At 67.2% G+C, this 110,903-nt stretch carries 116 protein-coding genes and 4 tRNA genes; 52 read left to right on the top strand and 68 right to left on the bottom strand.

The features are described from left to right. Positions 1-118: 118 nt before the first annotated feature. From AC3A6P_RS31440 to AC3A6P_RS31420, 5 genes are read right to left on the bottom strand one after another with little or no spacing between them, the layout of a single operon-like run. The gene (locus tag AC3A6P_RS31440) at positions 119-1,063 is read right to left on the bottom strand and encodes an NAD(P)-dependent oxidoreductase (RefSeq protein ID WP_487696298.1); all 945 of its coding nucleotides are present in this window, start codon (positions 1,061-1,063) and stop codon (positions 119-121) included. Positions 1,064-1,082: 19 nt separating this feature from the next. Next, complete coding sequence (locus AC3A6P_RS31435) at positions 1,083-1,832, bottom strand: ABC transporter ATP-binding protein (protein ID WP_487696297.1); 750 nt, start codon at positions 1,830-1,832, stop codon at positions 1,083-1,085. Then, complete coding sequence (locus tag AC3A6P_RS31430) at positions 1,829-3,682, bottom strand: branched-chain amino acid ABC transporter ATP-binding protein/permease (RefSeq protein ID WP_487696296.1); 1,854 nt, start codon at positions 3,680-3,682, stop codon at positions 1,829-1,831. Before AC3A6P_RS31430 ends, AC3A6P_RS31435 begins: the two co-directional genes overlap by 4 nt. Beyond that, complete coding sequence (locus AC3A6P_RS31425) at positions 3,679-4,560, bottom strand: branched-chain amino acid ABC transporter permease (protein WP_487696295.1); 882 nt, start codon at positions 4,558-4,560, stop codon at positions 3,679-3,681. The genes AC3A6P_RS31430 and AC3A6P_RS31425 overlap by 4 nt, the downstream gene beginning before the upstream one ends. 4 nt (positions 4,561-4,564) lie before the next feature. Next, positions 4,565-5,776 (bottom strand): amino acid ABC transporter substrate-binding protein, encoded by a 1,212-nt coding sequence (locus AC3A6P_RS31420; protein WP_487696294.1) that lies wholly within the window; start codon positions 5,774-5,776, stop codon positions 4,565-4,567. A gap of 269 nt (positions 5,777-6,045) precedes the next feature. On the opposite strand from AC3A6P_RS31420, the gene AC3A6P_RS31415 reads away from it, so the two are divergent. After that, the gene (locus tag AC3A6P_RS31415; protein ID WP_487696293.1) at positions 6,046-7,566 is read left to right on the top strand and encodes an aldehyde dehydrogenase family protein; all 1,521 of its coding nucleotides are present in this window, start codon (positions 6,046-6,048) and stop codon (positions 7,564-7,566) included. Positions 7,567-7,622: 56 nt separating this feature from the next. After that, a complete protein-coding gene (locus AC3A6P_RS31410; RefSeq protein ID WP_487696292.1) occupies positions 7,623-8,750 on the top strand; it encodes an MFS transporter in 1,128 nt (375 codons plus the stop codon). Here AC3A6P_RS31410 and AC3A6P_RS31405 read toward each other — a convergent pair. Together AC3A6P_RS31405 and AC3A6P_RS31400 are read right to left on the bottom strand one after the other, a co-directional pair. Next, complete coding sequence (locus AC3A6P_RS31405) at positions 8,732-9,628, bottom strand: ABC transporter substrate-binding protein (protein ID WP_487696291.1); 897 nt, start codon at positions 9,626-9,628, stop codon at positions 8,732-8,734. The two genes, AC3A6P_RS31410 and AC3A6P_RS31405, sit on opposite strands and share 19 nt — an antisense overlap. Before the next feature lie 70 nt (positions 9,629-9,698). Then, positions 9,699-11,294: a phytoene desaturase family protein gene (locus tag AC3A6P_RS31400; protein WP_487696290.1), complete on the bottom strand. Its 1,596-nt coding sequence runs from the start codon at positions 11,292-11,294 to the stop codon at positions 9,699-9,701. An 87-nt stretch (positions 11,295-11,381) separates the two neighbouring features. Here AC3A6P_RS31400 and AC3A6P_RS31395 point away from each other — a divergent pair, with 87 nt between their 5' ends. Next, positions 11,382-12,263, top strand: a complete 882-nt coding sequence (locus AC3A6P_RS31395; RefSeq protein WP_487696289.1) for a LysR family transcriptional regulator — start codon at positions 11,382-11,384, stop codon at positions 12,261-12,263. Here AC3A6P_RS31395 and AC3A6P_RS31390 read toward each other — a convergent pair. Continuing rightward, complete coding sequence (locus AC3A6P_RS31390) at positions 12,260-13,279, bottom strand: LacI family DNA-binding transcriptional regulator (RefSeq protein ID WP_487696288.1); 1,020 nt, start codon at positions 13,277-13,279, stop codon at positions 12,260-12,262. The two genes, AC3A6P_RS31395 and AC3A6P_RS31390, sit on opposite strands and share 4 nt — an antisense overlap. Before the next feature lie 119 nt (positions 13,280-13,398). On the opposite strand from AC3A6P_RS31390, the gene AC3A6P_RS31385 reads away from it, so the two are divergent. Beyond that, positions 13,399-14,580 (top strand): pyridoxal phosphate-dependent aminotransferase, encoded by a 1,182-nt coding sequence (locus tag AC3A6P_RS31385; RefSeq protein WP_487696287.1) that lies wholly within the window; start codon positions 13,399-13,401, stop codon positions 14,578-14,580. Here AC3A6P_RS31385 and AC3A6P_RS31380 read toward each other — a convergent pair. Beyond that, a complete protein-coding gene (locus AC3A6P_RS31380) occupies positions 14,552-15,553 on the bottom strand; it encodes a helix-turn-helix transcriptional regulator (protein ID WP_487696286.1) in 1,002 nt (333 codons plus the stop codon). The two genes, AC3A6P_RS31385 and AC3A6P_RS31380, sit on opposite strands and share 29 nt — an antisense overlap. Positions 15,554-15,680: 127 nt before the next feature. Here AC3A6P_RS31380 and urtA point away from each other — a divergent pair, with 127 nt between their 5' ends. Genes urtA through AC3A6P_RS31345 form a run of 7 tightly spaced genes read left to right on the top strand, consistent with a single transcriptional unit; the run spans position 15,681 to position 21,891 of the window. Then, on the top strand, positions 15,681-16,919 hold the full coding sequence (gene urtA / locus AC3A6P_RS31375; protein ID WP_487696285.1) for an urea ABC transporter substrate-binding protein: 1,239 nt from the start codon (positions 15,681-15,683) through the stop codon (positions 16,917-16,919). Continuing rightward, a complete protein-coding gene (locus AC3A6P_RS31370; RefSeq protein WP_487696284.1) occupies positions 16,919-17,611 on the top strand; it encodes an urease subunit beta in 693 nt (230 codons plus the stop codon). Before urtA ends, AC3A6P_RS31370 begins: the two co-directional genes overlap by 1 nt. A gap of 1 nt (position 17,612) precedes the next feature. Continuing rightward, entirely contained in the window at positions 17,613-19,328 is a 1,716-nt protein-coding gene (gene ureC / locus AC3A6P_RS31365; protein ID WP_487696283.1) for an urease subunit alpha, read from the top strand. An 8-nt stretch (positions 19,329-19,336) separates the two neighbouring features. Beyond that, positions 19,337-19,954 (top strand): urease accessory protein UreG, encoded by a 618-nt coding sequence (ureG, locus tag AC3A6P_RS31360; RefSeq protein ID WP_487696282.1) that lies wholly within the window; start codon positions 19,337-19,339, stop codon positions 19,952-19,954. Beyond that, a complete protein-coding gene (locus AC3A6P_RS31355) occupies positions 19,951-20,739 on the top strand; it encodes an urease accessory protein UreD (RefSeq protein WP_487696281.1) in 789 nt (262 codons plus the stop codon). The genes ureG and AC3A6P_RS31355 overlap by 4 nt, the downstream gene beginning before the upstream one ends. After that, positions 20,736-21,212, top strand: coding sequence for an urease accessory protein UreE (locus AC3A6P_RS31350; RefSeq protein WP_487696280.1), 477 nt, complete (start codon positions 20,736-20,738; stop codon positions 21,210-21,212). The genes AC3A6P_RS31355 and AC3A6P_RS31350 overlap by 4 nt, the downstream gene beginning before the upstream one ends. Next, the gene (locus tag AC3A6P_RS31345; RefSeq protein ID WP_487696279.1) at positions 21,205-21,891 is read left to right on the top strand and encodes an urease accessory protein UreF; all 687 of its coding nucleotides are present in this window, start codon (positions 21,205-21,207) and stop codon (positions 21,889-21,891) included. Before AC3A6P_RS31350 ends, AC3A6P_RS31345 begins: the two co-directional genes overlap by 8 nt. A 4-nt stretch (positions 21,892-21,895) precedes the next feature. Here the strand turns inward: AC3A6P_RS31345 and AC3A6P_RS31340 are convergent, their stop codons facing one another. From AC3A6P_RS31340 to AC3A6P_RS31330, 3 genes are all read right to left on the bottom strand, one after another. Next, positions 21,896-23,830, bottom strand: coding sequence for an HNH endonuclease signature motif containing protein (locus AC3A6P_RS31340; protein ID WP_487696278.1), 1,935 nt, complete (start codon positions 23,828-23,830; stop codon positions 21,896-21,898). A 117-nt stretch (positions 23,831-23,947) separates the two neighbouring features. Beyond that, entirely contained in the window at positions 23,948-24,862 is a 915-nt protein-coding gene (locus tag AC3A6P_RS31335; RefSeq protein WP_487696277.1) for an LLM class F420-dependent oxidoreductase, read from the bottom strand. 18 nt (positions 24,863-24,880) lie between these two features. Continuing rightward, positions 24,881-25,636 (bottom strand): helix-turn-helix domain-containing protein, encoded by a 756-nt coding sequence (locus AC3A6P_RS31330; RefSeq protein ID WP_487696276.1) that lies wholly within the window; start codon positions 25,634-25,636, stop codon positions 24,881-24,883. Between the two features lie 167 nt (positions 25,637-25,803). On the opposite strand from AC3A6P_RS31330, the gene cynS reads away from it, so the two are divergent. Beyond that, positions 25,804-26,250: a cyanase gene (gene cynS / locus AC3A6P_RS31325; RefSeq protein ID WP_487696275.1), complete on the top strand. Its 447-nt coding sequence runs from the start codon at positions 25,804-25,806 to the stop codon at positions 26,248-26,250. Between the two features lie 14 nt (positions 26,251-26,264). Beyond that, positions 26,265-27,110, top strand: coding sequence for a formate/nitrite transporter family protein (locus AC3A6P_RS31320; RefSeq protein ID WP_487696274.1), 846 nt, complete (start codon positions 26,265-26,267; stop codon positions 27,108-27,110). Here the strand turns inward: AC3A6P_RS31320 and AC3A6P_RS31315 are convergent. The 3 genes from AC3A6P_RS31315 to AC3A6P_RS31305 are packed head-to-tail and all read right to left on the bottom strand — an operon-like array spanning position 27,094 to position 29,124. After that, positions 27,094-27,543 carry an SRPBCC family protein gene (locus AC3A6P_RS31315; protein WP_487696273.1) on the bottom strand — a complete coding sequence of 150 codons (450 nt, stop codon included), beginning with the start codon at positions 27,541-27,543 and terminating at the stop codon, positions 27,094-27,096. The two genes, AC3A6P_RS31320 and AC3A6P_RS31315, sit on opposite strands and share 17 nt — an antisense overlap. A gap of 46 nt (positions 27,544-27,589) precedes the next feature. After that, positions 27,590-28,675 (bottom strand): CaiB/BaiF CoA transferase family protein, encoded by a 1,086-nt coding sequence (locus tag AC3A6P_RS31310; protein ID WP_487696272.1) that lies wholly within the window; start codon positions 28,673-28,675, stop codon positions 27,590-27,592. Positions 28,676-28,683: 8 nt separating this feature from the next. Beyond that, positions 28,684-29,124: an SRPBCC family protein gene (locus AC3A6P_RS31305; RefSeq protein ID WP_487696271.1), complete on the bottom strand. Its 441-nt coding sequence runs from the start codon at positions 29,122-29,124 to the stop codon at positions 28,684-28,686. Positions 29,125-29,193: 69 nt separating this feature from the next. On the opposite strand from AC3A6P_RS31305, the gene AC3A6P_RS31300 reads away from it, so the two are divergent. Beyond that, positions 29,194-29,547: a UBP-type zinc finger domain-containing protein gene (locus AC3A6P_RS31300; RefSeq protein ID WP_487696270.1), complete on the top strand. Its 354-nt coding sequence runs from the start codon at positions 29,194-29,196 to the stop codon at positions 29,545-29,547. Here AC3A6P_RS31300 and AC3A6P_RS31295 read toward each other — a convergent pair. From AC3A6P_RS31295 to AC3A6P_RS31240, 12 genes are all read right to left on the bottom strand, one after another. Continuing rightward, positions 29,529-29,840, bottom strand: a complete 312-nt coding sequence (locus tag AC3A6P_RS31295) for a hypothetical protein (RefSeq protein ID WP_487696269.1) — start codon at positions 29,838-29,840, stop codon at positions 29,529-29,531. The genes AC3A6P_RS31300 and AC3A6P_RS31295 overlap by 19 nt on opposite strands. A gap of 74 nt (positions 29,841-29,914) precedes the next feature. Further along, a complete protein-coding gene (locus AC3A6P_RS31290; protein ID WP_487696268.1) occupies positions 29,915-30,295 on the bottom strand; it encodes a nuclear transport factor 2 family protein in 381 nt (126 codons plus the stop codon). A gap of 68 nt (positions 30,296-30,363) precedes the next feature. Next, positions 30,364-31,413, bottom strand: coding sequence for a substrate-binding domain-containing protein (locus AC3A6P_RS31285; protein WP_487696267.1), 1,050 nt, complete (start codon positions 31,411-31,413; stop codon positions 30,364-30,366). Between the two features lie 53 nt (positions 31,414-31,466). Beyond that, positions 31,467-32,516: a substrate-binding domain-containing protein gene (locus tag AC3A6P_RS31280; protein WP_487696266.1), complete on the bottom strand. Its 1,050-nt coding sequence runs from the start codon at positions 32,514-32,516 to the stop codon at positions 31,467-31,469. A gap of 50 nt (positions 32,517-32,566) precedes the next feature. Further along, positions 32,567-33,598: an ABC transporter permease gene (locus AC3A6P_RS31275; protein WP_487696265.1), complete on the bottom strand. Its 1,032-nt coding sequence runs from the start codon at positions 33,596-33,598 to the stop codon at positions 32,567-32,569. Then, positions 33,595-35,127: a sugar ABC transporter ATP-binding protein gene (locus AC3A6P_RS31270; RefSeq protein WP_487696264.1), complete on the bottom strand. Its 1,533-nt coding sequence runs from the start codon at positions 35,125-35,127 to the stop codon at positions 33,595-33,597. Before AC3A6P_RS31270 ends, AC3A6P_RS31275 begins: the two co-directional genes overlap by 4 nt. Then, positions 35,124-36,161: a zinc-dependent alcohol dehydrogenase gene (locus AC3A6P_RS31265; protein ID WP_487696263.1), complete on the bottom strand. Its 1,038-nt coding sequence runs from the start codon at positions 36,159-36,161 to the stop codon at positions 35,124-35,126. The genes AC3A6P_RS31270 and AC3A6P_RS31265 overlap by 4 nt, the downstream gene beginning before the upstream one ends. After that, on the bottom strand, positions 36,155-36,922 hold the full coding sequence (locus AC3A6P_RS31260; protein ID WP_487696262.1) for an SDR family NAD(P)-dependent oxidoreductase: 768 nt from the start codon (positions 36,920-36,922) through the stop codon (positions 36,155-36,157). The genes AC3A6P_RS31265 and AC3A6P_RS31260 overlap by 7 nt, the downstream gene beginning before the upstream one ends. Continuing rightward, entirely contained in the window at positions 36,922-37,941 is a 1,020-nt protein-coding gene (locus tag AC3A6P_RS31255; RefSeq protein WP_487696261.1) for an NAD(P)-dependent alcohol dehydrogenase, read from the bottom strand. The genes AC3A6P_RS31260 and AC3A6P_RS31255 overlap by 1 nt, the downstream gene beginning before the upstream one ends. Then, positions 37,938-38,600, bottom strand: a complete 663-nt coding sequence (locus tag AC3A6P_RS31250) for a ribulose phosphate epimerase (RefSeq protein WP_487696260.1) — start codon at positions 38,598-38,600, stop codon at positions 37,938-37,940. Before AC3A6P_RS31250 ends, AC3A6P_RS31255 begins: the two co-directional genes overlap by 4 nt. After that, positions 38,597-40,057, bottom strand: coding sequence for a xylulokinase (locus AC3A6P_RS31245; RefSeq protein WP_487696259.1), 1,461 nt, complete (start codon positions 40,055-40,057; stop codon positions 38,597-38,599). Before AC3A6P_RS31245 ends, AC3A6P_RS31250 begins: the two co-directional genes overlap by 4 nt. Positions 40,058-40,092: 35 nt before the next feature. Then, the gene (locus tag AC3A6P_RS31240; protein WP_487696258.1) at positions 40,093-40,731 is read right to left on the bottom strand and encodes an SIS domain-containing protein; all 639 of its coding nucleotides are present in this window, start codon (positions 40,729-40,731) and stop codon (positions 40,093-40,095) included. 173 nt (positions 40,732-40,904) lie between these two features. On the opposite strand from AC3A6P_RS31240, the gene AC3A6P_RS31235 reads away from it, so the two are divergent. From AC3A6P_RS31235 to AC3A6P_RS31220, 4 genes are read left to right on the top strand one after another with little or no spacing between them, the layout of a single operon-like run. Then, positions 40,905-41,825: a sugar-binding transcriptional regulator gene (locus tag AC3A6P_RS31235; RefSeq protein WP_487696257.1), complete on the top strand. Its 921-nt coding sequence runs from the start codon at positions 40,905-40,907 to the stop codon at positions 41,823-41,825. 41 nt (positions 41,826-41,866) lie between these two features. Next, a complete protein-coding gene (locus AC3A6P_RS31230; protein WP_487696256.1) occupies positions 41,867-42,604 on the top strand; it encodes a GolD/DthD family dehydrogenase in 738 nt (245 codons plus the stop codon). Beyond that, on the top strand, positions 42,605-42,784 hold the full coding sequence (locus tag AC3A6P_RS31225) for a hypothetical protein (protein WP_487696255.1): 180 nt from the start codon (positions 42,605-42,607) through the stop codon (positions 42,782-42,784). 3 nt (positions 42,785-42,787) lie between these two features. Beyond that, on the top strand, positions 42,788-43,717 hold the full coding sequence (locus AC3A6P_RS31220; RefSeq protein WP_487696254.1) for a cation diffusion facilitator family transporter: 930 nt from the start codon (positions 42,788-42,790) through the stop codon (positions 43,715-43,717). Between the two features lie 11 nt (positions 43,718-43,728). On the opposite strand, the gene AC3A6P_RS31215 is transcribed toward AC3A6P_RS31220, so the two are convergent. Together AC3A6P_RS31215 and AC3A6P_RS31210 are read right to left on the bottom strand one after the other, a co-directional pair. Continuing rightward, a complete protein-coding gene (locus AC3A6P_RS31215) occupies positions 43,729-44,010 on the bottom strand; it encodes a hypothetical protein (protein ID WP_487696253.1) in 282 nt (93 codons plus the stop codon). 70 nt (positions 44,011-44,080) lie between these two features. Further along, on the bottom strand, positions 44,081-44,677 hold the full coding sequence (locus AC3A6P_RS31210; protein ID WP_487696252.1) for a TetR/AcrR family transcriptional regulator: 597 nt from the start codon (positions 44,675-44,677) through the stop codon (positions 44,081-44,083). A gap of 65 nt (positions 44,678-44,742) precedes the next feature. On the opposite strand from AC3A6P_RS31210, the gene AC3A6P_RS31205 reads away from it, so the two are divergent. After that, a complete protein-coding gene (locus tag AC3A6P_RS31205) occupies positions 44,743-45,552 on the top strand; it encodes an SDR family oxidoreductase (RefSeq protein WP_487696251.1) in 810 nt (269 codons plus the stop codon). A 28-nt stretch (positions 45,553-45,580) separates the two neighbouring features. On the opposite strand, the gene AC3A6P_RS31200 is transcribed toward AC3A6P_RS31205, so the two are convergent. The 3 genes from AC3A6P_RS31200 to AC3A6P_RS31190 all read right to left on the bottom strand — a co-directional run bounded on the left by AC3A6P_RS31200 (position 45,581) and on the right by AC3A6P_RS31190 (position 45,885). Next, a tRNA-Phe gene (locus AC3A6P_RS31200) sits at positions 45,581-45,657 on the bottom strand. Between the two features lie 32 nt (positions 45,658-45,689). Then, positions 45,690-45,763, bottom strand: a tRNA-Asp gene (locus AC3A6P_RS31195). A 49-nt stretch (positions 45,764-45,812) separates the two neighbouring features. After that, positions 45,813-45,885: transfer RNA gene (locus AC3A6P_RS31190), tRNA-Glu, on the bottom strand. A gap of 166 nt (positions 45,886-46,051) precedes the next feature. On the opposite strand from AC3A6P_RS31190, the gene AC3A6P_RS31185 reads away from it, so the two are divergent. The 3 genes from AC3A6P_RS31185 (at position 46,052) to AC3A6P_RS31175 (ending at position 47,482) form a co-directional block, all read left to right on the top strand. Beyond that, positions 46,052-46,127: transfer RNA gene (locus AC3A6P_RS31185), tRNA-Lys, on the top strand. A 115-nt stretch (positions 46,128-46,242) separates the two neighbouring features. Further along, complete coding sequence (locus tag AC3A6P_RS31180; RefSeq protein ID WP_487696250.1) at positions 46,243-46,602, top strand: DUF732 domain-containing protein; 360 nt, start codon at positions 46,243-46,245, stop codon at positions 46,600-46,602. 10 nt (positions 46,603-46,612) lie between these two features. Beyond that, positions 46,613-47,482, top strand: a complete 870-nt coding sequence (locus AC3A6P_RS31175) for a DNA-methyltransferase (RefSeq protein ID WP_487696249.1) — start codon at positions 46,613-46,615, stop codon at positions 47,480-47,482. On the opposite strand, the gene AC3A6P_RS31170 is transcribed toward AC3A6P_RS31175, so the two are convergent. After that, complete coding sequence (locus AC3A6P_RS31170; protein WP_487696248.1) at positions 47,472-48,572, bottom strand: serine/threonine-protein kinase; 1,101 nt, start codon at positions 48,570-48,572, stop codon at positions 47,472-47,474. The two genes, AC3A6P_RS31175 and AC3A6P_RS31170, sit on opposite strands and share 11 nt — an antisense overlap. A gap of 319 nt (positions 48,573-48,891) precedes the next feature. On the opposite strand from AC3A6P_RS31170, the gene AC3A6P_RS31165 reads away from it, so the two are divergent. Continuing rightward, positions 48,892-49,167, top strand: a complete 276-nt coding sequence (locus tag AC3A6P_RS31165; RefSeq protein WP_487696247.1) for a DUF2510 domain-containing protein — start codon at positions 48,892-48,894, stop codon at positions 49,165-49,167. Here AC3A6P_RS31165 and AC3A6P_RS31160 read toward each other — a convergent pair. Then, positions 49,146-50,165, bottom strand: a complete 1,020-nt coding sequence (locus AC3A6P_RS31160; RefSeq protein WP_487696246.1) for an oxygenase MpaB family protein — start codon at positions 50,163-50,165, stop codon at positions 49,146-49,148. The two genes, AC3A6P_RS31165 and AC3A6P_RS31160, sit on opposite strands and share 22 nt — an antisense overlap. Before the next feature lie 63 nt (positions 50,166-50,228). Here AC3A6P_RS31160 and AC3A6P_RS31155 point away from each other — a divergent pair, with 63 nt between their 5' ends. The 5 genes from AC3A6P_RS31155 to phoU all read left to right on the top strand — a co-directional run bounded on the left by AC3A6P_RS31155 (position 50,229) and on the right by phoU (position 56,198). Beyond that, a complete protein-coding gene (locus AC3A6P_RS31155) occupies positions 50,229-50,813 on the top strand; it encodes a TetR/AcrR family transcriptional regulator (protein ID WP_487696245.1) in 585 nt (194 codons plus the stop codon). A 177-nt stretch (positions 50,814-50,990) separates the two neighbouring features. Beyond that, positions 50,991-51,995 carry an acyl-ACP desaturase gene (locus tag AC3A6P_RS31150; protein ID WP_487696244.1) on the top strand — a complete coding sequence of 335 codons (1,005 nt, stop codon included), beginning with the start codon at positions 50,991-50,993 and terminating at the stop codon, positions 51,993-51,995. A gap of 31 nt (positions 51,996-52,026) precedes the next feature. After that, positions 52,027-53,175 carry a tRNA dihydrouridine synthase DusB gene (gene dusB, locus AC3A6P_RS31145; RefSeq protein ID WP_487696303.1) on the top strand — a complete coding sequence of 383 codons (1,149 nt, stop codon included), beginning with the start codon at positions 52,027-52,029 and terminating at the stop codon, positions 53,173-53,175. A gap of 194 nt (positions 53,176-53,369) precedes the next feature. Beyond that, positions 53,370-55,430, top strand: a complete 2,061-nt coding sequence (locus AC3A6P_RS31140; RefSeq protein WP_487696243.1) for an LCP family protein — start codon at positions 53,370-53,372, stop codon at positions 55,428-55,430. Between the two features lie 99 nt (positions 55,431-55,529). Continuing rightward, complete coding sequence (gene phoU / locus AC3A6P_RS31135) at positions 55,530-56,198, top strand: phosphate signaling complex protein PhoU (protein WP_487696242.1); 669 nt, start codon at positions 55,530-55,532, stop codon at positions 56,196-56,198. A gap of 67 nt (positions 56,199-56,265) precedes the next feature. Here the strand turns inward: phoU and pstB are convergent, their stop codons facing one another. The 6 genes from pstB to AC3A6P_RS31105 form a co-directional block, all read right to left on the bottom strand. Next, positions 56,266-57,042 carry a phosphate ABC transporter ATP-binding protein PstB gene (gene pstB, locus AC3A6P_RS31130; protein ID WP_487696241.1) on the bottom strand — a complete coding sequence of 259 codons (777 nt, stop codon included), beginning with the start codon at positions 57,040-57,042 and terminating at the stop codon, positions 56,266-56,268. A 12-nt stretch (positions 57,043-57,054) separates the two neighbouring features. Then, positions 57,055-57,969, bottom strand: a complete 915-nt coding sequence (pstA, locus tag AC3A6P_RS31125) for a phosphate ABC transporter permease PstA (protein ID WP_487696240.1) — start codon at positions 57,967-57,969, stop codon at positions 57,055-57,057. Further along, positions 57,966-59,015 (bottom strand): phosphate ABC transporter permease subunit PstC, encoded by a 1,050-nt coding sequence (pstC, locus tag AC3A6P_RS31120; protein WP_487696239.1) that lies wholly within the window; start codon positions 59,013-59,015, stop codon positions 57,966-57,968. Before pstC ends, pstA begins: the two co-directional genes overlap by 4 nt. Before the next feature lie 52 nt (positions 59,016-59,067). After that, positions 59,068-60,210: a phosphate ABC transporter substrate-binding protein PstS gene (gene pstS / locus AC3A6P_RS31115; RefSeq protein WP_487696238.1), complete on the bottom strand. Its 1,143-nt coding sequence runs from the start codon at positions 60,208-60,210 to the stop codon at positions 59,068-59,070. Between the two features lie 176 nt (positions 60,211-60,386). Continuing rightward, positions 60,387-61,274, bottom strand: coding sequence for a mycothiol synthase (gene mshD / locus AC3A6P_RS31110; RefSeq protein WP_487696237.1), 888 nt, complete (start codon positions 61,272-61,274; stop codon positions 60,387-60,389). Further along, complete coding sequence (locus AC3A6P_RS31105; RefSeq protein ID WP_487696236.1) at positions 61,271-62,086, bottom strand: winged helix-turn-helix transcriptional regulator; 816 nt, start codon at positions 62,084-62,086, stop codon at positions 61,271-61,273. Before AC3A6P_RS31105 ends, mshD begins: the two co-directional genes overlap by 4 nt. Positions 62,087-62,219: 133 nt before the next feature. Between AC3A6P_RS31105 and lmeA the strand changes: the two genes are divergently transcribed. The 8 genes from lmeA to AC3A6P_RS31065 all read left to right on the top strand — a co-directional run bounded on the left by lmeA (position 62,220) and on the right by AC3A6P_RS31065 (position 66,491). Continuing rightward, positions 62,220-63,020, top strand: a complete 801-nt coding sequence (gene lmeA / locus AC3A6P_RS31100) for a mannan chain length control protein LmeA (RefSeq protein ID WP_487696302.1) — start codon at positions 62,220-62,222, stop codon at positions 63,018-63,020. After that, complete coding sequence (locus AC3A6P_RS31095; protein ID WP_487696235.1) at positions 63,017-63,439, top strand: thioredoxin family protein; 423 nt, start codon at positions 63,017-63,019, stop codon at positions 63,437-63,439. Before lmeA ends, AC3A6P_RS31095 begins: the two co-directional genes overlap by 4 nt. A 17-nt stretch (positions 63,440-63,456) precedes the next feature. Next, on the top strand, positions 63,457-63,561 hold the full coding sequence (locus AC3A6P_RS31090; RefSeq protein ID WP_487696234.1) for an Ms5788A family Cys-rich leader peptide: 105 nt from the start codon (positions 63,457-63,459) through the stop codon (positions 63,559-63,561). 90 nt (positions 63,562-63,651) lie between these two features. Continuing rightward, positions 63,652-64,137, top strand: coding sequence for a DUF4395 domain-containing protein (locus AC3A6P_RS31085; RefSeq protein WP_487696233.1), 486 nt, complete (start codon positions 63,652-63,654; stop codon positions 64,135-64,137). A 36-nt stretch (positions 64,138-64,173) separates the two neighbouring features. After that, positions 64,174-65,007 carry a sulfurtransferase gene (locus AC3A6P_RS31080; RefSeq protein ID WP_487696232.1) on the top strand — a complete coding sequence of 278 codons (834 nt, stop codon included), beginning with the start codon at positions 64,174-64,176 and terminating at the stop codon, positions 65,005-65,007. 2 nt (positions 65,008-65,009) lie between these two features. After that, entirely contained in the window at positions 65,010-65,312 is a 303-nt protein-coding gene (locus tag AC3A6P_RS31075) for a DUF1416 domain-containing protein (RefSeq protein WP_487696231.1), read from the top strand. A gap of 244 nt (positions 65,313-65,556) precedes the next feature. Continuing rightward, positions 65,557-66,207 (top strand): heme-binding beta-barrel domain-containing protein, encoded by a 651-nt coding sequence (locus tag AC3A6P_RS31070; protein ID WP_487696230.1) that lies wholly within the window; start codon positions 65,557-65,559, stop codon positions 66,205-66,207. A gap of 140 nt (positions 66,208-66,347) precedes the next feature. Then, the gene (locus AC3A6P_RS31065; protein ID WP_487696229.1) at positions 66,348-66,491 is read left to right on the top strand and encodes a hypothetical protein; all 144 of its coding nucleotides are present in this window, start codon (positions 66,348-66,350) and stop codon (positions 66,489-66,491) included. On the opposite strand, the gene AC3A6P_RS31060 is transcribed toward AC3A6P_RS31065, so the two are convergent. The 4 genes from AC3A6P_RS31060 to AC3A6P_RS31045 are packed head-to-tail and all read right to left on the bottom strand — an operon-like array spanning position 66,488 to position 69,804. Continuing rightward, complete coding sequence (locus AC3A6P_RS31060) at positions 66,488-67,291, bottom strand: ABC transporter substrate-binding protein (protein ID WP_487696228.1); 804 nt, start codon at positions 67,289-67,291, stop codon at positions 66,488-66,490. The genes AC3A6P_RS31065 and AC3A6P_RS31060 overlap by 4 nt on opposite strands. Positions 67,292-67,319: 28 nt before the next feature. Beyond that, positions 67,320-68,069 (bottom strand): amino acid ABC transporter ATP-binding protein, encoded by a 750-nt coding sequence (locus tag AC3A6P_RS31055; protein ID WP_487696227.1) that lies wholly within the window; start codon positions 68,067-68,069, stop codon positions 67,320-67,322. Beyond that, on the bottom strand, positions 68,066-68,893 hold the full coding sequence (locus AC3A6P_RS31050) for an amino acid ABC transporter permease (protein WP_487696226.1): 828 nt from the start codon (positions 68,891-68,893) through the stop codon (positions 68,066-68,068). The genes AC3A6P_RS31055 and AC3A6P_RS31050 overlap by 4 nt, the downstream gene beginning before the upstream one ends. After that, positions 68,890-69,804: an ABC transporter substrate-binding protein gene (locus AC3A6P_RS31045; RefSeq protein WP_487696225.1), complete on the bottom strand. Its 915-nt coding sequence runs from the start codon at positions 69,802-69,804 to the stop codon at positions 68,890-68,892. Before AC3A6P_RS31045 ends, AC3A6P_RS31050 begins: the two co-directional genes overlap by 4 nt. Before the next feature lie 86 nt (positions 69,805-69,890). Here AC3A6P_RS31045 and AC3A6P_RS31040 point away from each other — a divergent pair, with 86 nt between their 5' ends. Further along, positions 69,891-70,232 carry a hypothetical protein gene (locus AC3A6P_RS31040; RefSeq protein ID WP_487696224.1) on the top strand — a complete coding sequence of 114 codons (342 nt, stop codon included), beginning with the start codon at positions 69,891-69,893 and terminating at the stop codon, positions 70,230-70,232. Positions 70,233-70,463: 231 nt separating this feature from the next. Here the strand turns inward: AC3A6P_RS31040 and AC3A6P_RS31035 are convergent, their stop codons facing one another. Beyond that, complete coding sequence (locus AC3A6P_RS31035; RefSeq protein ID WP_487696223.1) at positions 70,464-71,342, bottom strand: aminodeoxychorismate lyase; 879 nt, start codon at positions 71,340-71,342, stop codon at positions 70,464-70,466. A gap of 79 nt (positions 71,343-71,421) precedes the next feature. Between AC3A6P_RS31035 and ygfZ the strand changes: the two genes are divergently transcribed. Both ygfZ and AC3A6P_RS31025 read left to right on the top strand, forming a co-directional pair. Then, positions 71,422-72,504 carry a CAF17-like 4Fe-4S cluster assembly/insertion protein YgfZ gene (ygfZ, locus tag AC3A6P_RS31030; RefSeq protein ID WP_487696222.1) on the top strand — a complete coding sequence of 361 codons (1,083 nt, stop codon included), beginning with the start codon at positions 71,422-71,424 and terminating at the stop codon, positions 72,502-72,504. A gap of 140 nt (positions 72,505-72,644) precedes the next feature. Continuing rightward, positions 72,645-72,824 (top strand): DUF3073 domain-containing protein, encoded by a 180-nt coding sequence (locus tag AC3A6P_RS31025; protein WP_487696221.1) that lies wholly within the window; start codon positions 72,645-72,647, stop codon positions 72,822-72,824. 45 nt (positions 72,825-72,869) lie between these two features. On the opposite strand, the gene purM is transcribed toward AC3A6P_RS31025, so the two are convergent. Beyond that, positions 72,870-73,943: a phosphoribosylformylglycinamidine cyclo-ligase gene (gene purM / locus AC3A6P_RS31020; RefSeq protein WP_487696220.1), complete on the bottom strand. Its 1,074-nt coding sequence runs from the start codon at positions 73,941-73,943 to the stop codon at positions 72,870-72,872. Positions 73,944-74,100: 157 nt separating this feature from the next. Here purM and AC3A6P_RS31015 point away from each other — a divergent pair, with 157 nt between their 5' ends. Further along, positions 74,101-75,408 carry an NAD(P)H-binding protein gene (locus tag AC3A6P_RS31015; protein ID WP_487696219.1) on the top strand — a complete coding sequence of 436 codons (1,308 nt, stop codon included), beginning with the start codon at positions 74,101-74,103 and terminating at the stop codon, positions 75,406-75,408. 11 nt (positions 75,409-75,419) lie between these two features. Here AC3A6P_RS31015 and purF read toward each other — a convergent pair whose 3' ends face one another. Then, positions 75,420-76,955 (bottom strand): amidophosphoribosyltransferase, encoded by a 1,536-nt coding sequence (purF, locus tag AC3A6P_RS31010; RefSeq protein ID WP_487696218.1) that lies wholly within the window; start codon positions 76,953-76,955, stop codon positions 75,420-75,422. A gap of 336 nt (positions 76,956-77,291) precedes the next feature. On the opposite strand from purF, the gene AC3A6P_RS31005 reads away from it, so the two are divergent. Then, positions 77,292-78,584 carry a DoxX family protein gene (locus AC3A6P_RS31005; protein ID WP_487696217.1) on the top strand — a complete coding sequence of 431 codons (1,293 nt, stop codon included), beginning with the start codon at positions 77,292-77,294 and terminating at the stop codon, positions 78,582-78,584. Here AC3A6P_RS31005 and AC3A6P_RS31000 read toward each other — a convergent pair. Beyond that, positions 78,529-78,966 (bottom strand): sterol carrier family protein, encoded by a 438-nt coding sequence (locus tag AC3A6P_RS31000; protein ID WP_487696216.1) that lies wholly within the window; start codon positions 78,964-78,966, stop codon positions 78,529-78,531. The two genes, AC3A6P_RS31005 and AC3A6P_RS31000, sit on opposite strands and share 56 nt — an antisense overlap. 80 nt (positions 78,967-79,046) lie before the next feature. Between AC3A6P_RS31000 and AC3A6P_RS30995 the strand changes: the two genes are divergently transcribed. Then, a complete protein-coding gene (locus AC3A6P_RS30995; protein ID WP_487696215.1) occupies positions 79,047-79,487 on the top strand; it encodes a PPOX class F420-dependent oxidoreductase in 441 nt (146 codons plus the stop codon). On the opposite strand, the gene AC3A6P_RS30990 is transcribed toward AC3A6P_RS30995, so the two are convergent. Continuing rightward, positions 79,447-80,712, bottom strand: coding sequence for an FAD-dependent oxidoreductase (locus AC3A6P_RS30990; protein ID WP_487696214.1), 1,266 nt, complete (start codon positions 80,710-80,712; stop codon positions 79,447-79,449). The two genes, AC3A6P_RS30995 and AC3A6P_RS30990, sit on opposite strands and share 41 nt — an antisense overlap. Positions 80,713-80,793: 81 nt before the next feature. On the opposite strand from AC3A6P_RS30990, the gene AC3A6P_RS30985 reads away from it, so the two are divergent. Then, on the top strand, positions 80,794-81,822 hold the full coding sequence (locus tag AC3A6P_RS30985) for a helix-turn-helix transcriptional regulator (protein WP_487696213.1): 1,029 nt from the start codon (positions 80,794-80,796) through the stop codon (positions 81,820-81,822). Here the strand turns inward: AC3A6P_RS30985 and AC3A6P_RS30980 are convergent. From AC3A6P_RS30980 to AC3A6P_RS30955, 6 genes are read right to left on the bottom strand one after another with little or no spacing between them, the layout of a single operon-like run. Continuing rightward, the gene (locus AC3A6P_RS30980; RefSeq protein ID WP_487696212.1) at positions 81,767-82,390 is read right to left on the bottom strand and encodes an Rv0804 family intramembrane glutamic endopeptidase; all 624 of its coding nucleotides are present in this window, start codon (positions 82,388-82,390) and stop codon (positions 81,767-81,769) included. The genes AC3A6P_RS30985 and AC3A6P_RS30980 overlap by 56 nt on opposite strands. Continuing rightward, positions 82,374-84,104, bottom strand: coding sequence for an alpha/beta hydrolase (locus tag AC3A6P_RS30975; protein ID WP_487696211.1), 1,731 nt, complete (start codon positions 84,102-84,104; stop codon positions 82,374-82,376). Before AC3A6P_RS30975 ends, AC3A6P_RS30980 begins: the two co-directional genes overlap by 17 nt. A 10-nt stretch (positions 84,105-84,114) precedes the next feature. After that, the gene (gene purL / locus AC3A6P_RS30970) at positions 84,115-86,397 is read right to left on the bottom strand and encodes a phosphoribosylformylglycinamidine synthase subunit PurL (protein ID WP_487696301.1); all 2,283 of its coding nucleotides are present in this window, start codon (positions 86,395-86,397) and stop codon (positions 84,115-84,117) included. A gap of 33 nt (positions 86,398-86,430) precedes the next feature. Beyond that, the gene (locus AC3A6P_RS30965; RefSeq protein WP_487696210.1) at positions 86,431-87,633 is read right to left on the bottom strand and encodes a cation:proton antiporter domain-containing protein; all 1,203 of its coding nucleotides are present in this window, start codon (positions 87,631-87,633) and stop codon (positions 86,431-86,433) included. A gap of 28 nt (positions 87,634-87,661) precedes the next feature. Further along, the gene (locus AC3A6P_RS30960) at positions 87,662-88,024 is read right to left on the bottom strand and encodes a VOC family protein (protein ID WP_487696209.1); all 363 of its coding nucleotides are present in this window, start codon (positions 88,022-88,024) and stop codon (positions 87,662-87,664) included. 15 nt (positions 88,025-88,039) lie between these two features. Beyond that, entirely contained in the window at positions 88,040-89,314 is a 1,275-nt protein-coding gene (locus tag AC3A6P_RS30955; RefSeq protein ID WP_487696208.1) for a M18 family aminopeptidase, read from the bottom strand. A gap of 51 nt (positions 89,315-89,365) precedes the next feature. On the opposite strand from AC3A6P_RS30955, the gene AC3A6P_RS30950 reads away from it, so the two are divergent. Then, complete coding sequence (locus AC3A6P_RS30950; protein WP_487696207.1) at positions 89,366-90,388, top strand: Dyp-type peroxidase; 1,023 nt, start codon at positions 89,366-89,368, stop codon at positions 90,386-90,388. Continuing rightward, on the top strand, positions 90,385-91,185 hold the full coding sequence (locus AC3A6P_RS30945; RefSeq protein WP_487696206.1) for a family 1 encapsulin nanocompartment shell protein: 801 nt from the start codon (positions 90,385-90,387) through the stop codon (positions 91,183-91,185). Before AC3A6P_RS30950 ends, AC3A6P_RS30945 begins: the two co-directional genes overlap by 4 nt. 16 nt (positions 91,186-91,201) lie before the next feature. Here AC3A6P_RS30945 and purQ read toward each other — a convergent pair whose 3' ends face one another. Genes purQ through AC3A6P_RS30930 form a run of 3 tightly spaced genes read right to left on the bottom strand, consistent with a single transcriptional unit; the run spans position 91,202 to position 92,841 of the window. Then, the gene (gene purQ, locus AC3A6P_RS30940) at positions 91,202-91,876 is read right to left on the bottom strand and encodes a phosphoribosylformylglycinamidine synthase subunit PurQ (RefSeq protein ID WP_487696205.1); all 675 of its coding nucleotides are present in this window, start codon (positions 91,874-91,876) and stop codon (positions 91,202-91,204) included. Then, the gene (gene purS / locus AC3A6P_RS30935; RefSeq protein ID WP_487696204.1) at positions 91,873-92,112 is read right to left on the bottom strand and encodes a phosphoribosylformylglycinamidine synthase subunit PurS; all 240 of its coding nucleotides are present in this window, start codon (positions 92,110-92,112) and stop codon (positions 91,873-91,875) included. Before purS ends, purQ begins: the two co-directional genes overlap by 4 nt. Positions 92,113-92,166: 54 nt before the next feature. Next, positions 92,167-92,841 carry an ATPase gene (locus AC3A6P_RS30930; protein ID WP_487696203.1) on the bottom strand — a complete coding sequence of 225 codons (675 nt, stop codon included), beginning with the start codon at positions 92,839-92,841 and terminating at the stop codon, positions 92,167-92,169. A gap of 38 nt (positions 92,842-92,879) precedes the next feature. Here AC3A6P_RS30930 and AC3A6P_RS30925 point away from each other — a divergent pair, with 38 nt between their 5' ends. Beyond that, on the top strand, positions 92,880-93,518 hold the full coding sequence (locus AC3A6P_RS30925; RefSeq protein ID WP_487696202.1) for an MBL fold metallo-hydrolase: 639 nt from the start codon (positions 92,880-92,882) through the stop codon (positions 93,516-93,518). Continuing rightward, positions 93,515-94,114: a hypothetical protein gene (locus AC3A6P_RS30920; protein ID WP_487696201.1), complete on the top strand. Its 600-nt coding sequence runs from the start codon at positions 93,515-93,517 to the stop codon at positions 94,112-94,114. Before AC3A6P_RS30925 ends, AC3A6P_RS30920 begins: the two co-directional genes overlap by 4 nt. Before the next feature lie 45 nt (positions 94,115-94,159). Here the strand turns inward: AC3A6P_RS30920 and AC3A6P_RS30915 are convergent, their stop codons facing one another. The 6 genes from AC3A6P_RS30915 to AC3A6P_RS30890 all read right to left on the bottom strand — a co-directional run bounded on the left by AC3A6P_RS30915 (position 94,160) and on the right by AC3A6P_RS30890 (position 100,669). Continuing rightward, entirely contained in the window at positions 94,160-95,800 is a 1,641-nt protein-coding gene (locus tag AC3A6P_RS30915) for an FAD-binding dehydrogenase (protein ID WP_487696200.1), read from the bottom strand. A 17-nt stretch (positions 95,801-95,817) separates the two neighbouring features. After that, entirely contained in the window at positions 95,818-96,522 is a 705-nt protein-coding gene (locus AC3A6P_RS30910; protein WP_487696199.1) for a DUF2334 domain-containing protein, read from the bottom strand. 79 nt (positions 96,523-96,601) lie between these two features. Further along, positions 96,602-97,090, bottom strand: coding sequence for a glutathione peroxidase (locus AC3A6P_RS30905; RefSeq protein ID WP_487696198.1), 489 nt, complete (start codon positions 97,088-97,090; stop codon positions 96,602-96,604). An 11-nt stretch (positions 97,091-97,101) separates the two neighbouring features. Further along, positions 97,102-97,665: a TetR/AcrR family transcriptional regulator gene (locus tag AC3A6P_RS30900; protein WP_487696197.1), complete on the bottom strand. Its 564-nt coding sequence runs from the start codon at positions 97,663-97,665 to the stop codon at positions 97,102-97,104. A 20-nt stretch (positions 97,666-97,685) separates the two neighbouring features. Next, entirely contained in the window at positions 97,686-99,779 is a 2,094-nt protein-coding gene (locus tag AC3A6P_RS30895; protein WP_487696196.1) for a S9 family peptidase, read from the bottom strand. Then, positions 99,776-100,669, bottom strand: coding sequence for a phosphoribosylaminoimidazolesuccinocarboxamide synthase (locus AC3A6P_RS30890; protein ID WP_487696195.1), 894 nt, complete (start codon positions 100,667-100,669; stop codon positions 99,776-99,778). The genes AC3A6P_RS30895 and AC3A6P_RS30890 overlap by 4 nt, the downstream gene beginning before the upstream one ends. A 52-nt stretch (positions 100,670-100,721) precedes the next feature. Here AC3A6P_RS30890 and AC3A6P_RS30885 point away from each other — a divergent pair, with 52 nt between their 5' ends. Beyond that, complete coding sequence (locus AC3A6P_RS30885; RefSeq protein WP_487696194.1) at positions 100,722-101,348, top strand: hypothetical protein; 627 nt, start codon at positions 100,722-100,724, stop codon at positions 101,346-101,348. Positions 101,349-101,444: 96 nt separating this feature from the next. Beyond that, positions 101,445-102,308: a DUF559 domain-containing protein gene (locus AC3A6P_RS30880; RefSeq protein WP_487696193.1), complete on the top strand. Its 864-nt coding sequence runs from the start codon at positions 101,445-101,447 to the stop codon at positions 102,306-102,308. 28 nt (positions 102,309-102,336) lie between these two features. Here the strand turns inward: AC3A6P_RS30880 and AC3A6P_RS30875 are convergent, their stop codons facing one another. Next, a complete protein-coding gene (locus AC3A6P_RS30875; protein WP_487696300.1) occupies positions 102,337-103,551 on the bottom strand; it encodes a cytochrome P450 in 1,215 nt (404 codons plus the stop codon). Next, positions 103,548-104,966 carry an adenylosuccinate lyase gene (gene purB, locus AC3A6P_RS30870; RefSeq protein WP_487696192.1) on the bottom strand — a complete coding sequence of 473 codons (1,419 nt, stop codon included), beginning with the start codon at positions 104,964-104,966 and terminating at the stop codon, positions 103,548-103,550. Before purB ends, AC3A6P_RS30875 begins: the two co-directional genes overlap by 4 nt. 40 nt (positions 104,967-105,006) lie before the next feature. On the opposite strand from purB, the gene relZ reads away from it, so the two are divergent. Continuing rightward, positions 105,007-106,713 carry a bifunctional ribonuclease/(p)ppGpp synthase gene (gene relZ / locus AC3A6P_RS30865; RefSeq protein WP_487696191.1) on the top strand — a complete coding sequence of 569 codons (1,707 nt, stop codon included), beginning with the start codon at positions 105,007-105,009 and terminating at the stop codon, positions 106,711-106,713. Positions 106,714-106,722: 9 nt separating this feature from the next. Here relZ and AC3A6P_RS30860 read toward each other — a convergent pair whose 3' ends face one another. After that, positions 106,723-108,150, bottom strand: a complete 1,428-nt coding sequence (locus AC3A6P_RS30860; RefSeq protein WP_487696190.1) for an APC family permease — start codon at positions 108,148-108,150, stop codon at positions 106,723-106,725. Positions 108,151-108,305: 155 nt separating this feature from the next. Then, positions 108,306-108,926: a TetR/AcrR family transcriptional regulator gene (locus AC3A6P_RS30855; RefSeq protein ID WP_487696299.1), complete on the bottom strand. Its 621-nt coding sequence runs from the start codon at positions 108,924-108,926 to the stop codon at positions 108,306-108,308. Positions 108,927-109,020: 94 nt separating this feature from the next. Between AC3A6P_RS30855 and AC3A6P_RS30850 the strand changes: the two genes are divergently transcribed. Continuing rightward, positions 109,021-109,926, top strand: a complete 906-nt coding sequence (locus AC3A6P_RS30850; RefSeq protein ID WP_487696189.1) for an alpha/beta hydrolase-fold protein — start codon at positions 109,021-109,023, stop codon at positions 109,924-109,926. Between the two features lie 102 nt (positions 109,927-110,028). Then, the coding region (locus AC3A6P_RS30845) for an amidohydrolase family protein (protein WP_487696188.1) at positions 110,029-110,903 on the top strand (875 nt) is incomplete at its 3' end.

Here is a 110,903-nt window from a genome sequence, read left to right as displayed (position 1 = left end):
CTGGCTTCCAACGCCGCCTTGGCCCGCCCGATGCGGTAGTCCCGCAACCGGGCGAAATCCACCCGCTCCTCGTAGTCGACGCCCATGTGACCGGGCGCGCCCAGCGGCCGCACAGCGCTCACGTGTGCACCGGAGGGGTCAGGCCGTCGTCGACGGCGACGTTCTCGGACTCCAGTTCGATACCGGCGCCGCGGGCCACCTCCAGCAGCAGCGTGGCGAAGTCCTCCTCGACACCCACTCCGGCACCGGCGGCCTGGGCGATGATCTGCCGGGTGGCCGAGGCGATCGGCATCGGCGACTTGAGCTTGTAGGCGGCCTCCAGCCCCAGGTCGAAGTCCTTCTGCAACAGCTCCATGGTGAAGGTCGGGCTGAAATCGAGGTTGACGAACGCCGGCGACTTGTATTGCGTGAAGGTCGATCCCATCACCGAGTCGTTCAGGAAGGCCAGGAAATCGGCGCGGTTGACGCCGCCCTTCTCCACCAGCACGGTGATCTCGGCCAGGCACTGGGTCACCACACCGAGCATCAGGTTGTGCGCGATCTTGACCAACCGCGCCACCTCACCCTCACCGACATAGGTGACGCTGCGGCCGAAGACGTTGAGCACCGGCTCGACCGACTCGAACACCTCACGTGGGCCGGACACCGCGACGGTGAGTTTGCCCGCCGCAATGACTTTCGGGTTGCCGCTGACCGGCGTCGCCAGGAAATCACAGCCACGGGAATTGGCCGCCTCCCGGATCTTCGCGCTCGCCTCGGCCGAGACCGTGGACGAGTCGGCGATCACTCGCGGGGAGGAGGGACCTGTCAGCAGACCGTTTTCCCCGAGCATCACCTGCTCGAGATCGTTGGACGAGGACACCATGGCGAACACCAGGTCGCGGTCGGCGAGATCGACCGGCTGCGTGACGACCTTGGCGCCCTTCTCGGCCAGCGCGGCTGCTTTGGAGGCGGTGCGGTTGTACACCGTCACGTCGTAGCCGGCGTCGAGGAGCCGGGTGACGAGCTGGGCACCCATCCGGCCCGCGCCGATCCAGCCGATCTTGAGGGTTGAGGCAGACATTCTCTTTTTCCTTTTCTATCTATGCCGTCGGTTGGGTTGCGGGAGCGGCAGGTGCCTGCACCGCCCCGCCGAAGTAGAGGTCGGCGATTTCCGGGTTGTTCAGGACCGACGAGGCCGGCCCGGTCAGCAACACCCGGCCGCTTTCCATGACGATGCCGGAAGACGCCATCCGCAGGCCGAACCGGACGTTCTGTTCCACCATCAGTACGGCCTTGCCGCTGGCCCGCATGATGGCCACCGCTTCGTCGATCACGGTGAGCGACTTGGGATCCAGCCCCAGCGACGGTTCGTCGAGCAGGACCAGTTTGGGGTCGAGCATCAGCGAGCGGGCGAACTCCACCATGCGCCGCTGACCGCCGGAGAGGTTGCCGCAGCGCACTCCGGTCTTGTCCTGCACCAGCGGGAACATGCCGAGCACCTCGTCGTAGCGCCGCTTGACCAGTGCCCGCTGCCTGCGGATCACGTAGGCGCCCATCAGGATGTTCTCCTTGACGGTCAGCGTCGGGAACAACCCGTTGCTCTGCGGCACCTGGGTGACGCCGCATTCGAGAACCTGGTCGGGTGCCAGACCGGTGATGTTCTTCCCGTCGAGGGTGATGCGGCCCGCGCTGGGCTTGAGGATACCGCTGACAGCCCGCAGCACGGTGGACTTGCCCGCCCCGTTGGGGCCGACGATACAGCCGAGTTCCCCCGGGCCGACCTCGAGGTCCACCCCCTGCAGGACGTTGCCGCCGCCGTAGCCGGCGACCACTCCTTCGAGTTTGATCATGCTGGATTCCCTTCCACCACTGCGATTTTGGAACCCTTCGAGGGCGCCTCGAGTAGGTAGTCATCGCCGAGGTAGGCGTCGAGCACCAAGGGATCCTTCTGGATCTGCTCGGGCGAGCCTTGCGAGATCACCGCGCCGCGGGCCAGCACCCGGATCGGGTCGCACAGCCCGACGACGAACGGCATGTTGTGTTCGACGAGCAGGAACGTCTTGCCGTCGGCGTTGAGTTGCCGGATCAGGTCGCCCATCCGCTCGATCAGGGTGGGGTTGATACCGCCGGCGGGCTCATCGAGCAGGATCAGCTTCGGATCGAGCATCAGCACCTGAGCCAGTTCGACGAGCTTCTGCTGCCCGTAGGACAGCGCTCCGGCATGGGCATCCCGGTAGGCGGTCATACCGACGAACTCCAGGAGTTCTGATGCGCGTGCGGCTTCCGAGCCGCTGACGGCCCCGAGGCCCAGCTGAGGCACCGAGAAGTTCCGCAGCGGCGCGACGACGTTCTCCAGCACCGTCATCTCCCGGAACAGCCGGGTGATCTGGAAGGTGCGGCCGAGCCCGCGGTGTGCCCGCGACCACGGGGAGATGTTGTCGATGCGTTCGCCGCCCAGCAGGATCTCCCCCTTGTCGGGCGCCATGGTGCCCGAGATCAGGTTGAACACCGTGGTCTTGCCGGAGCCATTGGGACCGATGAGCGCGGTGATCGAGCCCTCGGGGACGGTGAAGCTGCAGTCGTTGACGGCGTGGTTGCCGCCGAAACTCTTGTGCAGACCGCGGACCTCGAGCAGGGTCTTGCCGGTCGGTTCGGGCCTACGGATCTCGGTGCGTACCAGCGGGCGGTCCAGCGGGTTGAGCCGCGCGCCCGAAAGACCCACGGTGCCTTTGGTTCTGGCTTTCTCTATCAGGGATGCCGCGGTGGGCAGGATTCCCTTGGGCAGCAGGATCACCAGCAGCACCAGCAGCCCGCCGAACAGCACCAGGCGGGCGTTACCGCCGCCGAAGGCCTGGTTCGCGTAGATGTTGACCGGCTGGATGATGAAGGCGCCCAACACCGGCCCCCACAGCGTGCCACGGCCGCCGAGGATCACGGCGAGCACGATCAGCGCGCTGGTGATGATGGAGAACATGCCGATGGGGTCGACGAACGACAGGTAGTAGCCGTACACGGAACCGGCCATGCCGACGAACAGTGCGGACAGGCCGAAGGCCAGCAGCTTGTAGACGGGGGCGTTGACGCCGATGGTGCCTGCCTTGCCCTCGTCCTCGCGAATGGCGATCAGGCCCATGCCGAATTTGGTGCGACGGATCCACCACGTCATCCCCAGCGAGGCGGCCAGCAGCGCGACCAGCGAGAGGTGGAAGGGCCAGTTGCCCCACGCCTCCGGCCAATCCGGCAGTGGCAGTGTCAGACCCGCGGTGCCGTTGGTGACGGGCACCCATTCGATGGCCACGAACTGGATGAGGAACAGGAAGGCCACGGTGATGATGACGAATGCCGGGCCGCGCGAGCGGTAGGTGACCAGACCGAGCAGCATCGCTATGACGGCGGCCACCACGCCGGCGATCGGTGCCCACAGCAGCGGTTCCACATCGGGGAACCGGGTGGCCAGGATGGCGCCCACGTAGGCGCCGATCCCGATGAACGCGCCCTGGCTCAACGACAGGTAGCCGGTGAAGCCGGTGATGACGTTCAGGCCGCTGGCACCGATGGCCAGCACCAGCGACAGGATGACGATGTTCTGGGCAGACATGCTGGGCGACAACGGGAACAGCAGGACCACTACCGCGGCGACGGCGATCAGGCCGCGCGAACCCCACTTGTGCAGCTTGGGGTCCAGAAGACGCTCTTTCATGCCACCGCATCCTCTCGAAGTCGGGTGCCCATGAGACCCTGCGGGCGGGTGATCAGCACGATGATGATGACCAGGAACGGCACCGCCACCGGCCACGCGGCTCCGACGTAGGCGGTGGCCGCCATCTCGCCGATACCGATCACCAGCGCCCCGAGGACGGCACCGGGCAGGCTACCGAGGCCGCCGAGCACCACGATGGCCAGCAGACGGGCGATCCACTGGTAGTGGGTGCCCGGCAGGAACGGGTAGATGGTGGACAACATGGCACCGCCGGCGCCCAGGGTGGAAACGCCGATGGCGAAGGTGAGCGCGGCGATGGTCGCGACGCTCACCCCCACCAGCAGCGCGCCGTTCTCGTTGGACGAGGCCGCCCGGATCGCCCGTCCCGCCCAGGTGTGGTTGAGCAGCAGGTACAGCCCGCCCATCACCGCGACCGCGATGACCGCGGCGATGAGCATGGCCTGCGGGACGTAGATCGAACCGAGTGACAGTGATGCGTCGGTGTAGGACACGACCACCGTGGACGAGGTGTTGCCCCAGATGAACCCCATGATTCCCTCGAGCATCAGCGCGATCCCGAAGGTGGCCAGCACCGTCATGGTGACGTGTGCGCCCCGAACGTGCCGGATCACCAGAATGTAAACCAGCCAACCGAATCCGAACATCACGACCATGACGATCGGGATGGACAGCAACGGGTCCAGGCCGAGCTGGCGCCACAGGGTGTACGTGAGGAACGCCGCGAGCACGGCGAACGCACCGTGGGCGAGGTTGATCACCCGCATGACCCCGAAGATCAGGGTCAGGCCGGACGCCATCAGCGCGTACAGCGCGCCGACGAGCAGGCCCAGGATGAGCGTTTGGACGAGGGAAGTCATGGGATCAGATGTCCCCGCCGCGCCAGCGGAAGATCTTGTCCGAGGTGGCCACGTCGGTGGGCAGCACCACCTGAGACACACCCGCCTGCCACTGGCCGACCAGGAAGTCCCCCTTCGGGCTGCCGTCTTCGTTCCAGCTCAAGGTGCCCAGCAGCGTGTCAACGCTGTTGCCGTGCAACCAGTCCGCCAGTGCGGTCTGGTCGTCGATCGATCCCACGGCCTCAACCGCAGCGGCCAACACCTGACCGGCGGCAAAACCATCGGCGGCATCCTCCGGCGGGCTCTGCCCGAACTTCTCCTCGAAGCGCTTGACGAAATCGGCGTTCTGGGGGGTGTCCGACAGCGGGCTGTAGCTCGATGAGAAGAACACGCCCTCGGCGTTGTCGGCGCCGACCGCGTCGAGGTACTGCTTGCCGTAGGTGGGTGAGCTGCTCTGGTACAGGATCGCGGGCTGGTAGTTGGCCCGGTTCATCGACCGGATCATGTTGACCCCGTCCTCGAATTGTGCGCCTTGGACCACGATTTCAGCTCCGGCGTCACGCATGGCGTTGACCACCGAGTCGAAGTTCTTGGTGGTGGCGGGGTACTGGTCCTTGTACACGGTCTGGATTCCGGCGGCCGAGAGGATCTTCTCGGCGCCTTCGACGACGGGTCCGGCGAACGGATCGTCGAGCGAGGGGTAGGCGGCGGTCTTGGGCCGCTGCTCGGGGGGCAGCGCCGCGATCCAGTTGGCGAACACCTTGGCCTGGTCGGTGGCGATGGCCTGCTGCGAGAAGAAGATGTACTTGAAACCGCGGTTGAACATGTCCGGCGATCCGCACGACGGGCAGACGAAGAGCATCTTGTTCTTCTCGGCGATGGCCGAGGCCGGGATGTTCAGCAGTGAGGACTGGCTGCCGAGCAGCAGGTTCACCTTGTCCTGTGCGATCAGGTTGTTGTAGTTGCTGACCGCGGTCTCCTGTTGGGTGGCGTCGTCCTTGATGACGATCTCCACCTGCTTGCCGAGCAGACCGCCGGCCTCGTTGGTCATCTCGACCCAGGTCTCGTACCCACGCTGGGTGTCGAGGCCGCCTTGGCTGAACTCACCGGTCAGCGGCAGTGAAGCGCCGATCTTGATGGTGTCGCCGTCGCTGTTGCTGTCGGCGGAACAGCCGGTCGCAGCGAGCGCGATCGCGGCAGCCGCCGCGATCGCGCGAAAAGCAGTGGTCACGCGCATGTATGTCCAACCTCTCTGTCAGACCGATTGCCCCGACGAGCTCAGATTGTTGTGTAGCTCACTTGCAATCGATTGCAGTGAATCGTCACACAGCTCGGCGACGGGTGTCAACACTTTCCCATCGGAGCATCTCCGCATCGGCACGGCGCGGCGGCGGGTTTCGAGCGGCGTGCCAACACATCAAGAAGAAAAGGTTCCGGCGCCCGCACTGGCCGTCTATAGTCAGCCGCAATCGATTGCAGATGCATTGAGCCCACGACGGAGTGCACATGACGACGCTTCACCCGGACACGGCTGCCCCGCGTTCCCGGCCCGGACCTCTGGAACGAACGGTGTGGGGGGCGTTCATCGACGGCGCTTTCGTTCCGGTGGACGGCGCGGACACCTTCGACGTGATCGAGCCGTCCACGGCCCAACCGCTGGCTCGCGTCGTGTCGGCCGACGACGCCCTGGTGGACCGGGCCGTCCAGTCGGCCCGCGCTGCCCTGCCGGCCTGGCGGGACCTGTCGGGACGGCAGCGCGGTGCGTACCTCAAGCAGGTCGCCGACCGGATCCGCGCGCACGCCGACGAACTGGGCGAGCTGGTGTCGCGGGAGAACGGCAAGCCCAAGCGCGATGCCCTGGCCAATGACGTGGCGTTCAGCTCGAACTGTTTCGACTTCTTCGCCGGCCTCGGAGACAGCCTGCCCGGAGAGATCATCGACCAGGGACCGATCGAGACCCGGGTGCTGTACGAGCCGTATGGCGTGGTCGCGTGCATCCTCCCGTTCAACTGGCCACCCATTCACTTCGCCAAGAAGGGCGCCCCGGCGCTGATCGCCGGCAACACCGTGGTGATCAAACCAGGTGAGCAGGCACCACTGACCGTGCTCCGGCTCGTCGAGATCGCCAACGAGGTGCTCCCGCCCGGGGTACTCAACGCCGTTCCCGGCCTGACAGCCGGTGCGGCGCTGGCCGGCCACCCGAAGGTGGAACGCATCAGCTTCACCGGCGCGACGGCCACCGGCCGGCGGGTGCTGGAGACTGCTGCGCAGAACCTCACCTACGCCACCATGGAACTGGGCGGCAAGAACGCCCTGATGGTGTTCCCGGACGCCGATCTGGAACTCGCGGTCACCGTGTCGATCGAGGCGATGTTCTACAACCAGGGCGAGGCGTGCACCTCGACCGCACGAATCCTGGTCCACGACGCGGTGTACGACGAGTTCCTGGAGAAATTCACCGCGGCCGCCACCGCGCTGGTGGTCGGTGACGGGCTGGACCCACACACCGATATCGGCCCCATGGTCGACGCCAGGCAACGTGACCGCGTACTGGCCTATCTGCAGACCGCACTCGACGAAGGAGCGAGGATCGTCGCGCAGGGCACAGTACCGACAGAGCCGCCCTATGCCGACGGCTACTGGGTGCCGCCGACCGTGCTGGCCGATGTCACCCCGGATTCGACTGTGGGACAAGAAGAGATCTTTGGCCCCATCGCCCTCATCATGAGGTACTCCACGCTGGACGAGGCCGTCGAGATCGCCAACGGCACCGCCTACGGGTTGACCGCGGCGATGATCACCCGCGACGAGGCCGCTGCCTGGCAGGTGGCGCAACGGCTCGAAGCCGGCATGGTCTTCGTCAACAACTACATGCGGCGGTCTTTCCTCGGCTCCCCGTTCGGTGGGGTGAAGGGCAGCGGTTTCGGCCGGGAGAACGCGCCCGAAACCCTGCACGAGTTCGTCCGCTCCAAGGCGGTGCGGTTCCGCTCCGGCCGTGGAGAGGTTCCGGTATGGCCGCCTAGATGATCCTGGAACAAGCGCGATGATCCTGGAACAAGCGCGATGATCCTGGAACACCGGCGTTGATCCTGATCCTCGCCGCGTTCGTGTCGATGATCGACCGGTCGGTGATGCCCCCGTTGGTCCCCGTCATCGCCGACGATCTGGGCGCCGACCTCGAGGCGATCGGTCATTCGCTGACGGTGTACGCCGTGGCATATGCGGCGTTCCAGCTGTTCTGGAGCACACTGGCCGCCCGGTACGGCAAGGTCCGGATCCTGGTCGTTTCGACGGCATTGGGCGGATCGGCCAATCTTGCAACGGCTTTCGTTCATGACGCGCTGGCCTACAGCGTTGCCCGCGGAGTGGCGGGCGCCATGTTCTCGGCCACCATCACCACCGTGCTGATCTACTACGGCGACACCCTGGCCATGAAACAGCGGGCGATGGCGAATGCCAATCTTGCCGCGGCCATCTCCGTCGGACTCGCCACCGGGACCGTCGGCGCCGGCGCCATCGCCCAATGGTTGGGTTGGCGTTGGGTTTACGTCGCGATCGCGGTCTTCTCGTTTGCGCTTGTTGCCGCGCTTCCCCGGCTGGCGGACGCCACCGGCGGCACCCGGGAACCGCTGCTACCGTCGCTGCGCCGGCTCGCGGCCAACCGCTGGGCGGTCAGCATCCTGGTGTTCACCATCGTCGAAGGTGTGCTGCTGATCGGGGTGTTCAACTACCTGGCGGTGGCATTGCAGGCGACGGGTGCCACCGTGTTGGTCGCCGGGGTGGCGACCGCGATGTTCGGTGCCGCCGTGGTGGTGATCAGCCAACTGATGAGGCTGATCCTGGGCCATTGGCCGGCCTGGGTGCTGATGCTGGTGGCGGGCGTCGCGATCGTAGGCGCGTACATCGCAGTGGCCGTGGACATCTCGCTGGGTACCGTGCTGGCGGCCGCCCTACTCCTGGGCCTGGCCTGGGCGTCCGGACACACCACCATGCAGACGTGGATGACCGACGCGGCCGCCGACAGCCGCGCCATCGGGATGTCGTTCTTCTCCATCGCATTGTTCGTCGGGGCCTCGATGGGGGCGGCGGTCGGCAATGTCGCTGCGGGCGCACATCGATTCGAGGTCCTGTTCGCCGTCACCACGGTGGTGGCCATTGCCTATGCCGTGGTGACCACGGTGGCACGCGCCCGCTACGTGGTGCGCGAGTAGCTCAGTTCGCCGAAGCGGCCCTCGAGGCCGTCCAGCTCGGGGGCGGGCAGGAACCGGCGGCGCAACCCGACCAGGGTGCCCAGCGCGGCCGCATCGACGCTGCCGTCGGTGATCAGCCCGCGGGCCGGATCCTTGAGCACCGCCACGTGCTCTGCGGCCGCCGCCTGGTCGAGCGACAGCAACCGGGCAGCGGATTCGGTTGCCTGCTGGTCCAATTCACCCGCGGAGATACGGCCCGCGGTGTCGATCAGCGCCGCCACCATCCGTTCGACGGCCGCTGCGCCCGGCGCCTCACGCAGGCGCGCCACCACCATGCCCAGGTACGGGCCCAACCGGGTGACATCGGCCAGCAGTGTGCAGCCCTGCGCTCGAGCGGCCAACTCATTACCGGCGTTGAGCACCGTGCCATCACAGTCCCCGGCCTGCAATGCCCTGGCGCGGGTGGGCGTCGATCCCAGGGTGACGACCTCGACGTCGGTGCGGGACAATCCAAGTGCTTCGAGCAGCGCGTACCCGACGAACGCGAATCCCGAGGTAGGCACGTCGACCCCGAAGCGGCCACCGACCAGCTCGGTGGGGTCCGTGACGCCCGGGCGCACCCCCAGACACAACCCGAGACCCCGGTCCAGACCCGCCACGATCTCGACATCGAGCAACTCGCCCAACGGGTTTGCGGGCAGGAAGCGGTACGCCAGCACGTTGTCCGGGCTGGTGAACACGGCATCGTAGTCGCCGGCGCGCAGCGAGGTGAACTGCGCCGGCGAGGACGCGACGGGCACGTCGTGCACCTGCACACCGGCGTCGGCCAACCGGCCGCTGGAGCGGGCGACGTCGAGTAGCACCGACGGGCTGAAGACACCGAGATTGATCTGATCCATTGACCTGCAATCGATTGTAGTGATGCTTGGCTGCACTGTACCGTCGCCGAGACCGACGTTCTGCCGGTTTCTACTCGAACTTCTGGGCCCGTGTGGCGGTTTGGGCGAAGGGGAAGTCACGTCCGAGGTCTGCGAGCATCACGATGGCCGCGTTCCGCCCGGGCCCACCCGTCACCGAGCCACCCGGATAGGTGGTGGCTCCGGTCTGATAGAGCCCACGGATCGGTGTCCGGTGTGCGGCCCACCCGGGCGCGGGACGCTGCGGTCCGGCGAAGGTGATGCCGCGGTCACCGCCGTGCCAGGCGCCGTTGACCATGGCGGGGTTGGATTCCTCGAATTCCACCGGCCCCTTGACGTATTCGGCGATCACCACCTCATCGGTGAAACTCGGGCACATCCGCCGGGTGAGGTCTTTGAGCTCACGGGCGCGGCGCGCGATCACCTCGGCGTACCCGCGTCCGTCCGGCATGACGTGGCCGACGGTGTTGAGCAGTTTCACGGTGTGGTGTCCCGGCACCGGGACCCGGCTGGGATCGACCAGCGTGGGGGTGGCGGCCAGCATCCAGCCGATCCGGTCCTGCCAACCGCCGTCGTAGGCGATCCTGGCGTGATCGAGGATGTCCTCCGGCCAGCCGGCGTACCCGGCCGATACCGCCGAGAGGGGACCGTCCTCCGTCTCGAACACCGGCGGCGCGGTGGTGCCCAGGTACACCGCGAATCCGGCCGCGCCGGGGTCGTAGGTGGAGACCCCGTAACGCCATGCCGCGTCCCAGCTTTCCGCCGGTGCCATCTCGGTCAGCCGTTTGACGTGGATCGTGGACAGCACGGCGACGGAGGCATGGAACTCGCGTCCGTCGGTGGCCCGCACGCCCACCGCCCGGCCGTCGCGCAGGATCAGCGATTCCACCATGACCCCGGTTTCGATACGCCCACCGTGGGACTCGAAGCACCGGACCAGAGCCTGCGTCAGCTGTCCCGATCCCCCGAGCGGAATGGACCAGCTCTTCTCCTGGCGGCCGCCGATGATCGAATACGCCAGGGGCCCGGTGCCGGCGGCGTCGGGGCGCACCATCGTCTGATAGGCCTGCCAGAGCATGTAGGACCGGATGTGCCGGTTCTCGAACTCGTGCCGGATCACCTCCCAGGACGACATCACCCGGCGACGTTTCCAGACATTGCCGATCGGGTGTTCGTCGAGCATCTGATCCAGGCTCGGCCCGTGCCCCAGCGGCGTGAACTGCGCACGGTTGAACAGATGCTTCACCTCACGCCATTCCGCGATCAGTCTCCGGTACGCCTGCGCGTCGGCCTTGGAGAAGCGGGCGATGGCGTCCACCGTGCGGTCCATGTCCAACCAGTGCGTGAACTGCCGGCCATCCGGGAACATCACGTGCGCAACGGGATCCGGGTGGGCGTACTCGAGCCCGTACTGAGCCAGCAGCCCGAGTTCGTCGTCGACCATCAGAGGGTTGCCCTGGATCAGGGTGTGACCGGTGGAGCAGGAATCGACGAGATAGCCGGGCGCCAGCATCTCCTCGGTGGCCGCGCCACCGCCGGGGATGTGGCGGGCGTCGACGGCCAGTACCCGGTAGCCGGCCCTGGCCAGATAACACGCGGTGATGAGGCTGTTGTGGCCGGCGCCTGCGACGACGATGTCAGTGGTCATGGTTCTGATCGCAGCATCACCCGTCTCATCACGTCCAACGAATGTTTGTGATCTGTCTGATCGGTCTGGCAGATGGTTCAATGCGGTATGGAGCTCCGTCAGCTCGAGTACTTCGTCGCGGTGGCGACCGAACGGAATTTCACCAGGGCTGCCGAGCGGGTGCACGTCGTGCAGTCGGCATTGTCGGCCTCGGTGGCGAAACTGGAGAAAGAACTGGGCGTACCGCTGATCGACCGCTCCCGGCGGCAGATCGCACTCAGCCCCGCCGGCGAAGCGTTTCTGGAGCAGGCCTATCAGGTGCTGTATGCCGCGAATCGGGCCCGCGACGCGGTGCTCGAGTACCACGGTCAGTTGGCGGGCACGGTGCAGCTGGGCACGCTGATGTCCTCTGGCGCACTGGATCTGCCCGCAGCGTTGGGCCGGTTCCACCGCCGGCATCCCCTGGTCAACGTCCGGCTGCGGCAGAGCTCAGCAGGTTCGGCGGGACATATCGCCGCGATCGCCGACGGCACCTTGGACCTCGCGCTGATCTCCACGCCGGGCAAGCCGTCCACACTCGTCGACGTCCAGCCTCTCAACAGCGAGCCCCTGCTGTTCGTGTGCCGGCCCGATCACCGGCTGGCGGACCGCCGCGCGGTGCGGATGGACGATCTGGTGGGTGAACACCTCATCCAGTTCGCCCCCGGTTGGGGTGTGCGCCGATTGGTCGATCACGCGCTGGCCGACGCGGGCGTCGTCGTCGTCACCGCCTACGAGGTGGCCGACTACACCATCGCCGCCGGCCTCACCCGCCACCAGCTGGGTACCACGATCATGCCCGCCGCCGATGCGCGGCGCTTCGACGATCTGCGGTCGATTCCGCTGGCACCGTCGGTGATGTGGACGCTGTATCTGGCGTCAGCGTCGGCCGGCCACCGCAGTCCCGCCGCTGCCGGGCTGGCCGAGGAGTTGGTGGGCCGTTTCGGCTAGGTCTTGGCAGGTCCCGTCGAGCCCCGCACCACCAGCGACACCGGCAGCGTCAGCGTCGCTCCGTCCTGCTCGCCGCTCTCGATGCCCCGCAGCAGCAATCGTGCTGCCTCCGCACCGATTTCGCGTAGCGGCATGTGCACCGTTGTCAGCGGCGGCCAGAAGTCCTCGGCGAACGGCATGTCGTTGAAGCCCACCACCGACACCTCTTCCGGGCACCGCAGACCCTCGGCGCGCAGCCGCCTGATCAGCCCGAGCGCCACCAGGTCATTGCCCGCCATCAGCGCGGTGGGGTGAATATCGTTGTGCGACAGCAATTTCTCGGCGGCCGCCACACCGGCCTCGATGGTCAGCGCCGTCGCGTAGATGGTGTCGTGCTGCACGCCCGCCTTGGTGGCGGCGGTCTCGAACGCCTCGGCGCGCGAGCGTGTGGTGGAGAAGTTGGGTGGACCCGCGGCATGCACGATCCGGCGGTGCCCCAGCTCGACCAGGTGCGCGACGGCCAGTTCGATGCCGCGGGTGTTGTCGCCACCCACCAGCGGAAACCCCCCGATCCCGGAGCCGCGGTTGACCAGCACCACCGGAACGTCGGCCGCGACCGCCTCGTCGACCACCGGCTGATCGTCGAGCCGGCCGGTCGCCAGGATGAATCCGTCGACCCTGCGCTGCAGCAACGACTCGAACACCGAGATCTCGACATCGTCGTGGGAGTCGGTGTTGGCGATCAGCACCGTGTAGCCCTGAGCCTGGAGCACATGCTCGATACCGCGGATGATCGGCGGGAAAATCGGGTTCATCAGGTCGGGGATGATGACGCCGATGGTCATCGACTTGCTGGTGCGCAGCCCACGCGCCATCGCATTCGGCACGTAACCGAGTTGACGGGCGGCGCGTTTGACCCGTTTGAGGGTCTCGACATTCACCTGGTCGCGAGTCTGGGCGTTGAGCGCCCGCGACACCGTCGCCTTGTGGACCTCGGCCAGGCGCGCCACGTCGTCGATGGTCACTCTGCGCGGCACGTTCCCTCCCCTGCGACCCGGGCTGACGGGCCAGGCAGCCAGATTACCGCTGGATCGTCACGCCGACCGCGATGTCATGCAATCGATCGCACGCGGGTCTTCCCCTACGCTCGTGTCTCATGACGGTCCACCGGCTACAGCCCTACACGACCACCGTGTTCGCCGAGATGTCCGCGCTTGCCGCGCGCATCAACGCGGTGAACCTCGGCCAGGGTTTCCCCGACGAGGACGGCCCGCCGGCCATGCTGAAGGTCGCCCAGGACTCCATCGCCGACGGCATCAACCAGTATCCGCCCGGCCCGGGCATCCCGATGCTGCGCCAGGCCGTGGTGCGGCAACGCAAACGCCGCCACGGCGTCGAGTACGACCCCGACAGCGAAGTGCTGGTCACCGTGGGCGCCACCGAAGCCATTGCCGCGGCGGTCATCGGTCTGGTGGAACCAGGCTCGGAGGTACTGCTGATCGAACCGTTCTACGACTCCTACTCCCCCGTGCTGGCGATGGCGGGCTGCCACCGCATCACCGCTCCCCTGGTTCCCGACGGCCGCGGATTCGCCCTCGACCTCGACGCGCTGCGCGCCGCGGTGACACCGCGTACCAAGGCGCTGATCATCAACTCCCCGCACAACCCCACCGGGCTGGTGCTGCGCGACGACGAACTCAGGGCGGTCGCACAGATCGCGGTCGAGGCCGATCTGCTGGTGATCACCGACGAGGTGTACGAGCACCTGGTGTTCTCAGACCCCGGGGACGACCGCACCCACCTGCCGCTGGCCGCTTATCCCGGTATGGCTGAGCGCACCATCACCATTTCCAGCGCCGCAAAGATGTTCAACGCCACCGGGTGGAAAATCGGTTGGGCCTGCGGTCCAGCCGACCTGCTGGCCGGGGTGCGCGCGGCCAAGCAATTCCTCACCTACGTCGGCGGGGCGCCGTTCCAGCCGGCGGTGGCCCACGCCCTGGACACCGAGGACGCCTGGGTGGCGGACCTGCGTGATGATCTGCAGCGCAAACGAGACAAGCTCTCCGCGGCGCTCACCGATATCGGGTTCGACGTCCACGCCAGTGCGGGAACGTATTTCGTGTGCGCCGACCCACGTCCGCTCGGCTACGACAACAGCACCACCTTCTGCGCCGAGCTGCCGCACCGCGCGGGTGTGGCAGCGATTCCGTTGTCCGCGTTCTGCGATCCGGGCGGACCGTACGCCGCGCAATGGAATCACCTGGTGCGCTTCGCGTTCTGCAAACGCGACGCCACCCTGGACGAGGCGATCAGACGGCTACAGATTCTCCGCCACTGAAGTCGCGCAGGACCTGAGCCGACAGCAATCCCAGCGATACCGCCTGGGATGCGCAGGCCGCGCGGTTGGCCGCACCGAGCTTGCCCGACGCACTCTCGAGGTGATGCCCCGCGGTGCGGGCACTGATGAACAGCGCAGCCGCGATCTGGGTGTTGGTCAGGCCGCACACCGCCAACGTCAGCGCGTCCAGCTCACGCGGGGTGATGCCCATCGGCAACGGCGCCCGCGTCACCAGCAGCACGGCCCCCAGGCTGTCGCCGCGATAGCGCGGTGAGGTCGCGATACGGCGCACGTGCAGCCAGGAGATGCCGTCGTGGTAGCGCAGCACGTCTGACGGGATGGTCCGGAACGCGAACGCGAGCTCGCTGATCAGCACCGGCTCCAGCGCCCCGTCGAAGGTGTCGCCGCACCGCAGCACGTGCGCACGTCCGGCATCGTCGACGGCCCAGGCCTGGGCGTCCGGGGCCACCAGTTCGGCGACCATGCGGGGCCGCAGCGAGAAGTCCAGTTGCTCGGCCATCTGTGCCCGCAACGCGTTGATCTCGGCCACATCGTCGTCGCTGGGATAACGAGCGTCATCGCAGTTGACGTGGATGGTGCCGACGTAGGTACCGTCGTTGGTCACCAAGCGGGCGGACAGCCCTTCGTCGAAGCCGGCGGGACGGAAGACATTGTTGACCGAGAATCCCCGGCGGTAGTCCGGGAAGTCACGCCAGCGCAGCGCCCCCAGGCCGTGCACCCGCATGGCGTCGAACAGCGGGTCGTTCTCGACGAACCACGAGTTGAAGTGATCCATCACCGGCTTGGGGTAGTCGTGATTGGCCACCCCGACATGCCTGCGCTGGATCGGATCCCACAGGCAGATCGCCGACGCCGAGGAGGCGGCACGACTGCTCAGGGTCTCCAGAAGATCGTGGGCGCGGGTCTCCATGCTGCTGGCACTGCCCAGCACGTCGCCATAGATCCCGGCCATAGCGGCCATCATCAGCAGGCCATGTTTCAGCAACGTTTCGGTGTTGGGGCGGCGGCGAAAACGGTTCTTCGAAATGGGAGATTCGTCCCATAGTCACCCCGGCGCCGCCGTTTCTACGCTGCAACACATGAAAAAACTGGGACCTTCCGTCGCGTTACTGGCGGCCACCGCCGTGCTCGCCGCCGGCTGCGGCAGCCGGGCCAGCGACGAGACCACGACCAGCCAGGAGGGTTGCGCCGACACCTCCGGACCGACCGTGACCGTCGGCTCCATCAACTCCCTGTCCGGTGGACTGGCCGTCAGCGAAACCGTCATCCACGACGCCATCGCGATGGCCGTCGACGAGATCAACGCCGGCGGTGGAGTTCTGGGCAAGCAGCTGGAGCTGCTCAGCGAAGACGGCGCCTCTGACCCCACCGTGTTCGCCGAGAAGGCCAACAAGCTGGTCAACAGCGATTGTGCCGCAGCGGTTTTCGGCGGCTACACCTCGGCCAGCCGCAAGGCGATGCTTCCCGTGTTCGAGGACGCCAACGCGCTGCTGTACTACGGCCAGCAATACGAAGGCCTGGAATCCTCGCCCAACATCTACTACACCGGCGCCACCACCAACCAGCAGATCATCCCTGCCTTGGACTATCTCAAGGAGCAGGGCGTGAAATCGCTGTACCTGGTCGGCAGCGATTACGTGTTCCCGCGGACCTCCAACGCGATCGTCAAGGCCTACGCCGAGGCCAACGGCATGGAGATCAAGGGCGAGGATTACGTACCGCTGGACAGCACCAACTTCGCCACCATCGTCAACAAGATCCGCACCGCCGACGCCGACGCCATCTTCAACGTGGTGGTCGGCGCGTCGCTGACATCGTTCTTCCGCGAATACAACAGCGCGGGCCTGACGCCCGAGACCATGCCGGTGATGTCGATGTGCGTCGGCGAGGAAGAGGTCAAGAGCATCGGCGCCGACACCCTCGTCGGACAGTTGTCGTCGTGGAACTACTACGAGACCCTCGACACCCCGGCGAATGCGAAGTTCGTCGCCGATTTCAAGGCCAAGTACGGTCCCGACCGGGTGACCTCGGACCCGATGGAGTCCGCCTACACCGGGGTGTACCTCTGGAAAGCGACTGTGGAGAAAGCCAATTCGTTCACAGTCGCCGATATCCAGAACGCGGCCGGCGGTGTCACCATCGACGCCCCCGAAGGTTCGGTCACCATCGACGGGGAGAACCACCACGTCACCAAGACGGCCCGCATCGGCGTCGTCGCACCGAGCGGACTGATCGACCAGGTGTGGGAGTCCCCCGAACCGATCACGCCGGACCCGTTCCTGAAGAGCTATCCCTGGGCCGAGGGAATCACCGGCTGATGCATCTGACACCCAAGGACGAAGACCGGCTGCTGCTGTTCCTGGCCGCCGAGTTGGCGCGCAAACGCCGGGCAGCCGGGCTGGCACTCACCTACCCCGAGGCACGCGCCTTGATCGCCGACGAGGTGGTCGAGGCCGCCCGGGCCGGGGCCAACGTCGCCGAGGCCGCCGCCCACGGCGCCCAGATCCTCACCGACGACGACGTACTGCCAGGCGTGGCGGGACTGCTGGGCTCGGTACAGGTGGAAGCCTTCTTCGAAGACGGCCAGAAGCTGGTCACCGTGCACGACGCGATCCGGCCCGGCACCCGGCCGGTCACGGTGCGCCCCGGCGAAGTGCTGCCGGAGGATGGCGAGATTGTGCTGAACGAGGGTCGTGACACCGCAACCGTCACCGTCGTCAACACCGGCGACCGGCCCGTCCAGGTGGGTTCGCATTTCCACTTCTTCGAGGCCAACCGGGCACTGCGCTTCGATCGCGCTCTGGCGTTCGGCAAGCGCCTCGACATCCCGTCGGGTACGGCGGTGCGCTTCGAATCCGGTGAGACGCAAGAGGTCTCGCTGACCACCTACGGCGGTGAGCGGGTGGTCATCGGGCAGAACGCCATGACCAATGGTGCCACCACCGGCTCACCCGAGCCCTACGTCACCGCGCTGCGCGACGCGGGCTACCTCGACTCGAAGGGCTCCTGACATGGCCTACCGCATCAGCCGGGCCCGCTACGCCGAGCTGTACGGCCCCACCACCGGCGACCGGGTGCGCCTGGCCGACACCGACCTGCTGGCCCGCGTCGAGCACGACAGCACGGTGTACGGCGACGAGGCGGTGTTCGGCGGCGGCAAGACCATGCGTGAAGGCATGGCCGTGCACGGTGACATCACCAACGCTGACGGTGCACTGGACTTCGTGATCACCAACGCCCTGATCATCGACGCGGTGCTCGGAATTCGCAAGGCCGACATCGGAATTCGCGACGGTAAGATCGCCGGGATCGGCAAGACCGGAAACCCCCGCACCATGGACGGCGTCGACCCCGGCATGGTGATCGGCGCCGGCACCGACATCCGCTCCGGTGAGGGCATGATCGCCACCGCGGGCGCCATCGACGTACACGTGCACTTCGACAGCGCCGGCCTGGTCGAAGAAGCCATCTCCAGCGGGGTCACCACCATGATCGGCGGCGGCCTGGGGCCGGTGACCGTCGGGATCACCTCATCGGGTCCGAACAACCTGGCGCGCATGCTCTCTGCGGCCGAAGCGTTCCCGATGAACTTCGGGTTCATCGCCAACGGCAGCTCCTCGAGCACCGCGCCGCTGATCGAGCAGGGCCTGGCGGGCGCCATCGGCTACAAGATCCACGAGGACTGGGGCGCCACCCCCGCGGCCATCAAGGCATCCCTGGACGCCGGCGACGAGCTGGATCTGCAGGTGCAGATCCACACCGACACCCTCAACGAGTCCGGGTTCTTCGAGGACACCATGCGTGCCATCGGCGGCCGGGCCATCCACACCTATCACGCCGAAGGCGCCGGCGGCGGCCACGCTCCCGACATCATGCGGGTGGTGGGTGAGCCGTATTGCCTGCCGTCATCGACCAATCCGACGAACCCGTACACGGTCAACACCTTCGACGAGCATCTGGACATGGTGATGGTGTGTCATCACCTCAATCCCCGGATTCCCGAAGATGTGGCGTTCGCGGAGTCGCGGATCCGGCGCGAGACCATCGCCGCCGAGGACGTGCTGCATGATCTGGGTGCCATCTCGGCGATGGGGTCCGATTCCCAGGGCATGGGCCGCATCGGCGAAACCATCGCCCGCACCTGGCAATTGGCCTCACACATGCGGGCCACCCGCGGAGCGCTTTCCGCCGATGAGGGCACCGGTGCCGACAACGCCCGCATCCTGCGCTACGTCGCCAAACTGACCATCAACCCCGCGCGGCTGTTCGGCATCGACCATGTGGTCGGGTCACTGGAGCCGGGCAAACTGGCCGATATCGTCCTGTGGGAGCCGAAGTTCTTCGGCATCCGTCCCGAGGTGGTGTTCAAGGGTGGCTTTCCGGCCTGGTCGGTGATGGGTGAGGCCAACGCCTCCTTGATGACGTGTGAGCCGCTGAAGTATCGCCCGCAGTGGGCCGCCTTCGGCAAGACCCCCGCCGATGTGTCGGTGAACTTCGTGGCCCAGGCGGCCGCGTCGTCGGATCTTTCGGCCAAGCTTGGCCTTTCGACACCGCTGGTGGGGTGCCGCGGTGCCCGTGCACTGACCAAAGCCGATCTGCTGCACAACGATTACCTGCCGTCGATCACCATCGACCCGGACACCTACCGCGTCGAGGTGGACGGCCAGCTGTGCGACAGCGTGCCCATGCAGAGCGTTCCGCTGGGCCGGCGCTACTCGATCAAGTAGGAGTTCTCATGTCTGTGATACGCATCGGCATCGGCGGACCCGTCGGTTCCGGCAAGACCCGGCTCGTCGAGTCCCTGGTCCCCGAACTGACGACGGCGGGGTTCAGCGTCGCGGTGATCACCAATGATTTGGTGACCGACGAGGATGCCCAGCGCGTCCGGCGCAGCGGCGTCATCGATCCCGCCCGGGTGTTGGCCGTGGAGACCGGCGCCTGCCCACACACCGCGATCCGCGAGGACCCGTCGGCGAATCTTGCTGCCATTCACCGGCTGTGTGCACAGTTCGACGACCTGGACCTGATCTTGGTGGAATCCGGCGGCGACAATCTGGCCGCCACCTTCACCTCCGATCTGGTGGATTTCTGGATCTTCGTCATCGACACCGGCGCCGGTGACGACATCCCCCGCAAGAACGGGATCGGGCTGCTCCAGGCAGACCTGCTGGTGGTCAACAAGATCGACCTCGCCCCGATGGTCGGCGCCGACCTCGACCGGATGCGGGCCGACTGTGCCGTGGTCCGGCCCGTCAAGCCGACGGTGTTCACCGATCTACGCTCAGGCCAGGGCCTTCAGGATGTGGTGACACAGCTGCTGACGGGCGCGATGCTGGAACCGGCCACACGATGATCGCCGCCGGCACACTCGCGCTGCGGGTGGTCGTGGACGGGACCGGGCGCACCCGTGCCGCCGAGATGCAGCAGCGGTACCCGCAGCGGATGACGGCGCCGCTGTACCACGATGAGGCGTTCCCGGACGCGGCGATGGTCTGCGTGCAGAGCCCCAGCGGTGGCACCTTCTCCGACGACGACCTGACCACCACCGTGCACGCCGAATCCGGATCTCACCTGCGGATGACCACCCAGGCCGCCACCCAGGTGTTCGCCGGGCGCGGACTCGGCTCGCGCCACCGGATCGAGTTCCGTGTCGACGGGGATGCCGTGCTCGAGTATCTGCCGAAAACGCTCATCCCCCATACCGGTTCGCGCTTCACACAGCTGATGGATGTCGGCGTCGATGCGCGGGGATGTTATCTGGGGTGGGAGGCGTTGGCGGCGGGCCGGATCGGCCATGGTGAGCGGTTCCGCTACCGCAGTTACGACAGCACGGTCCGGGTGTCGGTATCCGGACGGACCGTCGCCCGTGACCTCGTGATGCTCGAACCACCGTCGGCGGCGCGGCTGGTGGACGCCGATTACCTGGCAACGTTGATGGTGGTTGCGCCGTCCGCCGACACCGCCGCGCTGCTCGACGACGTCCGCGGTGTACTTTCCGGGGCTCCGGTTCACGGCGGCGCCAGCGAGTTGCCCACTGCCGTTGGCGTGCTGGCCCGGATCACCACCGATCACGCACCGGATCTGCACCGCACGCAGCAGATGCTGCTCAACGCCGTCCGAGAAAGGGTTGTGCCGTGAACGCTGAAGCCATCCTGGGCGCCATCGACGACCCTCAGTTCGCCGGCCGACGTAGGCATCACGTCGACATCGGCTGGGGTGACGCCGCCAAGCCACGCCAGCTGGTCACCGCCGACAGCGGTCTGCAGGTCCGGATTCTGATGCCGCGCGGCACCTTTCTGGTTGATGGCGCGGTGATTGCCGACGACGGTGATCAGGTGGTGGTGGTCCGCCGGCCCGCCGAGCCCGCTGTCACCGTACGGTTCGACCAGAACGACCCACGCAGCATGCTGCTGCTGGGTTATGTGCTGGGCAATCAGCACGCGCCGGTCGACATCGATCGCGACTCGGTGGCTGCGCCGTTGTTCACCAGTGCCCATGCCGCCGAGCATCTTCTGGCCGACCTCGGCGTCACCGGCAAGGTCGCCGATGTGCCACTGGCCGCCCGTGGTTGGTCGCGGACCTCGGCCGGCCACTCCCACTCCCATGACTGACCGCCCGGCTGCACTCGCGCTGTGGATGCAACTGCACGACAGCGCGTTTCCCGCCGGCCGGATGGTGCACAGCAACGGCTTCGAGGAATGGCTGGCGCAGCGCCCCTCTGCGGGCGCTGCCGAGATCGAAGCGGCTGCGCTGGACTACCTGTCCTACGGGGTCGCTTCCCTCGATGCCACGGTGACGGCGGCGGCGTGGCGCGCCGCTCCCGCGCTGGTGTCGCTGTGTGATCTCGATGGGTTGCTGTCGTCGTACAAGTTGTCCGGCAATGCCCGCGCAGCGTCTGAATCTGCTGGCGTGCAGTTGGCGGTGACGGCGCAACAGGTCGGGTTGTGTACCGCCGACGGGTATCTCGCTGCGGTGGTCAGTGGCTCGACCGCCGGGAATCTCGCGGTGGTGGAGGGGGCGGTGCAGGCTCAGATCGGCGTCGAAGTGCATACCGCCGTGCTGGGTTCGCTGCGGTCGGCGTTGTCGTCGGTGCTGAGCGCCGCTGTGCGGTTGGGTCGACTGGGGCCGCTGGAGGCGCAGCGCATCCAGGTCCGCAAGGTTGATGCCGTAGTCACTCTCGCTGCCGAGGCGTGCGCACGACCGATCTCCGAAATCACCAGCACCACAATTCAGCTCGAGATCGCCGGTATGCGTCACGAGGCCCGATCGCAGCGACTGTTCGCCAGCTGACCCGTCAGAATGGCGGTGGCTCATCGGAGTCGGCGAGGTGGGTACGCTCCTCGAAGAAGAGGCGGTAGCCCCAGTCGTCTTTGGGGGTGGCCGCGCGGTGGGTGGGGGTGCCACCGCTGGCGCGGTGGGCAGCGTTGAGTGCGCGCTCTGCGGCGATGCGGTAGGCGCGGTCTTTGGCCTTACTGCGTTTTCGTTTCGGCATCTTCACCGACTTGTCGGCGGCCGCTTCTTTTCTCGGGCTGCCCCGCTGCACCGGCGCCGAGCTGGTGTTCACGCCCGGGAACAGGATGCGACTCAGCGGGATGCTGGTGTAGGTGTGACCGGTGGGGGTGGTGAAGAGGACGGTGCCATCTGGCTGTTGGACTTCGGACCAGCCGTCGCGGAATGTCTTGATCAGGTGGTGATGGCGGCAGTGGCCCTTGAGGTTGGAGGCATGGGTGGGCCCGCCGTCACCCCAGGGGATGGTGTGGTCGAGGTCGGCGTCGCGGATGGGGCGGTCGCAGCCCGGGACCCGGCAGGTCAGGTCGCGGGCTTGTACGAATTCGCGGTCCGCGGCGCGGATGCGGTAGCTCTCGGTCGGATCGACCGCAGGCGTCTTGATGTGGCGGATCTTTGCGCCGGCGGTGATCAGGGCCGCGATCAACGCATTCGGCACCACCCCGTAGCCGGGGATGAACCCCGGCGCCGTGCCCGTCTTGGGAGCTGTTGGGGCCGCGGGCTCTGACTCGGCCTCACCAGGCTCGGCGACCACCGCGCCTGCGTGAGTGGTTTCGCCGGCGGTAGCGGCGTCCGAGGTAGCCGCCTCGGCCGCCACTAGCTCGGGCTCCTCGCCCGTCGGTAGCTCGGCTTCTCGGTCGGCAGGAGCCGGGCAGTGCCGCGGAGCCGACGACGGCGGCTCCTGGTCCGGGTCGAACTGGTCGACTTCCGCAGCCGCGGTCTTGTCGCCCACCTCAGCCTCGGCGTCGGGCTCCGCAGCGGCTGCGTCCTCGGGCTTGCTGACAGCAGGCTTGGTGTCCTTGGTGGGGTATGTGATGGTGACGTTGGTGGGGCCGGTGGGGAACACGCCTTCGCCGTGGATCAGCGGATCGGGGTCACCGTCCAGCGCAGGGGCGTCGGCGTAGATGTGCACCACGAACCGCGAGGCCACCCCGTCCTCGGCGGCCGCGGGGCAGACCTCGGAACCGCACAGGCATTTCAGGTGATCGGCATCAGCGCCCAAAGCTTCGGCGGCATCGGCGAGCCGCTGGTCCAGCGTGCGGGGATCATTGGGGCACACCGCTTTGGCCATGGTGCGCAGTTTGCCCATCAGCAGGGCGCCGCCGGGTTTGGTCAACCGCATCGTGAGGGTGGTGATGCCGGCCTTGTCGTCGGTGTGCTCCACGGTGACCCCGCGCCCGCGGACGGTGTTGCGGACCCGCCGCACCGCGTCGGGGTCGAAGCGTTCGACCCAGACATCGACGGCGTTTTTCAGTTTGTAGTACGACAGGCCGCTCCACCCGCACGTGGTGGCCGCCTCGACGCACGCGGAATCGATGGCAGCCAGAGCCTGCTCGTCGACCACCAAGAACGTGCGTTCCACCACGGTGCACATCACCCGCGCGGAGATCTCCCCGCGGTGGAACAGGGCGGCGAGTTGGGGGAAGCGTTCCCGCATCGCCGCGCCGACCTGCAGATCGTTGAACGCCCAGCGCGCCGAGATGCCGAACGCGATCCCCATCTGGGCCACCACATCGTCTTCGGCGTCCACGGCACACAAACCGGCGTCCTCGTCCTCGGCGGCGTCGGCCAGGAACACCGCTGCCCACTCGGCCAGCGCCGCCAACCGCTGTGCTTCCGCGGCGGCGGCCACCCGAGCCCAGCTCACCGCGGCATCGACGACCGGGGCGGCAGCACTGCCACCTCGCAACTCGTCGATCATCGTCGGCAACTGGGGGAACATGACCCGACCATACCGACCGGGTCCGACAAAAACGGGCGCGGCGGAAACGGTCAGAACACAAGCAGCGGAACCACTTTCACGTCGCTTAAAAGTCGCTCCCAGGCGGGCACCCCCGCACTACAACCCGGCGACCACCGCCCAGTTCGCCTCGGCATCACCAGACTCACGCCGCAGCGGACTCACCGCGATATCGGTGGCGCCGGCGTCCAGATAACGCCGCAACTGGCGCGTCACCTCCTCAGCGGTCCCGATCGCCGCCAGATCGGCGGCCCGGTCAACACCCTCCCGTGCGATCACCTTCTGATAGGACGGAATGGTCTCGTAGAAGGCCAATTGCTCTGCCGCCCAGGCTCGTCCGGCCGAGACGTCATCGGTCACCAGAACGGGCACCATCGCTATGACCCGGGGAGTCGGGCGGCCGGCAGCGGCGGCGGCGGCATTGATGGTGGGCACGATGAACTCACCCACGGTGCGCGGCCCCGCCAGATACGGCAGCGTGCCGTCCGCCAGCTCGTCGGTGACCTGCAGAGCCTTGGGCCCCATGGCGGCCACGTAGATGGGGATCGGGGTGCCGCCGGCCACGGACACCGGCCACTGCGGGCTCGAGGCGATCTCACTGCCCTGGAAGTCCACGGCGCCGGTGTTGAACACGGACCGCAGCACGGTGAGGTGTTCGCGCAACCGCGTGACGGTGTTGGACCACGCGGTCCCGAACACCGCCTTCTCCACATCGGGCGCTCCGAGACCGAGCCCGAGACTGAACTGCCCGTGAGAGGCGGCCTGAGCGGTCTGGGCCGCCGCAGAGATCAGCAGCGGATGCCGGGGGTTGATCGGCACCACGGACGTCCCGACACCCAAGCCGGGGATGGCAGCCCCGATCAGTCCCGCCAGCGCTATCGCGTCGACGTCGGCCATCTGCGCAAGCCAGAGCTGGCGCACTCCGGCGTCGTAGGCGCGTCTGGCCTGCGCAATCGCGTCATCGACGGCGTTGTCGGCGGATGGGTTCAGATTGAGAACGACTCCAGTCGGCATACTTGGGAGCAACCGGGGTCACAGAGACGCTATTTCCGCAGACTCCGGATGATTCGAAACCTTGCGCAACCATTCACTGGGCGACAGCCCGAGCTGACGGCGGAAAGCCCTGGTGAAGGTGCCGGCGTCGCTGAACCCGCTGGCATGGCAGGCATGGCGCACGGTGGATCCGCTTCGCAGCAGCATGCAGGCCAGCTCCAGGCGTTTGCGCCGGATCTCGGTGGCCGGCGACCGGCCGTCCTCGGACAGCAGCTGCTGTACCAGACGAAGCGACAGGTGGGATTCACCGGCCAGCACCGCCGGGGTGAATTCCGGATCGCGGAATCTCAGGCTGACATGGGCCAACAGCCGCGCCCGCAGTTCCGCGCGTGACGGTGCACTTCCGAAATCACGCTTGCGGACCGCCATCTGCTCGGTGACGTCGGTGAACGACAACAGCTTGGCTCCGCCGTCGCCGAGAGGCCGGATGGACCAGGTGACCGGGATCGGACGTCCGACGCGGGTGAAGAACAACTCGGGATGGGAACCGACGTGCGATCCCCGGTGGTCGACGATCGGACAGTTGTGCGAGGCATAACGCGACCCGTCCGGCCGCCACTGATGCAGGGTGTCGTGACTCGGAGCACCGATCACGTCACCGACCGAGGCGTAATCGAGCACGCTGACGGCCGCCTTGTTGGCCAAGGCCACCGTGCCGTCCGCCTCGATGACCCACAACGGTGTGGGAGCGGCGTCGACGACAGCGGACAGCAATTCCGCGTCGACAGTCCCCATGGGATCCGACGCTAGGAGCGTCGAGTTGCGCGGCGTTTCCCCCGCCGTAACGCCCTGGTTAACCCGAGGCACTCGTGCGCGAAATGCCGGATGGCGTGCGCGTCCTGCCGTTGTCGCGATCCATCTCGACGCGATCCGATGGAAACCACCACGTAAAGGAGAGATTCATGGCTTACGACCCCACCACGCCGGCGACAGCAGAGATCGAAGCCCGCCGGATCGCCACCGGCACCAGCTGGCAGAAGCTGGCCGACCACATCGACCGGCCGCTCGTCTGGACCACCGCCGCCCTGCTGGGCAGCCATCCCGTACCCGCCAAAGAGGCAACGGCCGTGGGCGAATTGCTCGGACTCAGCGACGAGACGGTCGCGGCGATCCAGCGTCAGCCCTACCGGACTGCGGATGCGTCGCTGCAGAGCGACCCCACCATCTACCGGTTCGTCGAACTGATCAACGTCTACGGTCCCGCTTTCAAAGCGCTGATCCACGAAGAGTTCGGCGACGGAATCATGAGCGCCATCAACTGCAACGTGAACTTCGAACGCCGGGCCGATGCCGCCGGCGACCGTGTGGTCGTGACGATCGACGGCAAATTCCTGCCCTACCAGTGGTGACCGGAGAAACTCAGATGTCGTACGTAACTCCGAAAGAACTCGCCAAACGCATCATCGACGCCGGGGAGACCAAGGTCTTCATGTCGACGCGGGACACCTTGATCCGCGCCTACATGGCCGGGGCCATCCTCGCGCTGGCCGCCGCCTTCGCCGTCACCATCACGGTCAACACCGGCGAACCACTGCTCGGAGCAGTGCTGTTCCCGGTCGGCTTCTGCATCCTGCACCTGCTGGGATTCGACCTGCTCACAGCCGTCTTCACACTGGTGCCGCTGGCGTGGCTGGACAAGCGCCCCGGTGTGACAATCCGTGGGCTGCTGCGCAATTGGGGCCTGGTTTTCCTGGGCAACTTCGCCGGCGCATTCACCGTCGCGGTGCTGATGGCCATCTACTTCACCTACGGATTCTCCGTCGCCCCCGACGCGGTGGGGCAGGCCATCGGCGAGATCGGTCACGGCCGCACGGTGGGTTACGCCGAACACGGTGCAGCGGGCATGCTGACCCTGTTCGTCCGTGCGGTGTTGTGCAACTGGATGGTGTCCACCGGCGTCGTCGGCGCCATGATGTCAGATAGCCTGCCCGGCAAGGTGATTGCGATGTGGATGCCGATCATGGTGTTCTTCTACCTCGGGTTCGAGCACTCGATCGTCAACATGTTCCTGTTCCCGTCGGGGCTGCTGCTCGGTGGCGACTTCACCGTCGTGGACTATCTGGTTTGGAACGAGATCCCCACCGTGCTCGGCAATCTGGTGGGCGGCCTGACGTTCGTGGGCCTGGTCATCTACGCCACCCACGGCAAGACACAACCGCCACGCAGTCGCGGCAAGGAGTTCCTGCCTGCGGTCAAACAACCCGCTTGACGCCGAGGACCCTGTCCCGCAGTCCACGGGTGGCCGAGTCCAGCACCGCCTTGCTGGCTCGTTTCACCAGGAAATGCGGGATAGGGGCCGCGGGTTCCACGGTGATGTCGATGCGGACATTCGTGGCCTCGGTGAGGCGGTCGGGTTGGAGGGTGTACTCGACGTGCTGGGCGTACTGCTGGGAGGTGCGCTCCGCATCCCACACCAACCAGTTTGGCCCCCAATGGTATTCGAGCACTTCCTCGTCGAGCAGGCCGAGCACCCGCACCGCCACCCGGACATGGTGCGGGCGGCCGTCGTCATAACGGTCGATCACCTCGGCGCGCTTGTGCACCGCCGACCATGACGGGATGGAGTCGACATCGGCCAGCGCCGCCAGGATGTCCTCCGGCGGCGCTTCGATCACGATCTCTCGCGAAGCCCGTATCGCCACCCCTCCAACCTAGTGACGGGCGGGTGTCTTCGCAGCAAATTCGGCGCTACCAGCCGATGTCGTCCAGTGCCGTGGTGTCCTGCGGCGGGGAGCCCGGTGGTCCCGCGGGGGTTCGGGAGAACCGCGGCGCCGCTGCGGCCTGCTGCACCCCGTCGACGTCCACCAAGGTCCCGCGGGCGAGCAGATGCTCATTGCCGGCCGCTTCGGTCCAGCTCAGCACGGGCGTCACGCAGGAATCGGTGCCTGCGAAGATCGCCGTCCATTCGGCCCGCGTCTTCGACGCGAAGCGGTCGGTGAACGCGGCCCGCATCTCGTCGTACCGATCCAGTTCGAACTGCCCGGGCACCTCGCCGTCGGCGAATCCCAGTCCGGCCAGCAACTGTGCGAAGAACTGCGGTTCGATGGCGCCGACGGCCATGTGCCCACCATCAGCGGTTTCGTAGACCCGGTAGAAAGGGGCGCCGCCGTCGAGCAGGAAGGACTCGCGCTGATCCTTCAGCGCACCCGTCGACTTCATGGTCCACATCATCTGGGACAGCACACTGACCCCGTCCACCATGGCCGCGTCGATCACCTGTCCGCGTCCGGACCGCTCCCGTTCGTAGAGCGCGGCCACGATTCCCAGCAGCACGAGCATCGACCCGCCGCCGAAGTCGGCCACCAGGTTCAGCGGCGCCACCGGCGGGCGGTCTGCGAAACCGATGGCCGACAGCGCCCCCGTCTGCGACAGGTAGTTGATGTCATGGCCGGCCGACTGTGCCATCGGGCCGTCCTGTCCCCAGCCGGTGATCCGGGCGAAGATCAGCCGGGGATTGACCAGCGTGCACTCGGAGGGACCGATACCGAGGCGCTCACAGGTACCCGGACGGAAACAGTCCAGCAGCACATCGGCTTTCGCGGCCAGCTCCAACAGCACCTCGGGCCGGCTCTTGACGTCCAGATCGACGATCCGCTTACCGCGATGCAACAGGTCGACGTTCTCGGCCGGCATGGTCAACCCGCCCGGCCGCCGCACCCGCACCACGTCGGCACCGAGGTCGGCCAGCACCATGGCGGCGTGCGGCCCCGGCCCGATCCCGCCCAGTTCGATGACCCTGACCCCGGACAGCGGTCCCGAATTGACCTGAGTCACGGGTTATCTCAGCCCTTCTTGAGCTTGATCACCTGTTTCTTCAGACCGTCGGTGGCCGTCTCCATGGCACCTTTCATCGTGCGCTTGATGACGAAGCCCGGCATGGGGATCGACGGGTCGACGGAGATGTCGAAACGCACCGTGGTCTTGTCTCCGTCGGGGGTCAGCGTGTACGAGGCATCCTGGGACTTGAGCGCCCCGGCGCTGATCAACGTCCAGCTGGGCCCGGTGTCCGACCAGGTGTACTCGATGATCTGCTCATCGGTGATGCCGGCGGCCTTGACCTTCATCTTGACTCGCTTGGGCCGGCCGTCGTCGTGGGACTCCAGCACCTCACAGCTCTGGAACTGCGGCGACCAGCTCGGGGTGTTCTCGACGTCGGCGATGACGTCCAGGATCTGCTCGGGGGTTGCCTCGATGACCACTTCGCGCGAATCTGTGACTGCCATGGCCGGAAGACTAGCGAGCCGGACCGAGACCGGGTCACGTTTCCTCGATCGACAGTAGGCTCGACAGCCATGAGCACCGATGTCGATCCGGCCGCCCCACCCAGCGGTACCGGATGCCTGGAGTGTGACCAGGTGGGGGGTTGGTGGGTGCATCTGCGCCGGTGTGCCGCGTGCGGACACATCGGTTGCTGCGACGACTCCCCCGAGAAGCACGCGAGTGCGCACTGGACCGAAACCGGCCATCCCATCATCCAGTCGTTCGAGCCCGGTGAGGACTGGTTCTGGAACTACCGGGACAACGACTACTACGACGGACCGAAGCTCGCCGCTCCCGACTCCCGGCCCGCCGACGAGACCGTGCCCGGCCCACGCGGACGGGTGCCGTCGGACTGGTACGAGCAGCTTCAACAGCGCAGGGGCTGAGCCGGGCACGCATGCAGCCGGATCTCGGCGCACACCGCTTCGATGGCCGCCCCGCGCACCACGATCCGCTTCTTGCGGAACACCTTCGGACTGGTGGCCGTGAAGGTCACCGGATGCTGAGCCTGCGCGATCCGGTTCTGGCCGTGCAACTCTCGGATGGCCACCGAGTCGTCGAAACGCCTGCCCAGGTCGTCGTCGGTGAAGTAGGCCGTGTAGCAGACGGTGAACAGCCAACTGTCATCGTCCCGCAACTCGCGACGTACGATCTGGTGGTCGCTGCCGATGGTCGCCATCACCGCCTCCTCGACCGGCGTTCACTGACCTGTTGATCGTCGGCCGCGGCGGCCACGGACTCACGCGTAGTCCGCTACGCGTTCTCCTCCATGGCTTTGGCGAACTCCACACTCATCTTCTCCGCGAACGCAGTGACCGCCTTCAAAGGCCGCAACATCACCGTGAACTCGTCGATCAGCCCATCCGCTCCGGTGTGCAGGAAATCGCAGCCGTTGATCTCCAGCTCACCGACGCGGGCGGTGAAGATCAACGCATGGTTGTTGTCGTCGCCGAACTCCCGCACATAGGTCAGGTCCTCGAAGACCCGCGACACGGCCTGCAGGATCACGCCCAGGGTGTCGCGGCCGATGTAAGGCTTGTGCGCGATGGGGCTGCGGAAGACGACGTCCGGTGCACACATCGCCGGAATGGCAGCAAAATCGCCGGCTTCGACGGCGGCACGAAAAGGATGCATGCCTCACTAAACCAGACGGGCCGGCCACCCGAAGGTGACCGGCCCGCTGCGGGGTATTCAGTTGGCTGTCAGGGCTGCTTCTGACCCGGGATGCCCTCGTAGGCGATATCGCCGGTCTCGAGGTTCTTGTTGGTCATCTCGACCAGACCGTCGAGGAACTGCTGCCGCTCGGTGACGACGTGCTGGATCGCGACGTCGACGTTCTCCTGGGTGATGGCCGGCATGATGTAGACGGGCTTGGTGTCGACCTCTTCGCCCTTGGCCAGCTTGTGGGCCACGGCCAGGCCGGCCGAGAGCTCCACGGTGCCGTTCTGCAGCGAGGTACCGATGAACTCACCGCTCTTGACGGCGTTCAGGCCGTCCTCGATACCGTCGATGCCGACGATCGGAACGTCGGTGCGGCCGGCTTCCTTGAGCGCCTGCAGCGCGCCGAGGCCCATGTCGTCGTTCTGCGACACCACACCGTTGATCTGCGGGCCGAAGCTCGAGATCCAGTTCTTCATCTTGTTGACGGCTTCGTCGCGCTTCCAGTTCGCGGTGTCCTTGGCGAGCACCTTGATGTCCGGGTACTTGGCGAGCACGTTGTCGATGCCCTTGCCGCGGTTGATCTCACCGGAGCCACCGAGTGGGCCCTGCAGGATCACGATGTTGCCGCGACCACCGAGCTTGTCGGCCATCATCTGCATTTCCTGCTCACCGGCGGCCACATCGTCGGGCTGCACGCTGCCGGCCAGCTGATCGCTGTTGAGCTCGGCGTTGACCGCCAGCAGCGGAATGCCCTTCTCCTTGGCCGCGGCGATCTGCGGCGCCAGCGAATCAGCCTGCACCGGCACCACGATGATGGCGTCGACGCCCTGGTTGATCAGCGAATCGACCTGGGAGGCCTGGGTGGACACATCGTCGTTGGCGGAGTTCCACACCAGCTCGATGTTGTTGGCCTCGGCGTAGGTGTCCATGCCCTCCTTGCCTTCGGTGATGAAGGAGCTCATGTTGTACACCGTGACGCCGATGCGGGTGGTGTCGCTGTTGGCCGATTCGTCACCGGCGCCACAGGCGGTCAGGCCCAGGCCCAGCACGCCGGCGCCAGCGATCGCGCCGATCTTGGTGAACAGTTTCATTCGATCTCTTTCTTTCTGGTGTGTGTCGCGAAATACGTTGTGAGAGAGGGGTACTACGGAGCCTTCTGGCCGGGGATGCCCTCGTAGGCGATATCGCCGGTCTCGAGGTTCTTGTTGGTCAGCTCGGTCAGGCCGGCCAGGAAGTCGGCCCGCTTGGTGACGACGTGCTCGATCGCGACGTCGACGTTCTCCTGGGTGATGGCCGGCATGATGTAGACGGGTTCGGTGTTGACCTCTTCGCCCTTGGCGAGTGCGTTGGCCACGGCCAGGCCGGCCGAGAGCTCCACGGTGCCGTTCTGCAGGGACGTGCCGATGAACTCGCCGCTCTTGACGGCGTTCAGGCCGTCCTCGATGCCGTCGATGCCGACGATCGGAACGTCGGCGCGACCCGACTCCTTGAGCGCCTGCAGCGCGCCGAGGCCCATGTCGTCGTTTTCGGCCACCACACCGTTGATCTGCGGGCCGAAGCCGGAGATCCAGTTCTTCATCTTGTTGACGGCCTCATCGCGCTTCCAGTTCGCGGTGTCCATGGCCAGCACCTTGATGTCCGGGTACTTGCCGAGCACGTTGTTGATGCCCTTGGTGCGGTCGATCTCACCGGACTGGCCCAGCGGACCCTGCAGGACGACGATGTTGCCCCGACCGCCGAGCTTGTCGGCCATCATCTGCATTTCCTGCTCACCGGCGGCCACGTCATCGGGCTGCACGTTGCCGGCGACGTCGGGGCTGTTGAGCGCGGCGTTCACCGGAACCAGCGGAATGCCCTTCTCCTTGGCAGAGGCAACCTGCGGGCCCAGCGAATCGGCCTGCACGGGAACGACGATGATCGCGTCGACGCCCTGGTTGATGAAGGAGTCGACCTGGCTGGCCTGCGTCGACACGTCCAGGTTGGCCGAGTTCCAGACCAACTCGATGTTGTTGTCCTTGGCGTACTGATCCATGCCCTCTTTGCCGGCGGTGATGAACGAACTCATGTCGTACACCGAAACGCCGATCCGGGTGGTGTCGCTGTTGGCAGCCTCGTCACCGGCCCCGCATGCCGTCAACCCGAGCCCCAGCGCAGCGGCCGAGGCAATGGCGAACATCTTTGTTCCCAGTCTCATGTGCCTTATCTCCCATTACTTTTGGTGGTTGGTTTACTTCGAATACCAGGTCAAGTTCGTCGCTTGGAGGACCACACGTCGATGGCGACGGCGGCGACGATCAGGACACCCTTGATCACGTCCTGCCAGTAGGCCGGCACCACGAGGATGTCCAGGCCGTTGTTCAGGGTCTGGATCATCAACAGGCCCAACGCAGTTCCCCAGATGGAACCGCGGCCACCCATGAGGCTGGCACCACCGATGACCACGGCGGCGATGGCGTCCAGCTCGTAGCCCTGACCGAGGTTCGGCGGGCCGGAGATGACGCGGGAGGCCAGCATGACACCGGACAGCCCCGCCAGCAGACCGGACAGCGCGTAGACGCTGAACAGCACGTTCTTGGCGTTGATACCGGCGATTTCAGCGGCGTTGCGGTTACCGCCGACGGCGTAGACGCGCATGCCGTAGGTGGTCCGCTTCATGATGATGGCCAGCGCGATGATGCCGATGATCATCAGCAGCACCGGGATCTGCAGGCCGAAGATCTTGGTGTTGGCGATCGAGCCGAATTCCGCGGGCAGGCCGTTGATCGGGGCACCGCCACCGATCACGTACGCCGCGCCGGAACCTGCCGTCAATGTGCCCAGTGTCGCGATGAAGGGTGGAACGTTCAAACGCGAGACCATGATGCCGTTCAGGCAGCCGACGGCGAGACCCACCGCCATCGCCACCAGCACCGTCATCCAGACCTGGCCCGGGTTGGCCTTGGCCGTGGCTGCACCGGCCATGGCCGATACCGCGATCACGCTGCCCACCGACAGATCGATACCGCCGGTGAGGATCACGAGGGTCTGCCCCAACGCGATCAGAGCGAACGGCGCCGCGGCGACCAGGATCGTGATCAGGTTTTCCACGGTGGAGAACCGGGCACTGCGGTAGCTGAAGTAGAAGATCACCAGCAGCAGGATGATGAACATGGCGTAGCGCAAAGCCATGGCGCCCAACCAGTCCCGGGAGAACAACTTCACGGGTTCACCGGTGATCGGTGAGGCCACCGTGGTGGCGCCCCCCGACTCCGGAGTGGTCTCTTCCTTGGTTGTCATGATGCTGCCTCCTGGTTGTTCGTGTCCGGTTTGGCTTCCAGCGCGGTCGCCAGCCGGAACACCGACTCCTGGACCTCGGGATGGTCGAGTGCGTCTCGGTCGAGCTCGCCGACGAGTTCACCGCCGCGCATGACGAATGCGCGGTGGGACAACCCGACGACTTCCGGCATGTCCGAGGACGCCATGAGCACGGCCATACCTTGTTCTGCGAATTCGGTGATGATGCGGTAGATCTCGCTGCGGGCGCCGACGTCGACACCGCGGGTGGGCTCGTCGAGCAACAGCACGTTTACGGTGCCGGTGAGCCAACGCGCCAGCACGACCTTCTGCTGGTTACCGCCGGACAGCGTGCCCACTTCCTGCGACAGCCCGTTGCTGCGCAGGCGCACCGACTTCATCACGTCGGAGATCTGCTTGGTGCGTGACTTGCCCTTGAGCCAGCCGCCCACCGAGAAGGCGGAAAGCCTCGGCAGCGAGCCGTTGTCGAGCACACTCATCGACAGCACCACACCGGAGAGCTTGCGGTCCTCGGGCACCATCGCCATGCCCTCGGTGATGGCCGCGGCGGGGGCGTTGCGTTTGACCAGCTTGCCGCGCACCAGGATCTCGCCCGACGAGGTGTGCCGGGCGCCGAAGATCGCCTCCAGCAGCTCGGTGCGGCCCGCGCCGACCAGGCCGGCCAGACCGACGATCTCGCCGGCGCGGACGTTGAACGACACCGGTCCGGTGGCGCCTTCGACCTCGAGGTTCTTCACCTCGAGCACCACCTCGTCGGTGGGCTCGGGCCGGTCGGGGAACAGCGCTTCGAGCTCACGGCCGATCATGGCGGTCACGATGTCGTCATCGGAGACGTCGCCGATCATCTTGTCCAGAATGAGGCCGCCGTCGCGCAGCACCACCACGCGGTCGGCGATGGCCCGGATCTCGGCCATCTTGTGGGTGGTGTACACCATCGACACGCCGTGCTCCTTGAGCTGGCGCACGATCTTGTAGAGTCCTTCGACCTCACGCTCGGAGATGGCCGAGGTGGGCTCGTCGAGCATCACCACCTGAGCGCCGGTGCGGGCCGCCTTGACGATCTCCACGATTTGTCGCAGGCCGACGGGCAGGCTGCCCATCCGCGCCGACGGATCGATCGCCACGCCGAACACCGCCAGCGCGTCGCGCGCCTCGTCGATCATGGCCTTGCGGTTCAGGAACGGCCCGGTCTTGATCTCCCGTCCCACGAACAGGTTCTCGTACACGGACATGTCCTCGATGGACGCCAGCTCCTGCGGCACGATGGCCACCCCGTGCTTCACGGCGTCCTTGGTGTTACCTCCGGTGAGGACGGCCCCCTTGACGGTGACGGTGCCGTGGTCCGCGGTGTACTGGCCGCTGATGATCTTCATCAGCGTCGACTTGCCCGCGCCGTTCTCGCCGGCCAGTGCGGTGACCGTGCCGGGCTCCAGGTTGAGGGTGATGCCCTTGAGCACCGGCACCCCGCCGAAACCCTTCTCGATGTCGGTGCATTCCAGTAGCGCTGTCATGGTTGACTCCCCACCGTCACGAGCACTTTCACGTTCTCCGGGTCGGCCGATGCGGCGAAAGCCTGTGCGGACTGCTCGATTCCGAATTCGGCACTGATGATCTCGTCAATGGGCACCGCACCGGAGGACAGCAGTTCGATGGCGGCGTTGAAGTCCTCGCGGACGAACATCAGGTTGCCGATCAGGGCCAGTTCACGATCCTGGATCAGGCCCAGCGGAACGGGCGTGGCTCCTTCGGCGACGCCGACGATCATCACCGCGCCACCCTTGTCCACCAGGTCGACGGCCTGGGCCACCGAGGACTCGCGGGACACGCAGTCGATCACGACGGCCGCCGGACCACCCATCATCGCCAGCGCGGTATCCACCGCGCCGCGCTCGGCGGGATCGAATGTGCCTGCGGCACCCAGTCGTTCGGCACGGGCGCGCTTGGATTCGAGCAGGTCCGCGACGAATACCCTGGCACCGGCATGGCGGGCCGCCAGCAGCACGAACAACCCGATGGGGCCGGCGCCGATCACCACGACCGGCCGGTCCTTCAGATCCCCCACCGCTTCAACGGCGCGGCGCACGGTGTGCACCGGGGTGGCCAGCGGCTCGACCAGGATGGCGTGGTGGTCGTCGAGGTCGTCGGCCAGCGGGATCAGGCGGTCGATGGCGACGGTGAACGAGTCGGCCAGCGCGCCAGGGGTCTGGCAGCCCAGCACCAGCAGGTCCTTGCAGATGTTGTAGCGCCCGGCCTTGCACTGGGTGCAGTGGCCACAGGCCAGGTTCGGTTCCACCACAACGCGTTTGCCGACCCAGGACTCGTCGACACCATCGCCCACGGCGTCGACGACGCCGACGGCTTCGTGGCCGGGACGGTACGGCAGGTCGATGAACGGGTGGCGGCCACACGCGGCATGCAGATCCGAACCGCAGATGCCGACGATGCTGGTCCGCACCCGCGCCTCACCGGCGGCGGGTACTGCTTCGTCGACGGTCTCGATGGTGATGTCATCGAGAGCGCTGACGACGATCCTCCTGTTCACCATGCCGTGTAGCCTCCGTCAGCCACCAGCACCGACCCGGTGATGAACGACGAGGCGTCACTGGCCAGGAACACCACGGACGGCGCGATCTCCTCGGGCAGGGCGTAACGCAACATCGGGGTGTCGTCGATCCAGTGCTGCTTGAACTCCGGCTTGTCCACCGGGGCCATCTCGGTCTTGCAGTAACCCGGTGCCAGCGCGTTCACCCGGATGCCCAGCGGACCCCATTCGGCGGCAAGCGATTTGGTGAGGTGGTGCACGGCAGCCTTGGAGGCGTTGTAGGCCGGCTGCATCTGCGGGCGGTTGACGATCATGCCCGACATGGAGCCGATGTTGATGATCGAACCGCTGCCACGCTCACGCATGTGCTTGCCCGCTTCCAGCGAGCAGGCCCACAGCGCCTTGACATTGAGGTCGAACACGGCGTCCCACTCGGATTCCTTCACGGTCCACGATTCGCCGTGGTAGCAGGTACCCGCGTTGTTGACCAGGATGTCGAGATGCCCGAGCGCGGAGATGGCGTCCGCGGTCATCCGCTCGACATCGGCGGCCTGGGTGATGTCAGCGGTGATGGCGTGCAGCGTCAGGCCTTCGGAAGCCGCTTCGGCGACGGTCTTCTCGTTGCGTTCGACACTGCGGCCGGAGATCGCCACCTGCGCGCCGGCCTGGGCCAGCCCGAACGCGAAGGCGCGGCCGAGGCCCTGGTTGCCACCGGTCACCAATGCGGTGCGACCGGTCAGATCGAAGGGGTTCTTCTGTGTCATCAGGGGTTCACAATCGACTTGAGGCTGGCAGGGTCGGTGTCACTGTCGAGGGCATCGGCGACGTGTTCGAGGTCGTAGCGGCCGGTGACCATCGCGTCGAGGTCGACGGCGCCAGACTGTACGAGATGAATTGCCGCAGGCCAAGTGTCGGTGTAGCGGAAGACGCCGGTGACGGTGATCTCGAGGTTCGCGATGTGGCTGACCGGCAGCGCGTACTCGTCGGCACCCATACCGACCAGCACGACGCGTCCGGCCGGGCCGACGGCCTTGATGCCGCTGACGACGGCGGCCGGCACCCCGGTGGCGTCGACGAACGCGTCCACCGGCTCGATGGCCGAGACGTCGACAGCGGTCGGGTCGAGCACCTCGGTGGCACCGAACTTGAGGGCCTTCTCGCGGCGCGAGGGCACCAGATCGGTGACGACGATGCGGGACGCCCCGAAGGCGCGGGCGGCCTGCGCGCAGATGACGCCGATGGGCCCGGCGCCGGCGATCAGGATGGACGACCCGGGAACGATGCCCGCCTTGCGCATGGTGGTGATGGCCACCGACAGCGGTTCGAGCAGCGCGGCGGCGTCATCGGACATGGAATCCGGTACGGCGTAGGCGAAATCCTCGTCGATGATGACGTAGCGGCAGAACGCGCCGTCGATCGGCGGGGTGGCGTAGAACTTCATCTCCGGGCACAGGTTGTAGCGGCCGGCCTTGCACTGCTTGCAGCGACGGCAGGGGTGCTGCGGCTCCACCGCGACCCGCTGGCCGACGCGGCCGGGGTCCACACCCTCGCCGACGGCGGCGATGCGGCCCGACAGCTCGTGCCCCAGGATCATCGGGTCGTTGACGATGAAGTCGCCGATGCGGCCGTGCCGGTAGTAGTGCACGTCCGAGCCGCACACACCCACCGCGGCGACCTCGACTAGCACCTGATCGGGGCCCGGGACCGGGACGGGACGCTCCTCGATGACGAGGCTGCCCGGCCCCGTCATGACGCTGGCGCGCATGGTTTCAGTGGTTGTCATTTCGCTCCTTTTTCTACGGCTGCCGGGCCGGCGAGCAGGGCTCGCCCGACGACGATCGAACTCGCCCCAGCGGTGATGCACAGTTCGGCTACGGATTCGGTGACCCCACCGTCGACCGCGACCGGGAGGTCGCCGGCGCAGGCGGACACCACGGCCAATCGGCCCAGGGCACAACGGTCTTTGGTGCCCGGTTCGATGAGCATGACCAGCACCCCGTCCGGCGCGGACGGCCACTCGGGGGTTGATGAGTCATCGAGCCCGTCCCATTCCCGCCACAGGGCGACCCAGGCTTGCGACCCGGCGGCCCGGACCGCTGCCGCGCGCTCGGCGGAAAACGCCGCCCACGGCAGGAACACCACCCCGGGACGCACGGCCAGCACCGACTGCAGGATGGTGTCGACGAAATCCGGTGACCCGATGAGGTGAACGCCGATTCGCCCCGGTTCGACGGTGTCGGCGATCCGGTTGAGCTCGGCGAGGCTGACACCGGCGGGCAGTCCCTCCGACTCGGCCATCACATCGACGTGCACATCCAGCCCGGCCTCCGAGAGCGCCTGGGCGGCATCGATTCTGACGTCCGGGGCGGCGGCGTACACCGAACCGGCGAGCTGTCCGGGGAAGCGCTCGTGCCACGGGGCCAGCAACTGCGTCGCCATCATGCGCCCGTCCCGTCGATCAGTGGCGAATCCGCCACGACGGACCACCGCGCGCGCAATGCGTCGATGTTCCGGCCGGTTCGGCGGGGAGTGGCCGCACCGAGCACGGGCGGCTGCCAGCGTTTGGCGATGTCGACCAACGAGTCGATGCCGCCACCGGCAGCCACCGCGGCGGCCTGCACACACGCTCCACGGGCGGTGGCCTCGTCGGCGTCGAGGGTGATCACTTCTTCTCCGGAGAGATCGGCCAGCAGCTGACGGGTGGCCTTCGACCGCGCTCCGCCACCGACAGCGGTGATACCGCTGGAGAACTCGACGCCGGCGGCACGCAGATGGTCGCGACCGCTCAGCAGCGACAGCAGCGGTCCCTCGACAAAGGCCCGGGCCAGCTCCTCGCGGGTGGTGTGCGAGGTGATGTCGACGAAAGTGCCTCGCGCATCGGGTCGGTCGGGCTTGCGCTCACCGTCGAGGAACGGCACCAGCACCGGACCCTGGGTGTCTCCGGCGGCCAGCGCCAGCTGCTCGAGCCCGGCCAGATCGGTACCGAGCAAACGCGCGGCCAGGTCACCGACGCGCGCGGCGTTGAGGGTGCTGACCAGCGGGAGGAAACCGCCGGTCAGATCGGCAACCCCGTCGACCATGCCGGTCGGATCGAACACCGGACTGCGCGACGACGTCGCCACCACACCGGAGGTGCCGATCCCGAAATACTGATCGCCGTCGGTCAGGCCGAGGCCGAGGTAACCGGCGTGCTGGTCACCGCCACCGGGCGCCACCACAACACCGGGCGGCAGCCCCAGCTCACCGGCAGCCGCGGTGCGCACCGTACCGGCGGCCTGCGTGGGGCCCAGCACCGTCGGAAGTTTCGGGGCCCAATCACGGGCGCCGGCAGCAAGATTGAGATACTCGGTGATCCATTCACCGGCCGTGGCATCAAAATAGCCGGTGCCCGAGGCGTCGGAGCGATCCGTGACGCGGGCGCCGGTCAGCCAGTAGGTCAGGTAGTCGTGCGGCAGCAGGATGCTGGACGTCCGGTCCAGCAGTTGTGGCTCGTGGTCGGCCACCCAGGCCAGCTTGGCGATGGTGAAGGCGGCGGTGGGCAGTGACCCGATCCGCAGCACCCAGCGCCGTGAGCCGATGCGCTCGGTCAGCTTCGCCAGATTGGGCGCCCCGGTGGTGTCGTTCCACAGTTTGGCCGCGCGCAGCGGCTGACCCGCGGCGTCCAGCAGAACCAGGCCATGACACTGAGCCGCCACCGAAATGGCCTTGACCGTAACCGGTTCCGAACAGCTGGCCAAGGCGGCGCGGGTGGCAGCGACGAAGGCCGTCACCCAGTCGATCGGGTGCTGCTCACTGCTGGGCGGGAAGGCCGGCGGATGCGGGGCGGAGCCGGTGCCGAACAGTCGGCCGGTGTCGGCGTCACGCACCTCGACCTTGCAGGACTGTGTTGACGAATCCACACCCAAGACAACATCTTTGGGACCCGAGCCGGTCGTCATACTTTCACCACCGGGGCGGACTCGTCGCCGGGCTGCACACCGCGATGTCCGACCCCACCGGCGGGGTGGCTGTCCACCACGTCCTGCAACGTGTGACCACGCATCGCCATGGTCACCACCGACAGCGCGTCGCCCCAGGCGCCGACGGCCAGTGTGCTGGCCATGGCGATCATGTCGCCGGGGTCGGCGTCCGGTGGGGTGTTGGGCAGAGCGACGACCATGGTGGCCGCCAGCGCGAACGGGGACTGACCGTTCTCGGTGACCGCGACGACGTCGACGCCGCGCTGCACAAAACGTTCGACCAGGCTGGTCAGTTCACCGGACCGGCCCGTCTTGGAGATCGCCAGCACCAGATCCGACCCGGTGACCGCCCCCATTCCGCCGTGCAGGGCGTCCATCGCGGGCAGGTAGACCGACGGCGTGCCGCAGACCGACAGCAGGTGGGCCAGGCGCTCGGCCATGATGCCCGAGGTTCCCGACCCGGTGGTCACGACCTTGCCCGGCGTGGCCAGCACACGACGTGCCACCTCCACCACACCCGTCTCCACGGCGCCCACGAGCGCCGACAGCGCCCGGGACTCCCGGGACAGCACATCGCCGGCCAGCCCGGCCAACTCTGTGTCGTCCATGCTCATTTGATCTCTCCGATACTCAGATGATCTTGTGATCCAGATCATGCAGGGCTTATGCTCACATGTCAATACGCATGCACATATGAGCAGAGCCGGGTGACGTGCGTCAATTTCGACGCATAAACTGCGTCGATTGGAAGCAGAAGTCGACGGCGATCTGCGAGGGAGGGGCATCTATGGGGCCGGATGAGCTGTTCCAACGCGCCGTCATCGCCCGCCGGTACTACCTCGAAGGCCGGACCAGAATCCAGATCGCCGAGGAGTTCGGGATCTCCCGCTTCAAGGTGGCCCGCGAACTCGACGAGGCACTGGCCTCCGGAATGGTCGAGATCACCATCCACAACCCGGGCTCCATCGACGTCGAGTTGTCGACCGAACTGCAGCGCCGGTTCGACCTCGAGCACGCCTATGTGGTGCTGACCGACGAGAACAATCCGGCAGAGCGCGTCGAGGCCGTCGCCAAAGCGACGGCCCAACTGCTGCAATCGATTCTGCGGCCCGAAGACGTCATCGGAGTGGACTGTGGGCGCACCCTGACGAAGATCGCCGACCACATCACGACGCTGCCGCGCGCCGACGTGGTGCAGTTGACCGGGATGGCGGGCACGCTCACCTCCAACGGCGTCGACCTGGTACGCCGGATCACCGAGATCAGCGGCGGACGGTCCTGGCCGATGTACGCCCCGCTGGTGGTCTCCGACGCCCGAACCGCCGAAAGCCTCACCGGTACCCAGCAGATCCAGGAAACCCTGGCCCGCCACAACAAGGTCACCTGTGCCGTCGTCTCCGTCGGCGCCTGGTCCCCCGGTGCGTCGCAGGTCTACGAGCTGCTGACTCCGGAGGAAACCCGCGAGCTGGAGCGCTCCGGCGTGTGCGCCGAGACGTGTGCGCTGCTGCTGGACCGCGACGGCGTACGAGTACCCGGCCTCGACGAGCGCCGAATGGGCGTCGACGAGACCACCTTGCGGGCGATACCCACCGTGATTGCGCTGGCCACCGGGCCGGCCAAGATCGCCGCCACCCGATCGGTCCTGATGTCGGGACTGGTCAAGTCGATGGTCACCGACTCCGAGATCGCCTCGGCGATCCTGGCGTGACCCGTCGATAGAAACCGCTGGAACAACAGATTGGTACACACATGTCCGAGCACGCCGTAGATCTCGACTTCCGCCTCGACGGCCGGGTCGCCGTCGTCACCGGGGGCGCCTCGGGTATCGGCGCCGCCATCGCCGCCGCACTGGCCGCCAAGGGCGCCACCATCGCCGTCGCCGACCTTGCTGACCCGACGGATGGCAGCCGCGGATTCCATTGCAACGTCGCCGATCCCGAGTCGGTCAAGCAGACCGTCGACGCCGTGGTCGAGGCCTTCGGCAAGATCGACATTCTGGTCAACAGCGCCGGCATCGCCCGGCTGGCCCCGGCCGAGGAGCTGTCGCAGAAGTTCTGGGACGACACCATCGCCGTCAACCTCACCGGCACCTTCCAGATGAGCCAGGCCGTCGGTAAGCACATGCTCGCCGCGGGCCGCGGGGTGATCATCAACCTGGCCTCGCAGGCCGCCACCGTCGCCATCGACGAACACGTCGCCTACTGCGCCTCCAAATTCGGCGTCGTCGGTATCACCAAGGTGCTGGCAGGAGAATGGGCCGGCCGCGGTGTGCGGGTCAACAGCATCTCCCCCACCGTCGTGTTGACCGACCTCGGCATCAAAGCCTGGGACAACCCCAAGGGTGATGCGCTGAAGAAGCTGATCCCGACCGGACGGTTCGCCTACCCCGATGAGATCGCCGCCGCCGCGGTGTATCTGGCCTCCGACGCAGCGGGCATGGTCAACGGCGCCGATCTGGTGATCGACGGCGGGTACACCATCAAATAGTTGGGTACTCCCGCCCGCATGGACAAGGACAAGCCCGAGACACGTACCGCCGACGTCGATGCCCCCGCAGAAAACGATGTGGTGAGCGATCCCGGCAAAGGCGCCGGAGATCGTGTGGACTGGGCCGACGAAGGCGGTGCCACCGCCGACGGGCCTGCGACCGACCCCGAAGACACGTAACAGGTGAGCGCCCCCGCCGGGGAGAGCACGCGCACCGTTCTGATCGCGTTCGGTGCGAATCTACTTGTGGCCGGCGCCAAGTCGGCAGCCGCGCTGATCTCCGGGTCGGCGTCCATGGTCGCCGAGGCGGCGCACTCGTGGGCCGACACCGGCAATCAGGTTTTCCTGCTGATCGCCAACCGCCGCAGCGCCCGTCCTGCGGACCGGACCCGGCCGATGGGGTACGGCCGCGAGGCGTACGTGTGGTCCCTGCTGGCCGCGGTGGGGCTGTTCGTCATGGGTGCGGCCGTGTCGATCTGGCACGGGATCACCGAGTTGTTGCACGAGCCGGGCGGTCACGAAGACTATCTGGTGGCCTACGTCGTGCTGGCCATCGCGTTCGTGTTCGAAGGCGCCTCGCTGCTGCAGGCGGTGCGGCAACTCCGCAGGGAAGCAAGCACATTCGATCGTGATCTGCTGGAGTACGCGCTCGACACCTCCGATCCGACCACCCGCGCGGTGTTCGCCGAGGACAGCGCCGCGCTGATCGGCATCGTGATCGCCGCAGCCGGGATCGGGTTGCACCAGCTCACCGGGATCGCCGCCTTCGACGCCGTCGGATCGATTCTGGTGGGGGTTCTACTGGGTGTGATCGCCGTGGTGCTCATCGACCGTAATCGCCGCTTCCTGACAGGCGAATCCGGCTCCGCGGAACTGCACGACGCCGCGGTCACCACGCTCGAACAGCTACCCGATGTCCAGAAAGTCCGTTTCCTGCGGCTGGAATTCATCGGGCCCAAGCAGATCTTCCTGGTGGCCAGCGTCGATCTGATGGGCGACGATGTCGAATCGCACGTCGCGCGCCGGCTCCGGGCCGCAGAGCGCGAACTGGAGCGCAATCCCTACGTGGCCGACGCACTGCTCACCGTCGCCGATCCCGACAGCGAGGACTGACGCCACCGGGCTCAGCCGTGCGGCGCCTCTTTGATCTGGGTGTCCTCGTTGCCCAGGATCTGGCAGTAACCTTGCGCCGCAACACGAGTGGCGGTGATCTCGAGATTCGACGGGTCGGTGCCGTTCTCATCCTTGAGCATCTTGCTGACCGACTCGTTCTGGTCCTTCTCCTCAGCAGTCAAGAAGTCCTTGCACTTCGTGTCGCCACCCTGGTTGATCACGCCGCTCGAACAGCCGCTGAGCAGCGCGGCAGCAGCCAGACCTGACACCGCGAACATCGACAAGCGCTTCATTGCACACCTTCCGGTCACGTTCCGGACCCTCTTGTTTCCGCAACCACAGGTGTCCAAACCTCCGACAGTGTCACGTCCGCGGCTTCAGGCCGTTGAGCAGCACGTCGACCAGCCCCTCGCCAGGTGGCGCAGTTCCGGTGTCAGCGGTGCGGGCCAGCATCCGGTACAGCGCCACGCCGATGATCGCATCGGCAACCGCCTCGAGGTCGGCGTCGGCGCGCACCTGCCCCGCGGTGATCGCCTTGCGCAGCCGTTGCTTCAGCGCGTCGTGCTGAGGGCCGGTGAGCTGGCGGTACAACGCGTCACCCTCGTGGGGGTCCGCCGCGGCCGCGGCGGCGAGCGCACGCACCAGTTCGGCATTGCGGGGATGGGCGACGAAGGTGGCGATGCGGCGTAGCCACAGCGTCAGGTCCTCGGCCACATCGCCGGTGTCGGGCACGTCGGCGGAGCCGACCAGCCTGGCGGCGTCCATGACCGCCTCGGCCACCAGGGGCGCCTTGGACGGCCAGCGGCGGTACAGCGTCTGCTTGCCCACCCCGGCCGCGGCCGCTATCCGGTCCATCGACACCTCGGCATAACCGCCGTCGGCCAGCAGCGTGCGGGTGGTCTCCAGGATGGCCTCGTGCAGGGCCTGATCACGCGGCCGGCCCCGACGCCGTTCGGTCATGCCGGAAGCCTAGTGGTGTACCGTCGCATTAACGAGACATAACGTCTCGATAAGGGGGGTTGAGGGTGTCCCGAGATGTGCTCGTCGTCATCGGCGTCGGCGGTATGGGCCTGGCCATCGCCCGCCGCATCGGTCCGGGAAAGGCACTGCTGCTGGCGGACTTCGACAACCCGACGCTCGAATCCGCCGCGTCGGCGCTGCGGGCCGACGGCCACGATGTGCACACCCGCCACGTCGACGTCGCGGACCCCGATTCGGTCAGGGAGCTGGCGCAGGCAGCCGACGCCCTGGGACCCGTCGCCCAGGTTGCCCACACCGCGGGCCTGTCGCCGTCGCAGGGCGACACCCGTCGCATCCTGGCCGTCGACCTGCGCGGGGTGGCACTGGTGCTCGACGAGTTCGGCACCGTCATCGCCCCCGGCGGCGCAGGCGTCGTCGTCGCGAGCATGGCCGGGCACCTGATTGCGCCCCTGACCGCCGACCAGGAGCACGCGCTGGCGCACACTCCGGCCGCGGAGCTGTCGTCGCTGGAGTTCCTGCGCACTGTCCTAGAGCCGGCTCATGCCTACTCGATCGCCAAGCGCGGTAACCACATTCGCGTCCGGGCCGCCAGCGGGGCCTGGGGCCGTCGCAAGGCGCGCATCAACTCCATCAGCCCGGGCATCATCTCCACGCCGATGGGTCAGCAGGAGCTCGCCTCGCCGCAGGGCGACCGAATGCGGACCATGCTGGCAGCATCGCCGGCCGGCCGCGTCGGCACACCCGACGACATCGCCGCTGCCGCGGAATTCCTCCTCGGCCCGGCGTCGACCTACATCAGCGGAACCGACCTGCTGGTCGACGGGGGCGTGGTGGCCGCACTCGGCGGTCGATGATCCACGGCGGTCGATGATCACGCCGATATGGTGGCCAGGGCCGGGATCGAACCGGCGACCTTCCGCTTTTCAGGCGGACGCTCGTACCAACTGAGCTACCTGGCCGGAAGGCACACGTGCCTTACGTCGCAAACTTGCGACCCTGACGGGACTCGAACCCGCGACCTCCGCCGTGACAGGGCGGCGCGCTAACCAACTGCGCCACAGGGCCTTGCTCATCCTGCATGTACAACCTTTGCTCCGACGTCACCGTCGTTGCGTACCCCCAACGGGATTCGAACCCGTGCTACCGCCGTGAAAGGGCGGCGTCCTAGGCCACTAGACGATGGGGGCCTAATCCGAATCTCTCCGGGGCACTCGCAGCGCCTTCGCGTTGGGAGCTTCGATAGCTTAGGGCACAGGTAGCCGAATCCTCAAACTCGCTGTCCAAAGACCACGAACCCGCTCACCGGAGACGTTGTTCAAGGCGGTCGCGAGTAGGCGCTATCCTGATGCCCGCGCCCCTATAGCTCAGTTGGTAGAGCTACGGACTTTTAATCCGCAGGTCCCAGGTTCGAGCCCTGGTGGGGGCACCACGCAGGCCCGCCAGGCGGTTGGTAACAACTGTCACAGACCTGCCGATACTCATCGCGAATGAATGTGTTCCGACCGCTATGGTCATGGACAGCGCCCGAGAAGCGAGGAGCCACGATGTTCAGCCGCCTGATCACCCGATCCGCCGCGACGGCGATCGCCGCAGCCGCCTGTGGCAGCGCGTTGGTGCTCGGCACGGGCAGCGCCACGGCCAACACCCCGCAGGACGACCAGTTCACCAAGATCGTCTCGGCCCTGAACATCCCCGTCGAATCCCCGGAGAAGGCCGTCAAACTCGGCCACGACATCTGCACCCTCCTGACGCAGAACGGCGCCGCCGGCCCGAACCCGGTCCCGGTGGTCCGTGGCGTGGTGACCACCCTGACCAACAACGGACTCGAGAAGGGTCAGGCCGTCAGCGTCATGCGCGCGGCCGTCAGCCTGTACTGCCCGCAGTACGGCACCATCGTGCGGTAGCCCACCACCCGTGGCGAGCAACCGGCTTCTGCTCGGAGACAATCTGGACGTCCTGCGCGCCGAGGTCGGTGACGGCTCTGCGGACCTGATCTACGCCGATCCCCCGTTCAACTCCAATCGCGACTACGCGACGTTCACCGACACCTGGCGCTGGACGCCCGAGACCGAGGGTGGCTACGCCACCGTCCTCGCCGACGCCCCGGATACCCAAGCGCGTGTCATCGAGGCCGTCCACGGACTGCTGGGCCCCGGCCCGGCCCTGGCCTATCTGGTGCACCTGATACCGCGGCTGCGGGAACTGCACCGCGCACTCAAACCGACCGGCTCGCTGTACCTGCACTGCGATCCCACGATGAGTCACTACGCGAAGGTTCTGCTGGACGCGATCTTCGCCGAGGACCGCACCGGGTTCCTCAACGAGATCGTGTGGAGCTACCGGACCGGGGGCACCAGCAAGCGATGGTTCGGCCGCAAACACGACATCCTGCTGCTGTACGTGAAAGACGCTGCCGTGCACACCTTCCACGCCGGCAAGGAGAAGTCGTACCTGACCCACAAATACGGCTTCAAGAACGTAGAGATCTTCCAGGAACCCGCACCGGACTCGCGCTACTACACCATGGTCGGCCTTCGCGACGTGTGGAACCTCGATGCGCTCCGCGGTAACCAGCCCGAAGCAGTGGGCTACCCGACCCAGAAACCACTGGCCTTGCTTCACCGCGTCATCGCCGCCTCGAGCAACGAGGGAGACGTCGTACTGGACCCTTATTGCGGTTGCGGCACAACGCTTGTGGCAGCAGAGCAGCTCAACCGTTCCTGGGTGGGCATCGACATCTCTTCCACCGCAATAGAACTGACCCGCACCCGCATCAAGGGCTAGTTGCCACGGTGACCACCGGCTCCGGAGCCAGCGAGGTGGTCAACGGGTTGGACTGGTCCTGGGAGCGCTGGGTCGCCGCGCCCAGGATGAACGCGCCGGCCCCCACGATGAGCGCCACCAGAAACGACACCACGAACGCGATCAGCAGCACGGTGCGTCCCGAACGCCTGTTCCGCGCCATCGGAACGGGAACCGGAACGGGCACGACACTCGGGGGCAGCGGGTTGCTGCGCACCGCCGTCGGTGGCCGTATCGGAGGAATCGGTCCCGTCACCGGGTCACCGCCGACATTGTTCAGCTCGGCGCGCATGACCTCGGCGCTGTGGAACCGCGCGGACGCCTCGCGCGTCATCGCCCGGTCGATCAGAGCCGACAGCTGCGGATCGACATCGGGGCGCAGCACCGACAACGGGGGCGGTGGATTCTCGGTGATCGCCTGGGCCAGCGCGACGAGGTTCTCCTCCGGAAACGCCCGTCGCCCGGTCAACGCCTCGTAGCCCACCACACCGACGGCGTAGAGGTCGTCGTCCACCGTGGCGTCGCGGCCCGCGAGCCGCTCCGGGCTCATGTAGGCCATGGTGCCCATGATCTGGCCGGTTTCGGTGCGGTGGGTGTCCGGCCCCTTCGCCAGGCCGAAGTCGGCGACCTGCGCCTGCCCCGCCGCGGAGAACAGGATGTTGGCCGGTTTGATGTCGCGGTGCAGGATGCCCATCGCGTGAGCGGTGGCCAGCGCCTTGAGCACGTCGTCGAGCATCGTCCGGACATGATCGGGCGGCACCGGACCCTGGGCGATCAGATCCGCGAGGCTGCGCCCGGGCAGCCGTTCCATGACGATGAAGGGGGTGCCGTTGTGCTGGCCGCTGCCGTACACCGTGACGATGTTGGGGTGCCGTAACGCCGCTGCCGACGCAGCCTCGACCCAGAACCGGCGCAGATAGTCCGGATGGGAGTTGTAGCCGGGGTAGAGCAGCTTGATGGCCACGGGCTGGCCGGTCTGCACGTCCCAGCCTTCCCGCACCTCGGCCATGCCACCGCGGCCGAGGATGCCCCGCAGCTCGTAGCGGCCGCCGAGCAGTTCGGGGGCGAGCATGGGTCTACCGTAGCCGGTCAAGGTGTCGTGGCCTTCACACCGCGGTATCCAGTCCCCGCCCAAGCGCACTCAGGGATGTGGATGCCGACGATCCCATGCTCGCGCCGCCCACGCTGTGCCGCGCAGCATCAGCAGGGCATATCCCACAGCCAGCGGAGGACCGACCAGCCATGCTGTGACCATCGCCGACATGGGCCTCACCTCGTCGCTCGTGTGCTCCCATCACATCACGCACGGATGGGGATCCCGGTTCAACGCGCCGGGGGCGGCGACGTCGAAACCCGATCGGTGCATACGCCGCGGACGTATGATCGGTGCGATGCCACTGCAGCACGCGCCGAGGCCGTACTGGCGCCGCCACCCGCTCGTGACGGTGTGCGGATTACTCTGCGCGGCATGGCTTTTGGCGAACGGCTGGTACGTCACCCTGGCGGCGCTGACGGTGATCATCCTGGCGGTCCGGTTGCGACGGCGGCGCCGGGCCCGCGCCATCCGCCACGCGGGCCTGCGGGCCCGGGCCGATCTGGAGCACCGCTTCGCGATGAGCGGCGACCCGCGCGGCATCTACGGCCGTTACCCGCCCGTCTTCTCCTGACCCGTGTAGTGCATCCCGTTGCTGCGGTGCTCCACCGGCGGCAGGTTGCGCGCCGGGGTGTGCACCAGCGGCGCATCCGCGGGCAGCCGCCCGGTGGCGCGGTCCCATGCCGACCGGGCGCGCGGATGCATGCGGAAGCGCTTGGGAACGACGGTGAACACGAGGCCCACCAGCTTGCCGAAGCGACGGTGCCACTTCTCGTCGCGTTCCGACCAGCTGTAGCCCATCAGTCGTCGCACCGCCGGGTCGTACAGTCCGACGGTGAACCAGACGAAGAACGGTTTGACCACGAATCGACGCTGCAGGGCCCACAACCAATCCGGCATGGCGGCGGCGAATGGCGGCTTGGGCAGCTCGTCGAGATTGAGCACCTCACGGGCGGCCCAGTTGTTCTCCAGCACCTCGGTGGTCATGTGCTCCCAGTAGCGCTGGAAATCCTCCCAGGTGTCCGGGACGGGCCGCATGCTCATGCCGTACATCCGGTACCACTGCTTGTGCTCCTCGAAGAGCTGCCGCTTGTCGGCCTCGGAGATACCGCGCCAGCACAACCGTTCCGCGACGATCAGCGTGCCGACGAAGAAGGTCGAATGCGCCCAGTAGAAGACGTCGGGGTTCAGTGCGGAGTAGCGCCGGCCCTGGGCGTCGACCCCCTTGATGCCCACGTGGTAGTCGCGGACCTCGGCGCCGGTCATCGGCGCGCGGTCGCCATCGAACACCACCCCGCCGATCGGGTACAGCGAACGCAGCAGCCGGGGCCAGCGTTCGGTGAAGAAGATGGAGTGTTCTTCGACGGCCGCTCCGAGCTGCGGATGCATGTTCTGCATCGAGCCGGCCCACGGCCCCTGCAGCATGCCGCGCCAGTCCCCGAAGTACTTCCAGGTGAGCGTGCCGGGCCCGAGCGGTCGCGGCGGGGCGCCGTATCCGGCGGCCGAAACCGGACAGCCTGTTGCTGCCGCTTCACTGGTCAGCGAAGATGCCCCGGAAGTATCTTGAGTCACCAATGGAGTGTCCCGTCGGTAGAGCGAAGTGACTACGCGAGTTGTCAGAAGTTTAGGAGTGAAGTGACTTCCGGTCAAAGTCGTGGCCGTTGGTCCGGTGTCCCACTGGAAGACCGCCAGGCTCGCCGGCGTGACGAACTGGTCGACGCCGGCATCGAACTGTTGGGCGGCGAAGGTGGACCCGCGCTGACGGTCCGAGCGGTCTGCCGCCGCGCCAGCCTGACCGAACGCTATTTCTACGAGAGCTTCGGCGACCGCGACGAGTTCGTCCGCGCGGTGTACGACGCGGTGTGCGCCAAGGCGATGTCGACGCTGGTCTCCGCCACCACGCCACGCGAAGCCGTGGAACGCTTCGTCGCCCTCATGGTCGACGACCCCATCCGCGGCCGCGTACTGCTGCTGGCGCCGGAGGTCGAGCCGGTGCTGACCCGCTCCGGAGCGGAGTGGATGCCCAACTTCATCGACCTCCTGCAGCGCAAGCTCACCCAGATCACCGATCCGGTGATCGCCCACATGGCCGCCACCAGCCTCATCGGCGGCCTGACCGCGCTGTTCACCGCGTACCTCGAGCACCGGCTGGGCGCCACGCGCGAACAGTTCATCGACTTCTGCGTCGACACCATCATGAGCCGGGCCAGCCTGTCCTGACCGGGACTGGCGTCGGCCTCGACCGGGTACCCCGACACAGAACATCGGTTCCGATGGGCGCTCTCACACATCACGATCGAGCGCGCATTCGGACACACCAGGCGGGGGAACTTGAATGGTACTGAGGTACACAGATATATTGACTGCAACCAACAGGTACAGATAACCGGAGGACGCATGTCGCAAGACCTGACCGACCTGCAGCTTCTGCATGAACTCGAGCCCGTCGTCGAGCAGAAGATCAATCGACACATGGCGATGCGCAAGGACTGGAACCCGCACGACTACATCCCCTGGCAGGAGGGCAAGAACTGGTACGCCCTCGGCGGCCAGGACTGGGAGCCCGGCCAGTCGAAGCTCTCCGAAGTCGCGCAGACCGCGATGGTGCAGAACCTGCTCACCGAGGACAACCTGCCGTCGTACCACCGCGAGATCGCGATGAACTTCAGCATGGACGGACCCTGGGGTTACTGGGTCAACCGCTGGACCGCCGAGGAGAACCGGCACGGCATCGCCCTGCGCGACTACCTGGTCGTCACCCGCGCCATCGACCCCGTCGAACTCGAGGTCACCCGCATGGAACAGGTGACCCGCGGCTTCTCCCCGGGCCAGAACCAGCAGGGCGACCTGTTCGCCGAGAGCCTGTTCGACTCGGTGATGTACGTGTCGTTCCAGGAGCTGGCCACCCGCGTCTCGCACCGCAACACCGGCAAGGAATGCCACGACCCGATCGCCGACCAGCTGCTGGCGCGGGTCTCGGCGGACGAGAACCTGCACATGATCTTCTACCGCGACGTCTCGGCCGCCGGCCTGGACATCGCCCCCAACCAGGCGATGAAGTCGCTGCACCGGGTGCTGCGCAACTTCAAGATGCCCGGTTACACGGTGCCGGCGTTCCGCCGCAAGGCCGTCATCATCGCCGTCGGCGGTGTGTACGACCCGCGTATCCACCTCGACGACGTGGTGATGCCCATCCTGAAGAAGTGGCGCATCTTCGAACGCGAGGACTTCACCGGCGAAGCGGCCGCCCTGCGCGACGACCTCGGCCTGCTGATCGAGGAACTCGAGGACGCCTGCCAGAAGTTCGAGGTGGCCAAGCAGCGCCGTCTCGAGCGCGAACGCCAGGTGGCCGAGAAGAAGGCCATGAAGAACCTCCTGGTGACCACTTCCTCCACAGCGTGAGGCTTCGACTGCATTGACCAGTACCACCGCGATGGCCCGACCCGCACTGCGGATCGGGCCATTCACGCTGCCCAGTCCCGTCGTCCTGGCGCCGATGGCGGGTGTGACGAATGTCGCCTTCCGGACGTTGTGCCGTGAACTCGAACAGCAACGCGTCGGGACCGTCAGCGGTCTGTACGTCTGCGAGATGGTGACGGCGCGCGCCCTCGTCGAACGCCACCCCGTGACGATGCACATGACGACGTTCGCCCCCGAGGAATCGCCGCGCTCGTTGCAGCTCTACACCGTCGATCCGAAGTACACCTACGAGGCGGCCCGCATGGTGGTCACCGAGAACCTCGCCGACCACATCGACATGAACTTCGGGTGCCCGGTTCCCAAGGTGACCCGGCGCGGCGGAGGTGCCGCACTGCCCTACAAACGCCGGCTGTTCGAACAGATCGTCCGGGCTGCCGTCAGCGCCACCGAGGGCACCGACGTCCCGGTCACGGTGAAGTTCCGGATCGGCATCGACGACCAGCACCACACCCATCTGGATGCCGGGCGCATCGCCGAGCAGGAGGGCGCCGCAGCGGTGGCCCTGCATGCGCGCACCGCCGCCCAGCGCTACTCCGGCGCCGCCGACTGGGAGCAGATCGCCCAGCTCAAGCAGCATGTGCAGACCATCCCCGTGCTCGGCAACGGCGACATCTTCGACGCGAACGACGCCCTGACCATGATGGCCGGCACCGGCTGCGACGGCGTGGTGATCGGCCGCGGCTGCCTGGGGCGGCCATGGCTGTTCGCCGAACTCTCGGCGGCGTTCACCGGTTCGCCGATGCCCACTCCCCCGACGCTGGGCGAGGTCGCCGACATCATCCGCCGCCACGGAGAGCTCCTGACCGAACATTTCGGCGAGGACAAAGGCATGCGCGACATCCGCAAGCACGTGGCGTGGTACCTGCACGGCTTCCCCGTCGGTTCCGATCTCCGTCGGGCGCTGGCCCTGGTCAAGACCCGTGAGGAACTCAGCACCCTGCTCGACGGACTCGAAGCAGATGTTCCGTTCCCGCCTGCGGCCAGCGGACCGCGTGGACGACAGGGCTCGCCGTCGTCGGTGACACTGCCGGAGGGTTGGCTCGACGACCCGGAGGACTGCACGGTCCCCGCGGGCGCCGACGCTATGCACTCCGGAGGCTGAATCGAGACTTACTCGACATAGGTCTTCTCAGTTTGCGTCAGTAACATGTGTACGTTCCGCGCACTCGAGTAGCGAAGTTCCCACTTGTGCTGCTAAAGACTAAGGAACCTTTGACGCGACACAACGCCGTGGACCGCGTCTGACCCGATCCCGGGTATGACAGACCTCATCAGAGCCGGAGGCCCGATACGGACATGAGTGACGGCGACAACGCCACTCCTGGCCAGCACCGGGCGTCGGAACCTGACGGGGACAATCAGTGGATTACCCGATCTTCGCAGCCGACGCCAGGCGCCGCGCCGTGGGAGCGCGCATCGGATTCAGAAACCACTGACGACGGCCCGGAAGGCAACCACACCGACGGCGTCACCGTCGCGGACCTCTTCGCCAAACTGACCGGCGGTGTCCCGGAGTCGCTGCGCCGGTCACACCTGCGCGACGACGAGCCCGGATCCGACGCGGACGACGCCTCCGAGCCTGCCGTCAACGATCCCCCCACGCTGCCCACGATGTCGGCCTACGCGTCGGAGATCCCCGACCTCGCGGCCCTCGGTCCGAGGCGCGACACCGACGGCAACGCTGCCGAGGAGACCACGGTCCTGCCCGCCGTCGTCGACCATCTGCCCGCGGTACCTGCCGCCAAAGACCTCGCGCTGGTGGCTCCCCCGCACCGACGACGCCGATCGGCTCTGCTGGCCGGGCGCGCCGTCGCCGCCTTGATCGCCGTGCTGGCCCTGGCGCTGACGGGCGGCGCATGGCAATGGAACTCCTCGAAGAACAACAACCTCAACAACGTCGCCGCGCTCGATTTGGACTCCCGCGACATCGTCGACCCCAACGCCCAGTTCGGTGACGAGAACTTCCTCATCGTCGGCACCGACAGCCGGTTCGGCCAGAACCAGGAGATGGGCGCAGGCACCACCGAGGATGCGGGCGGCACCCGCTCGGACACCGTGATGCTGGTGAACATCCCCGCCAGCCGCGATCGTGTGGTGGCGGTGTCCTTCCCCCGCGACCTGGCCATCACACCGATGGAGTGCGAGCCGTGGAACCCCGAGACGGGTGAGTACGGGCCGCTCTACGACGAGGAGTCGGGCACCTACGGGCCTGACATGTGGTACACCGAGACCAAGCTGAACTCCGCGTATTCATACGGCGGCCCCAAATGCCTGGTGAAGGTCATCCAGAAGATCTCGGGCCTGTCGATCAACCGCTTCATGGCCATCGACTTCGCCGGGTTCGCGAAGATGGTCGACGCCCTGGGTGGTGTCGAGGTGTGTTCCACCATTCCGCTCGAGGACTACGAGCTGGGCACCGTCCTGGCCAACGCCGGCCGGCAGACCGTCGACGGGCACACCGCCCTCAACTATGTGCGCGCGCGCCAGGTGACCACCGAGTTCAACGGTGACTACGGCCGGATCAAACGCCAGCAGCTGTTCCTGTCCTCGCTGCTGCGTTCGCTCATCTCCAAGGAGACGTTCTTCTCGCTGACGAAGCTCAACAACGTCGTCAACATGTTCATCAACGACAGCTACGTCGACAACATCGGCACCAAGGATCTGGTCGATCTCGGCCAGTCACTGCAGGGTGTCGCCGCCGGACGCATCACCTTCATCACCGTGCCCACCACGGGCTACGCCGACGAGTACGGCAACGAACAGCCCCGCACCGACGATATCCGCGCCCTGTTCAGCGCCATCATCAACGACGAGCCGCTGCCCGGCGAGAACGACCAGAACGAGACCACCACTCCGGTCACCTCCAGCGAGACCAGTACCTCCGAAACGACAACACCCACCACGGAGACCTCCGCACCCGAGGAACCGTCGACGCGGATGGTGGACGCAGTGACGCTGGATCCCAGCGAGGTGAGCGTCCACGTCGCCAACTCCACCGGCCAGACCGGGCTGGGGTCCTCGGCCAGCAGCGCGTTCCAGCAGTTCGGTTTCACCGTCGACGCGCCCGACGATCACCCGATCAGCCTGGAACGCACCACCGTGATGTACTCCCCCGGCAACGAGCAGGCAGCCGCCACCGTGGCGTCCGCGCTCGGTATCCCGGCCGTGGAGCAGATGACCGGTCTGGGTGACACCGTGCAGGTGGTGCTCGGTCCCGATTTCTCCTCGGTGTCTGCGCCGGAGGCCGCCGGTTCGGGGATCAGCATGGAAGTCACCCAGGGTGAGACTTCTGGCGAACCCACCGAGCTGCCGGAGGATCTGACGGTCACCAACGGCGCCGACACCACATGCGAATAGCGACAGCAAACTCCTCGCGCTGAGGGGTCCCGCGCCATTCACCCGTCGTTCACCTGGTACATCATGCCTTTTGGGTGCGCATCAACGTAGGCTTGGCACATGCGTACCGCTTACCAGGAGCAACTTGCGACTCTGGCTGCGCAACTCGGCGAGATGTGCGGTCTGGCCGGAGTTGCCATGGAAAGAGCCACCCAGTCTCTACTGCAGGCCGACTTGGTTCTCTCCGAGCAGGTCATCACCGACCACGAGCAGATCACGGCACTGAGCGCCCAGGCCGAGGAGCGGGCTTTCCATATCCTTGCCCTGCAGGCACCGGTGGCCGGTGATTTGCGCTCGATCGTCAGTGCCATCCAGATCGTCGCAGATATCGACCGGATGGGCGCTCTGGCGCTGCACGTCGCCAAGATCGCCCGGCGCAGGCACCCGCAGCACGCCCTGCCCGAGGAAGTGAACGGCTACTTCGCCGAGATGGGCCGCGTGGCCGTCGAACTGGGTCACAGCGCTCAAGAGGTGCTCAAGACCGGTGACCCCGAGAAGGCCGCCAGGATCCGCGAAGAAGACGACGCGATGGACGACCTGCACAAACACCTGTTCACCGTGCTGATGGACCGCGAGTGGAAGCACGGTGTGGCCGCGGCCGTGGACGTCACCCTGCTGGGCCGTTTCTACGAGCGTTTCGCCGACCACGCCGTCGAGATCGCCCGCCGGGTCATCTTCCAGACCACCGGCGAGCTACCGGTCGAAGCCGACCTGTACTCGACGCACTGAATCCAGCCCGATAGAGAAATCCCCTGAAACCTCGCAGGTTTCAGGGGATTTCGTTTTCTCAGAGCGGCTATCCGAAACGACCGGAGATGTAGTCCTCGGTGGCTTTCTGCGTCGGGTTGGAGAAGATCTTCTCGGTGTCGTCCACCTCGACGAGCTGACCCGGCTTACCGGTGGCCTCGAGGTTGAAGAAGGCGGTCTGATCGCTGACCCGAGCGGCCTGCTGCATGTTGTGCGTGACGATCACGATGGTGAAGTCCTGCTTCAGCTCCGAGATCAGGTCCTCGATCGCCAGCGTCGAGATGGGGTCGAGCGCCGAGCACGGTTCGTCCATCAGCAACACGTCGGGCTGCACGGCGATGGCGCGGGCGATGCACAGACGCTGCTGCTGGCCACCGGACAGGCCGCCGCCGGGCTTGTCGAGACGGTCCTTGACCTCGTTCCACAGATTGGCGCCCTTGAGCGAGCGCTCCGCGGTCTCGTCGAGCGTCTTCTTGTTACGCACGCCCTGCAGTTTCAGGCCCGCGACCACGTTGTCGCGAATCGACATGGTGGGGAACGGGTTCGGCCGCTGGAACACCATGCCGATGGTCTTGCGCACACCGACCGGGTCCACGCCGGAGCCGTAGATGTCGTCGCCGTCGAGCAGCACCGAACCCTTGACGTGGGCGCCCGGGATCACCTCGTGCATACGGTTCAGCGTGCGCAGCACCGTCGACTTACCGCAGCCCGACGGGCCGATGAACGCGGTCACGCTGCGCGGCGGCACCGCCAGCGAGACGTTCTGCACGGCGTGGAACGAGCCGTAGTAGATGTTGACGTCTTTGAGGTCGAGACGCTTGGCCATTTTCAGATACTCCTAGACCTTTTTGGGGGCAAAGAACTTGGCGATGAATCGCGCACCGACATTGAGCACGGCGATGATGACGATCAGGGTGAAGGCGGCACCCCAGAGGCGGTCGGTGGGAACCGGGTTCGCGCCGGCGCCGGCCGAGGTCTGGTCGAACATCATGCCGGGCAGCGAGCCCATGAAACCGCTGAACATGTCGAAGTTGATGGCCTGGGCGTAGCCCACCAGGATCAGCAGCGGGGCGGTCTCACCCATGACGCGGGCCAGGGCCAACAGAATGCCGGTGACGATGCCCGACAGCGCGGTGGGGATCACGATGGCCGCGATGGTCTTCCACTTCGGCACACCCAGGGCGTAACTGGCTTCGCGCAGGTCCATCGGCACGATGCGCAGCATCTCCTCGGTGGAACGCACGATCACCGGGATCATCAGCAGCACCAGGGCCAGCGACACCGCGAACCCGGACCGCTGGAAACCGAAGGTCGCCACCCACAGGGCATAGATGAACAGCGCAGCCACGATCGAGGGCACACCGGTCAGGATGTCGACCATGAAGGTGGTGACCTTGCCCAGTCGCGTCCCGCCGCCGTACTCGACGAGGTAGATGCCGACGAAGACACCGACCGGGATGGAGATGATGGCGCAGACGAGCGCCTGCAGCAGCGAGCCGACGATGGCGTGGTACGCGCCGCCGCCCGCGGCGAACGCGGTCATACCCGCCTGGGAGTTCAGCCACCAGGTGCTCGAGGTGACCGCCCCGATGCCCTTGACGATCACCGTCAGCAGCACCCAGACCAGCGGCACCAGCGCCACCAGCACCGAGGCCGTCACCAAGACGGTGGCCAGGTTGTTGGTGAACTTGCGGCGGCCGCTGACGGCTTGGAACGTCGGCGACTTCAGCGGCCGATCAAGCGTCGAGGTCATGATGCGGACCTGTCCTTTCCGGAAACCGCGGCGCGGGCCAGCGAGTTGACCACGAAGGTCAGGATGAACAGCACCAGACCCGCGGCGATGTAAGCGCCCGCCTTGTACTGGTCGTTGAATTCGGAGGCGGCCGAGGCGATCTTGCTGGCGAAGGTGTAGCCACCGTCGAACAGCGACCAGCCGAAGGCTGTCTGCGTACCGCGCAGGATGATCAGCAGGGCGATGGTCTCACCGAGCGCGCGGCCCAGACCGAGCATCGCACCACTGATGTAGCCGGACATACCGAACGGCAGCACCGTGGTGCGCACGACCTCCCAGCGGGTGGCGCCCAGCGCCAGTGCCGCTTCGATCTGGCCGCGCGGCGTCTGGACGAACACCTCGCGGGTGACGGCGGTGATGATCGGCAGGATCATCACCGCGAGCACGATGCCCGCGGTGAAGATGGTGCCGCCGCCGGCCACCGACGCGTTACCGGTATCGAACAGGAACAGCCAGCTGAGGCTCTCGTTGAGCCAGACCGCGAACGGACGCAGCGCCGGGGCCAGCACGTAGAGCCCCCACACGCCGTAGATGATCGACGGCACCGCGGCCAGCAGATCCACCATGTAGGCGAGCGGTCCCTTGACCCGGGCGTGCGCGTACTGCGTCAGATAGATGGCGATGCCCAACGCGACGGGCATCGCCAGCACGAGCGCGAACACCGAGACGAACACCGTCACCTGGAGCAGGTCCAGGATGCCGAAGTGCATCGCCGAGGTGTCGGTGGTGACCCAGTTGCCACCGAAGAGGAAGAAGTTCTCCTCGTTCCGGGCGAGTGCCGGGATGGCGCGCCACAGCAGGAAGAAAGCGATCGCCGCGATGATGACGACGATCAGGACGCCGGAGCCCTCCGCCAATGCGCGGAAGATGCGGTCGCCGGGGCGGACCTTCGTGCCCTTGGACGGATCCGTGGAGATGGGCTCGGGCTCCGGGAAGGGCGTGGCCATGGCCTCGCCCGAACCCGCGTTCAGCGGATTTGGTGTTGTCACTTCGACCCTATCGGTCATTCGTCTTCGCACCCAATCTTCTCTTCAATCCTGCTGTGGCGCTACCGAAGACCTAGGCCGTCGAGCCGATGGCGTCGATGGAGGTCAGGAGGCGCTCCTTGAAGGCGTCGGGCAGCGGCACGTAGCCCGCGTCGGAGAGGCCGGCCTGGCCGTCGTTGGCTGCCACGGTCAGGAACGACTTGACCGCGGCGGCGGTGTCGGCGTCGTAACCGTTGGAGCACACGATCTCGTAGGTGGCCAGCACCAGCGGGTAGGCACCCGACTCGGTGGTGCCGTAGATCGAGTTCAGATCGAGCACCAGATCGTTGCCCTCACCGGCGAAGGTGGCCGCGTCGATGGCCTTGCCCGCGGTCTCGTCGGTCAGCTCGACCGCGCCGCTGCCGGTGTCGATCTGCGCGAAGGGCGTGCCGGCCTGCTCGGCGAAGCCCTTCTCGACGTAGCCGATCGCACCGGGAGTGGCCTGCACGGCCTGCACGACGCCGGCCGACTTCTGCGCGCCCTCGCCGGCGCCACCCTGGAACTCGCTGCCGTCGCCCTTGGTCCACGCCTGCGGGGCGGCTGCGGTCAGGTACTTCTGGAAGTTGTCGGTGGTGCCCGAAGAATCCGAGCGGAAGATCGGCGTGATCGGGCTGTCGGGCAGGGTGGTGCCCTCGTTCAGCGCAGCGATGGCCGGGTCGTTCCAGTTGCTGATCTGGCCCTGGAAGATCTTGGCCAGGGTGTCACCGTTGAGCACCAGCTTGTCGACGCCCTCGATGTTGTAGGCCATCGCGATGGGGCCGAACACCAGCGGCAGGTGCCACGCCGGGTTGCCACCGCAACGCTCGGCGGCGGCGGCGATCTGATCGTCCTTCAGCGCCGAGTCCGAGCCGGCGAAATCGACGTTCTTGGCGATGAACTGCTCGCGGCCGGCGCCGGAACCGGTGGGGTTGTAGGACAGGTTCTTGCCCTGGCAAGCCTGGCCCCAGACCTGGTTGAACAGCGCGACCGCGTTCTGCTGGGCGGTCGAGCCCTCGGCGGTCACCTCGTTCTTGCCGCCGCAGTCGGCGGAACCGGCGGCGGCGGTGCCACTGGCCGAGCCGGACGTGCCGGACGTGCCGGTGTTGTTGTCGCTACCGCACGCAGTCAGGGTCAGACCGGCGATGGCCGTCGCCGATACGGTCGTCAGGAATGCCTTGCCGAAGAAGTTGCGCTTCACCTATCCCGCTTTCTCATGAGCACGCCCGTCCTTCAGGACCGGGCATCCAGTGCTTTTCCTCCGGGGAAGTTATGCGGCACTAATGGACGGCATCCTCATGTGAGGTGAACGCAGGGTGAACAGCTGAGTGAACGAGGCGTTTCACCCAGCTGTGAGTCGTCTGAGGGTGGGCGATCTCACGCCCGGTAAGCGGTGTCGGAACTGTACACGGTGAAGCCCAGACGCTCGTAGGTACGCACCGCGGCGGTGTTGTCGGATTCGACGTAGAGCATCACCGCGGGGTCGGTGACGTCGGCCAGTTGCCGCGCCAGATACTGCAAACCCGCGACCGTCAGGGTGTGTCCCAGGCGCTTGCCTTGCGCGGCGGGGTCGACGCCGACGACGTAGACCTCACCGATCCTCTCGGCGCCGTCGTGCACTTTGGTCCAGTGGAACCCCAACAGTTGCCCGCCGTTGTCGGCATCGGCGCTGTAGGCCAGGAACAGGCCATCGGGGTCGAACCATGCCTCGGCTTTGCGTTCGGCGATATCGGCGTCGGTCCAGCCGCCCTGTTCGGGGTGCCAGGCGAACGCCGCGTTGTTGACCCTGAGCAGTTCGGCGTCATCTGCCGGCCCGGCGTAGGACCGCAGCTGTACTCCGGCTGGGACCTCGACGTCAGGAACGTCATGCAGCGAACGTCGCATCTGTAGCAGTTCGCGTACCGGTGTCAGCTTCAGCGCAGCGGCGACGGCCTTCGCGGCAGGCAACGTTCCGTGTGCCCAGAAGCTGCGGTCGCCGCCGGTTTCTTCGAGCGTGGCGGTGATCAGGGTGGACCCGATACCGCGGCGGCGGGAGCGGGGCCCGACCACCAGTTCAGCCATGTCGTCGGTGAGATTCAGGTAACCCTGGACTTCGCCGGCATCGTCGGTGGCGACCAGATGCCTGGTGCGCTGGTGGGCGAGTTCACGCAGAACCTGCTCACCGACCGGCGCGACACCATCGAATTCCGTTGCGGCGTCGATGATCTGCCGTACCGCCTGCTGCTCCGACGCGGAGAGCCCGGAGCGCCACTGGACTCGGGTCACTTGCGCAGCTGCTCGGCCAACGAGCCGCTGACGTCCTCGGGCGAGTCGTCGAAGCCGTCGTCGTCGTCGAGATCGTCGTCATCGAGCTCTGCGTCCGCCGGCGTCGGCGGCCGTCCGCGTGCGGGCCGCACCGCCTTGTAGCCGACGTTGCGCACCGTCCCGATGAGCGATTCGTACTCCGGCCCCAGCTTTGCGCGCAGCCGTCGCACGTGGACGTCGACGGTACGGGTACCGCCGAAGAAGTCGTAGCCCCACACCTCCTGCAGCAACTGCGCACGGGTGAACACCCGCCCGGCATGCTGCGCGAGATATTTGAGCAGTTCGAATTCCTTGTAGGTGAGATCGAGCGGTCGGCCGCGCAACCTCGCGGTGTAGGTGCCCTCGTCGATCACCAGCTCACCGAGGCTGACCTTGCCCGCGCTCTCCTGGTTCGCCATGCCGCCGCGCCGGCCGACGAGCAGCCGAAGCCGCGCATCGATCTCGGCGGGGCCGGTACTCGGCAGCAGGATCTCGTCGAGTCCCCACTCCACATTGACCGCAACGAGACCACCCTCGTTGACCACGGCGACGACGGGCACCGACGTACCCGTCGACCCCAGAAGCCGGCACAGGCCGCGCGCGGCGGCCAGATCGGTACGCGCGTCGACAATCGCAACGTCCGCCGTCCCCGCCTCCAACAACGAGGAAACCTCCGTCGGCGCTGACCGCACACTGTGAGCCAGCAGAGACAACGACGGCAGAACTGACTCTGGATGCGGGTCGACCGTGAGTAACAGTAAGTCCAACTGACCCTCCAGCAACCGGAAGAACATCTCCCAGATTCATGGCCGACACATCGCTGTTACCGACCGAGATCACCTAACGATAGCGCCCAACCTGCTATTTGGCCGGGTGGGAGCGGCCCGGCCCCTATCCGCCGGTTCGCCGGCCACCGCCTGGGCCACAATGTTCGGCGTGCGCAAACTGCTGATCGGCCTCGGTGCGACGGTCGTGTCCGTCATCGTCGGAGCCGTCGGCGTCGACTTCGGTGCCGCCATCTACGCCGAGTACCGACTGTCCCGCACCGTGCGTACCGCGGCGCAGCTGAGCTGGGACCCGTCGGTGGCCATCCTCGGATTCCCGTTCATCCCCCAGGCCGCGCAGCGCCACTACGAGGAAGTGGAGATCAAGGCCCACGACGTCGCGCACCCCGAAGTCGACAAGGCCGCGCTGGAGGCCACCCTGCATTCGATCGACCTCACCGAGTCGTCCTGGCTGATCGACCCGGATGCCGAACTGCCTGTCGGCAAGGTGGAGAGCCGGATCATCATCGACTCCTCCCACCTGGGCAGGTTCATGGGGATCAAAGACCTCATGGTGGAAGCCCCGCCCGTGGAGACCAACGACGCCACCGGCGGCACCACCGAATCGGGGATCTCCGGCAGCGAGGGCCTGGTGTTCACCGGCACCCCGACCGCGGCCGACTTCGGCGAGCGGGTCAGCGTCTCGGTCGACCTGTCGATCAGCGACCAGACCACGTTGGTGTTCACGCCGACCGGCGTCCTGACCGGCCCGGGCACAGCGGACCAGGAGGTGCCGGAGGACAAGGTGCAGGCTGTGTTGTCTGCGTTCCGCTCCACCCTGCCCAATCAGAAACTGCCGTTCGGAGTGGCACCGACGGCGCAGGGCGCGCGGGGATCCGACATCATCATCGAGGGGATCGCGGACGGAGTAACCATCACGCCGCAGGGGTTCAGACAGTCATGAACCCCGCGCTGTACTCCGCGATCGCGATCGTCGCCGCTCTTGCCGCAGCCGTTGTGGTCGGCTGGCTGATCAACCGGCGCTCGGGGGTACTGCGTGAGACCGCCGACACCGTCGCCGCGGTGGACGTCAGCGACCTGGGCCTGTCCCGTACCGGGCCGACGATCGTGCACTTCAGCGCGGTCTGGTGTGGTCCGTGCGCCGGGGTCCGGCGAACGGTCGAGCAGGTGTGTGCCGAGAGTCCGGAAGTGGCCCATGTCGAGATCGACATGGACGCCAATCCTGCTGCGGCGCGGCGCCTGTCGGTGCTGTCCTTGCCCACGACGTTCGTCTTCGACGCGCAGGGCCGGCAGCGGTACCGCAGCGCCGGGGTGCCCAAGGCCGCTGACCTGCGGTCGGCCCTTGCACCGCTATTGGCCTGATCAGGGTGTCATTGGGTATGGTGTGCCTCGTGTCAACCCGCCAGGAGCTCGTGCTCACCAAGCGCCGCGCAGTGGATCTGTGCCGCGTGGCGGGTTGTTGCTGTTGTTGTTGTAGCTGCTGAGTCGCTGCGCCGTTTTCGCGCCGCCCTCGGAGCAGGCCATGTGCACTGCCCGCGCCAGCCAGCCATCCAACACAACAGGAGCTATTTCACGTGTCAACCGATACCAAACGGGGTGCTGAGAACACCGTCGGCGGTGACGTCGTCGATGTGCGTGGCCCCCGCTTCGTCGCCTGGGTGACCACCGCCGTGTTGATCGCCGTCTTGGTGCTCTCGGCCGTCAGCACGGCGGCGGCAGCAGTTGTGTTGGGGTTGCAGGCAGTCGTCTTCGCGGTCGGGGCCTGGCGTGGCCCGAAGCAGCATCCGTACGGCCGCATCTTCGCCGCGGTCCAGAGGATTCAAGCTCCGCGGCTGGGCCCGGTCACCGAGAAGGAACCGGTTCCGCCGCTGAAGTTCGCCCAGCTCGTCGGGTTCGTGTTCGCCGTCGTGGGCACCGCCGGCTTCGCGCTCGGCGCGCCCCTGCTGGGCACCATCGCGACGGCGTTCGCGCTGTTCGCGGCTTTTCTCAACGCAGCCTTCGGCATCTGCCTGGGCTGCCAGCTGTACCCCGTCGTCGCGCGTGTGCGACGCACTGCTTAGCACCTCGTATCCCCACTGATCGAAAGGACCACCTACATGGCACGCTCCGACGTCCTGGTCACTGCTGACTGGGCCGAGAGCAATCTCGATGCGCCGAACACCGTCTTCGTCGAGGTCGACGAAGACACCAGCGCCTACGACGGCGGGCACATCGCCGGCGCGGTCAAGCTGGACTGGAAGGCCGATCTGCAGGATCCGGTGCGCCGCGACTTCGTCGACGCCCAGCAGTTCTCCAAGCTGCTGTCCGAGCGCGGCATCGGCAATGACGACACCGTGATCCTCTACGGCGGCAACAACAACTGGTTCGCCGCCTACGCGTACTGGTACTTCAAGCTCTACGGCCACCAGAACGTCAAGCTGCTCGACGGCGGCCGCAAGAAGTGGGAGCTCGACGGACGCCCGCTGTCCACCGACACCGTGAACCGTCCCGAGACCAGCTACTCGGCCAAGGATGCCGACAACTCGCTGCGTGCCTTCCGCGACGAGGTGATCGCCGCGATCGGCACCAAGAACCTGGTCGACGTGCGTTCCCCCGACGAGTTCTCCGGCAAGATCCTCGCCCCGGCGCACCTGCCGCAGGAGGGCAGCCAGCGCCCCGGCCACATCCCCACCGCGATCAGCGTGCCGTGGAGCAAGGCGGCCAACGAGGACGGCACCTTCAAGTCCGACGAGGATTTGGCCAAGCTGTACGGCGAAGCCGGTCTGGACGGCGAGAAGGAAACCATTGCTTACTGCCGCATCGGGGAGCGCTCGTCGCACACCTGGTTTGTGCTGCGGGAACTGCTCGGGCACAAGAACGTCAAGAACTATGACGGCAGTTGGACGGAATACGGCTCTCTCGTGGGAGCCCCGATCGAGTTGGGAAGTTAGATATGTGCTCAGCGCCCAAGCAAGGACAGACCCTGCCGGCCAGCGTCGACCTCGAGAAGGAGACGGTGATCACCGGACGGGTCGTTGACGGCACCGGCCAGTCGGTCGGCGGCGCCTTCGTCCGGCTGCTGGACTCCTCGGACGAGTTCACCGCCGAGGTCGTCGCATCGGCCACTGGCGATTTCCGCTTCTTCGCCGCTCCCGGCACGTGGCGGGTGCGTGCCCTGTCGTCGGCCGGTAACGGCGACGCGGTGGTCGCGCCGTCCGGTGCCGGGATCCACGAAGTCGACGTCAAGGTCGCCTGACTCCGGTCGCTTAGGAAGCCTGAGCTCCACCCCCTTCCGGCGAGCGTGCGTGTTTGCCCTTCGGCACGCCGAAAAATGTGTGCAATCACGCACGCTCGCGGTAGGGACCCGGAGCCTCACAGGCTCGGATAGGAACTAGACTCGACACCGTGGTGCTGTTCTACGAGCTTGCTCTCGTCTTGTGTACCGTCGTGATCACCTGGTTCGCGCTCTACGCGCTGTACCGGCTCATCACCGACGAGTCGTGACTGACTCTGAACCCGAAGCAGGTTCAGGCGACCGCGCGGTAGCCGCCGCGGCCAAGCGCGCCAAGGAGACCGCGGCACGCAACATCCCCGCCTTCGCCGATCTGCCGTTGCCCGCCGATACCGCGAATCTGCGCGAGGGTGCGAACCTCAACGACGCTCTGCTGGCCCTGCTGCCTCTGGTGGGTGTCTGGCGTGGCGAAGGGGAAGGCCGCGGCGCCGGAGGCGACTACCGGTTCGGTCAGCAGATCGTGGTGTCGCACGACGGTGGCGACTACCTGATCTGGGAGGCCCGGTCCTGGCGTCTGGACGACGACGGCGCCTACGAATCCGTCGGTCTGCGAGAGAGCGGCTTCTGGCGCTTCGTGAACGATCCCGCCGACCCGGGTGAATCCCAGGCCATCGAACTGCTGCTGGCCCACTCCGCCGGCTACGTGGAACTCTTCTACGGCCACCCTCGCAACCAGGCGTCCTGGGAGCTGGTCACCGACGCTCTGGCGCGCAGCAAGTCCGGCATGCTCGTAGGGGGCGCCAAGCGGCTCTACGGCATCGTCGAGGGCGGCGACCTGGCCTACGTCGAGGAACGCGTCGACGCCGACGGCGGGTTGGTTCCGCATCTGTCCGCCCGGCTCAGCCGATTCGCCGGCTGAGGTTCGTCATCAAGCTCTCGCCTCGCGCCCTGCTGTGCGCGCTCGTCCTCACAATCTCACTGACGGCCTGCGGGTCCGCGCCGAAACCGGCAGACGATCCTGGGCAGACACCATCCGAACACGGCTCCTACGCGCACTGCTTGGCCGAACACGGGATCGAGCAGCCACCCGCGCCGGCACTGGGACCGGCTCCCGGTCCCGCCGCGCCGCCGGCCGGTGTTGATCCGGTCTCGTGGGAGCAGGCCCTGCAGGCATGCGCCGAGCTGGCGCCCGGCCCCGGCTAACCGAGCACCGGGGGTACCTCCCCGTCGGCCAGCCAGCGGGCCTCGAGTGCGTCGAGCATGCCTTCGGTGCGTAGTTCGTCGACAGCCTGCGACACACATGGAGTCAGCCGACTGTCCTTGTCGAGCATGATGCCGAATTGTTCAACGACGTCCGAGCCCGCCGGCAGCGTTCCGATGATGATCCCGCCGTCGAGTTCGTCCTGCACCGCCACCGCGGTCGGCAGGTCGAGCACCAGCGCGTCGATCTGACCTGCGCGCAACGCCATCTTGGCGTCGATGTTGGTGTTGTACATCTCGATCGATGTGCTGCCACCCACCGCCCGCGCCGCGGTGGAGCTGGTGGTGCCCACTTGGGCGCCCAGCTTCACCGAGCGCAGATCCTCCAGGGTGGTGGCCGTGGCGGCGGCGGAGGTCCGCACCGTCACCACCGCCTGTGACACGTCGTAGTACGGCGACGAGAAGTCCACGAGTTCGCGGCGCTGGTCGGTGATGGAGAACTCGGAGAGGTTGGCGTCGAACGCTTTTGGGCCGGGCGCCATGGCGGTGTTGAACGGCACCCGCACCCACCGGACTTCGTCGGCGGTGTATCCCAGCTTGTCCGCGACGGCGTAGGCCACCGCGGATTCGAAACCCTCACCGTTGGCGGGATTGTCACCGATGTACCACGGTGGATACGCCGGCTGGTCGGTCCCGACGGTGAACACGCCTTTGTACAGCGTGGGCAGATCGGCTTTGTCGCAGTTCAGCGGCGGGGCCGTGGCAGCGGGGGCAGCGCACCCGGACAGCACAAGCACCAGCACGGCTGCACCCGACCCACCGAAACGCATGTCAGTCCCGTCCCACCCCGCCCAACCGGGCCAGGAACTGCCGGGTGCGCTCCTGCCGCGGCGCACCCAGAACCTGGTCCGGCGGGCCGGACTCGAGGATCCGGCCACCGTCGAGGAAGCACACGACGTCGCCCACCTGACGCGCGAAACCCATTTCGTGTGTTGCCATTACGATCGTGCGGCCAGAGGTGGCCAACTCCCCCAGCAGGTCGAGCACCTCCCCCACCAGCTCAGGGTCCAGGGCACTGGTCACCTCATCGAGGAGCAGCACGCGGGGGTCATAGGCCAACGCCCTGGCGATCGCCACCCGCTGTTGCTGTCCACCCGAGAGCCGGTCCGGGTAGGTGTCGGCGCGGTCGGCGAGTCCGACCCGAGCCAACAGTTCCCGGCCGCGGTCCTCGGCGTCGCGGCGGCTGCGGCGATGCACCACCCGCGGCGCGAGCGTGACGTTGTTCAGCACGGTCATGTGAGGAAAGAGATTGAACGACTGGAACACCATCGCCATCGACTGGCGCACGTTGTCGGCGTCGATCCTCGGGTCGCTGATATCGCGGCCGTCGAGCAGGATCTGCCCGTCGTCGATCTCCTCCAGGAGGTCGATGCACCGCAGCAACGTCGATTTTCCCGAACCGGATGCGCCGATCAGCACCACCACCTGGTGCTCGCCGACGTCGAGGTCGATGCCGTCGAGAACCGCTCTGTCGCCGTAGTTCTTCACCACCCCACGCAGGCTCAACACGGGTTCGGTCATAGTGCGCCCTGCCGTCGGGCCGCCCGGCGCGTCGCCCAGTCGGCCAGCCGGGCCGACGGCACCGCGAGTGCGACGAACAGCAGGCCGGCCACCACGTAGGGCGTGAAGTTGTACGACGTCGCCACTTGGATCTGCGCGGCTCGCACGGCGTCGACGGCACCGAGCACCGAGATCAGGCCGCAGTCTTTCTGCAGGGCCACAAAGTCGTTCAACAGCGCAGGTGTGACCCGCCGCGCCGCCTGCGGCAGCACCACCAACCGCATGGTGCGGGGGTAGTTCAGGCCCAGCGACCGGGCGGCCGCGATCTGCGACGGGTGCACCGAGTCGATGCCCGCCCGGAACACCTCGGCGACAAGCGCCGAGTACACCAGCACCAGGGCCAGGCCACCCAGCAGCACGGGACTGTTGGGGATGCCTTCCAGCCGCAGCCCCGGCAGGCCGAAGCCGATCAGGTACAGGCAGATCAACAGCGGCAGACCGCGGAACAGGTCGACGTAACCGATGACGAACGCGCGCACCGGAAACCACACCGGTCCACGCAGGTTGCGCAGTACGGCCAGCAGCAAACCCAACGCCAGGATCAGGATCTCGCACACCACCAGCACCCGGACGTTGAGCCACAAGCCGTCGAGCACCGCAGGCAGGCTGTCCCAGCCGATCTGCAGGTCGAAAAACGAATCACGTACCCGCGGCCAGCCCGGCGACGACACCACCGTCACACCGATCACCACAGCGAACGCCAGCGTCGATGCCAGCGCCACCAGCGTCGAGCGCCGCGCGCGGGAGCGGTGGTAGGCGCGGCGCTGCTCCGCCAGCGCGGTCACGTCAGTACGGGTGCGCTACCGGCTTCGTCGAGCCATGTCTTCTGCAGTTCGGCCAGTGTGCCGTCGGAGCGCAGTTCGTCGACAGCAGAGGTGACACACACCGTCAACGGGCTGCCCTTGTCGAGGACGATCCCGAACTGTTCCGGCTTGTCGGTGGTGGCAGGCAGCTGCCCGACGATCACGCCGTCGTCGAGCTCGGCCTGCACCGCAAATGCAGTCGGCAGGTCGAGCACCACCGCGTCGATCTGCCCGCTGGTGAGCGCGGCTTTGGCGTCATCGTTGTTGTTGTAGACGCTGACGGGCTGGCTCGGCGCCAACGCCTCGGCGGCGGTGTAGCTGGTGGTGCCCACCTGCGCGCCGATCTTCAGGGCGCGCAGGCCGTCGAGGGTCTTGGCCTCAGCCGCAGGCGACGAGCGCACGGTCACGACGGCCTGGGTGACGTCGTAGTAGGGCGAGGAGAAGTCGACGGCCTGCTTGCGCTCATCGGTGATGGAGAACTCCGACAGGTTGGCGTCGAAGGTCTTGGCGCCCGGGGCGATCGCGGCGTTGAACGGCACCCGCACCCAGGTCACCTCGTCCTTGCCGAAGCCCAGTTTCTCGGCGACGGCGTAGGCCACGGCCGATTCGAAGCCTTCGCCGTTGGCGGGGTCGTCGTCGACGAACCACGGCGGGTAGGCCGGCTGGTCGGTGCCGAAGGTCAGGCGGCCCGCCTCCAGAGTGGTCAGCGAATCCTTGGCGCAGCTGTCGGTGGCGCGGCTGGATTCTGGTGCCGATTGTTCATCTGCCGGCGCACATCCCGCGCCTACGAGCGCCAGGCTCCCCATTACCCCCGCCAACAGCCAGCTTCTCGACCGATTTCGCATCGCCGCATCATCGCCTACCGGCGTGCGCCGCGCCAGCGATCCGCTCATAGCTTGCTGATATTCGGGGTCTACGGGGCGCAAAGGAACGACCCATACCGTCGCGGGGGCGTTCACCCCCTACGAAGGAGAGCCTCATGTCTTTGCCCGCTTGGCCGGCCGTCGCAGCAGCAGCAGCAGCGGCTGCGGTCGCGGTGGTCGGTCTCACCGCGGCGTGTTCCGCTGAAACGGCGGCCGCAGCGCCGAACCAGCCCGACGACGCCTTCATGCAGTGCCTCACCGACAACGGTGTGCCCGCACCACCCGAAGGCGGCCCGGGTGGGCACGGTCCCGGCGGTGAACGGCCGGGGGGTCCGCCGCCCGGCGAGCGACCGCACGAGGGTGGCATCCCGCCGGCACCGCCGGACATCGATCAAGGAGTGTGGGATTCGGCCATGCAGGCCTGTCATTCCCTGGCGCCCGCGCCACCCTCACCATAGAGAAAAAATGGGCGACCCCCGAGCCATAGTTCCTGGTTGGACAAACCAAGGGCTCGGGGGTCGGGTGGCTGCTCGGAATTCGCCAGCGCTCGCAGGTGATTCCTCAGCCTGGTGCTGCTAGCTAGCAGCCACCTCACATGTCCATAAGTCACTCAAAATCTCGGACCACCTCCCTTCTTGTGTACCGACGAAAGTACCCGCGAATTCAACAACCGACAACCGATTTAGCGCTCAGCGATCGCTGATGATCGCAGCGTCCACCAAACCCGCGACGTCGGCGGCCAGTGCGGTGTTCCGTAACGGCTCACCGTCGAGGGTGTGCACCTTTGCCGCGAGGGTGATGGCCGAGATGAGCCAAACCCCTTGCGCCTCAAGCAGATCCGCGGGACGTAACGCCCGGTAGTCGCAGTCGAACCCCTTGGCCCTGGCGACCTCGAAGAGCGCCTGCTGCGTGGTCCCACGCAGGATCGGATACCACGGCGGGGGTGTCAGCAGGCACGTCTGCCCCTCCGCCCCATCTACTCGGTCGGTGGCGATCACCACGGTGGAACGGGGTCCTTCGAGGATGAAGCCGTCTGAGCTGACGAAGACGACGTCGTCGGCGCCCTGGTCGGCAGCATGCCGCAACGCCGCCATGTTCACCGCGTAGGACAGCGTCTTGGCACCGGCCAGCAGCCACGGCATCGTATCCGCGCCGGCGACGGACAGACCCCGGTCCAGCGACAGCGCTGACACGCCGTCGCGGCGCGCGGCGGTGATGCGCCCGGGCAGTGGGCTCACACTCACGTAGGCCGTCGGCGGTGAACCGCTTTCGCGACCCCGGGTGTAGACCAGCCGCAACGCCGCTTCGTCGTCGGTGCCGGCGGCCCAGGACCGCGCCGCGATGTCGATGGCGGAGCGCCAGGCCGCCAGATCCGGCTCCGGCAGCGCAAGCGCTTTCGCCGAGCCGGTCAACCGCCGCAGATGCGACTCCACCAGGCAGGCCCGCCCGTGGCGTACCAGCAGCGTCTCGAACACTCCGTCGCCGCGCACCGCGGCCAGGTCATCGGCGTGCAGCAACGGCGTGTCGGGGTCACGCACCGTGCCGTCGAGAGTCACCACTACAGCCATGGCTTCATAGCGTAATCCGGTGCCGGCCGGGTCGGCGCGAGCGGGAATAACCGGCCCCGGCGGACCGTAGAGTTGAGATGTGTCTGCCGTACCCGCCCCAGAATCCGGACCCGACGCCGGCGCCGTGTGGCATTACGGCGACCCCCTCGGCGAACAACGTGCCGCCGACTCGGCCGCGGTGATCGTCGACCGCTCCCATCGTGCGGTGCTGACCCTCACCGGCAAGGACCGACAGAGCTGGCTGCACAGCATCTCCTCGCAGCATGTCAGCGCGTTGCCCGACGGTGCGACGGTGGAGAACCTCAGCCTCGACGGCCAGGGCCGGGTGGAGGACCACTGGCTGCAGACCGAGCTCGGCGGGGTCACCTATCTGGACACCGAGTCGTGGCGTGGGCAGCCGCTCCTGGAGTTCCTGCGCAAGATGGTGTTCTGGGCGGAGGTCACGGTGGAGCCCGCGGATCTGGCCGTGTTGACCCTGATGGGTCCTGACGCGGGCGCCGACGCCGTGCTCCAGGCCCTCGGGACCGATGCCCTGCCCCCGCACTCGTCGGCGCAGGCGCTGGCGAGCGGTGGTCTGATCCGCCAGACCCGCGCGGGGGAGCCGGAGTACGACCTCCTGGTGCCTCGCGCCGAGGCCGCGGCGTGGCTGGATCGGCTGGAGCAAGCCGGCGTTCGGCGTGCGGGTGTGTGGACCTATGAGGCCCGCCGTGTGGCTGCTGTGCGCCCCCGCCTCGGGGTGGACACCGATGAGCGCACCATTCCGCACGAGGTCCGCTGGATCGGCGGGCCCGGCGAGGGAGCCGTGCACCTCGACAAGGGCTGCTACCGGGGGCAGGAGACCGTTGCCAGGGTCCACAACCTGGGTAAACCCCCTCGGATGTTGGTGCTGCTGCACCTCGACGGCTCGACCGAACGTCCCGTCACCGGCGATCCCCTGCTGGCCGGCGGCCGCGCGGTCGGCCGGGTCGGCACCGTGATAGACCATGTCGATCTCGGTGCGGTGGCCCTTGCCCTGGTGAAGCGGGGGCTGCCGGCTGACACCGAGCTGACAACCGGGGGCGACGTCGAGGTCGCCGCCGTTGTCGACGTTGACTCGCTGCCCCCCGCCGACGTCGCCGGGGCCGGCCGGGTAGCCATTGATCGGCTGCGTGGCCTGGCATGACAGCCTGTGACACTCACCGCCGACGGGCCTGCCAGCGCAGCCGGTCGGGGCACGGTAAAGTGAACCCAGGACAATAAACACACAGATCGGAGCCGCTCACATTGTTGGGCCGCTCCGTTATTGCGCGAGGGGGTTCCCCCATGGGCCGCGGCCGGGCGAAGGCAAAGCAGACCAAGGTTGCTCGAGAGTTGAAGTACAGCTCTCCGCAAACCGACTTTGAGCGGCTCCGTAAGGAGCTGTCGGGCTCGGAGGCGGACGACAACACCGACGATGACCTCGTCGACGATCGCTGGAGCGACGAAGACGCCTGGCGGCGCTGAACCCGAGGGTTCAGCGCTGCTCCCCTGACGCACGGGCCACCGCGCTCAGAACCGTGGGTGCTGACCCGCGAGAGTGGCGCGGGGTCCGTCCTTCGTTCCCTTGTTGACGGTTCCCAACGTCCAGCACGTCAGGTGCCGTGCGGTGAGGATGGCCAGCGCGCGATCGGTGTCCTCCGGCGCGACGACGGCCACCATGCCGACACCCATGTTGAACGTCTTCTCCATCTCGACTCGTTCGATGCGGCCACGCTGAGCGATCAGGCCGAAGATGGGTGCCGGCGTCCAGGTGCCGCGGTCCAGTTCGGCGACCAGCCCGTGCGGGATCACCCTTTCCAGGTTGCCCACCAGGCCACCGCCGGTGACGTGGCAGAACGTGCGCACCTGGGTCTCGGCGGCCAGGGCCAGGCAGTCCTTGGCGTAGATGCGGGTGGGCTCCAGTAGTTCTTCACCCAGGGTGCGGCCGAACTCCTCGACATGACCAGCCAGGTTCATCCGGTCGATCTCGAGCAGCACCTTGCGGGCCAGCGAGTAGCCGTTGGAGTGCAGGCCGGAGGCCCCCATGGCGATCACGACGTCACCGGGCCGTACCCGTTCGGGCCCCAGCACGTTGTCGGCTTCCACCACGCCGACGCCGGTGGCCGACAAGTCGTAGTGGTCGGGTGCCATCAGCCCGGGGTGTTCAGCGGTCTCGCCGCCCAGCAGCGCGCACCCCGCCTGCACGCAGCCCTCGGCGATACCGGAGACGATGGCCTGTACCCGCTCGGGGACCACCTGGCCGACGGCGATGTAGTCCTGCAGGAACAGCGGCTCGGCGCCGCACACCACGAGGTCGTCGACCACCATGGCCACGAGGTCGAGTCCCACGGTGTCGTGCTTGTCCATCGCCTGCGCGACGGCGAGCTTGGTGCCCACACCGTCGGTCGAGGAGGCCAGCAACGGTTCGCGGTAGTCGCCCCGGAGGGCAAACAGGCCGGCGAAGCCGCCGAGTCCGCCTCGTACCTCGGGCCGGGTCGCTTTCTTCGCCAGTGGCTTGAACAGTTCGACGGCCCGGTCACCGGCCTCGATATCGACTCCAGCCGATGCGTAAGAGATACCTTGTTCTTCAGCGCGATCGGTCATCGGACCTCAATCTACCGGTCGCGGGTCCCCGCCGGTATCGGCCGGGCCCCGTACCGCGCGAGCGCGGGTGCCCCCGTGCGCCACGTCGACCTGGACTCGTGGACAACACACGCTCGTCGCCGGGTTTCACCAGCCGCTTTCGCGGCTATGCAGCACCGTGAACTCAGCGCAGGTCCAATGTCTCGTGACAGGCTCCACCGGATACATCGGCGGTCGCCTGATCCCGTCGCTGCTGGAGCGTGGCCACAAGGTGCGGGCCATGGCACGCACCCCGAAGAAGCTCGACGACGTGCCGTGGCGCGGGGACGTCGAGGTGGTCGAGGGTGACCTCACCAAGCCGGATTCGCTTCGGCAGGTGTTCGGTGGTGTCGACGTCCTGTTCTACCTCGCCCATTCCATGGGCACCTCGCAGGATTTTGTCGAGGAGGAGCGCCGCACCGCCACCAACGTCGTGCAGGCAGCCAAGGACGCCGGGGTGCGGCGCATCGTGTACCTCAGCGGCCTGCACCCGGCCGGCGTGGAGTTGTCGCGCCATCTGCAGTCCCGGACGGCCGTCGGTGACATCCTGCTGGAATCCGGGATCGAGACCATCGTGCTGCAGGCCGGTGTGGTGATCGGCTCGGGCTCGGCGTCGTTCGAGATGATCCGCCACCTGACCGAACTGCTCCCCGTCATGACCACTCCCAAGTGGGTGCACAACAAGATCCAGCCGATCGCCGTCCGGGATGTGCTGCACTACCTGGCCGAGGCGGCGACGGCCGCGGTCCCGCAGTCGCGCACCTGGGACATCGGCGGGCCCGATGTTCTCGAGTACGGCGAGATGATGCAGATCTACGCCGACGTGTCCGGCCTGCGCCGCCGGGCCATCATCGTCCTGCCGTTCCTGACGCCGACGATCGCCAGCTGGTGGGTGGGACTGGTGACCCCGATACCGCCGGGGCTGGCGCAGCCGCTGGTGGAATCGCTCGAGTGTGATGCCGTGGCCGACGAACACGACATCGATGACGTCATTCCGCCTCCGTCGGGCGGGCTCACGCCCTACCGCGAGTCGGTGGAACTCGCCCTCGAGTACAGCGAACAGCGCGGAGGCGAACCGTCCTGGACACCGCCGAGCCCGGCCGCACCGCGACCCAATGACCCGGACTGGTCCGGTGATCTGCTGTTGAGCGACTCCGTGGCCGACAGCACCGACCGCAGTCCCGACGCGGTATGGCAGGCCTTGACGCACCGCGGCCGCCGCTGGCAGGTCCAGTCCGAGAACCGCGGAGTGGACGCCCGACTGCTCGACCGCGGCCGGCTACCCGGGGTTGCGGCGCTGAACGTGCAGGTCAGTGCGCGCGACGACGGACGCACCGGTTACACGCAGACGGCGACGTTCTGTCCTCGCGGGCTGCCCGGCCGCCTGTACGCCGTCACCGCCTGGCAGATCCGGCGGAAGCTCTTGCGGCGCAACCTCTTCAGCTAGGACGACTTCAGCTAGGGACGACGAAGCGCCGAGGCGTTGTCGTTCTCCGACTGCACCGCACCGGCACGGGCGGCGTTGGACAGCATGTGCTCGATGACGTTCTTGCCGAGTGCGGTCTCACTGGGCAGCTCGATCGGATAGTTGCCGTCGAAGCAGGCCGCGCACAACCGTGAGGCGGGCTGTTCGGTGGCGCTGATCATGCCGTCGATGGAGATATAGCCCAGGGTGTCCGCACCGATGGCGTGGCGCACGGCGTCGATCATCTCGCCCTGCGAACCCTCGGCGTTGGCGGCGTTGGCGATCAGCTCGGCCGGCGAGGCGAAGTCGATGCCGTAGAAGCACGGCCATTTCACCGGCGGCGAGGCGATCCGTACGTGCACCTCGAGCGCACCGGCTTCGCGCAGCATCCGGATCAGGGCGCGCTGGGTGTTCCCCCGCACGATGGAGTCGTCGACGACGATGAGTCGCTTGCCGCGGATCATCTCGCGCAGCGGGTTGAGTTTGAGCCGGATACCCAGCTGGCGAATGGTCTGCGACGGCTGGATGAAGGTGCGCCCGACGTAGGCGTTCTTCATCAGACCCTGACCGAACGGGATGCCGGACTCCTGGGCGTAGCCGACCGCCGCCGGTGTGCCGGATTCGGGGACACCGATCACCAGGTCGGCGTCGATGGGCTGCTCGCGGGCGAGCCTGCGACCGATGTCGACGCGGGTGGAGTGCACCGAGCGACCGCCGATGGTGCTGTCGGGACGGGCCAGGTAGACGTATTCGAAGACGCACCCCTTGGGGGTGGGGTTGGCGAAGCGGGTGGAGCGCACCCCGTCGGCGTCGATGGCCAGCAGTTCCCCGGGTTCGATGTCGCGCACGAAAGAGGCGCCGACGATGTCGAGGGCGGCGGTCTCCGACGCCACCACCCAGCCGCGGTCCAGCCGGCCGAGCGCCAGCGGGCGGACACCGTGCGGGTCGCGCGCCGCGTAGAGGGTGTTCTCGTCCATGAACGTCAGGCAGAAGGCGCCGCGCACAGTGGGGAGCAGTTCGAGGGCGGCCTGCTCCAGACTGGAGTCGGCCGCACCGTGGGCCAACAACGCACCCAGGATGTCGGAGTCGGTGGTGGCCGAGGCAACCGCAGTGGCGCCCATCAGGCCCGCTTCGCGGGCACGTGCCGCGAGTTCGGTGGTGTTGACCAGGTTGCCGTTGTGCCCCAGGGCCACACCCGTGCCCGCGGCGGTGTTGCGGAACACCGGCTGGGCGTTTTCCCAGGTGGTCGAGCCCGTGGTGGAGTAACGGCAGTGGCCGACGGCGACATGGCCGGGCATGGCGGCCAGCGTCTGCTCGTCGAAGACCTGGCTGACCAGCCCGAGGTCCTTGAACACCAACACCTGGGAGCCGTCGGCAACGGCGATGCCCGCCGCTTCCTGCCCGCGATGCTGCAGCGCATACAAGCCGTAGTAGGTGAGCTTGGCGACCTCTTCGCCAGGGGCCCAGACTCCGAAGACACCGCATTCCTCGGCGGGGGCATTCTCGAGTTCGATCGGTTCAGCGGTCACGTGGGGGCTGCTCCTGGGAAGCGTTCGGGTGACCCGACCAGTCTACGGTCTCCTGCGGGCGCAGAGATACCACGGACGAGGCGGTTTGCGGTGGGTCCAACGACGGCGCGGCGAGCCGCATTCCCGGTGCGGTCTCCGGCGGCGGCGTCCCACCCGACGAAATTCCCGGGGTGCGCACGCGAATATGGTTGTGCCGCAATGGGTCCGAAGTGCTTTCGGCCGCCGGTTTCGGCGGTCGGCGTTGGGATGATCAGGCCGGGCCCCCGGCCCCCGCACCGGTTGCGGGTCGTACAACTGATCCGGTGGTGATGTGTGTCACGCGTCGATACTGTCGAATTGACCGGCAGCGCAGTCCGGTGGAGCCCGTTGACGCGGGTTGCGTTCCGCTTCACGGTCATCTATTTCGGGCTGTTCTGCCTGCTCTTCGCTCAGATTTTGTACATGTTCACCGGGGTGATCGGCCTCGTGCTGCCGGACAACGCGGTGTTGTGGCAGATGCTGACGTTGGCCCCGCTCTGGGCGTGGGTCGGCCGGTCGGTGTTCGGCGTCGACGCCACCCTGCACCCCGACTCCCACAGCGGCGATCAGGCCGCCATCTGGGTGATGATGTTCGTCCTGCTGGTGGTCGCGGCCGTCGCCACCGCGGTGTGGACGGCGCTGGACCGACGTGTCGAGTACACCCGGCTGCATGCGTGGTTCCTGGTGTTCGTCCGGTTGTGCCTGGGTGGCCAGATGCTGTTCTACGGGATGGCCAAGCTGATTCCCACCCAGATGCCCGAGCCGCCGCTGTCGGCGCTGCTGCAACCCTTCGGTGAGTTCAGCCCGGCGTCGGTGCTGTGGCTTCAGGTCGGCAGTTCCCACTCGTATGAGATGCTGCTCGGCGCCGCCGAGGTGGCCGGGGGCCTGCTGCTGTTCCTGCCCCGGACCGCGACGCTGGGTGCGTTGATCAGCCTGGCCAGCATGGCCCAGGTGTTCGTGCTGAACATGACCTTCGACGTTCCGGTCAAGATCCTGTCCTCGCACCTGCTGATGCTCAGTGCGGTTGTCCTGGCCCCGCAACTGCGCCGGCTCGCCGACGTCCTGGTGTTCGCCCGGTTCGCGGCGCCCGTGGCACAGCCGGCCCTGTTCGACTCCCCGCGCCGTAACCGGGTCGCCGCCGCGGTGCAGGTGGCGATCGGCGGATGGATGCTGGCCGGTGCGGCCGTGGGCGGCTGGACCGCGTGGAACACCTACGGCGGCGGCGCACCCGAACCAGATCTCTACGGAATGTGGACGGTCACCGACTTCGAGCGGGACGGCGTTCGGGTCCCTCCTCTGATCACCGACGAGAACCGCTGGCAGATGATCGTTTTCGACGCTCCCGGGGCAGCCACCGTGCAGCACATGGACGGCAGCCTGCAGCCCGCCGGCGCCGAGGTGGATCTTGATGCCGGCACCCTCGCCGTGTCGGGCCCCGACGCTCCGCCGGCCGAATTCACCGTCGGCCGCCCCGCCCCTGACCGGCTGACTCTGGACGGCACCATCGCGGGCACACCGGTCCGCATGGCCTTACAGCTGGAGGATCCGCAGCGGTTCACCCTGCTGAATCGGGGTTTCCACTGGGTGCAGGACTATCCGTTCTTTCGCTGAGCGGTACCAGGGGAAGCCACGCACCTATCTCCGCGGCACGTGACCCCGACAACGACAACACCCCCGCCGCGGCGGCGTCGTCCACCGACATCAGGCCGGTGGCCAACAGCAGCCAGGTTCGGGGGTCCGTCTCGACGACGTTGGGCGGCGTTCCCCGCGTGTGACGCGGGCCGGCGATGCACTGCACCGCGACGAACGGCGGAACGCGCACCTCCACCGACGCGCCGGGAGCCGCGGCGGCCAGGCTGCGGGCGGTGAGGCGCACCGCGTCGGCGGTCAGCGTCCGCTGCGGCGCGGGCGTGGCCTCGTCGCGCAACCAGTCCTCGACGGCCAGCACGGCGGCGCGGGTCTTCACGGGGTCGGCGGTGTTGCGGGCGGCCATACCTCAGTATCGACCTCAGCCGTATTGACCTCTGCCAATGAAAGAAAGCCACCGTACGTTGAGACGCCTACCGTGGTGCCATGGCCTTCAAACCCCACGAAATCGCCTACCTCAACGACGCCGACCTCGGCCGGCTCGCCACCGTCCAACCCGACGGCACCGTGCAGAACAGTCCCGTCGGCTTCAGCTTCAACGAGCAGCTCGGCACCATCGACATCTACGGCTACCAGATGTCCCGCAGCCAGAAGTTCCGCAACATCAAGACCAACCCGTCCGTGGCGTTCGTCGTCGACGACATCGCGTCCCGTGATCCCTGGCGGGTGCGTTGCCTGGAGATCCGCGGCACGGCCGAACAAGCCGAGACCGATTCGGCGGGAACCGAAGACAACGGCGACAGTCTCGACACCGCCATCATCCGGATCACGCCGCGACGCATCATCAGCTTCGGTATCGACGACACCGACACCCCGCCGCACCTGCTCAAGGCCGACAGCCGCGACGTGCCCACCACCGCCGACTAGCGTGGGCGCCGCTCGCGACCGGTGCGGCCAGCTGCAGTACCGCACTGCCCAGGGGGGTAGCGCAGCGCCGCATCCAGTTGACGGGCCCCATCGACTGCTCGATGGCGGTGGCCGCGTACGGCCGCATCTGCAGGTGAAAGTCGTTGATGGCCATGGCAGTGGTCTTTGTTGTGTTCTGCACGGCCACCAGTTCGCGGCATAGCACGACGGCGTCCATGATCGCGGTGGCCGCCCCCTGCCCGCCCGTGGGTGGTATCGCGTGCACCGCGTCCCCGAGTGCGCAGATCCGCCCCGCCGGCCACGGCGCCAGACGGCGCGCATCTGCGGCGTGCAAACGGAACGCCGCCAGCCCCTGTTCCCTTGTCCGGTCGATGACGGTGGTTAGACGATTCGACCATCCTGCTGCGGTCAGGTGGGCGACGGTCGCGTCCCGCAGTTCCGGGCCGACGAGACCCAAAAGTGGCGTGGTGGAATCCGATTCGGCGACCATGGCACCCCAGATGTAGGTGGCCTGCGGGGTGGCCGGCGCCACGTGCGGGTCGGTGTCCAGTAGGCGCGCTCCGACGGGATCGTGGTAGCCGATGTACAGGCCCGTCCCCGCCGGGCCCACGGCGAAGTTCGACCGGTCGTCGCGCAGTCGGGCGGCGACTGCGCCGGGCAACGCCGCGGCTGCGGTGAAGCCACCGATGCCGATCAGCCCCACCGGTGCCGAGGTGGACCTGCCCCCGGACAGCAGCCGGGCCACCCGCGAGCCCACACCGTCGGCGCCCACCAGAACGTCGCCGTACGCCGTCGTCCCGTCGGCGAAGTGGGCCTCCACGCGACCGTCCGCCGTCGTCGATGCGCCGACGAACTCGGCTCCCAGCCGTAGTGACGGTCCCGCCCGGCGTCCGAGCAACAGTCGCAGCGTGATTCGGTCGATGTTGATCGTCTGGTCAGCTTCGCCTGAGCGCAGCACGGTCAGCAGTCGTCCGCGGTGGTCCCTCATCGCGGTGGTCGCGTCCACCTTGCCGTCTGCCGCCGACGCGTAGAGCTGCTCGATGGTCTGCGAGTCGAGCAGCCGTCGCAGCCCGGCAAGCGCCCTGGTGTGCAGGTGCAGGTGATATCCGCCGGTGTCGGCCAGATCGCGGTCTCGCTCGTAGACCACCACCTCGAACCCGCGCTCTAGCAGTCCGCAGGCCAGCGCCAGGCCACCGATACCCGCCCCGATCACCAGTACGTTCATCAATCGCTCCCCTCGTCGTCTACGGCGAGATTGCCTCCAGTAGCGGTCGCCTGGTGGCCTCTACCCCGGCATTCTGGAGAGATGTCTTCCAGCGCGAGCCGCCTGTTGGCCTTGCTGCGGCTGCTCGGCGACCGCAGGATCTGGTCGGGCGCCGACCTGGCGGCGCATCTCGAGGTCAGCCCCAGGACCCTGCGCCGCGACGTCGAGTATCTGCGGGATCTGGGCTATCCGGTGACGGCGAGCAAAGGGCCGGCCGGCGGGTACTCCCTGGGCGCCGGCGGCAGGCTGCCCCCGCTCATGCTCGACGACGAGCAGGTCCTCGCGGTGATGATCGCCCTGCAGACCGCGCCCGCTTCTGTCCGCGGAATCGACGATGCGGTCCGCCGTGCGATGACCGGCGTCCTGCAGGTCATGCCCGCCGCGCTGCGGCCGGAGGCGCAGGGCCTGCACGTCACGGTGATCCGCAACATGTGGGAGTTCTCGGCGCCGCCCATCCAGGCAGAGGTGCTGCGCGAGATCGCGGGCGCCATCCGCCTGCGTCGGCTCGTCCGGATCGACTATCTGGACGCACAACTGCGCAGACCGGCGCCCGGCGAGCCGGGCTTCGTGCCGCCGTCGGTACTCGAGCCGCATCATCTGGTGCTCTGGGCGGGCCGCTGGTATCTCGTGGCCCGAGTGGCCGGGACGGATGAGTGGCCGATTCTGCGACTCGATCGAATTCACCGCGTGGACAACCTGTTTCTTGCGTTCTCCGACGTCGATCCACCGTTCGGCGACGTTGCCGACTACGTGATGACCAGTCCGGACCGAGGCGACACGCCGGCCAGATGGCAGTGCCGGGGCACCGTCGAGATGGCACTGCCCGCCGCGGTGGTGGCGCGCTGGGCGCCGGGTGGCTCGGTGGTCGAGGAGGTGTCCCCGCAGCGGTGCCGACTCACCCTCGGGGCGTGGTCGTGGGCCGGCATCGCGGGTCTGCTGGCCACTTTCGACGCCGATTTCACCGCGGTGGAACCCGCCGAACTGCGTCAGGCGTGTCAGGACGTGGCGGGGCGGCTCAGTCGGGCGCTCGGGACTGCACCAGCAGCGCCGCCACGGCACCGGCCTCGTTGATCGCCAGGTGCGCCAATGCCGGCGCGAGCAGGCTTCCGGTGCGCTCGGCCAGCAGTGCGAACACCCAGCCGGCGATTCCGGTGACGAGCACGGTCGCGGCCACCGGCTCACCGGCGCCGCGTGCGTCGACGACATGACTCAACCCGAAGGCGCAGGCTTGCAGCAACTTGCCCCACCGCGGGCCGAACGCGGCTGCGGCCGCGGTGCCGAGCGCTCCGCGGTATGCGGTCTCCTCGGCCCAGATGGTGCCCAGGGGAATCTCCACCGCCAGCCACTTCCACGCGGGGTTGGGTAAAGCGCGCTGCCGCATCGCCGTTCGCACCGCGGGCACCGCTGTGGTGGCCGCGACGCCTGCGGCCACCACGGCAGAAGTGGCAGTGCCGGCGCGCAATCCGCGGGCGTGTAGGCCGGGCCGCGCTCCGGCGCCGACCGCGAGTGCGGTGCCCAGGCCGGCCTGGATCAGTGGGTGCCGCCGGCCAGGGATCTGCAGGCCGGCGGTGCCGCTCCAGGCCACCAGACCGGCCGCGAGAGCCAGCGCCCGCAGTTGGTCCTCAGTACTCCGGACCATCGGCGGCCGCCGTCTCCTCGAGTGCGCCGCGGATCCGTTCGGTGTCCGCCGGCGTCCACCCCGGCGGCGGCGCCACCGCGGCCCAGCCGTCCAACACAGATTGTCCGTAGTTGTGCCCGTGCCCGCCCGGCACCCCGGACGCGTTCGTCATATCGGCACTGACCTGCCAGAACGTGACGATGGGATACCACCGCATGGATGCCGTGCGGTCCCGGCCCGGCGGTTCGCGCAACCAATCCGGGCGGGAGAACAGCAGATCCGGTGACCACCACACGATGGGGTCGGACGGATGCTGCAGGAACAGCACCCGGGTGCCCTCCCAGGGCGCCTCGGTGTCCCGGTGGATCTCGGCCGGGTCGTTGGCCGGTGAGAAGCGCACCGTGCGGCCGTTGTCATATCGCGGGTGCACTTCGGGCGTGCCGGGGTCGCGGCGCACGATCAGCGCGTCCCACAGTGGGCTGGCGTTCGGCGGCCCCACCCAGAGCACGGAATCGAAGCCCATCCGCGAGACGTCCGGCAGGAACCCGAATGCCGCCTGCCCCGCCATCGAGCCCAGACTCTCGCCGTAGAGCACCAGTTTCGGCCGGTCGTCCGGAGGCAGGTCCACCCACCGCTCGTGGACGGCGTGGATCAGCATCCGGCCGGAATCCATCGAGGTCTGCTGGTCGCCGAGGAACGAGATCCAACTGGGCAGGTAGGAGTACTGCAACGCCACCATCGCGGTATCGCCGTTGTACATCAACTCCAGCGCGCGGGCCGCCACCGGATTCACCCAGCCGGTGCCCGTCGTCGGGATGATCACCAGCAGTTCACGATCGAAGGCACCGGTGCGTTCCAGCTCGGACAGCAACACCGCCATGCGGGCTTCCGCGGTCTCGGCGGTCTGCAACCCGGCGTACACCCGTACCGGTTCCAAGGCCGGCCTACCGTTGACCTCCTCCAGCTCCTCGGCGTCGGGACCGCTGGCCACGAAGTTTCGGCCCTGGAACCCCAGCGTGTCCCAGGCGGCGAAAGATTCTGGGCTGCCTGATTTCTCAGGAGCCACCGGCTGCTCGATCCCCTCGCCGGTGGTGAAGTCCTGAGGCTGGAACACCCGGTTGGCGCCCGCCAGGAACCCGCGCAACAGCACACCGTTGATCAGCGTGATCACCAGCACCGCCATCACCGCGGTTCCGATGAACAGGGCCACCTCGTCATTGAGACGCCAGCGCCGGATCAGGAAGCGCGCCAACACCTTGATGGCATCCAGCAGTATCCGCGCCACCCCGACCAACAGGGCACAGACCAGGACCGCCAACAGCACCGTGCGGTAATAGCCCAGCGTCGCAGGGCCTTCGATCCCCATCAGTGCCGAAACCTGACGTTGCCAGGCAGCCGCGGGCACGATGGTCAGAAGGCACGCCGCCACCGCTGCGGCCACGGTGGCCGTCTTCAGCAGGGTCAGCACCCGCTTCGACGGCGGCCACCATGGTTTCCGGCGTAACACCATGCGCCGGAAGAGTTTTCCCAGCGCCACACCGATGCCGTACCCGATGGCGGCGTTGATACCGCCGATCAGGCCGGCGAACAACCAGTCCCGCGGCAGCAGTGACGGCGTGAGCGACAGGCAGAAGAACAGCGCACCCACCGCGACGCCGGTGAAGTCGAGCCGGACCAGTCCCCACGCCCATTCCAACAGGGGGTGACGGTCACGCGACTCCCCCGCGACCGTCATCGGCGCGGGCTCACCCGAACAACTTCGGCAGCACACCTTCCCAGGTGCTGCGCAGCTCGGTCAGCGGGATGCTGAACTGGCCCTGGACCTCGACGGCATCCGAACCCTGATCCACCACGCCGACGCGGACGGCCGGGAGAGCGCGCGCCTCGCACATCGAGACGAATCGGCTCTCCTCGGTGCGCGGCACCGCAACCAGCACCCGGCCCGAGGACTCCGAAAAGAGGAAGACGAACGGGGCCCCCTCTTCCTGCCAGCCTTCGGGCAGCAGGATCCGGCAACCGGTTTCACCGGCCAGCGCGCCTTCGACGACGGCCTGCATCAGGCCACCCTCGGAGAGGTCATGCGCCGCGGACACCAGGCCGTCGCGGGAGGCGGCGGCCAGCACCTCGGCCAGCAACTTCTCGCGCTCCAGGTCCACCTTCGGCGGTACCCCACCGAGGTGCCCGGCGCTGACCTGAGCCCAGATCGAGCCGTCGAACTCGTCGCGGGTGTCACCCAGCAGGATCAAGGTCTCGCCCGGCTCGGTGCCGAAACCGGTCGGGATCCGGCGGGCCACGTCGTCGATCACCCCGAGGACACCGACCACCGGCGTCGGCAGGATCGCCGTGGACCCGGTCTGGTTGTAGAAGCTGACGTTGCCTCCGGTCACCGGAATGCCCAGTGCCGCACAGCCATCGGCAAGTCCTCGCACCGCCTGGGCGAACTGCCACATCACGCCCGGATCTTCCGGCGATCCGAAGTTCAGGCAGTTGGTCACCGCCACCGGCACCGCGCCCGTCACGCCGACATTGCGGTAGGCCTCGGCCAGCGCCAGCTGCGCGCCGGTGTACGGGTCCAGCTGGGTGTAGCGGCCGGAGGCATCGGTGGACAAGGCGATACCGCGGCCGGTCTGCTCGTCGATGCGCAGCACACCACCGTCGGCATGCTCGGCGAGCACGGTGTTACCGCGGACGTAACGGTCGTACTGCTCGGTGATGAACGCGCGACTGCACAGGTGCGGACTGCCCAGCATCGAGAGCACCGTCGCACGCAGTTCGTCACCGGTCTGCGGGCGGGGCAGCGAGGCCGTGGTGTCGGCGATCAGTGCGTCCTGGGTGTCGGGGCGCTGCACCGGCCGCTGGTAGACGGGGCCTTCGTGGGCCACCGTGCGCGGAGGCACATCGACGACGGTCTCGCCGTGCCAGGTGATGTGCAGGCGGTCACCGTCGGTGACCTCGCCGATGACCGACGCCAGCACCTCCCACTTTCGACAGATCGCCATGAACGCGTCCACGTTCTCGGGTGCGACGACGGCGCACATCCGTTCCTGGGACTCACTGGAGAGAATCTCGGCGGGGGTCATGTACTTGGCTCGCAGCGGCACCTTGTCCAACTCGATGGCCATGCCGCCGTCGCCGGCGGCTGCGAGTTCAGAAGTGGCACAGGACAAACCGGCACCACCGAGGTCCTGGATGCCGATCACCACGCCGGCGGCGTACAACTCGAGACAGCACTCGATGAGCACCTTCTCCATGAACGGATCGCCCACCTGCACGCTGGGGAGCTTCTTGCGGCCGGCACCGGACTCGTCGCCGCCGAAGGTGTCCGACGCCAGCACCGACACACCACCGATGCCGTCGAGGCCGGTCCGGGCACCGAACAGGATGATCTTGTTCCCGGCACCGGAGGCGAACGCAAGGTGCAGATCCTCTTTGCGCAGCACCCCGACACACAGCGCGTTCACCAGGGGGTTGCCCGCATACGACTCGTCGAAGATGGTTTCGCCGCCGATGTTGGGCAGACCGAGCGAGTTGCCGTAGCCGCCGACACCGCGCACCACACCGTCGAGCACGCGGCGGGTGTCGGGCGCGTCGGCCGCGCCGAAGCGCAGCTGGTCCATCACGGCCACCGGGCGCGCGCCCATCGCCATGATGTCGCGGACGATGCCGCCGACGCCGGTGGCCGCCCCCTGGTAGGGCTCCACGTACGACGGGTGGTTGTGCGATTCGACCTTGAACGTGACGGCCCAGCCGTCCCCGATGTCGACAACGCCGGCGTTCTCGCCGATGCCGGCGAGCATGCCGGCGCGCATCTCATCGGTGGTGGTCTCCCCGAAGTAGCGCAGGTGCACCTTGGAGGACTTGTAGGAGCAGTGCTCGCTCCACATCACCGAGTACATGGCCAGCTCGGCGTCGGTGGGGCGGCGGCCGAGGATCTCGCGGATGCGCTCGTACTCGTCATCCTTGAGGCCCAGTTCGCGGAAGGGCTGCGGCTGTTCGGGGGTGGCGACGGCCCGCCCCACGGTATCGATCTCTTGGGTGAGCTCAGACGTCACCGCAACAGTTTATTCGTTCTGGGTGCGGGCGAATGCCCGCGCCGCCGCGGGGGCGCCGAATCCGTGCAACAACACGCTGCCGAGCACCACCGCGACCATGATCAACAGGATGGTGTTCTCGTCGTCACCGCCGAGCAGATTGAACGCCAGCAGGCCGAACACGATCGAGGAGGCGCCGCGGGGCCCCAACCAGCCCAGCAACAACCGCTCTGACCAGGAGAACTTCGATCGCACCATGGCCAGCGCGACGGGCAGCATGCGCACCAGGGTCAGCGCCAGCAGACAGAACACCACGATGCCGGCGGTCAGGTCGGCCCGCCAGTATGCGATCAACGCCACACCGCCCAACACGAACCACATGGCCGCACTGAGCAGGAAACCGATGTCCTCGAGCAGTTCGAGTTCGCGTTCGGCGTCCCGGGACTTGCGGACCACGTGGTAGCCGATACCGCACAGGAACGCCGCGACGAAGCCGTTGGCATCGAGGCCGAGGCTCAGGGTGTAGGCCAGCGCCGGGGCCAGGACCACGATGATGCGCCGCGACTGTCCGGTCATCAGGCCCATGCGGTCGGCGGTGTTGGCCGCCGCGGCCAGCCCGGCGCCGACACACAACCCGAGGACGATGGCGATGACGGCATGCGGGACGGCCGCGCCGAGTTCCGCCCAGAAAGAGCCGGCGCTGTCCTGGTTGTCGGCGACCGCCAGGGCGAAGACGAAGATCGGCGAGACGATGCCGTCGTTGTAGCCGGCCTCGACGTTGAGCAGGTTGCGGACGCGCGAGGGCACCTGGTGGTCGTGGACGATCCGCGGGGCCGGCGCGAAATCGATGGGCACCACGATGCAGGCGATCAGCAGCACCACGGCCACCGACATGCCGGGCAACAGCCACAGCCCCAGCAGCACCGCCAGCGCCAGGCTCAGCGGCAGGGCAACGAACAGCAGACGGGTCGCCGAACGGGGGTACGCCCCGAGCAGTCCGGAGCGGATGGCGTTCGCATCGACGAAAAGCAGGACCGCCAGGATGATCTCGGCGACGTGCTGGGCGGTTTCTGAGTTCAGGGTGTCGGCGAGCGTGCCATGCGTGGTGTACTCCACCACCGCTCCGGCAACCACCAGGAACAGCGGCGCGGTGATACGCCACCTCTCCAGCCGCGTGGCCGACAGCGCCCATCCGGCCAGGACGACCGAGACGATGACGATCGACAGGAGCACGGCTGGAATCTAACCAGCCGCGGCGGGTTCAGTCCGTGGCTGCGGCAACACAGAAGGCGTTGCCGTCCGGGTCGGCGAAGACCACCCACTGGAACTCCTCGCCGAAATCATGACGACCGGTCTCCACCGCTCCCAGCGACACCAGTCGTTCCACCTCCTGCTCGAGGTCGGGTGCCGCGAGATCGAGGTGGACCCGGTTCTTGCCCGGCGTCGGGTCGTCCACGTGCTGGAACCCCAGGTTCGGGCCGCTGTCCTGAACCACCATGACGAACTCCCCGGGAACCACCGGGTTGACCGCACCGTCGACGACGGTGCCCCACCATTGGGCGAGACGGTCCGGGTCGGTGCAGTCGAACGTGATCATCTCCACGGCCAGGCTTCGTGATGTCATGACGCCCACGCTAAGTCAGGCCGGTGACAGAAACGCCCGTAATGCCGCGGCGTACGCGGCGACGTCGTGGGCGCCCATGAGTTCGCGCGCCGAGTGCATGGCCAGCTGCGCGGCACCGACGTCGACGGTCGGGATCCCGGTGCGCGCCGAGGTCATCGGGCCGATGGTGGACCCGCAGGGCAGATCCGCGCGATGTTCGTACCGCTGCAACGGCACCCCGGCCTGGCGGCAGGCCAACTCGAAGGCCGCGGCGGTGCGCCCGTCGGTGGCATAACGCAGATTCGGCTGCACCTTCAGCACGGGCCCGCCGTTGATCTCGATCAGGTGGCCGGGTTCGTGGCGCTCCGGGTAATTCGGGTGCGTCGCGTGCGCCATGTCGCCGGAGGCGACGATCGACCCGGTGAGCACCCGCAGGAAGTCCTCGCGGTTGCCTCCGGCCGCCAGCACGATGCGCTCCAGCGTGGTGATCAGCAGGTCCGACTGGGCACCGTGGTCCGACGTCGAGCCCACTTCCTCGTGGTCGAACAACGCCAGCACCGGGATGACCGAAGCCGAGTCCGCCGCCAGCAGCGCTTCCAGCCCGGCATAACAGGTGCCCTGGTTGTCCAGCCGAGGTGCGCTGACGAACTCGGCTTGCGCTGTCCCTGGACCCCACACCGCCGAGGCCGTGAGGTCGTGGGTCATCAGATCGAAGGCCAGCACGTCGCCCGGATCGATGTCGGCTTGCTGCGCCACGTGGTCGACGAACGAGACCGGCCGATCGCCGGTCCCCCACACCGCGTTGACATGTCGCTGCGGGTCCAGGCTCACGCCCTTGCGGTCATCGGACAGGTGGATCGCCAATTGGGGCACCCGCAACAGCGGGTGATCGATGCGGATCAGCTTGTGCGCGATGCCCGTCGGGCTGGCGGTGTCCCGGACCGACAGCCGCCCGCTGACACCGAGATCACGGTCCAGCCACGAGTTGAGCCAGGCGCCGCCGTAGGGCTGCAACGCCACCACCGACCAGCCGGCCGCCGCGCGGTCCGGATGTTGTTTGACGCGCAGGTTCGGACTGTCGGTGTGCCCGCCGACCACCCGGAACGGCCGACCGGTGGCACCCGTACTGTCCCAGGCGATCAGGGACCCGGCGCGCAACACGAAATAGCGTCCGCTGCCGGGCCAGGCATCGGCTTCGGCCAGTTCGGTGTAGCCGGCGGCGCGCAGGCGAGCGGCCGCTGTCTCGCAGACGTGGTACGGCGACGGCGACGCATCGATGAACTCACACAAGCTATGGGGGCTAGCAGGCATATTCACCATCTTTGTCGTTACGGGCGCGGGGTTTGCCGTTAGGGTCACTTCGTGCCTGACCCGCAACCCCAGTCGATCCTGGCGCCGTTGACGCCTGCGGCCATCTTCCTGGTGGCCACGATCGCCGATGACGGCGCCGAAACCGTGCACGACGCCCTACCCGATCTGTCGGGTCTGGTGCGTGCGGTCGGGTTCCGCGATCCCACGAAGAACTTGTCGATGATCACCTCGATCGGCTCGCAGGCCTGGGACCGCCTGTTCGCCGGACCCCGGCCGGCCGAGCTGCATCCGTTCATCGAGATCAACGGACCCCGCCATCGTGCGCCCGCCACCCCGGGCGACCTGTTGTTCCACATCCGCGCCGAATCCCTGGACTTCTGTTTCGAACTCGCCGGGCATGTCGCCCGGGCGATGGCCGGAGCCATCACCGTCGTCGACGAGGTGCACGGATTCCGGTTCTTCGACAACCGCGACCTGATGGGTTTCGTCGACGGCACGGAGAACCCAGATGGGCGGATAGCGGTGAACGCCACCGCGATCGGTGCCGAGGATCCTGATTTCGCCGGCGGTTGTTATGTCCACGTCCAGAAGTACGTGCATGACATGGGCGCGTGGAATGCGTTGTCGGTCACCGAGCAGGAGCGTGTGATCGGCCGCACCAAACTCGAAGACATCGAACTCGACGACGACGTCAAGCCGGCCGACTCACACGTGGCGCTCAACGTGATCGCCGACGCCGACGGCAACGAGCTCAAGATCGTCCGCCACAACATGCCTTTCGGGGAGATCGGCAAGGGCGAGTTCGGTACGTACTACATCGGCTACTCGCGCACCCCGACGGTCACCGAACGCATGCTGGACAACATGTTCCTCGGTGACCCGCCCGGTAACACCGACCGCATCCTGGACTTCTCCACCGCACTCACCGGTGGCCTGTTCTTCAGTCCCTCCGCAGATTTTCTCGACGACCCGCCTGCGCTTCCGGACTCCGCGCAGGCTCTCGGAACCGTAGAAGCACCTCTCTCACATCAAGGCTCTCTGGCCATCGGCAGTCTGAAAGGACAACCGCAATGAACAATCTCTACCGCGAACTGGCGCCGATCACCGCGGCCGCGTGGGCGGAGATCGAACTCGAGGCGTCGCGAACCTTCAAGCGGCACATCGCCGGTCGGCGGGTTGTCGACGTCAGCGAGCCCGGTGGACCGGTGACCGCGGCAGTCAGCACCGGCCATCTGCTCGACGCCCCGTCCCCCAGCGACGGAGTGCTGGCGCACCTGCGGGAGAGCCGCCCGCTGGTGCGGTTGCGAGTTCCGTTCACGGTCAACCGGATCGACATCGACGATGTGGAACGCGGGTCACAGGACTCGGACTGGGATCCCGTCAAGGACGCCGCCAAGAAGCTGGCGTTCGTCGAGGACCGCGCGATCTTCGAGGGCTACGACGCCGCGGGTATCGGCGGGATCCGCAAGTGCAGCTCGAATCCGCCGCTTTCGCTGCCGGAGGATCCCCGGGAGATCCCGGATGTGATCGCCCAGGCGCTGTCGGAACTGCGGCTCGCCGGTGTCGACGGCCCGTACGCGGTTCTGTTGTCCGCGGACACCTACACCAAGGTCGCCGAGACCACCGCGCACGGGTATCCGATCCTCGAGCACATCAACCGGCTGATCGACGGTGACATCATCTGGGCCCCCGCGATCGACGGTGCGTTCGTACTGTCCACGCGCGGAGGTGATTTCGACCTGCAGTTGGGCACCGACGTGTCCATCGGGTATCTGTCGCACGACGCGGACACGGTGCAGCTGTACCTGGAGGAGACGCTGACGTTCCTCTGCTACACCGCCGAGGCGTCGGTGGCGCTGAGCTGCCCCTGAGTTCCGGCTGCGGGGCTCAGGCGGTGAGCACCGCGTCGAGAGCGGAGAAGAAGATCCCCAGGCCGTCATCGGAGGGTCCGGTGAGCGCCTCGGTGGCGTGCTCGGGGTGCGGCATCAGGCCCACGACGCGGCCGTTGGCCGAGCTGATGCCCGCGATGTCGCGCTGGGAGCCGTTGAGGTTGTCGACATACCGGAACACCACGCGGCCCTCGCCCTCGAGTTCGTCGAGCACCTCATCGGAGGCGACGTAGCGGCCCTCGCCGGACTTCAACGGCACCAGGATCTCGGCGCCCGGGTCGTACCGTGAGGTCCACGCGGAGTTCGTGCCGTCGACGCGCAGCCAGATGTCGCGGCACACGAAGTGCAGGCCCTCGTTGCGGGTCAGCGCACCCGGCAGCAGTCCTGTCTCACACAGCACCTGGAAGCCGTTGCAGATGCCGAGCACCGGCATGCCGCGCTCGGCAGCGGCCACCACCTCACCCATCACGGGGGCGAATCGGGCGATGGCCCCGGCGCGCAGATAGTCACCGTAGGAGAAGCCGCCGGGCACGATCACCGCGTCGACACCCTTGAGGTCGGCGTCGGCGTGCCACAGACTCACCGGCTCGGCACCGGCGAGCCGCACCGCGCGGGCGGCGTCGACGTCGTCGAGGGTGCCGGGGAAGGTGATGATCCCGACGCGAGCGCTCATGAAGGCTCCCGGCTGACGGTCCAGTCTTCGATCACGGTGTTGGCCAACAGCGATTCGGCGATCTCGGCCAGGGCTTCGTCGCCGACGCTGTCGTCGACTTCGAGTTCGAAGCGCTTGCCTTGCCGCACATCTGAGATGCCGCCGTGTCCGAGCCGGCCCAAGGCACCGACGATCGCCTGGCCCTGCGGGTCGAGAATCTCGGCCTTGGGCATCACATGGACAACTACCCGGGCCACGTGCGGCTCCTCACTTCAAAAGACACTGCTGGATGCGTGTGGTCGGGCACAAGTCTATCCACACGAGGACAGGTAGGCCGCGCAGAGCGCCTCCGTCACGACTGCGAGCACCTGCCGGTCGGGTGGGGCCGACCAGGGAATCGGCGGCGCCCCCGGCGGCGGTGGTGTGGCCCAGAACACCAGCTCGGCGATGCTGCTGCTCTGCGGGTGCGCCACCAGGTACTGGTGTACCAGCTGCGGGCCGGTGAGCACGGCCGCCAGTGCCCCGTCGCCGTCGGTGGTCACCGACGGCGACAACGGCGGCGCGATCACCTGACAGGCCCGCAACGCCGCCTTGGCCTGCTCGAACGCCGCGGTGACCAGCTGACCGCCGTACGATGTCTCGCCTCGCCAGTGGATGATCTGGGCCCGCATCTGCCACTGTCCGGGCGGGGCCTGCACTTCGGCCCTGGCCGCCACCGCGTAGGTGCGGGGATCGTCGGCCGGCAGCGGGATGGAGCACAGCTCCTCGGCGTAGAACCGCGGCCTGAGCACCGGAGCGGCCAGGCCGGCCAGCGGCGGCCACGTCACGGTCGTGTTCGGCGACGGCGGCGCCGGCCATGCGGTGTCCGGTATCCGATCGCACGTCGGCGGGCAGGTCTCCGGCAAGCCCGCAGCCACCGGCGCCACCACCAGGCCCCCTCCCACGAGCACACCTGCCAGCACCGCGGCCAAGATCACGCGGACCATCGCACCCCCCTCGATACCCCTGGCGCACAATCGTAGGCATGGAACTGACGCATTTCGGCCATTCGTGCCTTCTGGCGAGCTTTCCGCAGACCACCGTGCTGTTCGACCCGGGCACGTTCTCTCACGGGTTCGAGGGCATCACCGGGCTCTCGGCGATCCTCATCACCCACCAGCATCCCGACCACGCCGACCCCGAACGGTTACCGGCCCTGGTGGAGGCCAACCCACAGGCCGCGCTCTACGCCGACCCGCAGACCGCGGCACAGCTCGGCGGCGCGTGGACGGCCGTCAACGTCGGCGACGAACTGTCCATCGGCGAACTCACCGTCCGCGGCGTGGGGGGCAGGCATGCGGTGATCCACCCGGATCTGCCTGTGATCGACAACATCTCGTACCTGGTCGGCGACGGAGAGCATGCCGCCAAGCTGATGCACCCCGGCGACGCGCTGTTCGTGCCCGACGAGCCCGTCGACGTGCTGGCCACCCCTGCGGCCGCGCCGTGGATGAAGATCTCCGAGGCCGTCGACTACCTGCGGGCCGTCGCGCCCACCCACGCCGTGCCCATCCACCACGGCATCGTCGCCCCCGAAGCACGGGGCATCTACTTCGGTCGGCTCAGCGAGATGACCGACACCGACTTCCGCGTGCTGGAGGAAGAAACGTCCACTCCGCTATGACCCGGGTGGCGTTCACCGGCCACATCGCCGGGTTCGGGAGTCTGGCCGGTATCCGCATGGTCGTCGGGATCTGGCAGGAGTCACCGTTCGGCAGCTTCTCCGATGTCATGGTGCAAACCCCCGACGGTGTCCGCACACTGCTCGCACCGTCGGCCGAGGTCGCCGAATTCATATCCGCCACTTATTCTTTCGACTATGTGCACACCGGTGAAGTGTCCACCGAGTTGACGTCGGACCGGCTGGCGGTCACCGCTGCGACCCTGGATGTCAGCGTGACGATCGGCGGGCCCGCGCGTTTCGACGGCCTGTTGCGCCTGGTGCCGGGATTCCTGGCGACCACGCCGGTGTGGCTGCGGCTCATCGATCCGGTGGCGGCGCGGTTGGTGCCCGGGGTGCACACCGCCGGCACCGCCGGGCAGGGCCGCCGCGAGTACTACGGGGTGCGACGGACGCGGCGCATCGTCGGGGTTTCCGGGCGCTACGAGTCGACGCCCCTGGGCGGTCTGGCGGATCTGTCACCGCCGGTCCAGTTCGGCTTCTCCTCGGCCCCCGCCGCTCCGCAATTGGTGTCCGTCACCACCACCATCGACCTGTGATTTGGGCGCGCTCATAACCGCTGAGCGGTTATGAGCGCGCCCAAATCACGCGATGTCGCGGGCCGCGCCCCGGCCTGCTGCGCGGCCGGAGAAGATGCAGCCGCCGAGGAAGGTGCCTTCCAGCGCGCGGTAGCCGTGCACGCCGCCGCCGCCGAAGCCGGCGACCTCACCGGCGGCATACAGGCCCGGGATCGGGGAACCACCGTCGGCGAGCACTCGGGAGTCGAGGTCGGTTTCCAACCCGCCCAACGTCTTTCGCGTCAGGATATGCAGCTTGACCGCGATCAGCGGACCCGCTTTGGGGTCGGTGAGCCGGTGCGGTGCGACCACCCGGGTGATCCGGTCGGCCAGATACGCCCGCGCTCCGCGGATCGCGGTGATCTGACCGTCTTTGGTGTAACGGTTGGCCACCTCGCGGTCGCGCGCGGTCACCTCGGCTTCCACCGCCGCGAAGTCGAGCTGCTCCACCTCCGGCAGCTCGTTCATCTTCGTCACCAGTTCCCGAAGCGACCCGGCACTGACAAAATCGACTCCGCGGTCGACGAACGCCTGAACCGGCGCCGGCGGTCCGGGTCGCACCCGCTGCAGCACCTTGCGGATGTCCCGTTCGGTGAGATCCGGGTTCTGTTCCTGCCCGGAGAGACTGAACTCCTTCTCGATGATCCGGGCGTTGAGGATGAACCAGGTGTAGTCATGCCCGGACCGCACGATGTGCTCCAGGGTGCCCAGGGTGTCGAAACCCGGATACAGCGGACCCGGCAGGCGCTTACCGGCGGCGTCCAGCCATAGTGACGACGGACCCGGCAGGATGCGGATGCCGTGGTGGGGCCAGATCGGGTCGTAGTTGGTGATGCCCTCGGTGTAGTGCCACATCCGGTCCCGGTTGATCACCCGCGCGCCGATCGACTCGGTGATCTCGATCATCCGCCCGTCGACGTGCGCGGGCACCCCGGCCAACAGCTGATCCGGTACCCGCCCCATCCTCGGTGGCCAGTTCTTGCGGATCAAGTCCAGGTTGGCGCCTATCCCGCCGCTGGTCACGATCACCGCGGACGCACGGAATTCGAACTCGCCCACACTGTTTCGGGATGACGCTTCACCACGCGCCGCTGACGACGGTTCCAGCACGGTGCCGCGCACACCGACCACGGCGCCGTTGTCGACGATCAGCTCGTCGACTTGGTGCCGGTACGCAAAGCGCACCCCGGTGTTGTCCTTCAGGCGACGGGCGAATACGTCGACGAGTCCGGGCCCGGTGCCCCAGGTGATGTGGAACCTCGGCACCGAGTTCCCGTGCCCACGGGCGTCGTATCCGCCGCGTTCGGCCCACCCGACGAGCGGGAAGATCTGGTGCCCGCGTTCGCGCAGCCAACTGCGCTTCTCGCCGGCCGCGAAGTCGACGTAGGCGTGTGCCCATTGGCGGGGCCAGTAGTCCTCGGGGCGGTCGAAGCCGGCGGTGCCGAGCCAGTCCTGCAGCGCCAGTTCGTGGCTGTCCCGGATGCCGAGCCGCCGTTGTTCGGGGCTGTCGACGAGGAACAGTCCGCCGAAACTCCAGAACGCCTGCCCACCCAGGTTGGCGGCGTTCTCCTGGTCGACGAGCAGCACCTGCTTGCCTCGTTCGGCCAGCTCGCAGGCTGCCACCAAACCGGCGATACCGGCCCCGACCACGATGACGTCAGCGTCCATGACGCCAACGCTACTGACTACGCGGCGCCGAGCAGTGCAGGACGCGGCGACCACTGGTAGACGGTGGGGACGCAGCCGTGCATCAGTGCCAGGTCCACCGCGTCGAGCACGGCCTGGCGTGGTCCCGGCTTACGCAGCTGGCGGGCCGAGACGGCCAGCCGCACGATCCCGCCGCGCCGAGCGGTGCGCTCAGCCGACAGCACCAGCGTCCGGCACCACCACGGTTCGGTGAGGAAGCCGGCGCCGATGCCCAGCACGCGGGTGCGCAAGGTGGTGTCGCGCACCAGATCGGTGATCCCCGACAGCCCCGCCAGCAGCCGGAAGCCGTTGCGGGGCAACGCTAGCACCGCACCAGGCGATACCGACCAGCCCGGTGCGGCGAACAGCCGGGTACGCAATCCCATGTGGTCGAGCACCCGGTCGGCGGCCATCAGTCGCAGGTTGGCTTCATGGGCTTGCAGCACCGCGAATTCGCTGCGGCGGTGTTTGGTGGCGGCTTCGTCGTAGCCGTGCAGCACTATGGCGTCGCCGCCGGCGCGCCGCTCGGTCAGCCAGTCGACGGTGGGTCTGTCGGCGTCGAGACGGTAGTCGCCCTTCAAGCGGGGCGCGACGAACCACGACAGCGGCACCGAACGGCTGGCCAGCTGCTCACGCAGCGCGACGATATCGGGCAGCGTGCGGTTGTCGATCCCGGAAACCGAGACGATCAGTTGCCCAGCCATGCCCGCAGTCTGGCAACCTCAGATGACCAGAGGGTGTCAGACACCCGGCGCCCAGGTGGCGTCTGTTGGTCCAGCCCGGCTAGTTCGGCAGGACGGCCTCGATGGCGCTGATCACCTCGGGATCGTCGGGCGTGGTCCGGGGCCGGAACCGGTTGGTCACCGTCGCACCCGGCGCGAGCAGGAATTTCTCGAAGTTCCACTGCACGTCACCGGCCTCGCCCGAGGCGTCGGCGGTCTTGGTGAGCTCAGCGTAGAGCGGGTGCCGTCCGGCGCCGTTGACGTCGGTCTTCTCCAGCAGCGGGAACGTCACGCCGTAGGTGGTGGAGCAGAACGTCTGGATCTCCTCGGCGGTGCCGGGCTCCTGGCCCATGAACTGATTGCACGGCACCCCGATCACCGTCAACCCGCGATCTGCATAGTCACGTGCCAGCTGTTCCAGTGCGCTGTACTGCGGGGTGAGGCCACATTTGGAGGCGACGTTGACCAGCAGGATCGCGCGGTCGGCGTAGTCGGCCAGGGACGTGGGCTCGCCGCTCAACGTCGTCAACGGAATATCGGTCAGGCTCATGAACCACGAACCTACCCGTCGAACAACATCCGTCCCATTCGCTCGGCCAGATCCATCGGATCGGCGGCGGCGATATCGGGGGTGAAGGCGTTGTTGAGCCAGAGCATCGAAAAGCCGTGCACCATCGACCAGGCCGCCAGTTCGGCGTCGGCGGGATTCTTGCGCGCCTTGGGACTCGTCAGGGTCGACACCCCGCGGGACAGCTCGGCAGCCGCGGCCGTCTGCGCGGCGACCAGCTCGGCATCGGCGACATCCAGCAGCGAGGCATCGAACATCACGGCGAAGTGCCCGGGGTTTCGCAGCGCGAAGTCGACGTATGCCAGTGCGGCATCGAGGAACTGGGGTCGGGCCGCCTCCAGGGCTGCGGCCAGTTTGGTGAAGCCTTCGGCGGCCAGTGCGGTGAACAGCCCACGGCGGTCGGTGAAGTGGTGCGCGGGTGCGGCGTGTGACACTCCCGCCGCCCTGGCCAGCTCCCGCAGCGACAGTCGCTCGGCGCCGCGTTCGGCGACCAGCCGCGCGGCCTCGGCGAGGATGACCGCGCGCAGGTCACCGTGGTGATATGTCGCCCGGCTCATCACCTCAGTCTAGTCACTGACTAGTTGTCGGAGACTCCCGCAGTGGTCAACAGCCACGCGTACTGGAACGCGACTTCCTTCCACCGCTCGTAGCGTCCGCTGATCCCGCCGTGTCCGGCGGTCATCTGGGTCTTCAACAGCACCGGGTTCGCATCGGTCTTGGTATACCTCAGAGCCGCAACCCATTTGGCCGGTTCCACGTAGTACACCCTGGTGTCGTTGAGCGACGTCATCGCCAGGATCGGTGGGTAATCCACCGCGGCCACGTTCTCGTAGGGCGAATACGACTTCATGTAGGCGTAGACGTCACTGTCCTCGATCGGGTTGCCCCACTCGTCCCACTCGGTGACGGTCAACGGCAGCGACGGGTCCAGGATCGTGGTCAGGGCGTCGACGAACGGCACCTGGGCGAGGATGCCCGCAAAGGCCTGCGGGGCCAGGTTCGCGACCGCACCCATCAGCAGGCCGCCGGCGCTGCCGCCCAGTGCCACCAGATTCTCCGGGCGGGTGATGCCGGCCTGAACCAGATGCTCTGCGACGGCGATGAAGTCGGTGAAGGTGTTGCGCTTCTCCAGCAGCTTGCCGTGCTCGTACCACAGCCGGCCCATCTCGCCGCCCCCTCGGACATGGGCGACGACGAAGACCATGCCGCGGTCCAGCAGCGACAGCCGCGCGATGGAGAACCGCGGATCCTCACACGACTCGTAGGCGCCGTACCCGTAGATCAGCGTGGGCGCAGGCATTTCGGTCCCGACCCGGCTGATCACCGACACCGGCACCTGGGTGCCGTCGGGGGCCACCGCCCAGTCGCGGCGCTCGGTGTAGTCCTCGGGCCGGTAGTCACCCAGGACAGGCTGCTCGCGCAGCAGTGTCCGCTCGCCGGTGGCCAGGTCGAGGTCGTACACGCGCACCGGGATGACGAACGAGGTGGCGGCGATCCGCAGGCGGGGCGCCTCCCAGTTCGGGTTCCCGCCCAGGCCCGCCGACATCAGCTCGGATTCGAAGGACAGTTCCTCGGGTTGCGCGTATTCGCCATCGACAATGGGCCACAACTGGATTCGAGGCAGCGCTTCACGCCGGTAACTCACCACGACGTGGTCGGCGAAGGCATCCATACCTTCGAGCCGGACGTCCTCACGGTGCGGGATCAGGGTCCGCTGCGCGGTCGGGTCACTGACCGGCGCCTCGGTCAGGGTGAAGTTCACCGCGCCGTCGTTGTGCAGGATGAGGAAGCGGTCCTCGCCACCCACCACCACGTGGTCGATCGAGTACTCGACCCCTTCGCGGCGCGGCAGGACGCTGGTGAATTCCGCTTCGGCGTCGGTGGCGTCGGCATAGAACACCTCGGAGGTGATCGCCGAGCCCGTCGCGATCACGACGTACTTGTTGCTGCGGGTGCGGCCCATCCCGACCCAGTACTTCTCGTCGGGTTCGTGGAAGACCTTCTGCGCGGGCAACCCGCTGCCCAGCCGGTGCCGCCACACGGTGTCGGGACGCCAGGCGTCGTCCACCGTCGTGTAGTAGAGGGTTTCACTGTCCGCGGACCAGGTGACCCCGGCCGCGATGCCGGTGATTTCGTCCGGGTACAGCTCGCCGGTGCGTAAATCCTTGAATCGCAACGTGTAACGCTCGTCGCCGAGCACGTCGACCGAGTACGCCAGGATGTTGCCGTCCAGGCTGACGCTGGCGGCGCCCAGTGAGAAGAACTCGTGCCCTTCGGCTTCGACGTTCTCGTCGAGCAGGATGAACTCGCCTGGAACCTCGGGGAACTCGTCGAGGGTCGGCGGTGTCCAGTCTTGCGCGTGCTGGACGGGGCAGCGGCAGTGCACCCCGTACTGCTTGCCCTCGAAGCTGCGGCCGTAGTACCAGTAGTCGCCGCGACGGGTCGGCACCGAGAGGTCGGTTTCCTTGGTTCGGGCCTTGATCTCGTCGAAGATCTTCTGCCGCAACGGTTCCTGGTCTGCGGTCATGGCGTCGACGTAGGTGTTCTCGTCCTCGAGGTAGTTGATCACCTCGGGGTCGGTCTTCTCCCGCAGCCACTCGTAGGGGTCGATGAACACGTCACCGTGGAACTCCCGGCGGGTTTCGACTCTTTTGGCTACAGGTGGGTTCACGAGGCGGGTCCGATCCAGTCGGCGAAGCTCAGTCCGGAAATGCGTTCGTAGGCTTCGATGTAGCGGCTGCGGGTGGCGTCGACGATCTCCGACGGCAGAGGTGGTGGCGGTTCGGACCCCGTGCGGTCCCATCCGGAGTCCGGTCCGGTGAGCCAGTTGCGGACGAACTGCTTGTCGAAGCTGGGTTGCACCACACCTTGGGCGTAGGTGTCGGCGGGCCAGTACCGCGACGAGTCCGGGGTGAACACCTCGTCGGCCAGGCGCAGGTTGCCGTCGGCGTCGACACCGAACTCGAATTTGGTGTCGGCGATGATGATGCCCTTCGTCAGTGCATGATCGGCGGCCTGCGCGTAGATCCGCAGGGTGTTGTCGCGCAACTGCTCGGCCCGCTCCGCACCCACCTTCGAGATCACCTGATCGAAGGTGATGTTCTCGTCGTGGTCGCCGAGGTCGGCCTTGCTGGCTGGGGTGAACAGCGGCTGGTCGAAGCGGCTCGCCTCGCCGAGGCCCGGCGGCAATGCGATACCGCAGACCGATCCGGTGGCCTGGTAGTCCAGCAGGCCTGAGCCGGTGAGGTAGCCGCGCGCCACGCATTCGATCGGCAACATCTCCAGCTGCTGCACCACCAGGGCGCGGCCCAGCACGTCGGCCGGGATCCGCGGGTCGTCGGGCGGGCCCGCCAGGTGGTTCGGCGCGTCGACCAGATCGAAGAAGAACACGCTCATCGCGGTCAGGATCCGACCCTTGTCGGGGATCTCGCTGTCGAGGATGTAGTCGAACGCCGAGATGCGGTCAGAGGCCACGAACAGCAGGTGCTCGTCGTCGATGCGGTACAGCTCGCGGACCTTCCCGCTGGCTATGTGCTGGTAGTCGGACAGAGCAGGACGCATCCGGCCAGCCTAATGGCCACATGATCCCGGGCGACGTGCTGGGATCGACGGCATGAGTTCGCGTTCGCGGTTCCTGCCCTACGCCACCACGCCTCGGCGGCTTCTCTTCCAGCTGATCAGTGATGTGCTGGTGCTGATCTGGACGGTCATCTGGGTCATGGTCGGGATGGCCGTACACGCCGCCATCGACACCATCGCGGCAGTGGGCCGTCAGGTCGAGACCGGCGCCAACGGCATCGCCGACAATCTGGACTCCGCGGGCGAGAGCGTCTCCGGTGTGCCGTGGATCGGCGATGACCTGCGCAGTCCCCTGGAGGCGGCGGGCGAGGCGGCGCTGGATCTGGCGGGCGCAGGTCACAACCTCGACAGCACCGCGAGCTGGTTGGCGTGGGTGTTGGCGCTGGCGGTGGCGTCGCCGCCCATCCTGGCGATCGCGATGCCGTGGCTGTTCCTGCGGATCCGGTTCTTCCGGCGCAAGTGGACGGCGCTGACGCTGGCGTCGACGCCGGCCGGTGAGCAGCTGCTGGCGATGCGCGCCCTGGCCAACCGCCCGCTGCGCAAGCTGGCGTCGGTGAGCATGGATCCGGTGGGTGCCTGGCGCCGCGACGACGTGGTCACGATCCGCGGCCTGGCCGCCCTCGAGCTGCGCGCCACGGGCATCCGCTCCCCCTGGAAGTAGCGCGGGATTTCGGCGCGTTCGTAACCGCTGAGCGGTTACGAACGCGCCCAAATCGCGAGTTTGGAACCGAACCGACCCTCGTCGAGACAAACAGGTGTGCTCGATGATCACTTGCGCCGCCAGGACGGCGTCATCACCCTCAAACAGGCGCTCGAATGCGGGCTGAGCTTCAGCGCGGTATCGCGTCGGGTCCAGTCCGGGCATTGGCAGCGCTACGCCAAGGGCGTCTACTGGGTCAACGACCAGCCGTTCACCACCTCGGCCTGGATTCGGGCCACAGTTTGGTCGTATGGGGATCAGGCCGTCGCCACCGGTGTGTCGGCCGCCTGGTGGCACGGCCTGACGTCGGATGTACCCGCCTCGGTCGAGGTGACGGTCCCGCGGAACAGTCATGGACGGCGCCGCCCGCAAACCCGCGTGCGTCGGCGCGACCTCGAACCGGCCGACATCGTGGATCTCCGCGGTCTGCGGGTCACCACGTTGGAGCTGACGGCCATCGAAGCGGCGGTGAGACGCGACGGCGGCCCTGCCCTCATGGACACGGCGCTGGCGCAACACACCGAACTGCGCAAGCTCTGGACCTCGCACGTCAGGAACAAGGGCCGACACGGCTCACCTCGCGCCCGCATCTACCTGCAAGCAGCCGGCGACGGCGGTAGATCGAAGGCCGAGCGACTGTTCCTCGACCTGCTCAAGAGACACCACATCACCGGGTGGATCGCCAACCATCCTGTCGGCGGTTACGTCGTCGACGTGGCGTTCGCCGGTCACAAGGTCGCCGTGGAGATCGACGGTTGGGCATTCCACAGTGACACAGACACCTTCGGCAAGGATCGCAAGCGTCAGAACGCCCTGATCTTGATGGGCTGGCGAGTACTTCGATTCACGTGGCGCGACCTCACCGAGCACCCGGACCGCGTCATCACCGAGGTGCAGGCAGCGATTTCGGCGCGCTCATGACCGCTCAGCGGTTATGAGCGCGCCCAAATCACGAGAGACGCACGAAGAGGTGACGGAGGCCGGTGTGCCGGTTGCTGCGGGTCCACTCGAGAGAGTCCACCGAGATCGACGAGAACCGTGCCAGCAGCTCCTCGAACAACACCCGCAACTCCAGCCGGGCCAGGTTGGCGCCGAGGCAGTAATGCACACCGAAGCCAAAGCCCAGGTGCGGGTTGGGCTTTCGTGTGATATCGAATTGATCGGCAACGGGGAACACCAACGAATCCCGGTTCGCCGAGGCTTCCCACACCACCACCTTGTCGCCGGGCGACATAGCGCACCCGCCCAACGTCACCGGCTCAGTCACGGTGCGGCGCTTGGACGGTGACGGCGCGGTCCAGCGCACCATCTCCTCGATGGCACCGGGTAACAGCGCCGGATTCGACCGCAACAGTGACCATTGCGCCGGGAACGACGCCAAGGCAAGCAGCCCACCGGCGACGGCATTACGCGTGGTCTCGGCGCCGGCCGAGAACAGCAGACTGAAGAACAGATACAGCTCGAGATCCGACAGAGAATCCTCGAGGGCCACCACCGACAGCATGTCGTCGGCGGGCGCCGCGCGTTTGGCGGCAATCAATTCCATGCCGTAGGTGTACATACGCGATGCCGCGTCCTCGGGCGACAACTGGCTCACAGCCGCCGACCGGGATCCGCCGAAGTCGAACTGCGGCTCGATCGCCTCGAACAGCCAATGCCGTTCGGAGTCAGGGATTCCCAACAGAATACAGATCATCTGCATGGGCAACTCGGCGGCCACCGACACCAGGAAATCGACCGACACACCCGGCGTGACACCATCGAGCAGGCAAGCAGCCCGAGCACGCAGGTCGGACTCCACCCGCCCGATCATCCGCGGCGTCAACCCCGAGCTCACCAGCCTGCGGATCTGCGCGTGCCGCGGATCATCCATCATGTTGAGCACCTGGCCGGCGATCGACAGGTCCTGCAACAGCGTTCCGCCGAAGGGCCGCGAACCGCCGGTCACCGACGAGAACACCACCGGATCACGCAGCACGGCAAGGGTTTCGGCGTGCGTGGCGACCGACCAGAATCCCTCGCCGTCGGGCGTGTGCTCGGTCGGCGGATGCCAGTACACCGGGGCGGCCGAGCGGTGCTCGGCGAAGACCTCGTGGGGGAACCCGGATGCGAACAGATCCAGATCGGTCAGATCCACCCCCGTGAGCGCCCCCATGGCGGTCAGAGAATCGCGCCGGGGGTGTACTTGGCGGCGTCCGGGTAGCGCTCCACCAGACCCGATACCGCAGCAACCACGGCATCCACCTGATCGCCGGCCGCGCCGACGAACGCGCCCTTGTCGGCCAGCGCGGCATCCAGCGCGGCGCGATCCAGCGGCAGCCGCGAGTCGGCGGCCAAGCGGTCCAGCAGGTCCGGTTCCCGTCCCTGCTCCCGCATGGCAAGCGCGACCGCCACAGCGTGCTCCTTGATCACTTCGTGTGCGGTCTCGCGGCCCACCCCGGCCCGCACCGCGGCGATCAAGATCCTGGTGGTCGCCAGGAAAGGCAGGTATCGGTCGAGCTCACGCTGGATCACGGCGGGGTAGGCACCGAACTCGTCGAGCACCGTCAGGAAGGTCTCGGTCTGCCCGTCCAGCGCGTAGAACGCGTCCGGCAGCGCGACGCGGCGCACCACCGAGCAGAACACGTCGCCCTCATTCCATTGCGCCCCAGCCAATTCCGCTGCCATCGACGCGTAACCGCGCAGCACCACCTGCAGTCCGTTGACACGTTCACACGAGCGGGTGTTCATCTTGTGCGGCATCGCCGACGACCCCACCTGCCCGGGCGCGAACCCTTCGGTCACCAGTTCGTGTCCGGCCATCAGGCGCACGGTGTGCGCGAACGACGACGGGCCGGCGCCCAACTGCACCAGGGCGGAGACCACATCGTGGTCCAGTGAACGCGGGTAGACCTGTCCGACGCTGTGGAACACCGCGGAGAAGCCGAGGAACCCGGCCACCCGCGACTCCAACTCCGCCAGACGCGACGTGTCGCCGTCGAACAGGTCCAACATGTCCTGCGCGGTGCCCATGGGCCCCTTGATCCCACGCAGCGGATACCGGTCGATCAGTTCCCGCACCCGCTGCAGAGCCACCAGAGTCTCTTCGGCCGCCGAGGCGAACCGCTTCCCCAGCGTGGTGGCCTGGGCGGCGACGTTGTGGGACCGCCCCGCCATCACCAGTTCCCGGTACTCGACCGCACGTGAAGCCAAGCGGGCGGCCACCGCCACCCCGTGGGCGAACACCAACTCCAGCGACCGGCGGATCTGCAGCTGTTCGACATTCTCGGTGAGGTCGCGGCTGGTCATGCCCTTGTGCACATGCTCGTGGCCGGCCAGTGCGTTGAACTCCTCGATCCGCGCCTTCACGTCGTGGCGGGTCACCCGCTCGCGGGCGGCGATGGAGGCCAGGTCGACGTCTTCGAGCACCCGTTCGTAGTCGTCCACGACTCCGGCGGGCACCGCCACACCCAGTTCGGACTGTGCCCGCAGAACTGCCAGCCAGAGCCGCCTCTCGGCGACGATCTTGGCCTCCGGCGACCAGATCGCCGTCATCTCCGCGCTTGCATACCTCGAGGCCAGGACGTTCGGAATACTCACGAACACACAGCTTACGGCCCTCATGCAGCACACTGAGGCCATGTACTTCGTCGGCCTCGATCTCGCCTCGGGACACCGTAAGCCCAGCGGGATAGCCGTCATCGATGACGGCGGCAAGCTCCTGCACGTCGGCCGCGCCACCGATGACGCCAGCATCCGCGCCGCACTGCAGCCCTATGTCGAAGACGAGTGTGTGGTCGCCATCGACGCTCCGCTGGTGGTGCAGAACGCCACCGGTCAGCGGCCCGCCGAGAAGGCGCTCAACGCGGACTTCGGCAGATTCCAGGCCGGCGCCCACCCCGCGAACAAGACGAAACCCGAGTACGCCGGGACGCCGCGCGCCGCGCAGATCGCCGAGGATCTGGACCTCGACATCGACCCCGCGTCGACGTCGGGCCGTCGCGCCATCGAGGTGTACCCGCATGCGGCGACGGTCGCGCTGTTCCGGCTCGGCCGCACGCTGAAATACAAGTCGAAGACCGGTCGCGGCGTGGCGCAGCTGCGGTCGGAGTTCCTGCGGTTGATGGATCACATCGAGGGGTTGGCCCAAGCGCACCCGCCGCTGCGCGTCGCCGATTCGCCGGTCTGGCACGAGTTGCGTGACGGGGTCGAGAACGCCACCAGCAAGAGCGATCTGCGCCGTGCCGAAGATCCCGTCGACGCCGTGCTGTGTGCCTACATCGCTCGATTCGCCCACGCACTTCCCCACGAGGTGACCGTGTACGGCGACCTGGCGGGCGGCTACATCGTCACGCCGACACTGCCGTCGGACCTGGAGCCCACCCCGCCGGAGACCACCCCGGGTGCGGTGCACGACGCCATCGCCACGTACGCCCAGCGCAGGCCCGCGCTGCGGACCAGCACGGCGCATTACCTGGATCTGGTGACCGCCCTGCTCGACGACGCCGGTATCAACTACCTGAGCGCTACGGCCAGGACCAAGACGGTGGCCAGTTTCGCGGCCAAGGCCGATCGCAGTGTCGACGGCCGCAGGCTCTACTCCGACCCGCTGAACGAGATCACCGATCAGATCGGACTACGGGTCATCACGTATGTCCGCGACGACGTGGCGACCGTCGCCACGTTGCTGGCCGACGGTATGCGGCTGCTCGACGACCGCGACATGGGACTCGAGACCGCCAGCGCGGGCCGGTGGGGCTATGCCAGCCGGCATCTGCTGGTGGCCGTCGAGGGCGAGCAGCAGCCGGCGTCGATCCAGATCCGCACCGTCCTGCAGCACGCGTGGGCGGAGTTCGAGCACGATATCCGCTACAAGGGTTCGGTCCCCGAAGACGACGCCCCCGACCTGGATCGCCGCTTCACGCTGGCCGCCGGTCTGCTGGAACTCGCCGATCGCGAATTCTCGGCCATCCGTGACCGGTTGCGGTCCACCGAGCCGGTCGAACCCGTGCTGGCCTCGGTCGACCCGGGTATCGCGACGCCGGTGCTGGCCACCTACCTCGGCAACCGGTTCCGTGACGCGGGCTGGTCACGCACCGACCACTACAGCTGGATCTCCGGTCTGCTGCTCGAACTCGGCATCGATTCTCTGGAGCAGTTGGACCAGCTGCTCGACCGGGTGGACACCGACGCCGTCAACACCGCATTCGACTACCGGTTCCCCCCGGGCGCGGTGCGCCGCCTCGATGACGTGCTGCTCGCTGAGTTCGGCGAGCGCTACATCGGTCTGCAGGGCAACGCTCACCGGGTCGCCCAGCTGCAGGCCAGGGCGGCGAAGCTGCGCTGATCCCGGAGCTCAGTCCGGGGCGTCGGCCAGGTGTGTCGGATCGGTGATGCCGGGACCCTTGAGGCCGGACTGTTTGTTGATCAGCGTGGTGACGAAGAACAGCGCGATCCCGATGATCACCAGGATGCCCGCGACCAGGTACTGCGCGGCGGGCCGCCCGGACAGCGGGGTCACCAGATACACCGACGCCAGGAACCCGATGATGGGCAGGACGGTCGGCGTCTTGAAGTGGTTGCCGTCGGCTCTGACGTCCTTGCGCAGCACCAGCACCGCCACGTTGACCACCGCGAACACCGTCAGCAGCAGTAGTGAGGTGGTGCCGCCGAGGATCGAGACCGCACTGCTGCTGGCAAAGCCCGACACGTAGAGAATCAGCCCGAATGCGATCACGGTGGTGAACACGATCGCCACCCACGGGGTGTGCCGCTTGGGATGCACCGTGCCCAGCACCGGGGGCAGCACGTGCTGGCGGGCCATGCCGTAGATGAGCCGGCTGGCCATCAGCATGTTGATCAACGCCGTGTTGGACACCGCGAACATGGTGATGAAGGGGAAGATCTCGTCGATCGGCAGCCCCGGCGCGGCGGCTTCCACCACGTCGACCAGCGGGGTGGAGCTCTCTTTGAGGTCACCGATCGGGACCAGCGCGACGGCGATGATCGACACCAGGATGTAGACCACACCGGCGATCGACAGGCCGCTCAACAACACCTTCGGGAAGATCCGCACGGGATCCTTGGTCTCCTCGGCCATGTTCACCGAGTCCTCGAACCCCACCATCGCGAAGAACGCCAGCGACGTCGCGGCCGTCACGGCCATGAAAGTGCTTCGGTCGCCTTCACTTTCGAACAGGATGATGCGCGAGAAGTCGATGTTGTCGCCGCCCTGGGTGAACGCCCACAATCCCACGAAGATCACCATCATCAGGCCGGTGATCTCGATGATGGTCAGCCCCACGTTCAGTTTGACGCTCTCACTGACACCGCGCAGATTGATGGCCGCCAGCGCCGCCATGAACAGCAGCGCGATGGCTGCCACGCCCACCTTGCCCCAGTCCAGACCGAATCCCTTGATGAGATTGGAGGCGAACGCCTGCGATGCCGTGGACGCCGACGTGATTCCGGAACACATCACGATGAACGCGATCAAGAAGGTGACGAAATGAATGCCAAAAGCCTTGTGCGCGTAGAGCGCTGCTCCGGCCGCCTGCGGGTATTTGGTGACGAGCTCCAGGTAGGAGAACGCCGTGATGGTGGCGATGATGAATGCGACCAGAAACGGCAGCCACGCCGCGCCGCCCACTTCACCGGCCACTTGACCGGTCAGCGCGTAAACCCCGGTACCCAGGATGTCGCCCACCACGAACAGCAGCAGCAGTCCCGGGCCCATCACCCGTTTGAGCTTGGGTTGTTCTTCTTTCGTCTCCGACTGCGCCATGTCGCCTCCTACAAGGGGTGGGGTGCGCCTTTCATCATCGGTCAGCGCAGAGGGGTGTGCCTGCTCAATCGAGCAAACCGGCCAGATCAGTCGAGTGCGGCGTCAGCCGCAGCGGTCAGATTCATGACGGCATAGGTAACCAACCCTGCCGAAAGTCAAACCCGGATCGCTCGTTTGTCGTAGGGAGCGAAGACGTCGATGACGTCCACCAGGGTGGCTCGCGCGGTTTCACGTGGGCTCCCGGCGCCGTCGACCAGGGCCGACACCACCGCACCGTCCACGGCACAGACCAGCGCCGCCAGCATCTCGGCGCGGGCGTAGCGGCCGGAACGCTCAACCACCTCACCCACCGCCTCGGCGCGCTGTTGCAGGATCCGCCGCTGCACTGCGCGAAGGGCGGGTTGGCGCGCGCAGGCGATGTAGCGCTCATAGCGGGAGACCAGTTGGTCCCCACCGGGGGTGTCGCCGACGAGCAGTTCTACCAGGGCTTCCGCGGTGGCTTCGGGTCCGCGCCTGCGCCTGGACAGCCCCTCGATGCGGCCGCGCATGTTGGCGGCCTCCACCATGCCGATGTGTTCCACGGCGGCGACGATGAGGTCGTCCAGAGAGGAGAAGTAGTAGGTGGTCGACGCCAGCGGCAGACCCGCGCGGTTGGCGACGGCGCGGTGGCGGACCGCCTCGAAACCGCCTTCGCACAGCAGTTCGGCGGCGGCGCGCACGAGCGCGTACCGCCGACGTTCTCCTTTGGGAGTGACCGCTGCTGTCACGCCTAGCATGCTGCCAGCCACCCCGGTCACGCTGGACGTTTTCGACCAAAACCGGTACTTGCATTTAACCGGCGCGCAGGATTGCACAGCCGGCAATGGCAAGATGGCCGCCATGCCAGAGCTGAGTCGGCGCGCCATCCTGCGGCTGGGGACCGGTGTCGCCGCCGGTGCCGTGGGCGCTTACACCCTCGGTGCTCTCGCCCCGGCCGGTCCTACGCCCGCCGCACCCCCGGTCTCGATGACGGGCGTCGGTGTCCCGTTGGCTCCGCCGGTGCCGCTGGAGCCTGCGGCCGGGCCTGCGCCGACGATGGTCACCGGCTCATTCGTGTCGGCGGCCCGCGGCGGGGTGAACACCAACTGGGCGATCGCCCGCCCGCCGGGGCAGACCGCCCCGCTGCGACCGCTGATCGCGCTGCACGGCAAGGGCAGCGACGCGGCGACCGTGATGGCCGGAGGTGTCGAACAAGGTCTGGCCCAGGCTGTCGCGGCGGGACTGCCGCCGTTCGCGGTGGTGGCCGTCGACGGCGGCGGAAGCTATTGGCACAAGCGCACTTCCGGTGAGGATTCCGGCGCCATGGTGCTCGACGAGCTCCTGCCGATGCTGGCCGCGCAGGGCCTGGACACCACCAGGGTCGGGTTCATCGGCTGGTCGATGGGTGGGTACGGGGCGCTGCTGCTGGGCGGTCGCCTCGGGCCCGCTCGCACCGCGGCGATCTGCGCGGTCAGCCCCGCACTGTGGCTGTCGTCGGGGGCGGCCGCGCCGGGGGCCTTCGACAGCGCCGACGACTACGCGGCCAACTCGGTGTGGGGGCTGCCGGCGCTGGCATCCATCCCCATCCGGATCGACTGCGGAAATAGCGACCCGTTCTACACCGCGACGCAGGAGTACATCGCCGCGCTGCCCACTCCGCCGGCAGGTGGGTTCTCCCCGGGCGGCCACGACGGTGCGTACTGGAGTTCGCAGTTGCCGGCCGAACTGACTTGGATTGCACCGCTTCTGGCTGCCTGACCGGCTCATCACGGCGAGACAGTCGCGCAACACTGTCGCCAATGGGTGTAACGCGCGACTATGGTGGACCCATACCGTAAGCGCTTCGGGAAGGGACTTGTCGTGCACAAGGATGAGATGGTCTTGATTTCGGTGGATGATCACATCATCGAGCCGCCGGATATGTTCAAAGGGCATCTGCCGGAGCGCTACCGCGATGAGGCGCCGCGGTTGGTGCACAATCCGGATGGTTCCGATACCTGGCAGTTCCGGGACACGGTGATCCCGAATGTGGCGCTCAATGCGGTGGCCGGGCGGCCCAAAGAGGAGTACGGGCTGGAGCCGCAGGGTCTCGATGAGATCCGCAAGGGCTGTTATGACGCCGCCGAGCGGGTCAAGGACATGAATGCCGGTGGGGTGTTGGCGACGATGAATTTCCCGTCGTTTCCGGGGTTCGCGGCGCGTCTTTTTGCCACCGAGGATGCTGAGTTTTCGTTGGCGTTGGTGCAGGCCTACAACGACTGGCATATCGATGAGTGGTGTGGGGCGCATCCGGGGCGGTTCATCCCGATGGCGATCCCGGCGATCTGGGATCCGGGGTTGTGTGCTGCGGAGGTGCGGCGGGTGGCCGACAAGGGGGTGCATTCGTTGACGTTCACCGAGAATCCGTCGACGTTGGGGTATCCGTCGTTTCATGATCTGGAGTACTGGCGGCCGTTGTGGCAGGCGTTGGTGGATACCGAGACGGTGATGAATGTGCACATCGGCTCGTCGGGGCGGTTGGCGATCACCGCTCCGGATGCGCCGATGGATGTGATGATCACGTTGCAGCCGATGAACATCGTGCAGGCGGCGGCGGATTTGTTGTGGTCGGCGCCCATCAAGGAGTTCCCGACGCTCAAGATCGCCTTGAGTGAGGGTGGGACGGGCTGGATTCCGTATTTTCTGGATCGGGTGGATCGCACCTATGAGATGCATTCGACGTGGACGCATCAGGA

The organism is Mycobacterium sp. Soil_C_30 (genome assembly GCF_057656995.1).
This window is presented reverse-complemented; position numbering and strand designations above follow the sequence as displayed.

Bases quoted from the DNA above. Each gene is read 5' to 3' on its own strand.
- AC3A6P_RS31440 (WP_487696298.1), bottom strand. From the start codon at position 1,063: ATGTCTGCCTCAACCCTCAAGATCGGCTGGATCGGCGCGGGCCGGATG.
- AC3A6P_RS31435 (WP_487696297.1), bottom strand. From the start codon at position 1,832: ATGATCAAACTCGAAGGAGTGGTCGCCGGCTACGGCGGCGGCAACGTC.
- AC3A6P_RS31430 (WP_487696296.1), bottom strand. From the start codon at position 3,682: ATGAAAGAGCGTCTTCTGGACCCCAAGCTGCACAAGTGGGGTTCGCGC.
- AC3A6P_RS31425 (WP_487696295.1), bottom strand. From the start codon at position 4,560: ATGACTTCCCTCGTCCAAACGCTCATCCTGGGCCTGCTCGTCGGCGCG.
- AC3A6P_RS31420 (WP_487696294.1), bottom strand. From the start codon at position 5,776: ATGCGCGTGACCACTGCTTTTCGCGCGATCGCGGCGGCTGCCGCGATC.
- AC3A6P_RS31415 (WP_487696293.1), top strand. From the start codon at position 6,046: ATGACGACGCTTCACCCGGACACGGCTGCCCCGCGTTCCCGGCCCGGA.
- AC3A6P_RS31405 (WP_487696291.1), bottom strand. From the start codon at position 9,628: ATGGATCAGATCAATCTCGGTGTCTTCAGCCCGTCGGTGCTACTCGAC.
- AC3A6P_RS31400 (WP_487696290.1), bottom strand. From the start codon at position 11,294: ATGACCACTGACATCGTCGTCGCAGGCGCCGGCCACAACAGCCTCATC.
- AC3A6P_RS31395 (WP_487696289.1), top strand. From the start codon at position 11,382: ATGGAGCTCCGTCAGCTCGAGTACTTCGTCGCGGTGGCGACCGAACGG.
- AC3A6P_RS31385 (WP_487696287.1), top strand. From the start codon at position 13,399: ATGACGGTCCACCGGCTACAGCCCTACACGACCACCGTGTTCGCCGAG.
- AC3A6P_RS31380 (WP_487696286.1), bottom strand. From the start codon at position 15,553: ATGGCCGGGATCTATGGCGACGTGCTGGGCAGTGCCAGCAGCATGGAG.
- urtA (WP_487696285.1), top strand. From the start codon at position 15,681: ATGAAAAAACTGGGACCTTCCGTCGCGTTACTGGCGGCCACCGCCGTG.
- AC3A6P_RS31370 (WP_487696284.1), top strand. From the start codon at position 16,919: ATGCATCTGACACCCAAGGACGAAGACCGGCTGCTGCTGTTCCTGGCC.
- ureC (WP_487696283.1), top strand. From the start codon at position 17,613: ATGGCCTACCGCATCAGCCGGGCCCGCTACGCCGAGCTGTACGGCCCC.
- ureG (WP_487696282.1), top strand. From the start codon at position 19,337: ATGTCTGTGATACGCATCGGCATCGGCGGACCCGTCGGTTCCGGCAAG.
- AC3A6P_RS31355 (WP_487696281.1), top strand. From the start codon at position 19,951: ATGATCGCCGCCGGCACACTCGCGCTGCGGGTGGTCGTGGACGGGACC.
- AC3A6P_RS31345 (WP_487696279.1), top strand. From the start codon at position 21,205: ATGACTGACCGCCCGGCTGCACTCGCGCTGTGGATGCAACTGCACGAC.
- AC3A6P_RS31340 (WP_487696278.1), bottom strand. From the start codon at position 23,830: ATGTTCCCCCAGTTGCCGACGATGATCGACGAGTTGCGAGGTGGCAGT.
- AC3A6P_RS31335 (WP_487696277.1), bottom strand. From the start codon at position 24,862: ATGCCGACTGGAGTCGTTCTCAATCTGAACCCATCCGCCGACAACGCC.
- AC3A6P_RS31330 (WP_487696276.1), bottom strand. From the start codon at position 25,636: ATGGGGACTGTCGACGCGGAATTGCTGTCCGCTGTCGTCGACGCCGCT.
- cynS (WP_487696275.1), top strand. From the start codon at position 25,804: ATGGCTTACGACCCCACCACGCCGGCGACAGCAGAGATCGAAGCCCGC.
- AC3A6P_RS31320 (WP_487696274.1), top strand. From the start codon at position 26,265: ATGTCGTACGTAACTCCGAAAGAACTCGCCAAACGCATCATCGACGCC.
- AC3A6P_RS31305 (WP_487696271.1), bottom strand. From the start codon at position 29,124: ATGGCAGTCACAGATTCGCGCGAAGTGGTCATCGAGGCAACCCCCGAG.
- AC3A6P_RS31300 (WP_487696270.1), top strand. From the start codon at position 29,194: ATGAGCACCGATGTCGATCCGGCCGCCCCACCCAGCGGTACCGGATGC.
- AC3A6P_RS31295 (WP_487696269.1), bottom strand. From the start codon at position 29,840: ATGGCGACCATCGGCAGCGACCACCAGATCGTACGTCGCGAGTTGCGG.
- AC3A6P_RS31290 (WP_487696268.1), bottom strand. From the start codon at position 30,295: ATGCATCCTTTTCGTGCCGCCGTCGAAGCCGGCGATTTTGCTGCCATT.
- AC3A6P_RS31285 (WP_487696267.1), bottom strand. From the start codon at position 31,413: ATGAAACTGTTCACCAAGATCGGCGCGATCGCTGGCGCCGGCGTGCTG.
- AC3A6P_RS31280 (WP_487696266.1), bottom strand. From the start codon at position 32,516: ATGAGACTGGGAACAAAGATGTTCGCCATTGCCTCGGCCGCTGCGCTG.
- AC3A6P_RS31275 (WP_487696265.1), bottom strand. From the start codon at position 33,598: ATGACAACCAAGGAAGAGACCACTCCGGAGTCGGGGGGCGCCACCACG.
- AC3A6P_RS31270 (WP_487696264.1), bottom strand. From the start codon at position 35,127: ATGACAGCGCTACTGGAATGCACCGACATCGAGAAGGGTTTCGGCGGG.
- AC3A6P_RS31265 (WP_487696263.1), bottom strand. From the start codon at position 36,161: ATGGTGAACAGGAGGATCGTCGTCAGCGCTCTCGATGACATCACCATC.
- AC3A6P_RS31260 (WP_487696262.1), bottom strand. From the start codon at position 36,922: ATGACACAGAAGAACCCCTTCGATCTGACCGGTCGCACCGCATTGGTG.
- AC3A6P_RS31255 (WP_487696261.1), bottom strand. From the start codon at position 37,941: ATGACAACCACTGAAACCATGCGCGCCAGCGTCATGACGGGGCCGGGC.
- AC3A6P_RS31250 (WP_487696260.1), bottom strand. From the start codon at position 38,600: ATGATGGCGACGCAGTTGCTGGCCCCGTGGCACGAGCGCTTCCCCGGA.
- AC3A6P_RS31240 (WP_487696258.1), bottom strand. From the start codon at position 40,731: ATGAGCATGGACGACACAGAGTTGGCCGGGCTGGCCGGCGATGTGCTG.
- AC3A6P_RS31235 (WP_487696257.1), top strand. From the start codon at position 40,905: ATGGGGCCGGATGAGCTGTTCCAACGCGCCGTCATCGCCCGCCGGTAC.
- AC3A6P_RS31230 (WP_487696256.1), top strand. From the start codon at position 41,867: ATGTCCGAGCACGCCGTAGATCTCGACTTCCGCCTCGACGGCCGGGTC.
- AC3A6P_RS31215 (WP_487696253.1), bottom strand. From the start codon at position 44,010: ATGAAGCGCTTGTCGATGTTCGCGGTGTCAGGTCTGGCTGCTGCCGCG.
- AC3A6P_RS31210 (WP_487696252.1), bottom strand. From the start codon at position 44,677: ATGACCGAACGGCGTCGGGGCCGGCCGCGTGATCAGGCCCTGCACGAG.
- AC3A6P_RS31180 (WP_487696250.1), top strand. From the start codon at position 46,243: ATGTTCAGCCGCCTGATCACCCGATCCGCCGCGACGGCGATCGCCGCA.
- AC3A6P_RS31170 (WP_487696248.1), bottom strand. From the start codon at position 48,572: ATGCTCGCCCCCGAACTGCTCGGCGGCCGCTACGAGCTGCGGGGCATC.
- AC3A6P_RS31165 (WP_487696247.1), top strand. From the start codon at position 48,892: ATGCCACTGCAGCACGCGCCGAGGCCGTACTGGCGCCGCCACCCGCTC.
- AC3A6P_RS31150 (WP_487696244.1), top strand. From the start codon at position 50,991: ATGTCGCAAGACCTGACCGACCTGCAGCTTCTGCATGAACTCGAGCCC.
- dusB (WP_487696303.1), top strand. From the start codon at position 52,027: ATGGCCCGACCCGCACTGCGGATCGGGCCATTCACGCTGCCCAGTCCC.
- AC3A6P_RS31140 (WP_487696243.1), top strand. From the start codon at position 53,370: ATGAGTGACGGCGACAACGCCACTCCTGGCCAGCACCGGGCGTCGGAA.
- phoU (WP_487696242.1), top strand. From the start codon at position 55,530: ATGCGTACCGCTTACCAGGAGCAACTTGCGACTCTGGCTGCGCAACTC.
- pstB (WP_487696241.1), bottom strand. From the start codon at position 57,042: ATGGCCAAGCGTCTCGACCTCAAAGACGTCAACATCTACTACGGCTCG.
- pstA (WP_487696240.1), bottom strand. From the start codon at position 57,969: ATGACCTCGACGCTTGATCGGCCGCTGAAGTCGCCGACGTTCCAAGCC.
- pstC (WP_487696239.1), bottom strand. From the start codon at position 59,015: ATGACCGATAGGGTCGAAGTGACAACACCAAATCCGCTGAACGCGGGT.
- AC3A6P_RS31105 (WP_487696236.1), bottom strand. From the start codon at position 62,086: ATGTTCTTCCGGTTGCTGGAGGGTCAGTTGGACTTACTGTTACTCACG.
- lmeA (WP_487696302.1), top strand. From the start codon at position 62,220: ATGTTCGGCGTGCGCAAACTGCTGATCGGCCTCGGTGCGACGGTCGTG.
- AC3A6P_RS31095 (WP_487696235.1), top strand. From the start codon at position 63,017: ATGAACCCCGCGCTGTACTCCGCGATCGCGATCGTCGCCGCTCTTGCC.
- AC3A6P_RS31090 (WP_487696234.1), top strand. From the start codon at position 63,457: ATGGTGTGCCTCGTGTCAACCCGCCAGGAGCTCGTGCTCACCAAGCGC.
- AC3A6P_RS31080 (WP_487696232.1), top strand. From the start codon at position 64,174: ATGGCACGCTCCGACGTCCTGGTCACTGCTGACTGGGCCGAGAGCAAT.
- AC3A6P_RS31075 (WP_487696231.1), top strand. From the start codon at position 65,010: ATGTGCTCAGCGCCCAAGCAAGGACAGACCCTGCCGGCCAGCGTCGAC.
- AC3A6P_RS31055 (WP_487696227.1), bottom strand. From the start codon at position 68,069: ATGACCGAACCCGTGTTGAGCCTGCGTGGGGTGGTGAAGAACTACGGC.
- AC3A6P_RS31045 (WP_487696225.1), bottom strand. From the start codon at position 69,804: ATGAGCGGATCGCTGGCGCGGCGCACGCCGGTAGGCGATGATGCGGCG.
- AC3A6P_RS31040 (WP_487696224.1), top strand. From the start codon at position 69,891: ATGTCTTTGCCCGCTTGGCCGGCCGTCGCAGCAGCAGCAGCAGCGGCT.
- AC3A6P_RS31035 (WP_487696223.1), bottom strand. From the start codon at position 71,342: ATGGCTGTAGTGGTGACTCTCGACGGCACGGTGCGTGACCCCGACACG.
- AC3A6P_RS31025 (WP_487696221.1), top strand. From the start codon at position 72,645: ATGGGCCGCGGCCGGGCGAAGGCAAAGCAGACCAAGGTTGCTCGAGAG.
- purM (WP_487696220.1), bottom strand. From the start codon at position 73,943: ATGACCGATCGCGCTGAAGAACAAGGTATCTCTTACGCATCGGCTGGA.
- AC3A6P_RS31000 (WP_487696216.1), bottom strand. From the start codon at position 78,966: ATGGCCGCCCGCAACACCGCCGACCCCGTGAAGACCCGCGCCGCCGTG.
- AC3A6P_RS30995 (WP_487696215.1), top strand. From the start codon at position 79,047: ATGGCCTTCAAACCCCACGAAATCGCCTACCTCAACGACGCCGACCTC.
- AC3A6P_RS30990 (WP_487696214.1), bottom strand. From the start codon at position 80,712: ATGAACGTACTGGTGATCGGGGCGGGTATCGGTGGCCTGGCGCTGGCC.
- AC3A6P_RS30985 (WP_487696213.1), top strand. From the start codon at position 80,794: ATGTCTTCCAGCGCGAGCCGCCTGTTGGCCTTGCTGCGGCTGCTCGGC.
- AC3A6P_RS30980 (WP_487696212.1), bottom strand. From the start codon at position 82,390: ATGGTCCGGAGTACTGAGGACCAACTGCGGGCGCTGGCTCTCGCGGCC.
- AC3A6P_RS30975 (WP_487696211.1), bottom strand. From the start codon at position 84,104: ATGACGGTCGCGGGGGAGTCGCGTGACCGTCACCCCCTGTTGGAATGG.
- AC3A6P_RS30960 (WP_487696209.1), bottom strand. From the start codon at position 88,024: ATGACATCACGAAGCCTGGCCGTGGAGATGATCACGTTCGACTGCACC.
- AC3A6P_RS30955 (WP_487696208.1), bottom strand. From the start codon at position 89,314: ATGCCTGCTAGCCCCCATAGCTTGTGTGAGTTCATCGATGCGTCGCCG.
- AC3A6P_RS30945 (WP_487696206.1), top strand. From the start codon at position 90,385: ATGAACAATCTCTACCGCGAACTGGCGCCGATCACCGCGGCCGCGTGG.
- purQ (WP_487696205.1), bottom strand. From the start codon at position 91,876: ATGAGCGCTCGCGTCGGGATCATCACCTTCCCCGGCACCCTCGACGAC.
- AC3A6P_RS30930 (WP_487696203.1), bottom strand. From the start codon at position 92,841: ATGGTCCGCGTGATCTTGGCCGCGGTGCTGGCAGGTGTGCTCGTGGGA.
- AC3A6P_RS30925 (WP_487696202.1), top strand. From the start codon at position 92,880: ATGGAACTGACGCATTTCGGCCATTCGTGCCTTCTGGCGAGCTTTCCG.
- AC3A6P_RS30920 (WP_487696201.1), top strand. From the start codon at position 93,515: ATGACCCGGGTGGCGTTCACCGGCCACATCGCCGGGTTCGGGAGTCTG.
- AC3A6P_RS30915 (WP_487696200.1), bottom strand. From the start codon at position 95,800: ATGGACGCTGACGTCATCGTGGTCGGGGCCGGTATCGCCGGTTTGGTG.
- AC3A6P_RS30910 (WP_487696199.1), bottom strand. From the start codon at position 96,522: ATGGCTGGGCAACTGATCGTCTCGGTTTCCGGGATCGACAACCGCACG.
- AC3A6P_RS30905 (WP_487696198.1), bottom strand. From the start codon at position 97,090: ATGAGCCTGACCGATATTCCGTTGACGACGTTGAGCGGCGAGCCCACG.
- AC3A6P_RS30900 (WP_487696197.1), bottom strand. From the start codon at position 97,665: ATGAGCCGGGCGACATATCACCACGGTGACCTGCGCGCGGTCATCCTC.
- AC3A6P_RS30890 (WP_487696195.1), bottom strand. From the start codon at position 100,669: ATGCGTCCTGCTCTGTCCGACTACCAGCACATAGCCAGCGGGAAGGTC.
- AC3A6P_RS30885 (WP_487696194.1), top strand. From the start codon at position 100,722: ATGAGTTCGCGTTCGCGGTTCCTGCCCTACGCCACCACGCCTCGGCGG.
- relZ (WP_487696191.1), top strand. From the start codon at position 105,007: ATGTACTTCGTCGGCCTCGATCTCGCCTCGGGACACCGTAAGCCCAGC.
- AC3A6P_RS30860 (WP_487696190.1), bottom strand. From the start codon at position 108,150: ATGGCGCAGTCGGAGACGAAAGAAGAACAACCCAAGCTCAAACGGGTG.
- AC3A6P_RS30855 (WP_487696299.1), bottom strand. From the start codon at position 108,926: ATGCTAGGCGTGACAGCAGCGGTCACTCCCAAAGGAGAACGTCGGCGG.
- AC3A6P_RS30850 (WP_487696189.1), top strand. From the start codon at position 109,021: ATGGCCGCCATGCCAGAGCTGAGTCGGCGCGCCATCCTGCGGCTGGGG.